This window comes from Alteromonas sp. C1M14, from assembly GCF_018860965.1.
Classification (GTDB): Bacteria; Pseudomonadota; Gammaproteobacteria; order Enterobacterales; family Alteromonadaceae; genus Alteromonas.
In genome coordinates this window covers 57,672-173,014 of sequence record NZ_JAHKQF010000002.1, presented here as the reverse complement: position 1 = coordinate 173,014, position 115,343 = coordinate 57,672, and the positions used below count along the sequence as shown (strand labels likewise).

At 45.0% G+C, this 115,343-nt stretch carries 112 protein-coding genes and 4 tRNA genes (2 of these 116 cut by a window edge); 48 read left to right on the top strand and 68 right to left on the bottom strand.

The window, feature by feature from the left end:
* From fnr to rssA, 4 genes are all read left to right on the top strand, one after another.
* Positions 1-672 carry the 3' portion of a fumarate/nitrate reduction transcriptional regulator Fnr gene (gene fnr / locus KO501_RS01325; protein ID WP_216027841.1) on the top strand. It extends 66 nt beyond the left edge of the window, so only the last 672 of its 738 coding nucleotides appear in the window; its start codon lies off the left edge, out of view; the stop codon is at positions 670-672.
* A 94-nt stretch (positions 673-766) separates the two neighbouring features.
* The gene (uspE, locus tag KO501_RS01320) at positions 767-1,687 is read left to right on the top strand and encodes a universal stress protein UspE (protein ID WP_216027840.1); all 921 of its coding nucleotides are present in this window, start codon (positions 767-769) and stop codon (positions 1,685-1,687) included.
* Positions 1,688-1,780: 93 nt separating this feature from the next.
* The gene (gene ttcA, locus KO501_RS01315; RefSeq protein WP_216027839.1) at positions 1,781-2,725 is read left to right on the top strand and encodes a tRNA 2-thiocytidine(32) synthetase TtcA; all 945 of its coding nucleotides are present in this window, start codon (positions 1,781-1,783) and stop codon (positions 2,723-2,725) included.
* A 5-nt stretch (positions 2,726-2,730) separates the two neighbouring features.
* Positions 2,731-3,636, top strand: a complete 906-nt coding sequence (gene rssA, locus KO501_RS01310; protein ID WP_216027838.1) for a patatin-like phospholipase RssA — start codon at positions 2,731-2,733, stop codon at positions 3,634-3,636.
* 8 nt (positions 3,637-3,644) lie between these two features.
* On the opposite strand, the gene KO501_RS01305 is transcribed toward rssA, so the two are convergent.
* From KO501_RS01305 to KO501_RS01230, 16 genes are all read right to left on the bottom strand, one after another.
* A complete protein-coding gene (locus KO501_RS01305) occupies positions 3,645-4,265 on the bottom strand; it encodes a DUF2987 domain-containing protein (protein WP_354667804.1) in 621 nt (206 codons plus the stop codon).
* A 20-nt stretch (positions 4,266-4,285) separates the two neighbouring features.
* The gene (locus KO501_RS01300; RefSeq protein ID WP_216027836.1) at positions 4,286-5,071 is read right to left on the bottom strand and encodes a glucosaminidase domain-containing protein; all 786 of its coding nucleotides are present in this window, start codon (positions 5,069-5,071) and stop codon (positions 4,286-4,288) included.
* Complete coding sequence (locus KO501_RS01295) at positions 5,064-5,810, bottom strand: hypothetical protein (RefSeq protein ID WP_216027835.1); 747 nt, start codon at positions 5,808-5,810, stop codon at positions 5,064-5,066. Before KO501_RS01295 ends, KO501_RS01300 begins: the two co-directional genes overlap by 8 nt.
* A gap of 96 nt (positions 5,811-5,906) precedes the next feature.
* A complete protein-coding gene (locus KO501_RS01290; protein WP_216027834.1) occupies positions 5,907-6,539 on the bottom strand; it encodes a LysE family translocator in 633 nt (210 codons plus the stop codon).
* Positions 6,540-6,542: 3 nt separating this feature from the next.
* Positions 6,543-7,271 (bottom strand): Sir2 family NAD+-dependent deacetylase, encoded by a 729-nt coding sequence (gene cobB / locus KO501_RS01285; protein WP_216027833.1) that lies wholly within the window; start codon positions 7,269-7,271, stop codon positions 6,543-6,545.
* 3 nt (positions 7,272-7,274) lie between these two features.
* Positions 7,275-8,111, bottom strand: a complete 837-nt coding sequence (locus tag KO501_RS01280; protein WP_216027832.1) for a rhodanese-like domain-containing protein — start codon at positions 8,109-8,111, stop codon at positions 7,275-7,277.
* Between the two features lie 141 nt (positions 8,112-8,252).
* Positions 8,253-8,633, bottom strand: a complete 381-nt coding sequence (locus KO501_RS01275; RefSeq protein ID WP_216028176.1) for a glutathione S-transferase N-terminal domain-containing protein — start codon at positions 8,631-8,633, stop codon at positions 8,253-8,255.
* Between the two features lie 77 nt (positions 8,634-8,710).
* Complete coding sequence (locus KO501_RS01270) at positions 8,711-10,495, bottom strand: GNAT family N-acyltransferase (protein ID WP_216027831.1); 1,785 nt, start codon at positions 10,493-10,495, stop codon at positions 8,711-8,713.
* On the bottom strand, positions 10,496-10,948 hold the full coding sequence (locus tag KO501_RS01265) for a hypothetical protein (protein ID WP_216027830.1): 453 nt from the start codon (positions 10,946-10,948) through the stop codon (positions 10,496-10,498).
* A gap of 17 nt (positions 10,949-10,965) precedes the next feature.
* Complete coding sequence (locus KO501_RS01260; protein ID WP_216027829.1) at positions 10,966-11,412, bottom strand: YHS domain-containing (seleno)protein; 447 nt, start codon at positions 11,410-11,412, stop codon at positions 10,966-10,968.
* A gap of 47 nt (positions 11,413-11,459) precedes the next feature.
* Positions 11,460-12,218, bottom strand: a complete 759-nt coding sequence (locus KO501_RS01255; protein WP_216027828.1) for an NRDE family protein — start codon at positions 12,216-12,218, stop codon at positions 11,460-11,462.
* 1 nt (position 12,219) lies between these two features.
* Entirely contained in the window at positions 12,220-12,768 is a 549-nt protein-coding gene (locus tag KO501_RS01250) for a hypothetical protein (protein ID WP_216027827.1), read from the bottom strand.
* A 15-nt stretch (positions 12,769-12,783) separates the two neighbouring features.
* Positions 12,784-13,914, bottom strand: coding sequence for a D-alanine--D-alanine ligase (locus KO501_RS01245; RefSeq protein WP_216027826.1), 1,131 nt, complete (start codon positions 13,912-13,914; stop codon positions 12,784-12,786).
* The gene (locus tag KO501_RS01240) at positions 13,898-14,491 is read right to left on the bottom strand and encodes a VTT domain-containing protein (protein ID WP_216027825.1); all 594 of its coding nucleotides are present in this window, start codon (positions 14,489-14,491) and stop codon (positions 13,898-13,900) included. Before KO501_RS01240 ends, KO501_RS01245 begins: the two co-directional genes overlap by 17 nt.
* Positions 14,492-14,630: 139 nt before the next feature.
* On the bottom strand, positions 14,631-16,256 hold the full coding sequence (locus tag KO501_RS01235) for a DUF1223 domain-containing protein (protein ID WP_216027824.1): 1,626 nt from the start codon (positions 16,254-16,256) through the stop codon (positions 14,631-14,633).
* 10 nt (positions 16,257-16,266) lie between these two features.
* Entirely contained in the window at positions 16,267-17,664 is a 1,398-nt protein-coding gene (locus KO501_RS01230; protein ID WP_216027823.1) for a radical SAM protein, read from the bottom strand.
* A 64-nt stretch (positions 17,665-17,728) separates the two neighbouring features.
* Here KO501_RS01230 and KO501_RS01225 point away from each other — a divergent pair, with 64 nt between their 5' ends.
* Positions 17,729-18,712 (top strand): hypothetical protein, encoded by a 984-nt coding sequence (locus tag KO501_RS01225; protein WP_252728052.1) that lies wholly within the window; start codon positions 17,729-17,731, stop codon positions 18,710-18,712.
* A gap of 109 nt (positions 18,713-18,821) precedes the next feature.
* Here KO501_RS01225 and KO501_RS01220 read toward each other — a convergent pair.
* The 9 genes from KO501_RS01220 to KO501_RS01180 all read right to left on the bottom strand — a co-directional run bounded on the left by KO501_RS01220 (position 18,822) and on the right by KO501_RS01180 (position 26,079).
* A tRNA-Leu gene (locus KO501_RS01220) sits at positions 18,822-18,908 on the bottom strand.
* A gap of 60 nt (positions 18,909-18,968) precedes the next feature.
* A tRNA-Cys gene (locus KO501_RS01215) sits at positions 18,969-19,042 on the bottom strand.
* Positions 19,043-19,046: 4 nt separating this feature from the next.
* Positions 19,047-19,122: transfer RNA gene (locus KO501_RS01210), tRNA-Gly, on the bottom strand.
* Between the two features lie 147 nt (positions 19,123-19,269).
* A complete protein-coding gene (gene pgsA / locus KO501_RS01205; RefSeq protein ID WP_216027822.1) occupies positions 19,270-19,848 on the bottom strand; it encodes a CDP-diacylglycerol--glycerol-3-phosphate 3-phosphatidyltransferase in 579 nt (192 codons plus the stop codon).
* Positions 19,849-19,914: 66 nt separating this feature from the next.
* Positions 19,915-21,741 carry an excinuclease ABC subunit UvrC gene (gene uvrC, locus KO501_RS01200; protein ID WP_216027821.1) on the bottom strand — a complete coding sequence of 609 codons (1,827 nt, stop codon included), beginning with the start codon at positions 21,739-21,741 and terminating at the stop codon, positions 19,915-19,917.
* A 1-nt stretch (position 21,742) separates the two neighbouring features.
* Positions 21,743-22,387 carry a UvrY/SirA/GacA family response regulator transcription factor gene (gene uvrY, locus KO501_RS01195; protein ID WP_216027820.1) on the bottom strand — a complete coding sequence of 215 codons (645 nt, stop codon included), beginning with the start codon at positions 22,385-22,387 and terminating at the stop codon, positions 21,743-21,745.
* 142 nt (positions 22,388-22,529) lie between these two features.
* A complete protein-coding gene (locus KO501_RS01190) occupies positions 22,530-23,657 on the bottom strand; it encodes an aminotransferase class I/II-fold pyridoxal phosphate-dependent enzyme (protein WP_216027819.1) in 1,128 nt (375 codons plus the stop codon).
* A gap of 4 nt (positions 23,658-23,661) precedes the next feature.
* Complete coding sequence (gene ovoA, locus KO501_RS01185) at positions 23,662-25,761, bottom strand: 5-histidylcysteine sulfoxide synthase (RefSeq protein WP_216027818.1); 2,100 nt, start codon at positions 25,759-25,761, stop codon at positions 23,662-23,664.
* A gap of 226 nt (positions 25,762-25,987) precedes the next feature.
* A tRNA-Ser gene (locus tag KO501_RS01180) sits at positions 25,988-26,079 on the bottom strand.
* Positions 26,080-26,329: 250 nt separating this feature from the next.
* Between KO501_RS01180 and KO501_RS01175 the strand changes: the two genes are divergently transcribed.
* The 5 genes from KO501_RS01175 to KO501_RS01155 are packed head-to-tail and all read left to right on the top strand — an operon-like array spanning position 26,330 to position 28,380.
* A complete protein-coding gene (locus KO501_RS01175) occupies positions 26,330-26,995 on the top strand; it encodes a Bax inhibitor-1/YccA family protein (protein ID WP_216027817.1) in 666 nt (221 codons plus the stop codon).
* Positions 26,996-27,048: 53 nt separating this feature from the next.
* A complete protein-coding gene (tusD, locus tag KO501_RS01170; protein WP_216027816.1) occupies positions 27,049-27,423 on the top strand; it encodes a sulfurtransferase complex subunit TusD in 375 nt (124 codons plus the stop codon).
* A 2-nt stretch (positions 27,424-27,425) separates the two neighbouring features.
* The gene (locus tag KO501_RS01165) at positions 27,426-27,779 is read left to right on the top strand and encodes a DsrE family protein (protein WP_216027815.1); all 354 of its coding nucleotides are present in this window, start codon (positions 27,426-27,428) and stop codon (positions 27,777-27,779) included.
* A complete protein-coding gene (locus tag KO501_RS01160) occupies positions 27,779-28,039 on the top strand; it encodes a DsrH/TusB family sulfur relay protein (protein ID WP_216027814.1) in 261 nt (86 codons plus the stop codon). The genes KO501_RS01165 and KO501_RS01160 overlap by 1 nt, the downstream gene beginning before the upstream one ends.
* On the top strand, positions 28,036-28,380 hold the full coding sequence (locus KO501_RS01155; protein ID WP_216027813.1) for a TusE/DsrC/DsvC family sulfur relay protein: 345 nt from the start codon (positions 28,036-28,038) through the stop codon (positions 28,378-28,380). Before KO501_RS01160 ends, KO501_RS01155 begins: the two co-directional genes overlap by 4 nt.
* Positions 28,381-28,401: 21 nt before the next feature.
* Here KO501_RS01155 and serS read toward each other — a convergent pair whose 3' ends face one another.
* From serS to lrp, 6 genes are all read right to left on the bottom strand, one after another.
* A complete protein-coding gene (gene serS / locus KO501_RS01150) occupies positions 28,402-29,697 on the bottom strand; it encodes a serine--tRNA ligase (protein ID WP_216027812.1) in 1,296 nt (431 codons plus the stop codon).
* A 10-nt stretch (positions 29,698-29,707) separates the two neighbouring features.
* A complete protein-coding gene (gene crcB / locus KO501_RS01145; RefSeq protein WP_216027811.1) occupies positions 29,708-30,091 on the bottom strand; it encodes a fluoride efflux transporter CrcB in 384 nt (127 codons plus the stop codon).
* Positions 30,092-30,099: 8 nt separating this feature from the next.
* Complete coding sequence (locus KO501_RS01140) at positions 30,100-31,410, bottom strand: replication-associated recombination protein A (protein ID WP_216027810.1); 1,311 nt, start codon at positions 31,408-31,410, stop codon at positions 30,100-30,102.
* Positions 31,407-32,036: an outer membrane lipoprotein chaperone LolA gene (gene lolA / locus KO501_RS01135; protein ID WP_216027809.1), complete on the bottom strand. Its 630-nt coding sequence runs from the start codon at positions 32,034-32,036 to the stop codon at positions 31,407-31,409. The genes KO501_RS01140 and lolA overlap by 4 nt, the downstream gene beginning before the upstream one ends.
* Positions 32,037-32,039: 3 nt before the next feature.
* Positions 32,040-34,610, bottom strand: coding sequence for a DNA translocase FtsK (locus KO501_RS01130; RefSeq protein ID WP_216027808.1), 2,571 nt, complete (start codon positions 34,608-34,610; stop codon positions 32,040-32,042).
* Between the two features lie 236 nt (positions 34,611-34,846).
* The gene (lrp, locus tag KO501_RS01125; RefSeq protein WP_216027807.1) at positions 34,847-35,332 is read right to left on the bottom strand and encodes a leucine-responsive transcriptional regulator Lrp; all 486 of its coding nucleotides are present in this window, start codon (positions 35,330-35,332) and stop codon (positions 34,847-34,849) included.
* A 132-nt stretch (positions 35,333-35,464) separates the two neighbouring features.
* Here lrp and ald point away from each other — a divergent pair, with 132 nt between their 5' ends.
* Positions 35,465-36,592, top strand: coding sequence for an alanine dehydrogenase (gene ald, locus KO501_RS01120; RefSeq protein ID WP_216027806.1), 1,128 nt, complete (start codon positions 35,465-35,467; stop codon positions 36,590-36,592).
* Positions 36,593-36,640: 48 nt separating this feature from the next.
* On the opposite strand, the gene pyrF is transcribed toward ald, so the two are convergent.
* The 5 genes from pyrF to KO501_RS01095 form a co-directional block, all read right to left on the bottom strand.
* Positions 36,641-37,333 (bottom strand): orotidine-5'-phosphate decarboxylase, encoded by a 693-nt coding sequence (pyrF, locus tag KO501_RS01115; RefSeq protein ID WP_216027805.1) that lies wholly within the window; start codon positions 37,331-37,333, stop codon positions 36,641-36,643.
* A gap of 7 nt (positions 37,334-37,340) precedes the next feature.
* A complete protein-coding gene (gene lapB / locus KO501_RS01110; RefSeq protein WP_216027804.1) occupies positions 37,341-38,510 on the bottom strand; it encodes a lipopolysaccharide assembly protein LapB in 1,170 nt (389 codons plus the stop codon).
* Positions 38,511-38,513: 3 nt separating this feature from the next.
* On the bottom strand, positions 38,514-38,768 hold the full coding sequence (locus KO501_RS01105; protein ID WP_216027803.1) for a LapA family protein: 255 nt from the start codon (positions 38,766-38,768) through the stop codon (positions 38,514-38,516).
* Positions 38,769-38,853: 85 nt separating this feature from the next.
* Positions 38,854-41,199 (bottom strand): PilZ domain-containing protein, encoded by a 2,346-nt coding sequence (locus tag KO501_RS01100; RefSeq protein ID WP_216027802.1) that lies wholly within the window; start codon positions 41,197-41,199, stop codon positions 38,854-38,856.
* 147 nt (positions 41,200-41,346) lie between these two features.
* Complete coding sequence (locus KO501_RS01095; RefSeq protein WP_216027801.1) at positions 41,347-41,589, bottom strand: hypothetical protein; 243 nt, start codon at positions 41,587-41,589, stop codon at positions 41,347-41,349.
* A 141-nt stretch (positions 41,590-41,730) separates the two neighbouring features.
* Here KO501_RS01095 and KO501_RS01090 point away from each other — a divergent pair, with 141 nt between their 5' ends.
* The 4 genes from KO501_RS01090 to KO501_RS01075 all read left to right on the top strand — a co-directional run bounded on the left by KO501_RS01090 (position 41,731) and on the right by KO501_RS01075 (position 45,241).
* Entirely contained in the window at positions 41,731-43,149 is a 1,419-nt protein-coding gene (locus tag KO501_RS01090) for an ATP-binding protein (RefSeq protein WP_216027800.1), read from the top strand.
* Positions 43,136-43,822: a response regulator gene (locus KO501_RS01085; RefSeq protein WP_216027799.1), complete on the top strand. Its 687-nt coding sequence runs from the start codon at positions 43,136-43,138 to the stop codon at positions 43,820-43,822. The genes KO501_RS01090 and KO501_RS01085 overlap by 14 nt, the downstream gene beginning before the upstream one ends.
* A 133-nt stretch (positions 43,823-43,955) precedes the next feature.
* Positions 43,956-44,930 (top strand): YHYH protein, encoded by a 975-nt coding sequence (locus KO501_RS01080; RefSeq protein ID WP_216027798.1) that lies wholly within the window; start codon positions 43,956-43,958, stop codon positions 44,928-44,930.
* A gap of 11 nt (positions 44,931-44,941) precedes the next feature.
* Positions 44,942-45,241 (top strand): hypothetical protein, encoded by a 300-nt coding sequence (locus tag KO501_RS01075; protein WP_216027797.1) that lies wholly within the window; start codon positions 44,942-44,944, stop codon positions 45,239-45,241.
* 44 nt (positions 45,242-45,285) lie between these two features.
* Here the strand turns inward: KO501_RS01075 and ihfB are convergent, their stop codons facing one another.
* The 6 genes from ihfB to gyrA all read right to left on the bottom strand — a co-directional run bounded on the left by ihfB (position 45,286) and on the right by gyrA (position 53,428).
* Positions 45,286-45,573, bottom strand: coding sequence for an integration host factor subunit beta (gene ihfB, locus KO501_RS01070; protein ID WP_216027796.1), 288 nt, complete (start codon positions 45,571-45,573; stop codon positions 45,286-45,288).
* A 78-nt stretch (positions 45,574-45,651) separates the two neighbouring features.
* Complete coding sequence (rpsA, locus tag KO501_RS01065) at positions 45,652-47,322, bottom strand: 30S ribosomal protein S1 (RefSeq protein WP_216027795.1); 1,671 nt, start codon at positions 47,320-47,322, stop codon at positions 45,652-45,654.
* Between the two features lie 130 nt (positions 47,323-47,452).
* The gene (gene cmk, locus KO501_RS01060) at positions 47,453-48,127 is read right to left on the bottom strand and encodes a (d)CMP kinase (protein WP_216027794.1); all 675 of its coding nucleotides are present in this window, start codon (positions 48,125-48,127) and stop codon (positions 47,453-47,455) included.
* A 138-nt stretch (positions 48,128-48,265) separates the two neighbouring features.
* Positions 48,266-49,549: a 3-phosphoshikimate 1-carboxyvinyltransferase gene (gene aroA, locus KO501_RS01055; protein ID WP_216027793.1), complete on the bottom strand. Its 1,284-nt coding sequence runs from the start codon at positions 49,547-49,549 to the stop codon at positions 48,266-48,268.
* Between the two features lie 6 nt (positions 49,550-49,555).
* Positions 49,556-50,641 carry a 3-phosphoserine/phosphohydroxythreonine transaminase gene (serC, locus tag KO501_RS01050; protein WP_216027792.1) on the bottom strand — a complete coding sequence of 362 codons (1,086 nt, stop codon included), beginning with the start codon at positions 50,639-50,641 and terminating at the stop codon, positions 49,556-49,558.
* A gap of 90 nt (positions 50,642-50,731) precedes the next feature.
* On the bottom strand, positions 50,732-53,428 hold the full coding sequence (gyrA, locus tag KO501_RS01045; protein WP_216027791.1) for a DNA topoisomerase (ATP-hydrolyzing) subunit A: 2,697 nt from the start codon (positions 53,426-53,428) through the stop codon (positions 50,732-50,734).
* Between the two features lie 296 nt (positions 53,429-53,724).
* On the opposite strand from gyrA, the gene ubiG reads away from it, so the two are divergent.
* From ubiG to yfaE, 4 genes are all read left to right on the top strand, one after another.
* Positions 53,725-54,429 (top strand): bifunctional 2-polyprenyl-6-hydroxyphenol methylase/3-demethylubiquinol 3-O-methyltransferase UbiG, encoded by a 705-nt coding sequence (gene ubiG, locus KO501_RS01040; RefSeq protein WP_216027790.1) that lies wholly within the window; start codon positions 53,725-53,727, stop codon positions 54,427-54,429.
* Positions 54,430-54,850: 421 nt separating this feature from the next.
* Entirely contained in the window at positions 54,851-57,175 is a 2,325-nt protein-coding gene (gene nrdA / locus KO501_RS01035; protein ID WP_216027789.1) for a class 1a ribonucleoside-diphosphate reductase subunit alpha, read from the top strand.
* 72 nt (positions 57,176-57,247) lie between these two features.
* Positions 57,248-58,378 (top strand): class Ia ribonucleoside-diphosphate reductase subunit beta, encoded by a 1,131-nt coding sequence (gene nrdB / locus KO501_RS01030; protein ID WP_216027788.1) that lies wholly within the window; start codon positions 57,248-57,250, stop codon positions 58,376-58,378.
* A gap of 14 nt (positions 58,379-58,392) precedes the next feature.
* Positions 58,393-58,665 (top strand): class I ribonucleotide reductase maintenance protein YfaE, encoded by a 273-nt coding sequence (gene yfaE / locus KO501_RS01025; RefSeq protein ID WP_216027787.1) that lies wholly within the window; start codon positions 58,393-58,395, stop codon positions 58,663-58,665.
* Here the strand turns inward: yfaE and KO501_RS01020 are convergent.
* From KO501_RS01020 to dapA, 4 genes are all read right to left on the bottom strand, one after another.
* Entirely contained in the window at positions 58,662-59,501 is an 840-nt protein-coding gene (locus KO501_RS01020; protein ID WP_216027786.1) for a DMT family transporter, read from the bottom strand. The genes yfaE and KO501_RS01020 overlap by 4 nt on opposite strands.
* 110 nt (positions 59,502-59,611) lie before the next feature.
* Entirely contained in the window at positions 59,612-60,325 is a 714-nt protein-coding gene (gene purC, locus KO501_RS01015; protein WP_216028174.1) for a phosphoribosylaminoimidazolesuccinocarboxamide synthase, read from the bottom strand.
* An 18-nt stretch (positions 60,326-60,343) separates the two neighbouring features.
* The gene (bamC, locus tag KO501_RS01010) at positions 60,344-61,465 is read right to left on the bottom strand and encodes an outer membrane protein assembly factor BamC (RefSeq protein WP_216027785.1); all 1,122 of its coding nucleotides are present in this window, start codon (positions 61,463-61,465) and stop codon (positions 60,344-60,346) included.
* Positions 61,466-61,476: 11 nt separating this feature from the next.
* Positions 61,477-62,361 (bottom strand): 4-hydroxy-tetrahydrodipicolinate synthase, encoded by an 885-nt coding sequence (dapA, locus tag KO501_RS01005; RefSeq protein ID WP_216027784.1) that lies wholly within the window; start codon positions 62,359-62,361, stop codon positions 61,477-61,479.
* Between the two features lie 163 nt (positions 62,362-62,524).
* Here dapA and KO501_RS01000 point away from each other — a divergent pair, with 163 nt between their 5' ends.
* Together KO501_RS01000 and bcp are read left to right on the top strand one after the other, a co-directional pair.
* Positions 62,525-63,064 (top strand): ACT domain-containing protein, encoded by a 540-nt coding sequence (locus KO501_RS01000; RefSeq protein ID WP_216027783.1) that lies wholly within the window; start codon positions 62,525-62,527, stop codon positions 63,062-63,064.
* Complete coding sequence (gene bcp / locus KO501_RS00995) at positions 63,061-63,525, top strand: thioredoxin-dependent thiol peroxidase (protein ID WP_216027782.1); 465 nt, start codon at positions 63,061-63,063, stop codon at positions 63,523-63,525. The genes KO501_RS01000 and bcp overlap by 4 nt, the downstream gene beginning before the upstream one ends.
* A gap of 44 nt (positions 63,526-63,569) precedes the next feature.
* Here bcp and KO501_RS00990 read toward each other — a convergent pair whose 3' ends face one another.
* A complete protein-coding gene (locus KO501_RS00990; protein ID WP_252728050.1) occupies positions 63,570-64,658 on the bottom strand; it encodes an AI-2E family transporter in 1,089 nt (362 codons plus the stop codon).
* A 266-nt stretch (positions 64,659-64,924) separates the two neighbouring features.
* Between KO501_RS00990 and KO501_RS00985 the strand changes: the two genes are divergently transcribed.
* Positions 64,925-66,388, top strand: a complete 1,464-nt coding sequence (locus KO501_RS00985; RefSeq protein WP_216027781.1) for a M48 family metalloprotease — start codon at positions 64,925-64,927, stop codon at positions 66,386-66,388.
* A 30-nt stretch (positions 66,389-66,418) separates the two neighbouring features.
* On the opposite strand, the gene KO501_RS00980 is transcribed toward KO501_RS00985, so the two are convergent.
* Entirely contained in the window at positions 66,419-66,919 is a 501-nt protein-coding gene (locus KO501_RS00980; protein WP_216027780.1) for a TlpA disulfide reductase family protein, read from the bottom strand.
* A 68-nt stretch (positions 66,920-66,987) separates the two neighbouring features.
* On the opposite strand from KO501_RS00980, the gene arsC reads away from it, so the two are divergent.
* Genes arsC through KO501_RS00965 form a run of 3 tightly spaced genes read left to right on the top strand, consistent with a single transcriptional unit; the run spans position 66,988 to position 68,368 of the window.
* Complete coding sequence (gene arsC, locus KO501_RS00975) at positions 66,988-67,347, top strand: arsenate reductase (glutaredoxin) (protein ID WP_216027779.1); 360 nt, start codon at positions 66,988-66,990, stop codon at positions 67,345-67,347.
* Complete coding sequence (gene wrbA / locus KO501_RS00970) at positions 67,341-67,928, top strand: NAD(P)H:quinone oxidoreductase (protein WP_216027778.1); 588 nt, start codon at positions 67,341-67,343, stop codon at positions 67,926-67,928. Before arsC ends, wrbA begins: the two co-directional genes overlap by 7 nt.
* A gap of 11 nt (positions 67,929-67,939) precedes the next feature.
* Positions 67,940-68,368, top strand: a complete 429-nt coding sequence (locus tag KO501_RS00965; protein ID WP_216028172.1) for a DUF2069 domain-containing protein — start codon at positions 67,940-67,942, stop codon at positions 68,366-68,368.
* A 20-nt stretch (positions 68,369-68,388) separates the two neighbouring features.
* Here the strand turns inward: KO501_RS00965 and hda are convergent, their stop codons facing one another.
* Positions 68,389-69,162 carry a DnaA regulatory inactivator Hda gene (gene hda / locus KO501_RS00960; RefSeq protein WP_216027777.1) on the bottom strand — a complete coding sequence of 258 codons (774 nt, stop codon included), beginning with the start codon at positions 69,160-69,162 and terminating at the stop codon, positions 68,389-68,391.
* A gap of 6 nt (positions 69,163-69,168) precedes the next feature.
* Positions 69,169-70,437: a DUF2066 domain-containing protein gene (locus KO501_RS00955; protein ID WP_216027776.1), complete on the bottom strand. Its 1,269-nt coding sequence runs from the start codon at positions 70,435-70,437 to the stop codon at positions 69,169-69,171.
* A gap of 206 nt (positions 70,438-70,643) precedes the next feature.
* Here KO501_RS00955 and purM point away from each other — a divergent pair, with 206 nt between their 5' ends.
* The 4 genes from purM to fadE all read left to right on the top strand — a co-directional run bounded on the left by purM (position 70,644) and on the right by fadE (position 75,649).
* Positions 70,644-71,681, top strand: coding sequence for a phosphoribosylformylglycinamidine cyclo-ligase (gene purM, locus KO501_RS00950; RefSeq protein WP_216027775.1), 1,038 nt, complete (start codon positions 70,644-70,646; stop codon positions 71,679-71,681).
* The gene (purN, locus tag KO501_RS00945; RefSeq protein WP_216027774.1) at positions 71,681-72,331 is read left to right on the top strand and encodes a phosphoribosylglycinamide formyltransferase; all 651 of its coding nucleotides are present in this window, start codon (positions 71,681-71,683) and stop codon (positions 72,329-72,331) included. Before purM ends, purN begins: the two co-directional genes overlap by 1 nt.
* Positions 72,291-73,037, top strand: coding sequence for a DUF3108 domain-containing protein (locus KO501_RS00940; protein WP_216027773.1), 747 nt, complete (start codon positions 72,291-72,293; stop codon positions 73,035-73,037). Before purN ends, KO501_RS00940 begins: the two co-directional genes overlap by 41 nt.
* Before the next feature lie 179 nt (positions 73,038-73,216).
* Positions 73,217-75,649 (top strand): acyl-CoA dehydrogenase FadE, encoded by a 2,433-nt coding sequence (gene fadE, locus KO501_RS00935; RefSeq protein ID WP_216027772.1) that lies wholly within the window; start codon positions 73,217-73,219, stop codon positions 75,647-75,649.
* Positions 75,650-75,728: 79 nt separating this feature from the next.
* Here the strand turns inward: fadE and KO501_RS00930 are convergent, their stop codons facing one another.
* Positions 75,729-76,364, bottom strand: coding sequence for a response regulator transcription factor (locus KO501_RS00930; protein WP_216027771.1), 636 nt, complete (start codon positions 76,362-76,364; stop codon positions 75,729-75,731).
* A 182-nt stretch (positions 76,365-76,546) separates the two neighbouring features.
* Between KO501_RS00930 and cmoA the strand changes: the two genes are divergently transcribed.
* From cmoA to KO501_RS00890, 8 genes are all read left to right on the top strand, one after another.
* Complete coding sequence (gene cmoA, locus KO501_RS00925) at positions 76,547-77,287, top strand: carboxy-S-adenosyl-L-methionine synthase CmoA (RefSeq protein WP_216027770.1); 741 nt, start codon at positions 76,547-76,549, stop codon at positions 77,285-77,287.
* Between the two features lie 6 nt (positions 77,288-77,293).
* Positions 77,294-78,277, top strand: coding sequence for a tRNA 5-methoxyuridine(34)/uridine 5-oxyacetic acid(34) synthase CmoB (cmoB, locus tag KO501_RS00920; protein ID WP_216027769.1), 984 nt, complete (start codon positions 77,294-77,296; stop codon positions 78,275-78,277).
* A gap of 94 nt (positions 78,278-78,371) precedes the next feature.
* Positions 78,372-79,244 carry a kinase gene (locus KO501_RS00915; protein ID WP_216028171.1) on the top strand — a complete coding sequence of 291 codons (873 nt, stop codon included), beginning with the start codon at positions 78,372-78,374 and terminating at the stop codon, positions 79,242-79,244.
* Complete coding sequence (locus KO501_RS00910) at positions 79,244-80,062, top strand: HAD-IIB family hydrolase (RefSeq protein ID WP_216027768.1); 819 nt, start codon at positions 79,244-79,246, stop codon at positions 80,060-80,062. The genes KO501_RS00915 and KO501_RS00910 overlap by 1 nt, the downstream gene beginning before the upstream one ends.
* A gap of 14 nt (positions 80,063-80,076) precedes the next feature.
* Complete coding sequence (locus KO501_RS00905) at positions 80,077-81,300, top strand: glycosyl transferase (protein ID WP_216027767.1); 1,224 nt, start codon at positions 80,077-80,079, stop codon at positions 81,298-81,300.
* 3 nt (positions 81,301-81,303) lie between these two features.
* Positions 81,304-83,064 (top strand): sugar phosphorylase, encoded by a 1,761-nt coding sequence (locus KO501_RS00900; protein WP_216027766.1) that lies wholly within the window; start codon positions 81,304-81,306, stop codon positions 83,062-83,064.
* 119 nt (positions 83,065-83,183) lie between these two features.
* Entirely contained in the window at positions 83,184-84,434 is a 1,251-nt protein-coding gene (gene glp, locus KO501_RS00895; RefSeq protein WP_216027765.1) for a gephyrin-like molybdotransferase Glp, read from the top strand.
* Positions 84,435-84,445: 11 nt separating this feature from the next.
* Positions 84,446-85,807, top strand: a complete 1,362-nt coding sequence (locus KO501_RS00890) for an MATE family efflux transporter (RefSeq protein WP_216028170.1) — start codon at positions 84,446-84,448, stop codon at positions 85,805-85,807.
* Here the strand turns inward: KO501_RS00890 and KO501_RS00885 are convergent.
* The 3 genes from KO501_RS00885 to KO501_RS00875 all read right to left on the bottom strand — a co-directional run bounded on the left by KO501_RS00885 (position 85,780) and on the right by KO501_RS00875 (position 88,087).
* Positions 85,780-86,451: a rhomboid family intramembrane serine protease gene (locus KO501_RS00885; protein WP_252728048.1), complete on the bottom strand. Its 672-nt coding sequence runs from the start codon at positions 86,449-86,451 to the stop codon at positions 85,780-85,782. The two genes, KO501_RS00890 and KO501_RS00885, sit on opposite strands and share 28 nt — an antisense overlap.
* A gap of 68 nt (positions 86,452-86,519) precedes the next feature.
* Positions 86,520-87,116, bottom strand: coding sequence for a nucleotidyltransferase family protein (locus KO501_RS00880; protein ID WP_216027763.1), 597 nt, complete (start codon positions 87,114-87,116; stop codon positions 86,520-86,522).
* The gene (locus KO501_RS00875; protein WP_216027762.1) at positions 87,107-88,087 is read right to left on the bottom strand and encodes an XdhC family protein; all 981 of its coding nucleotides are present in this window, start codon (positions 88,085-88,087) and stop codon (positions 87,107-87,109) included. The genes KO501_RS00880 and KO501_RS00875 overlap by 10 nt, the downstream gene beginning before the upstream one ends.
* Positions 88,088-88,426: 339 nt before the next feature.
* Between KO501_RS00875 and cysK the strand changes: the two genes are divergently transcribed.
* Together cysK and KO501_RS00865 are read left to right on the top strand one after the other, a co-directional pair.
* Positions 88,427-89,392, top strand: a complete 966-nt coding sequence (cysK, locus tag KO501_RS00870; protein WP_216027761.1) for a cysteine synthase A — start codon at positions 88,427-88,429, stop codon at positions 89,390-89,392.
* Positions 89,393-89,528: 136 nt separating this feature from the next.
* Positions 89,529-89,993 carry a hypothetical protein gene (locus tag KO501_RS00865; RefSeq protein ID WP_216027760.1) on the top strand — a complete coding sequence of 155 codons (465 nt, stop codon included), beginning with the start codon at positions 89,529-89,531 and terminating at the stop codon, positions 89,991-89,993.
* Positions 89,994-89,996: 3 nt separating this feature from the next.
* On the opposite strand, the gene ggt is transcribed toward KO501_RS00865, so the two are convergent.
* A complete protein-coding gene (gene ggt / locus KO501_RS00860) occupies positions 89,997-91,736 on the bottom strand; it encodes a gamma-glutamyltransferase (RefSeq protein WP_216028169.1) in 1,740 nt (579 codons plus the stop codon).
* A gap of 30 nt (positions 91,737-91,766) precedes the next feature.
* Positions 91,767-92,531, bottom strand: a complete 765-nt coding sequence (locus tag KO501_RS00855; protein ID WP_216027759.1) for an enoyl-CoA hydratase-related protein — start codon at positions 92,529-92,531, stop codon at positions 91,767-91,769.
* An 85-nt stretch (positions 92,532-92,616) separates the two neighbouring features.
* Between KO501_RS00855 and rrtA the strand changes: the two genes are divergently transcribed.
* Positions 92,617-93,213: a rhombosortase gene (gene rrtA / locus KO501_RS00850; protein ID WP_216027758.1), complete on the top strand. Its 597-nt coding sequence runs from the start codon at positions 92,617-92,619 to the stop codon at positions 93,211-93,213.
* A gap of 19 nt (positions 93,214-93,232) precedes the next feature.
* On the opposite strand, the gene KO501_RS00845 is transcribed toward rrtA, so the two are convergent.
* Both KO501_RS00845 and KO501_RS00840 read right to left on the bottom strand, forming a co-directional pair.
* The gene (locus tag KO501_RS00845; protein ID WP_216027757.1) at positions 93,233-95,713 is read right to left on the bottom strand and encodes a prolyl oligopeptidase family serine peptidase; all 2,481 of its coding nucleotides are present in this window, start codon (positions 95,711-95,713) and stop codon (positions 93,233-93,235) included.
* Positions 95,714-96,239: 526 nt separating this feature from the next.
* Positions 96,240-97,487, bottom strand: a complete 1,248-nt coding sequence (locus tag KO501_RS00840) for a cystathionine gamma-synthase family protein (RefSeq protein WP_216027756.1) — start codon at positions 97,485-97,487, stop codon at positions 96,240-96,242.
* A 479-nt stretch (positions 97,488-97,966) separates the two neighbouring features.
* On the opposite strand from KO501_RS00840, the gene KO501_RS00835 reads away from it, so the two are divergent.
* The gene (locus tag KO501_RS00835; protein WP_216027755.1) at positions 97,967-99,157 is read left to right on the top strand and encodes an amino acid aminotransferase; all 1,191 of its coding nucleotides are present in this window, start codon (positions 97,967-97,969) and stop codon (positions 99,155-99,157) included.
* Between the two features lie 35 nt (positions 99,158-99,192).
* Here the strand turns inward: KO501_RS00835 and KO501_RS00830 are convergent, their stop codons facing one another.
* From KO501_RS00830 to KO501_RS00815, 4 genes are all read right to left on the bottom strand, one after another.
* A complete protein-coding gene (locus KO501_RS00830) occupies positions 99,193-100,359 on the bottom strand; it encodes a response regulator (RefSeq protein ID WP_216027754.1) in 1,167 nt (388 codons plus the stop codon).
* A gap of 159 nt (positions 100,360-100,518) precedes the next feature.
* Positions 100,519-100,890: a hypothetical protein gene (locus KO501_RS00825; RefSeq protein WP_216027753.1), complete on the bottom strand. Its 372-nt coding sequence runs from the start codon at positions 100,888-100,890 to the stop codon at positions 100,519-100,521.
* Positions 100,891-100,990: 100 nt separating this feature from the next.
* Entirely contained in the window at positions 100,991-104,140 is a 3,150-nt protein-coding gene (locus tag KO501_RS00820) for an efflux RND transporter permease subunit (protein ID WP_216027752.1), read from the bottom strand.
* On the bottom strand, positions 104,137-105,348 hold the full coding sequence (locus tag KO501_RS00815; RefSeq protein ID WP_216027751.1) for an efflux RND transporter periplasmic adaptor subunit: 1,212 nt from the start codon (positions 105,346-105,348) through the stop codon (positions 104,137-104,139). The genes KO501_RS00820 and KO501_RS00815 overlap by 4 nt, the downstream gene beginning before the upstream one ends.
* 335 nt (positions 105,349-105,683) lie before the next feature.
* Between KO501_RS00815 and KO501_RS00810 the strand changes: the two genes are divergently transcribed.
* Positions 105,684-105,992 (top strand): isoamylase early set domain-containing protein, encoded by a 309-nt coding sequence (locus tag KO501_RS00810; protein WP_216027750.1) that lies wholly within the window; start codon positions 105,684-105,686, stop codon positions 105,990-105,992.
* 42 nt (positions 105,993-106,034) lie between these two features.
* Here the strand turns inward: KO501_RS00810 and KO501_RS00805 are convergent, their stop codons facing one another.
* Together KO501_RS00805 and KO501_RS00800 are read right to left on the bottom strand one after the other, a co-directional pair.
* On the bottom strand, positions 106,035-106,964 hold the full coding sequence (locus tag KO501_RS00805; protein WP_216027749.1) for an FAD-binding protein: 930 nt from the start codon (positions 106,962-106,964) through the stop codon (positions 106,035-106,037).
* Complete coding sequence (locus tag KO501_RS00800) at positions 106,961-107,713, bottom strand: electron transfer flavoprotein subunit beta/FixA family protein (protein WP_216027748.1); 753 nt, start codon at positions 107,711-107,713, stop codon at positions 106,961-106,963. Before KO501_RS00800 ends, KO501_RS00805 begins: the two co-directional genes overlap by 4 nt.
* 288 nt (positions 107,714-108,001) lie before the next feature.
* Here KO501_RS00800 and KO501_RS00795 point away from each other — a divergent pair, with 288 nt between their 5' ends.
* The 6 genes from KO501_RS00795 to fur all read left to right on the top strand — a co-directional run bounded on the left by KO501_RS00795 (position 108,002) and on the right by fur (position 112,545).
* Positions 108,002-109,645, top strand: a complete 1,644-nt coding sequence (locus KO501_RS00795; RefSeq protein WP_216027747.1) for an electron transfer flavoprotein-ubiquinone oxidoreductase — start codon at positions 108,002-108,004, stop codon at positions 109,643-109,645.
* Between the two features lie 146 nt (positions 109,646-109,791).
* Complete coding sequence (locus KO501_RS00790; protein ID WP_216027746.1) at positions 109,792-110,184, top strand: H-NS family nucleoid-associated regulatory protein; 393 nt, start codon at positions 109,792-109,794, stop codon at positions 110,182-110,184.
* A 62-nt stretch (positions 110,185-110,246) separates the two neighbouring features.
* Positions 110,247-111,026 (top strand): alpha/beta fold hydrolase, encoded by a 780-nt coding sequence (locus tag KO501_RS00785; RefSeq protein WP_216027745.1) that lies wholly within the window; start codon positions 110,247-110,249, stop codon positions 111,024-111,026.
* Between the two features lie 107 nt (positions 111,027-111,133).
* The gene (locus KO501_RS00780) at positions 111,134-111,352 is read left to right on the top strand and encodes a DUF2788 domain-containing protein (protein WP_216027744.1); all 219 of its coding nucleotides are present in this window, start codon (positions 111,134-111,136) and stop codon (positions 111,350-111,352) included.
* 32 nt (positions 111,353-111,384) lie between these two features.
* On the top strand, positions 111,385-111,909 hold the full coding sequence (fldA, locus tag KO501_RS00775; protein ID WP_216027743.1) for a flavodoxin FldA: 525 nt from the start codon (positions 111,385-111,387) through the stop codon (positions 111,907-111,909).
* A 207-nt stretch (positions 111,910-112,116) separates the two neighbouring features.
* On the top strand, positions 112,117-112,545 hold the full coding sequence (gene fur, locus KO501_RS00770; protein WP_216027742.1) for a ferric iron uptake transcriptional regulator: 429 nt from the start codon (positions 112,117-112,119) through the stop codon (positions 112,543-112,545).
* Positions 112,546-112,592: 47 nt separating this feature from the next.
* Here fur and KO501_RS00765 read toward each other — a convergent pair whose 3' ends face one another.
* The 4 genes in view from KO501_RS00765 to KO501_RS00750 are tightly spaced (at most 12 nt apart) and all read right to left on the bottom strand, a layout consistent with a single transcriptional unit that may run on beyond the window.
* Positions 112,593-113,459 carry an aminotransferase class IV gene (locus KO501_RS00765; protein ID WP_216027741.1) on the bottom strand — a complete coding sequence of 289 codons (867 nt, stop codon included), beginning with the start codon at positions 113,457-113,459 and terminating at the stop codon, positions 112,593-112,595.
* A gap of 10 nt (positions 113,460-113,469) precedes the next feature.
* Positions 113,470-114,408: a biotin-dependent carboxyltransferase family protein gene (locus KO501_RS00760; RefSeq protein ID WP_216027740.1), complete on the bottom strand. Its 939-nt coding sequence runs from the start codon at positions 114,406-114,408 to the stop codon at positions 113,470-113,472.
* Positions 114,398-115,087, bottom strand: coding sequence for a 5-oxoprolinase subunit PxpB (gene pxpB / locus KO501_RS00755; RefSeq protein WP_216027739.1), 690 nt, complete (start codon positions 115,085-115,087; stop codon positions 114,398-114,400). The genes KO501_RS00760 and pxpB overlap by 11 nt, the downstream gene beginning before the upstream one ends.
* A 12-nt stretch (positions 115,088-115,099) precedes the next feature.
* On the bottom strand, positions 115,100-115,343 hold the final stretch of the coding sequence (locus KO501_RS00750; RefSeq protein WP_216027738.1) for a 5-oxoprolinase subunit PxpA. It continues 500 nt past the right edge of the window; 244 of the gene's 744 nt are visible here — the last part of the coding sequence; its start codon lies beyond the right edge, outside the window; the stop codon is at positions 115,100-115,102.

Here is a 115,343-nt window from a genome sequence, read left to right as displayed (position 1 = left end):
GTAGCCCTCAATAAAACAGAAATTGAATCGCTCGACGATATTATCGAGCGTAAAAAGCCTTTACATAAAAACGATACCCTTGTTGAAGCTGGGGATAAGTTTAAATCGCTATATGCCGTGCGTGCGGGGTCATTTAAAAGTTTTGTAACGGATCAGGACGGCGAAGAACAAATTATTAGCTTTCATTTCCCAGGAGACATCATTGGTTTTGACGGCCTGCGAGACGATGTTCATCAAAGCTATACTCAAGCCCTTGAAACCGCGATGGTATGTGAGCTTCCTTACGATACCATCGACTCTATGTCCGATCAGTTTCCTAAGCTACGTCATCAGATCATGCGATTTATGAGTGCTGAAATCAAACAAGATCATGAGATGATGATGCTGTTAAATAAGCGCACTGCCGAGGAACGTTTAATTTATTTCTTAGCCCACTTATCTGGGCGATTTGAAGAGCGAGGCTTTTCCCATCGTCAATTCAATTTAAGTATGACGCGAAATGAAATTGGTAACTATCTTGGCCTAACGGTAGAAACCATTAGCCGTTTATTAACGCGGTTCCAAAAAGAAGCCATCATAAAAGTTGACGGTAAACTGATTACAATACTTGATTTTACCGCTATGGATAACAAGCTACACGCTATGGATATTCCTACAACCTGTGTTGAGTAATCGTTAAAGTTTGATCTAAAACAATCCGCGCTTTTCCTAACCTCCTATACTGATAGTGGAAGTCAATTTACCGGCTTTTCTAAGGAGAAGCGTTATGATCACCTACAATCGAATTCTTGCCGTTGTTCACCCTGATACGACGGAACAACCAGCCTTATGCCGAGCGGTGGAAATTGCCGAAAAAACCGGCGCCGCTATTGATGCCATCTTAGTGGTGTACGACCATTCATACGATATGACAACCATGTTGACACGGGCCGAGCGAGAGGCCATGCGCGAAGCGATTCTCAAAGAAAGGGAAACATGGCTCACCACCCACTTTACTGGGTTTAAAGATGTAGACATCAACCTTAACGTGGTGTGGAGCGATACCCGGTATGAAGCCATTATCGCATTTGCCATTGAGCACGATGTGGATATTGTCATCAAAGCCACCCGTAATCACAATGATCTTGCCTCTATAATTTTTACTCCTACTGACTGGCACTTATTACGCAAATGCCCCATGCCCATACTGCTCGTTAAAGATCATAGCTGGCCAGAACACGGTAATATTGTCGCCACCGTAAATGTAGGCACTGAAGATAAAACCCACGCCTTACTTAACGACAAGGTCACCACCATAGCAAAAGACTATGCCGACCTGTTGAGCGGACAAGTTCACTTGGTGAACGCCTTCCCGTCTACGCCTTTGAATATTGCCATTGAAATTCCGGATTTTAATCCAGATACCTATTACGATTCTGTGCGCAACCATCACTTACAAAATATGGAAACCCACAGTGCTAACTTTGGTATCAGCATGACCAACTGCCATGTGATGGAAGGTGTACCGGAAAATGTGGTCAAACAGGTAACTAAAAACATCGACGCCGAACTGGTGGTCATCGGTACTGTGGGAAGAACGGGGCTATCTGCGGCTTTTATCGGTAACACCGCAGAGCAGGTTATCGACAACATAAACTGTGACGTTTTAGCCATTAAACCTGATGGCTTTGTGTCTCCTGTTCACTAAATAAATTTGCGGCCGCCACCACATGATGATGGCGGCCAGCAACCTGCTTTTGTATAATGGCGTTTTGGTTAATCGTCGTTGTTGTCTATCATCATGAATCAAACATCCCCAACTCCTTCCCCTTTGAGTCCATCGACTCACAGTGTAAGCAGTAAACAAAAATACAGTTTCAACAAATTACAGAAACGTTTGCGTCGCAACGTCGGTAAAGCCATCAGTGACTTTTCAATGATTGAAGATCAAGACAAAGTTATGGTGTGCTTGTCTGGTGGTAAAGACAGCTACACGATGTTGGATATTTTATTGTTCATGCGCAAAATTGCGCCCATACACTTTGATATTGTGGCCGTTAACCTCGATCAAAAACAACCGGGCTTCCCTGAGCACATTCTTCCCCAATACCTCCAACAATTAGGCGTCGATTATAAAATTGTCGAAGAAGACACTTACGCCATAGTTAAAGAGAAAATTCCTGAAGGCAAAACCACCTGCTCTTTATGCTCGCGGTTACGGCGCGGTATTTTGTATCGCACGGCAAAGGAGTTAGGCGCAACTAAGATAGCATTGGGTCATCATCGGGATGACATGCTAGAAACCTTGTTTTTGAATATGTTCCACGGCGGAAAGTTAAAATCGATGCCACCTAAATTGGTCAGCGACAATGGCGAACATATTGTTATTCGTCCCCTCGCCTATTGCAGCGAAAAAGATATTCAACGATACGCCGATGCCGTGAACTTCCCTATCATTCCCTGCAACTTATGTGGCTCACAGGATAATCTGCAACGACAGAACATTAAAATGATGCTACAAGACTGGAATAAACGGTATCCGGGCCGTATCGAATCTATGTTTAGGGCGATACAGAATGTGGCGCCTTCCCACCTTGCTGATAAATCCCTGTACGATTTTCATAGTATCAAAGCGCAAGGAACACCCGTTGCAGATGGCGATCTTGCCTTTGATGCCCCCGATTTTAACGCAAGCTCCGAAACCAACGACGGGTCTGCAGTACAGATTGTAAACTTAACGGAATAATACCCATGAAAATAGGTTTGGCGCTAGGTGCCGGTGCAGCGCGAGGATGGACTCACATTGGGATCATCCAAGCGTTGGAAAAACTGGGAGTGAAAATAGATATTGTAGCGGGCTGTTCCATTGGCGCGTATGTGGGGGCAGCCTACGCCAGTGGCAAACTTGAACCGTTAAAAGAATGGGCCTGTTCCCTCACTGAATGGCAAATACTTTCTCTTATGGGCGTAGGAATACGTAAAGGCGGCATTGCGAGTGGGCAAAAGGTATTTACTAAACTTGCCGAAGAATTTTGCGCCTCAACATTTGAAGAAATGCATAAGCCCTTTGCGGTAGTCGCAACGGATCTCTATTCAGGTCGTGAAGTGATGTTTAACAATGGGCCCGTAGGCAGTTGTATCCAAGCTTCTTGCGCTATCCCAGCCCTATTTAGTCCGGTGGCCCACAATGGGCGATGGTTAGTCGATGGCGCGGTGGTTAATCCGGTGCCGGTTAATTTGTGCCGACAAATGGGCGCTGATTTTGTTATTGCCGTTAATCTAAACGCCGATTTTAAGCCTCAACGCTTAGATAAACCTACGGTGGAGCATGAAAAGATCCAAAAGAAAACCGATGACTTCTTTTCTAAGGGGTCGAATATTGTAAGACAGTGGTTTTCACCTGAAGGTAAGGATGAAAAGATGGATCCGCCAGGGATCTTAAGTGTGATGAGTAGCTCACTAGAAATCCTACAAGCCAGAGTGACACGTTCCCGTCTTGCCGGCGATCCACCGGATGTCCTTATCGAGCCCCACTTGTCTGACGTAGGCTTGATGGAGTTCCACCGTGCCACAGAGCTTTGTCTTGAAGGCGAGCGCACGGTGAGTCGTTTAGCTGAAGAGATCCAATACCAGCTTGTAATTGAAAACGAAGCGTAACCCGCTGCTTATTTGCTCGCTTTTGCCGTTACCCTGATTGGCGTTAACGGCAAAGTAAGTTCATCGTGATCACTGATCCAGGCTTCAGATAATGTCAGGGTTCCCATCGTGATCGAGGGTTGTTGTTCTGTAGGTGCGGTGGTTAAATGCTTATCTTCAAACTGAAAGGATAACCCTTCCACTGACGGCATCATGAACGATAGAAAACTGCCCATAGCATTAAAAAACGCACGGTACTGCTCTAACAGAAAATTGAGATCCTGTTGGCTGTAAGCGAGCTTCAAGTACTCGGGTTTTGTCTCTAATTGTACCGACATATCACAAAGATTTGCCGCCTCAACTAAATCAACTTCCACCATTGCCTGTGCCATTTTTAATACTTTATCAGTGGGAACGGTAAATCGCCCTTCTTCTGATACCTCAAGTGGCAAGGTTTGTTTATCCGTCACAATTTGAGCGTGGTTAATTTCACACAGTCTATTTTCACCAACCCGTAAAAAACCAAATGCAAATTGTAACGCTTGAGTGTCTTCATTATCGAGTTTTTTCGTATGGCTATAAAACCGACTGTATTCCACGTGCAGCACTTCACCAAAACTGGGAAATGCGCAACAAAGGGTGACCAATATCGCAGCAGCCTTAAACACAGTTACATATACTCCTTGTTGTACCGGATCATTGCTTGCAGTTCCTCAACATACGCAATGCCCCGTTCAGAATAGTTCATCAATCCTTCGGCCAATGCCACACCAGTCACAGGAAGCTGGTTAGCACGCAGGGTGTTGCGTATGTTACGCAATTCGTTATAGGCATTGTGCCGGTTTAAATTACGCATATAGGTATAAGTTGCTTCTGAAAGGTTTGAGAACCGTGCCACTTCGTGTTCTAAACCCTCGGTACGCCGAGAAGGCACAAAGCCGCATCCTTTACTGAAACACCATAAACCAAAAAAGTTATAGCCTTCCCGTGCAAATCGGCTGGTCCCCCAAGCCGACTCATTCGCGGCTTGTGCTAACACCAATTCCACAGGCAAAATATCCACTTTTTTTAATAGCTCTTCTATTTGCGCGTTTATCGGGTCATTGGCACTCACTTTATATTCTTTTACCAACCATGCTAGCTTTTCTTGTTCATCGTCAGTTAACGCTTTACCAAGGGATATATTCCGTTGCAGCGTCTGAATGTAATGACGTAGGGATAACAAATATTCATTTTGCTTTTCTACTTCGGGTTTTAAGTAGGCAAAAAAAGCTTTTTTCTTCTCGTTAATATCAGAAATCTCAGCGAAGTCTGGAACCGGACGAGAGGCATGCTCCGTGGTCGGTGCATCCAGGATGTCAGGCTCTTTTAACGACATGATCACAGCATTAATGACAATCACCAGTAAGATTGCAATGGTGATCAATACAATTTTCACGGTTTCCCGTTTATGCATCAAACATTAGCTCCTGAGGCTTAGATAAATTATCTTGCGAAGGATGATCGTCAAATAACGCGCTATATATGATGCCCATTACTACAAAATAAAACGGCATAACGATAAGCAGGGCTAAACCAAAACTCGCAATACTTACTAAAAACAATACGAGAAAAACCCCAAAAAGAACAATGAAAGACAGCAAATATTGATTAACGGCGGTAACAGACTGCTTTAACGCTGCCAGCATACCCATGTTTTTATCGGCTATAAGCGGCAAGGTAAAGGTGGTAGCCATAAGTATGTACAAGCCGGGAATAATTAGCAGTGCAAAACCCAACTGCGTCAGTACCGATATCAGCAACTGTGCTAACGCTAACACTAATACGTGGGGGAAATAGCGAAGTACCTGAGCACTATTAATTGTGTTACCACGTATGGCATTAATCCCCATTACCGACAAGCCTGTTGTCAGAGGGGCAAAAATCAATACCGATACAATATCAATAACCACCTGTTGCTGTGGCGGCATATTGGTTAAGGCCGACACGGGAAACACGCTAACTAATAATAATGCGCCGCCGACCACGATAAAGAAAACGGCCAAGCAAGCCTGAAAAAGCGGCCAAAAGGACCGCTTTAAAACGGTAAAAGCCGTTTTAGCCAACCATGAGTAATTAAATCGACCATTAGGTTGAATGAGTTGATGACGCAACGATTTAGGCATTTGTTGATCGTGGGGGTTAAATTCGGACACAGGAACCTTTAATACTAATAAATTCCAGCTAGTATACCCTAAGACGAAGTTAGACCCTATCCCCAAGGCCGCTTTCTAAGCCGTGACATTTTGAGATCACCACACCAATTTAACCGCTAAGCCAATAAGCATGACCCCCATGGTTCTATCCAACCAGTACCCTTTTTCACCGATGAGTTTGGCGACTTTACTGGTACTGAGCAAATAGGACAAGAAACAAAACCACAAGGTGGTGGCTAGCGCCAAATACACGCCGTACCCTACCTTAATAACAAACGGGGTTTCCACATTGATGATGGCGGTAAAGAGTGACAGGAAAAACAAGGTAGCTTTAGGATTTAAACCATTGGTTAAAAAACCTACCCCTATGGCTTTAGTAGCAGAAATCCTAACCTTGTGAGAGGGCTCATTTCCTTTAGCTTGTGTGGTAGCAACGGGGGGACCGCTTCTTAATGCACCGATGGCAAGGTAAATAAGGTAGCCTGCCGCTGCGTAACTAAACGTCGTGTATAACCATGGCGTAGTCTTAATCAGCATACTTAGCCCAACCAGGGAGTAACCCACATGCAAAAATATGGCTAAGCCCACGCCGATACTTGTATACAAAGCGATTCTGCGGCCATAGGAGATGCTGTGCCTGACAATGACGGCGAAATCTGGGCCAGGACTGGCCACCGCCACTAAATGAATTAATGCAATGGTTAGAAATTCGTTAAGATAAACAGACATACACTATTCAACAGAAACTGAGAGTTCTTCCATTAAACTGTTAATGAAATTAGGTACCACTTGCGAGGCTGGCCCATGGTAGGATTCGTCAAAGAGATCACAGCGATCACTGGGCTGAAGGTTAAGTTCTACCGTACGAGCACCGCTATCTTTGGCTACCTGTACAAACCCGGCGGCAGGATAAACCTGACCAGATGTACCAATGGAAATAAATAAATCAGCTTTGGTTAAAGCAAGAATAATTTCGTCCATTTGTTGTGGCATTTCCCCAAACCACACAATATCCGGACGCAGGATCGCCGCCGGCGTACAACAAGGACAGGGGGTGGTTTCGTCAAACGCGTCATCCCATGCATGACTTTTACCTGAGCTAGTGCATCGGGCTGAAAGCAATTTACCGTGCATATGCACTACCCGTTCACTTCCCGCTCGTTCGTGTAAATCGTCCACATTTTGAGTGACTAACATAAATTGCTTGCCTAACTGACCTTCTAATTTTGCCAGCGCAGCATGGGCTGCGTTGGGGGTCACATCAGGGTGTTGTAATTGGGCGCGTCTGGCATTATAGAAGCGATACACAAGTTCAGCGTCTTTTTCGAACGCCTCCGGCGTGGCCACATCTTCTATGCGATGATTTTCCCATAACCCGTTACTATCACGGAAGGTTCTAAGGCCCGACTCTGCGGACACCCCAGCACCTGTCAATATAACGACTCGAGGCCCATTACTCATCTGTTATTCCTCCACCGGTAAATGAGGTTTAGCGCCCCATTCTGCCCACGAACCATCGTAGACTTTCACATCAACCGCGCCACATAACAAAGCCGCTACGCCAACAATACAAGCAGTAACCCCTGAACCACAACTACAGACAATGGGCTTTTGCAAATCAACGCCTACTTGGGCGAAAACCTCTTGCAACAAGGTCAGCGATTTAAATTTGCCATCATTTAATAACCATGGAAAAGGTATGTTAACGGCACCGGGAATGTGTCCGCGACGTAATCCCGGTCTGGGCTCGTCAACTTCGCCATTAAACCGCGGTGCACTTCGTGCATCAATAATTTGGGTGTCGCTTCCAAGCAGCGCGACCACATCACTTGCATTAACAAACCATGGACGATTGGATGATGTTTGTAAGTGGTATGTAGCATTGCGGGTGTGCTCGTCATGGCCGCTATGAACAACAGGACTAAACCCATGCCACGCAGGCCAGCCGCCATCTAATAAATGTGCCCGCTCATGCCCAATAGATTTTAACATCCACCACAAACGTGGGGCACTAAACATGCCACGATTATCATAAATGACCACGTCGGCCCCATTGGAAACCCCTTTACTACCTAGTAAAACGCTCATTTTTTCTGCGCTTAACATGGCGTGGGGGTTCGGATCCATGTGCTCGCTGCCCTCGGTGTCGATATTGATATCAATCGCCCCAGGGATACGCTGTTCATGCTCAATATCTTTCGCTCCCGATACGGGATCGGACATCAGCGCCCGCAATACCGTGACCGGACTATGCTCACGTTGATGCTGTAACGCTTCGGGGGAGATAAGAATTTTAGTCATAACGCTAACACTGTAGACTGCACATGGAACTCCATAAGAACAACACTATACGAACATTCACCGCAAAAATACAGCCAATTGTCTTATCAAACAAAGAAACCATGATAAAAACCAATCACCAACACAGTCACCCGTGCTCAATTAGCGTACCGAACCGAAGCGCTCTTCAAGATAATGAATAATGTCGTTGCTTTCATACATCCATGTATCTTCGCCATTTTGTGAGATACGCAAGCACGGTACTTTTGCTTTACCGCCAAGCTGTTCAAGTTCCACGCGAAACGGCGCGCCTTTTTTGGCATTGCGGGTTTCGATGGGTAAATTCAAACGGTGCATAGCACGGCGAGTTTTAATACAAAAGGGGCAAGCAAAAAACTGATATAGGGCCATGCCGCTAAGGGCTTGTTCTACGCTAGCTTGTGCTTGTGCACTACGCTGCATTTTTCTAGGACGGGTGATCAGATCAAAAAACGCAATGATACAACCTAAACCATTGCGAATAAGATTAATGATAATAGACATAGACTTCAACAACTCAGAAAAATCGGGAGCCATAGTATAAACCTATAGCAGTATAAATTTCTCGCTGATTTGAGTGTTTATCTACCGTTTTGCTGCTGATGATGTTGTAAGTACTGCTGAGCGCCTTCTTTGCCCATATACTTCCCTAACGTACGGGGATTTACTTGGGTGAGGTTGACCACAATCAAGCCGTCTAACGCATTGTTAAAGGCCGGATCAACGTTAAAACAGACGAGCTTTCCATTTAATCCAAGATACTGTTTCAACAAAATAGGTATTCCAGGGCCTTTCTCTAAACGGGACAACACTTTAGAAAACAAACTCACGTCGCCTAACGACGACAACATATCCGAACGCCAAAACATATTTTTCGGTGGCGCTAAAGGCGTCGTGGGTTGGACGAGTTTAGCCTTTTCATTATCGTAATGAGATACGGACATAACGGACGCAATTAATTGTCTTGCGATGGGGCTATAGTCATTACTAATACTGACCGGCCCAAATAAGTGGGTATATTCAGGATGTTTTGCAACATAGTGAGCGATACCTTTCCACAGCATCAACAAGGGCTGAAGATGACGTTGATAGGCTGGTGCCACCACAGAGCGCCCGACTTCAATGCTGTTTCCCATGCTTTTTACGAAGGCTGAATCGTAACTAAACAGGCTTCGTGAATACAGACCTTCAATTCCTTTTTGGCCAGTAAGGTGCGTTGTGATACCGAGTCTGTAGGCGCCCACGACCTCATGCTTGTGTTTTTGCCAAACAAATAATTGTAAGTAAGAGGCGTCGTATTCATCTACGTCACAGGCTTTACCGCTCCCTTCACCCACTTCGCGAAAACTGATTTCTCGCACTCTGCCTATTTCAGACAGTAACAGTGGTATGCGGTGAGAAGATACGCAGTAAACTTCATAATCGCCCTGCTTTAATAGTAAATCGCTGGTGTCTAACCCTTCAACTTCATCAGCTAGTTGTGTTTTATCGATGGGCGGGATCACAGGCGTGGCGTAAAACGCCTTATTCGCCTTGTTTTTATCCTGCAAGGATTCATCAGTGCCACGGGCATTAAGCAAATAGGTGTTTAGTCTCAAATAGTCCGCAATACACTTATCACTGGCCAATTTCGTAAGTTCTTTAGCATGAATAACGTCCCCCATAAAAACAGACGTAGTTATACCCGATTTATTGGTTAACTCACGGGGCAGTAACAGGGTCCGAAGTATAGGGTGCACTCTGCCTGCCTGATAAAACATACGACTGTTCATTCCCCCAATAAACACCGGCATCACGCTGGCTTGAGAATGCCTGACAAAACTACCAATAGACTTACTCCAGTCTTTATCGGTAATTTGCCCATGGGCAGATTGCCAAGAGGACACTTCACCTGCGGGAAAGACGATTAACACGCCACCGCCACTTAGGTGGCGGTGTGCTTCTTTAATTGCACGGGCATTTTTGACCCGTGAGGACCGAGTTTCAAATACGTCTACACCAATAAACAAGTCTGTGAGTTGTGGAATCCGCGCTAGCACCTCATTGGCAAGCACTTTAATATCACGACGCACTTTTCCAATTAAATTGGCCAGAATAACCCCTTCTAAGCCACCAAGAGGATGATTGGCAACCACAACTAGCGGACCTGTTTGAGGAATGTCTTCAAGGCTACCGCCGTTAAGTGAATAGTCTGTATTCAATTGCTCCAGCACTTCTTCTACAAAGGTAAAGGGCTCCCTCGAAAAAGGCTGGCTTTGATAAATGGTGTTGAGCCTAGACAAGCCTGACACCTTTTCAATGACCTTTTCGCCAATACCAAAAGGCGTCTTTCTCGGTAACTTGAATGGACTCGGGATAGCCGTCATTTACTTACCTTTACGCCCGAAACCGGCGATGAATGGGTCTTCACTTTTCAACCCCTTAATTAATAAGGTCATGCCGCTTAACCAAACCAAACAGGCCATGATGAACAAGGTGCCACCGTCTTTTCCTACAATATTTCCAGCCCCATCAAACTCTGGCATAACAATACCTAACGGGGTAAATAAGTGAAAAAAGATAGCGCCAGTGATGATGCCAACTGTCATCAGCGCCCCCACATTATGGAAGCGGCTAAATAGCAGTACCGTCGCGATTAACTCTGCGGTTCCCACCATGTAACCCCCATACACGCCAAACCAAGCGAACCCAGACCACTCACCTAGCGTATTGAAAATATGCATGGTTTCATAAGAATTCGAAAACTTAAAAATCAAGGATTGAACAAGTACAAAGGCAACGAAAATGGAAAGTACAATTTTTAACGATGGCTTTTTCATGTTTATTTACTCTGAATTTATTTAATTAAAGTGGGCCAATTAAGGTCTGCCTGAACAATATGTCGTGCTCGCGCTGCATCCCATTCAGTTTTTACGTTCTGGTTGTAGTTCAAATATAACTTTCCATCTACCACTGCCCAGTACTGTGGATCGCCAGGCGCAAAGTCATTTTTTGCAGAAACTGCCCATGCGCAATAGCCACCGTATTGGGGCATGTATCGCTCTGGATCTGCTTTAAACTTACTTAAATTCTCTGCGCTAGAAAAATACCAGTCGGCATTCTTATACTCCGTGCTCCATTCGCTGCTTCCTTTTACCGGCTTATCCCCTTCGTTAAGTGAAAAGAAAGCTACCGTATCGTAACCTCCCACCGCTTTATTACTGAAAAACCCCGTATAAATTTCATCTTCTGCCACTGCGCTAAAGGCAATTAGCGCGATAAATAAGGTGATTAATTTTTTCATTCAAATGTCCTATAGGTATTGTTCTAGCCTGAGTTCTAGTCAATCAATCAGGCCTGTTCGGTCTCGCATACAGCCAATATTTGTTTTTCGTGCTGCATATCACCGTATCGACTCGTAACCAACCCTAGGGTGTGCTCATCTATCGACTCATAATGCATCTGTTGCTCCTCATCAAAGAGCAAAACCGTGGTTATACTCACGGTTCTTGCATCCTCTCTGACCATTAGAGGAGAAAGAAATGGCGAGTGTGTATTAAAAGACCGATGAAAACGTGGACCTATTTCATTGCGAGGCAGTTTTTTAGTTAAATCATCAAAAAGCTGCTTACGATAATTATAGGCTTCATCAAAATATTTTGCGGCTGACACTAAAGGGGGCGCCACATCACCCACGGATAAATCCCGGCCATCCCACACCCAACGCTGAACCTTTGGTGAGACTGAGTCACGACACAAAAGCACCATGGAAAAAGGGGCGGTATGTTGTAATGGGTAATTGTTCAGGCGGGCCTTTGCTTCAGAATAGGACGTTACGCTGGCTAGGTGCTTAACCAATGCGCCGCGGCTGATAAGGGTACCTTCAGGTTTATCCCCTTGATAGTAGTTGAGTAAACATATGGCGATGCCGTATTCATTCACGGCTATCCAGGTGCCATTCCCTTCGGGATCTATAGGCATGGTGCATTTAACACCGTCAATTAAAAACGTTTCTGGCGCTAGGGCTTGTTGTCGAACCCGTTGCTCATCGCGACTGAAATAAATACGGATATTGCCACATTCATCCTGCTGCCAACTTAATGTACACATCTTATTGAGCCCGCCTAAAACTGGCTGTGCTCGGGGCAACGCCAAAATTGCCAGACGCTTTCACGCCCATTAATGACGCCGCAAGTTTAACCATGGCAAAATGATGGGTGGCGTGTAGCGCCACAAAACTCAACTCTCGGCCTAATGTTGAAGTAACCTCATTGATACTGGTGAGTGAAACTAAGGTTTCCAGTTCAACTTTGATAGATGCATCTAGCGTCGTCTCGTTAAGGGTAGTTAGCCAAATGAGTAGCGAATCGATTTCTCTTTTGGCTATTTCAATGTCTCTTTCGACTTTATGCCCTCGGCGACGTAGGTTGTAATCGATTTTATCTTCAGCCCGCTCTAGGGAATGAAATAAATCGAGCCAATGGCGAAAATGCTCACCGATTGAACTTTCAAAGTGAGGGCTACATAGCGCCGTATAGTCTTTCTCCGACAGATTGTTTAAAAACACAAGGCCCTGATTAAGCACCTCTTCACAACCTGCAATGATAGTTGAAACTGACGATTGATAATTCGCCTTTTTTTGTATTTGAATTGTTTTCATCACGACTCTCAAAGGCTAATCTGTAATAGGGTAATGCTGGACAAGCCGCTTTTCTTCTTGCCACGCCAAAAGCAACTGCTTGATTGAAGGGGTTTTTACACCTCGTTGCTTCTGCTTATAACCAATTTGATAAAGTAAGCGGTATTGATACATTAAGGTTGAAAAAATGTCGCTAAGGGTTGCTTCACTATCCCAAATATGAGCGGCTTCACTGCTAGCACCGTTAATCTCAAGAATATCGAAGTCCCCTCCTGTCATGAGGTTTCGAATGTCATCAAACTTGATATCTAAACGCCCATAATGGAAACCATCAAAATCCTTTAGTACGTTGTTCAGCTTTTCTTCCATGGCAGCTGTGATGTAGCCATTGCCATTTTTAAAAATAGAGCCTCGAGAATGGCTACCGGCAAAGGCTAATTGAAACTCCTCATCCTTAGGCACAATCCAATCAAGCGCAGCTTGATGCCGTGGTAGATACAAATGCGCTAATTTACCGGCTCTAGGATCCCGTTCAATAAGCCCTTGCAGTGTATCAACCCCGTTTCCTATCACACTGGCTGCATATTTGAAGGTCAACGAGATTATCCGCCCTTTTTCTTCATCTGGCTGGCGCACATAAAACACCCCGGCTTCGGCCTTATGCATTGACTTTTTTTGCAGTAGAAAACGGCTGTTAAGGGGAAAGGTATCGAGATAGGCCGCAAGATCTTCATCACTTTTGATAAGCTTAACGCCCACCCCTCGACACCCCAAATCAGGCTTTGCTACCAATGGATAGGCCAGCCCTTGCTGACTAAGCCCATGAAGAATTGATGACAAGATCTCCCCATCGTCACCCTCCACTTTGGTAACCGTATAAGAGGGTAAAATATAGGCTTTAGTGCTAGGCCCTACCGCTTCGAAAATGTCATTTTTAGACTCGCCTACCATGCCACTTAACTTGATGGCAGGGTTAGCAGAAAGGGGCAATGCCCAATCCAATCTTACAAGCCCCATTAGCAAACTTTGTAGCACAACAGGTGTATAAGCGAGCCAGGTAGGAATGAACTCAAACGGTGAAATATCCCGCTTACCAACAGCTAATTGAGGCAAGCCAGCATTAACACAGCTCTGCCCAATAACGTTTATATTACTTGGTGGCAACATGGGCCCCTCTTTTAAAATTCATTTTTAATGCTCGGTTGACTAACCACATAATGATTAGCCCACTGGCAATAAACAACGGTGCGTGTTGCTGAACAATGGAAATTGAACCCAACTGATATAACGCGCCAAAAACAACACCTGTCCACAGTGCAGTAGCCATCAATACCGCCGAGGTAAAAACCCAGAAAGGTACGTTAATAAAACCACTTAAAGAGAAACCAATGGTTCGTAATCCGGGAATGAATCGGATAATAAATAAGTGGCCGAATGCGCGATGCACTAAACGCCTTTGAATAGCCCGCGATCTTTGGTTTTTTAACAACCAAAAACGTAAGCGCCTCCCTTTACGGGCTAATTTTCCTAACCAGTAAAGCCCTAAGTCGCCAGAAGCAATCCCTAAAAATATGGCCAAGATTGCTAGCGGCATAGATAACGTATCACTTGAAGACATTGCCGCTGCAGTCACAATGGCGAGATCTTCAAGTAGGTAAGACAGTAAAATGATGCCAACGAATAGGAGCCACGTAGAGTGGGCATCTTCTAAGATCCAACGTTGAATTGACGTTGCAAACTCCATATTGGCCCTTTAAACAACATTAAAAAAATATTTCGATTCTTTATAAGATAGCAGTCAGACAATAAAAATTTCATAAAAATTTAACTTTACGCCCACCGACGCAAATGTGCCGATAAAATACATATCAGATAAGCTGATGTTATCCCCACCACGATGCTGCAACTTGAATAGGCGTAGGATCCGTTGACTGAGAAACCCAAAGGATCAGCGCTTTACGGGTGGTGTCTATTTGGGGGTTCACCGGTAAAGGTAATTGCCCGTAAAAATGCTCAGATTCGTTGCTTAAGCGTTGGTTTTCATAGCCAATAACAACAAAGTCATGGGCCAACTTTCGCCCTGCATTTTCACCATCACCGACGAAGGATTCAATGCCAAACCCCAGTAGCGCAGCATGAACAATCAATGGGGATTGAACAGGGCTTACATTGACGTTATCAAAAGATACGTCTATGGATTGGTTTGCAACCGCCCCACTAAGCTCGCCAGATAGAGGGGCAACACGCTGGGGAATGGCCTGTCCGCGAAACCATCCATTCCATCCGTTTCCGTTTAATACAAATCCGGGAGTGGCAATAATGTTGGCCTTACCGGATTGTTTGTAGTTGCTTTGTCGTTGGCTAAACGCTTTGTTGGAAAAAGGGTCTTTCCATCCTAAGTTGTCCCAATAATCTACGTGAAAATTTATCGGTACCAGCTCGGTCCATAGCTTCTTACTATCAACAAACCCTGAAATCCACTTTTCAGCAGGCGGGCAGCTACTGCAACCTTCAGAGGTGTATAACTCTAAAAATGTGGTTTGATTGGGTGTACTGGTCAATACCAAGGGTTGTTCAACGGTGTTATCCATTGTGGTGCTTGTTTTTCCTGCAGGAGCCGCGGCCCCCGCTTGGCTCACCGCCCCATTAGGGTCTGTGGTTTCCGGCTGGGCATTAATGTGCCAATCGTAATCCATATATTTAACCTTGTAGCCTGCTGGAATGGGTTGTTCAAGGTATTGATTAATGTATTGGGGCAAATCCTTCTTGTTTCCCGAACTAACAAAGTCCTCTGTATAAAAATCTAAAATTGCAGAGACATATACCCGCTTGCGTTTGTCGTCGAGATAAAAGTGTTTTTCCTTTGCAAAAAATTCGTAAGTGGCCTTTTCAAGTGCGCTATCCAAGGTGTCAGGGTAAAAAGGCTGCTGGGGTAAACGAGGACAGTCTTTTACCATACAATTGAGAGCAAAATGTACCCGGGGCTCGTTTAATGGCCGAATAATGTCATTTTCGTAGTCGTATAAATTGGTCGTTTTGCCACCAATGACAACATCACGAAACTTGAAAAAGCCAGCCCGTGAAAAGAAACTTGTAAAGCCATCAGGGATGCCTTCTTCGATCACCCCATACATGGCCAGCGCATTATAGCTATTAATGTAATAGGCCATCACCGCCTGCTTTGAAGTGAATAATTCCGGCGCTGTAGCAGGACTCACTGACCCAATAAAAGCCACCATGTTTTCCAGAGGCTGGATATCCAAAGCGAGGTGTTGAAAATCCGTCCGACCTTCGGCATCTACATAGGTGCTTAGTACGTAGGCCCAATTTTCAAGGGCTTTGTTATAAGCCTGTTGTAGCGCTACCCCATCTGCCAATTCCACGCTATCACCACGCTGAGTATTTTCAGATGCATGGCTACTTTGTGACATGGGTAAAAGGTACAAGGTTAATATAGACGCAATAATCGCAAAATAGCGACCATACTGATAAAAACAATGATTTTGCATAATTAATTCCTTATACATTTTTCGGTATTTGCTGGTGATCGGCCGCGCTGAATGGGCTGCTTTGTTTAGGCGCTTCGGAGGTGACTGAAAGCCCCTCGCTATTGACTTGAACTGCCTTTGCATTATCTGTGGGGAGGTGACGAATGGGTATCACGTTATCTTGTTTGTAACGCTCTCCTAAAGGTTGGTACTGCTTAACTTGGCCGCGATGGTTGGTATAGGTCAGTGGTTTTAATATGTATTCGTCTCGTTGTGCATTGTGCTTACACATTGAAACGGGGCCATCGGCCGTCATCACCATAAAAGAACAAGCGTCGATCCTGTCTTGTTGTAAGGCTGTCGCATCCATAAAATTTTGCACAAAAAAAGATAATTTGTGCACCCGCCCTCTGCTTCTAACTAAACTTCCACGCATCTCCAAGAGTTTTGCTGACGTTGCTTTGGCCAGCAGCCACAGCCACTGGGGCTGTTTTAATAATGCTTTTGTGTAATCCCAAGCTATTTGTGCTTTTCCATGCTGTCGCGTGGTTTGAATATGGTTAAAGTCTTTAATAAATTGGGCAAATAATTGCTCGTCATCCACAACCGAAAAGACTTGGTTATCTGCAACCAAGGTGGGCATATAACTGTGACAATCACTGTGCCCTATACGCACTTTTTCCCACGGCAGTGCTTTGTTGATTGTCTTTTCAATTGCAGCTTTAACGGTCAATGGATCGACCACATCGGTGCGCGCTCCCCACTCGCCCCTGCCTGTTTCGGCCTGGAGTTGAAAGGAAGCAAAACTCACCACATGTGCGTGTTTAACAAAAAAATCTACCATCATCGGTAGTTCATGAAAATTGCCGGTATGTACTGTGGTGTTAAAAATAACCATCAGTCCCAGCCCCTTGGCACGGGCAATATAGGCTTTGCGAATGTCGTTTAACGATTGCTCGTCAGCGTACCCCTCACGCTCTTGCGTGGTATCCACATGAAACGCCACATCATTCAACCCAGCGTGGGCTAATGCCGTTAATAGCTCCCGTGTTGCGGCAATGCCGTTGGTAAAAAGCGCAGTATGTAAGCCCAGTTTATTGGCATATTCGACAATGTCGATAAGCTCGCTGCGCTTTCGTAAGGTAGGATCGCCCCCGGTTATTTGGACGCTCGTTCCTGGGCCGTAGTGATGAAGCACACTGTCTAATCGTTTAAATACTTCTTGAATAGGAATGTCACGAACTGCTTGCGAATGCTCTGACAAATAGCATAAGGTGCAATCAAGATTACATTTTTGCGTGATTTCAACAGCAACGCAGCCAATGGTGTGGGTACGCCCTAGCAATTGATTGGGGGTGAAATGTTCACCCATACGCTTTTGGGTATGAGCCAGTTGTTGATTTCTAGTGGTACCAGGGGAACACGCCATCGCAATGGGCCTATTTCAAACTACACAGTATCAATTAAGACCTAGCGTCTTAAAGAATACTTTCATGCCTCGTTGTTTTTTTACAGTGCTGGTTTTATGCCATAGCACCATCATTCATGCCCAAATCACAGAAAGTGCCTCCCCAAAATACGCCAATGCAGCCGCTTTCAAGCGTGTCAAAGACCGCGTTTTTTCAGATCCTTACTCCCGATTGCCCCAATACAAGGTGACACGGAAACTGTTCGATAAAAATGGCGAAAACTTACTGTTACAACACGCAAAACGAACATTGTCATCAAAGGCTAATTTTGTAGCATTAGCCTCCAACCAGAAACTACTTCAAGCGAATGGTATTTGCTTTGCCGGTACATGGACAATTTACCCAAGCAGCTCGTACACCGGGCTTTATCGTGCGCGAGTAGATATCCCGGCGATTGTCAGAGCGTCAGTAAGTTTAAGTGGTACCAAGCAAGCTGATAAGCGAGCCTTTGGCATCGCCATTAAGCTCTTCTTTGATGGGCAAAGTGACGTAACTGAAAACATTTTTTTAATGCACTCTCTTGGTGGCACCAAAACGAAGCACGTTGCAAACCTACCCATGACAAACGAGCCCAAACTAGGTGAACTGCCGCCGTTTAGTCAATTGTTCACCGCTTATCGTTTGGAAAGGGATTTAGAAGAAGCGGATCGAGCATTTAGCGGAAAAAAAGCGAACCCCCGATTTCGCCCCGTCTCTCAATTAGCGGATACAGAGGTTAAGTGGGAACAAGGGGAGCACAAAGAAAATACGCCCGCCAATGGTCCCTACTGGCTAAAAGCATCACTAAAGCCCGGAACACCGTTAGTAGACAAGGAGGATTTTCGAGATGAACTTGCTTTGGCTCATTATCCCGCTCACAAGATTACCTGGGTACTGTCTGGCGCACCTTATACCGAAGCGGGCATTGAAAAAGCGGTGTGGCGAGAAATTGGAGAATTAACCCTTACTGAATCGGTGGTTTCACTTACGTGCGATACCCAGCTTCACTTTCATCACCCCTCTCTTTAAAAAACACAAAGCAAACATTTGGGGATCAAAAAACGAGTAATTTACTATAAAGATACGTGGTTTGGGAGAAATTGAAGAGTAATTATGATTGTGGTCAATAACGATAAAATGGTGCCCGGGGCCGGACTTGAACCGGCACGCTGTTACCAGCGAGGGATTTTAAATCCCTTGTGTCTACCAATTTCACCACCCGGGCATCGGGTCGCCTTGCGGCTTAAGTGTCAGGCGTAGATACCTGATGCTGCGAAGCAGCGTTTGGAGGCGGAACCCGGAGTCGAACCGAGATCCACGGATTTGCAATCCGCTGCATAGCCATTCTGCCATTCCGCCAATTTGGAGCGGGAAACGAGATTCGAACTCGCGACCCCAACCTTGGCAAGGTTGTGCTCTACCAACTGAGCTATTCCCGCATATTGCGTTTCTGGCAGTGCCTGAAACGTGGGGTGCATTCTACCTACACGGGCAAAACTGTCAACAGCAAAAAGCGGCATTTTTTCTCTAAACACCTAATTTTATGTTCGTTTGCAGCATTTTTATCCATTTTGACCATTACGCAATCAATTTTTTTCAATTGCTTGGCCTTTTAAATGAGGCCACGCGTTAGCGGTATACTCTAACATTGACCAAATAGACAGCACTGCAGCGATATACAATAAACAATGCCCTAACGTTACCCAATAAATCGGAAAGCCCATAAACGATTCTAACCCCGATAACAGACCAATAAGGGCTAACATTTGCGCCATGGTTTTCGCCTTACCAATAAAACTCACCTTTACCGAATCACTATAACCCCGTTGGGCCATCCATTCGCGCAAGGCTGAAATATAGATCTCTCTTACCAATAGAACAATGGCCGGTACCGTGATCCAAAGCGAACCATAACTGTGGGTGATCATGATCAGCGCCGTGGCCACAATAAGTTTGTCAGCAACAGGGTCTAAAAATGCACCAAAGGGCGTCGTTTGCTTTAGCTTTCTGGCTAGGTAACCATCAAACCAATCGGTAATGGCTGCCAACCAAAAGACAAACGCGCCGGCTTCTCTGGCCCAACGCCAATCTAAAAAATACACACCAACAAATACGGGAATCAGCAAAACCCGAAATAAGGTGATGATATTAGGTACCGTCCACATAAACACTTCTCAAATTTTTAAAATTACACCACGTTGTCTGATGTCGTCCCTTTCTGCATAACGTGATTAAAGATGCAGATGGTCGTAAATGGTTTCCGCTAACTCCTGACTGATGCCAGGTACGCTGGCTATTTCATCTTTACTGGCTTTTTTTAACCCCTGAAGGCCACCCATAAATTTCAGTAAACTTTGTCTTCGTTTTGCACCGATACCGGGTATCGATTCTAAACTCGATGTGGTTTTTACTTTTTGCCTTCGCGCCCGATGGCCGGTAATTGCAAATCGGTGGGATTCATCACGAATATGTTGAATCAAGTGCAATGCCGGAGAATGTCCCGACATGGGTAAGGTTTCATGGGATCCTGCCAAGATCAACGTTTCCAGCCCCGGCTTTCGGGTTGTACCCTTTGCCACACCAATAAGCAATGGTTTCTTTTCATTGGGCCAAGACTCAAAAAATGATTCGGCCTGAGCCAACTGCCCCTTGCCACCGTCAATAAAAAGGATATCTGGAATTTTACTGACTTCCTTTACAGATTTGTAGCGCCGTTTAAGCGCTTGTGCCATGGCGGCATAATCGTCACCGGGCGTGATACCTTCGATATTATAACGGCGGTAATCACTCTTCATTGGCCCTTCACGATTAAATACCACACACGAGGCCACCGTTTGCTGACCGGAAGTATGGCTAATATCAAAACATTCCATACGTTGAATCGGCTGATCCCGCTCTAACGCACCTTCTAAATCGAGATACCGCGCATGCACAGATTTTTGCTGACTGTATTGGGCATCTAACGCATTTTCCGCATTGCTTTGGGCTAACTTCAGGTAGCGACGCTTTTCTTCCCTAGCTCCCTTAAACAATTTTATCTTGCGTTTTGCCTCTTCGCTGAGCACCGATACAATACTGTCTTCATCTGTCAGATCCCGAGGAATAACAATTTGTTTGGGTATCACCTTATTGCCCGACAAATAAAATTGGAGAAAGAAGGAATCAAAAATTTCGTCTTCAGTGGCCGCTGTTGGCACCTTAGGAAAGTATGATTTACTGCCCAGTAATTGGCTATCGCGAATAAACATCACTTGAATACAAGCCATGTTCCCGCGCACCGCAAAGCCAAACACGTCCATCTCGTCTTGGGTACCGGCCACCCATTGCTGTTCTTGTATTTTTCGTAATACATTGATTTGGTCACGGTACCTGGCGGCGGCTTCAAAATTCAACGCCTCACTGGCTTTTTCCATTTTCGCCACCAACGAGCCAATAACCTGCTGATTTTTACCGTTTAAAAATAAGCGGGCTAGCTGTACTTGTTCCTGGTATTCCTCGTCAGTGACATACCCTTCTACACAAGGGGCACTACAACGCTGCATTTGATATTGCAAACAAGGCCGGCTTCTGGCCCGATAATAACTGTCTTCACACTGTCTAACGGGAAAAATCTTTTGCATAGTACGCAAACTTTCCCGCACAGCCCATGCACTGGGGTAAGGACCAAAATATTCGCCTTTTTTCTTCTGTGGGCCTCGATGAAAGGACAGCCGAGGATGATCATGGGCAGATAAAAAGATAAATGGATAAGACTTATCATCTCGCATCACCACGTTGTAGCGAGGTTTGTATTTCTTTATGAAATTATTTTCTAATAAAAACGCTTCGGTTTCACTGTTAACCACAGTGACATCCATATTGGCTATATTAGCAACCAAAGAGCGGGTTTTGGCGTTATCTAACACTTTACGAAAGTAACTAGAGACCCGCTTTTTGAGGTGCTTAGCCTTGCCCACATAAATCACATCGCCTTCACCGTTGTACATCCGGTAAACACCGGGACGGTTAGTGAGATTTTTTAAAAATGCATCGTGGTCAAATTCGGGCATATTGTGCATTTTAGAGGGTTGTGGGGTCGATAAGCTTGTGGCGTAAGGCCAGATGGGTTAGTTCCACATCGGTGGTTACCCCTAGCTTTTCGAACATACGATAGCGGTAGGTATTCACTGTTTTGGCATTAATGCTTAACTCAACAGCGATTTCCGGCACCTTCTGTCCACGGGTAAGTCGCATGGCGATGTTCAATTCACGGCTAGATAAGTTATCGAAAGGGTTATCGCTATCAGGTGTTAAACGGCTAATGGCAATACTCTGAGCGATTTCCGGTGGCAGATATTTTTGCCCTGCGTGAACTTTATAGATGGCGCGGATCATTTCTTCGGGCTCTGCATCTTTGGTAAGAAAACCAAAAGCCCCGATTTGCATAACTTGGGCTGGAATAGGATGTTCTTTATGCATTGAAAGGCAGATAATCCGTGTGTTTTCAGACATACGTACAATTTTTTTCGTTGCCTCTAAGCCGCCCATGCCAGGCATGTTTACATCCATCAGGACGATATCTGGCGCCGCTTTTCGACACAGTTGCACCGCATCTTCACCATTTTTTGCTTCTGAAACTACTGTGAAATCCTTTACATCGTCTAAGATACGACGAATCCCTGTTCTGACCAGCTCGTGGTCATCGGCCAGGATAATCTTTATCACGTTTTATGCTCGCTGAATATTCTAAATACACACTGTTATAAGACATTAGTGACTTATAACCTGTTCACGCATAATAACATTTTCTCGCTCGCTGTGAAGAATATCCTCTACGGTTATGGGGCATTTCATCAGTACCCCTTATCTAAAGGCGTTTCCACAACCTTTGTAACCGTTGCAATGCGCCATCCACCGTCTGCTGTTGCGTCGCTATATTTAACCGTACCCACCCTGGGCAACCAAAGGATGCGCCATCGTTACCGGCAATTCCGGTATCAGAAAATAACCGCTTCGCCACGTCTCGTTCCTGTGGGTATACCAAATGCAAATCCAACCAACAAAAGAAGGTGGCGTTGTTTATATACGGCATTAAAGAAGTATGGGACAAGCCCTGCTCCATCAGTTTTCGATTGTCATGTATACAACGATTAACGTCTTCAAGCCAACGGTCGTTGGTAGGTGAATAGGCAGCCACTAAGCTTATTTCGGAAACTGGGGCAGCATACAGGTGACACTGGGCTACAGTATGTCCTATGAGATGGTGCCACTGGGTATTCGGGATCACCATATAAGAGGCTGCGGGAATATGCGCTAGGTTATACGCTTTGGTTGCCGACTGTACCACAATAGCGGTATGTCTTAGCGCCACAGGCAGTTGCAAAGCCGAGTAGAACTGCTCTTGAGGGTAAACAAAGGCACTATGCACCTCGTCACAAACCAAAGGAATTTGTAACCTATCACACATGTTTGCCAGCGCATTTATAATGGCAGCAGGCCATAATTGACCCGTGGGATTTTGCGGGTTACACACAATGATCATCGCAACATGATCAAGGGCGCCGTCAGGATTTAGACTTTGGATATCCCTTGCCAAATTGAGCGGAATCAGCACAGGTTCTCGCTCACAGGCCCGCACAACGTCAACCAAGGGCCCATAAACCGGGGAAAATAGCGCAATGCCATCGCCCTTCTGCGTGAGGCTTTCGATTAAAACCTTTACCGCGCCAATAACGCTATGACAACTGACTATTTCTTTTTCATAAACCCGTTGATGGCGACGTTGGTGCCAGTTAACAATTGCCGGCCCCATATTATGAATTTGATATCCATAGTGAGCGTCAAAAAATTCAGTAACAGCTTGGCTGACATTAACCGGTGGGGGCACATCCATATCCGCCACCCACATCGGCAAAATAGCATGCTCACACTCGCCATAGCGGTCAGTTATGGCATCGTATTTTAATGCATCCGATCCCCACCGTTGGGTAAACACTGGGTTATTTTACCCGTTCGAAGACATTAAACTCAGACAAGGTATGCTGAAACTTCCGTTTTGTTTCCCGGATCACAAAGGGGATGTCCGTGGGTTGTTCTAATCGAACAAAATCCCGTCCCAATGTGCGCTCAAGGGCATCGGTACTGGTCAGGGTTTCACCATTTTCGTCTTTAATCCCCCCAAGCCAATGGGCCTTTTCGGTATACTCTTCAAGCCAAGTAAAAGGAGAACCAATGATAAGTACCCCCCCTACATTTAACCGCGCTTTAATCGAAGCTAATAATTTTGCTGGTTCATATACCCTATCAACGAGATTACTCATTAAGATGCAATCATAACCGGTGAACTGAGGTTTTAAATTGCACGCATCACCTTGAGAAAAGTGTACTTTGTCTGCCACGTTATCTAAGCCAAAATCACTTAAACGGCGAATACAAAAAGACGTTAACTCGCCTTCTTCGATCAGGTGATAACGAATTTCCTTTTGCTCTTGCATGGCAAAAGCAGTCTTAATAAATCGAGCGGAAAAATCGATGCCATCCACATACTCAAAATGATTTGCCAGTTCAAAGGAAGCTCGCCCCACGGCACAGCCTAGATCTAACGCTTTTACTTTTCGTTTTCCAGCCATAAATTTGGCGGCGAACTTCACAGAAGCCTGCGCAAAATTGGGGACGTTAAAATAGGTTTCACCGTAGTGAAATTCACTGTATTGAGACACCTGAGTGTCGCTTTCATAATCCAAATCATTCACCTTAATAACTTCTTCGGACTCCACATATCGAAACCCTGCATGCTGAAAGAAATGCCGCCTAAATGCATAACGACTATGCTTCATTGCTTCATTACCAGTGGCGATCCACGAACCACCTTTAATTAAATTGTGCTTATTGTCGAATGTGGGCGTTGTGAAGTCATCGTACAAAGGATGTACCTTAAATCCATCCAAAGGGTAGATTGGCGTTTCTGTCCACTGCCACACATTGCCCACCACATCATAAATGCCATTCCTACCGTGCTTGTTCACCGGTACCGACGATGCTGGTCCCTGTAGACCGATTTGCCATTGATCGTCGTAAAGCACTTCATCAACTTCAGCCACGTCTCGTAATCGATACCACTCGTCCTCTGTGGGCAATTGAATACGTCGTCCAGTATTTGCCGACAACCAATTACAAAAAGCCTTGGCTTCGTGATAATTCACATCGACAGGCCAATTAAGCGGAAGGGGAATTTCGCTAGTTAGTGTCCGATACAACCATTGACCATTTTGTTGACGCCAAAATGTTGGATGCTGAGCCTTTTTGTAGTCACGCCATTGACGTCCTTCTGTTTCCCAAAACTGGGGCTGATCATAGCCCCCCTGCTCCACAAAAGGTAAAAACTCCCCGTTACTCACTAGAAATTGAGACGCTTTAAAAGTGCTTACCTTGGCAGTACGGGTGCCATACTCGTTGTCCCAACCATAAAAAGGCGCATCAAAAGGCTTCCCTAATTGCACTTCACCGCCGGGAATATCCACAAGCTGATTTACCGGCATGTCACCAGATTCATCACAATGCTGCCATAAAGGCTGTGGCTGCACATAGGTTAACGGCAACTGACGAATTAATACGGAAGAGGTTTCCAGGTGAATGCCCTCATGCTCAATCCCCATAATAATTGGCCACATAGGGCTATCCCAAGTAATGGGCATGGAAAAAGCCAACCCACTAATATAGTCACTGACGCAACGACGTACTTCAGCGCGATAGCGCCTAACCTCGTTTACCGTAGGCCACACATAGTGATTGTCGTTGAGATCATCCCAACTCATCTCGTCCACGCCAATGGCGAATAACGATTCAAACTCTGGATTTACCCGTGTATGGATTTGCTTCGCCAACATTAATTTATTGATGTAGAACGTGGCGGTATGTCCAAAATAGAATATTAACGGATGACGCAGCTTTTCGGGGCGTTGATAAAAGGCATCGTCGCTGTTTAAAGTGCTAAAAAGACTTTCGTAGGTGTCAAAGGATTGTTGGAAGTAAGCGAGTATTTCTTGCCTTTTTTCTTCCACACTACCCTGGTGTAAATTTGGTGTATGTAAAACGCCCATTCGTTTCCTCTTATACGGCTCATTGTTTTTATAGGAAATAACACAACCCTTGAATCGCCACCGGAGCATTCATGATTAGATTAAGGGAGGATAATACGTTCAGCCAGTATAGCGGATCAATGAATGCCATTACCTGACAATCCTTTAATGTATCGCAAAAGTAAGACAAAACGAGGAAATGAAGAAACAAAAAAGCCCGCTTTAATTAAAGCGGGCTTTTGCAATATGGCGGAGAGTGAGGGATTCGAACCCCCGGAAGGTTTGACCCTTCGCCTGATTTCAAGTCAGGTGCATTAAACCGAGCTCTGCCAACTCTCCTGAAGTGCTGCGTATCTTAATGAAATTTTTGAGCCTGTAAAGTACTAATTTTAAAAAATTGTCTGACCGCTTAGCTTTTGCACAACACGGTCATATTTTCTACAAACAATCCAACCAAAGACTATAATTAACCAATGTAGTGAAGTTTGGTAGCGAAAGCACTTGAAAAAGTGAACCAAAACCCATACAACTAACCTAATCATAAGGTAACCAACCTAAATTGGTGTTTATTAATCCTCTGGAGGAAACAATGGATCAGCGTTCGATGTATGCAGGTGCATCTCAACAGTCAGTATTACAGACAAACAAGGTATTACGAAATACCTACATGCTACTGGCAATGACTTTAGCATTCAGTGCCGTTTGTGCCGGTATTGCTATGGCCGTCGGCATCAGTCCATTAATGTCTTTGGTCATGACCATCGGTGCATTTATCACATTATTTGTTGTGCAACGTAAAGCAGAATCCGCCTCAGGTATATATTGGGTGTTCGCATTCACTGGCCTAATGGGCGCATCTTTAGGTTATACCCTTAACTTCTATTTAGGTGTCGCCGGTCCTGGCCTGATTATGCAAGCACTAGGCGCAACAGCCTTAGTCTTCTTCGGCCTATCTGGGTATGCCCTGACAACGAAAAAAGACTTCTCGTTCTTAGGTGGCTTCCTTATCGTCGGTTTACTGGTGGCTATTGTGGCAAGTATTGCTAACATATTTTTCATGGTGCCAGCTGTTTCACTCGCGGTTAGTGCAGCTATCGTGTTCATTATGTCAGGCTTTATTTTGTTCGATACCAGCCGAATCATTAATGGTGGCGAAACAAACTACATTCGCGCAACAGTGTCTTTGTACTTAAACATCTACAACCTGTTCGTGTCTATTTTACACCTACTTGGCGCCTTTGGTGGCGACGACTAAGCCTAGCTTTTAGTATGGAGAAAACACCCCGTTACTGGGGTGTTTTTGTTTCTATGTCTGCATATTCAATTTTAGTGACATCCTCACCTTACGACCAAGCGGGTAGCGCCTCAGCTGTGCGCTTTTGTCAGCATCTGTTAGAGGAAGGCCACACCCTTAGCCAAGTATTTTTCTATCAGCAAGGCATTTACAACGCTTTCTCGACCATGGCGCCACCGAATGATGAGCGTAATAGGTTTGAAGAATGGAAAGCGCTACATGATGCCTGCGGGACGCCTTTACGTGTATGTATTACCGCAGGAGAAAAACGCGGGCTGGTTTTATCTACCGACGCCAACCAACCTGAACTTGCGCATCCCTTTGAGCAGACAGGCCTTGGGGAATTTTTCACGGCGCTCCATGATTCACACAGACTGGTGCAATTTTAACCATGGCCAATTTACTGATACGGTTAACGTCAACACCCTATGGCACGAGTGATGCCGCCGACGGTCTAGATTTCGCCATCGGAGCCACCAATTACGGCCACCACGTCACCCTGCTTTTCGAAGGGAACGGTTTGTGGCAACTTATACACCAATCGCCCCCAGACAAAGGCGTAAAAAATCACAGTAAGCGACTTAAATCGTTAACGTTTTTTGATATTGATGCGTGTTATTACAGTGAGCAAGACCGATTATCTCTTGGCATTACACAAGACAAGCTAAGCCCCGTTGTCAGTAAAGCTGAGCAAGGAGACATCACCTCACTGATTAACAACAGCGACCATGTGGTGACCTTCTGATGCTTCTGGTAATTCGCGGCGCTTGCGCCTCTATTCAGCAACGCCGTTATCTTAGCGAGGTTGAATTAAACACACCGGTTCTATTGATTGAAGATGGTGTTTATCAATATGCCCAATTAAAACAGGCTGCTCTCACGCTCTATGTAAACATCAATGATGGGCTTGCTCGGGGTATTGATATTGAACAATCTCACCGATGTGCCGAGTCTCACATGATTGAATTAACACAAAAGCACCCTCACTGGATAGATGTAAAATGAGTGAACGATATAGCTTCAAATGGCAAACTCAGGAAATAGAAACCGATAAAAATGGCTACTTACTTGATCATACTCAATGGCATGAATCCATGGTGCCGCTACTGGCAGAACAAGAGAATATCGAGCTAACTGAAGATCATTGGGAAGTGGTAAGGTTTGTTAGAGAATTTTATCTTCAATACGATACCAGTCCAGCCATTCGAGCACTGGTTAAAGCCATGGCGCAAAAATACGGCCCTGAAAAAGGCAACAGCCGCTATTTACAGCGACTGTTTAAAAAAGGACCGGCCAAGCAAGCCACTAAACTTGCGGGGTTGCCTAAACCGGCTAAATGCCTGTAAGACACATTGGCGGTGAATGTCTTAACCTGCGGGGATCTGAGTCACGCCGCCCATGTAATTCACTAGCACATCAGGAACTACCACACTGCCATCAGCTTGCTGGTAGTTTTCCAGCACCGCCACTAAGGTACGACCCACCGCAAGACCAGAACCGTTAAGAGTATGGAGTAATTCCGGTTTGTTGGTTTCAGGGTTACGATATCGGGCCTGCATTCTTCGCGCTTGGAAATCCAGCATGTTTGAACATGACGATATTTCACGATAAGTATTTTGTGCCGGTAGCCACACTTCTAGATCGTAGGTTTTACACGCACCAAAGCCCATATCCCCTGTACACAACAAGACCTTGCGATACGGCAGGTTTAACTTCTGCAAGATCACCTCGGCATGTCCCGTCAACGCTTCCAAAGCATCAAAGGAGTCTTGTGGCTTCACTAACTGCACCAACTCGACTTTTTCGAACTGATGCTGGCGTATCAGTCCTCGGGTATCACGGCCGTAGGATCCCGCTTCGCTGCGAAAACAAGGTGTGTGTGCCGTCATTTTTAAAGGTAACTGATTAGCGTCGAATATTTCGTCACGGGCAATATTGGTAAGCGGCACTTCTGCGGTAGGAATTAAAGAGAGCCCCTGACCTTCTTCTGTTGCCGGTTGTGTATGAAACAGATCTTCGCCGAATTTGGGTAGCTGACCTGTACCATAAAGGCTGTCATGATTTACCAAGTAAGGAACGTACATCTCCTGATAACCATGTTCTTGGGTATGGGTATCCAGCATAAACTGAGCCAATGCACGATGTAAGCGCGCCACTTGTCCGCGCATGACAACAAAGCGACTACCCGTTAATTTGCTGGCCAATTCAAAATCGGCCCCTTTTGACAACCCTTCCGCAATATCCACATGATCTTTAACTTCAAAATCAAAGGTGGGCGGTTCGCCCCATTGATTGATTTCAAGATTTTCGTTCTCGTCTTTACCTACCGGCACCGAGTCATCGGGTAAGTTAGGAATACCCTGGGTTAGATCATTAATTTGATCTAAGAGTAGGGACAATTCGGCTTTTGCTGCATCGAGTTTATCACCTAACTGACCGACTTCGGCTAACAAAGGCGCTATATCTTGTCCTTGGGCTTTGGCTTTACCGATGGATTTACTGCGAACATTACGCTCGTTTTGTAATTCCTGAGTTTTGGTTTGCAATACCTTGCGTTTTTCTTCAAGCGCGTTGAATGCTTCTGTATCCAGAATAAAACCACGCTCTGCAAGTCGCTTCGCAGTATTCTCGATGTCGGCCCTGAGTAACTTTGGATCTAACATGTAATTCTTCTTATCCTTTCATAATAGCAATGGCTGCCCAGCCTGCTAATAAACAAAAACTAATATTTAACAACACATTGGCCAGTGCTTTAACAATGAGCCCGTTCTCTAACAACGTCAGAGTCTCGATGGAAAACGTTGAAAACGTGGTAAATGCACCTAGCAACCCCACGCCAAGCAATGCCCGATAAGGTGATTCCATTAACTCATGACGTTCGATAAACCCGTAAAGTAGTGCCAAACTGAATGAGCCAACGATATTGACTGTGAGTGTACCAAATGGCAACGCTTTTCCAAACCAGGAATCGATGTTAGTGGTGACGAAATAACGCAAGCAAGCCCCAATCGCACCGCCTGTGGCAATGTATAAATACAGAACAATTCCCGTTGGCATGTGACCCCTTATCTTTTTTGGTTGCTTTGCGCATTTAGCGCGTCTAGATAATCCCGTTTCGCTTTCAGCTTTTTTTCTAATCCCCGCTCGGTAGGATGATAAAAACGCTCATTGGCTAGCTCTTCAGGCAGATAAACTTCCCCTGCCGCAAACCCATTTGGCTCGTTGTGCGCATAACGGTATTCTTTGCCGTGTCCCATTTCTTTTAATAATGCGGTGGGCGCATTACGTAAATGCAAAGGAACAGGATAGTCAGGCGCACTCGCGGCTAGCTTTTTGGCTTGAGAGAACGCCATATACACGGCGTTACTTTTTGCTGCTAAAGCACAATAAACGGCCGCCTGCGCGATGGCTCTTTCCCCTTCAGACGGGCCAACGCGATGATAACAATCCCAGGCGTTGATGCATAGCTGCATGGCTCTTGGGTCGGCATTACCGATATCTTCAGAAGCAATGGCCAAAAGACGCCTTGCAACGTAAAGCGCGTCTCCACCGCCATTGAGTATTCTAGCAAACCAATACAATGCCGCGTCAGGATCCGACCCTCTCACCGATTTATGAAAAGCGGAAATGAGATCGTAAAATGCGTCACCTTGCTTATCATAAGCGGCAACTTTCTCTCCCACGGCTTGCTCAATATCGTCTAATGTAATGATGTTATCTTCGGTAAAGTCACTGGCTAATTCTAAATAGGTCAGTAAGCGCCGGGCATCGCCGCCACAAAGCCCGATAATGGCTTCTCTGGCATCGTCGGCAATCGTTAGCGCCAATGACGCTAACCCCTGTTTCGCATCTGCCAGTGCGGTGTCGATTAACCGAGATAAAGCGTCATGGTCCAGCGGTTTTAATACATACACCCGCACCCGAGATAATAAGGCGTTATTAAGTTCAAAAGACGGGTTTTCTGTGGTGGCACCGATAAAGGTAACAGTCCCAGCTTCAACAAATGGTAAAAATGCATCTTGTTGGCTTTTATTGAACCTATGCACTTCGTCCACAAACAACAAGGTGCGTTGATTATGTTTAGCATCAATTTGGGCGCGTTCCATGGCACTGCGTATATCTTTTACACCCGCGGTGACCGCAGAAAGTTGAATCACCTTGGCATTGGTGTAGCTGGCTATCATCTGCGCTAACGTGGTTTTCCCCGTACCAGGCGGGCCCCATAACACCATAGAGTGACAATGGCCGGACTCTAGCATTTTACGCAAGGGTTTACCTTCACCGAGTAAGTGCGCCTGCCCCACATATTGGGCTATTTCCGTCGGCCGCATCCTCGCCGCTAACGGAGCTATAGGCGTATTACTGCTATCTATCATCGCTGATCATCAATAATGAAAGAATCATCAAATTGGGCTTTGAACAGCCCAGGAGCAGGTTGAGCATTCACCTTGATATGGGAAAAATGCAGCTTACTGGTTTGAGCTTGGGCATCAGCTGTACTTAACGACACTAAGTTACCGTCTTTAAATGTGATGGTAAGACGACGAACCTGTCCGTTATTTTCAATTGGCTCAATATAGTATGTATTGGTGGTGTCAGCAGCCGTTTCTACGGTGAACTTTTCCCAAGTACTCTCATCGTTGGAAGTCAGTAAAATCACAGGGTTATTTTCGATGGCATTATCCTGATCCATCACGGTCACCTGTTCGGCAAACGGGTCGATATACCATACCGATTCACCATCTGCGATAAGCAGACTTTCGTCAGGTGAATGGGTTTCCCATCGCAGCTGATTAGGCCGCGCAAGGGTTAGCGTTCCGGTGGATTCTTGCACTAAATTACCTGATGAGTCTGTCACTTGTTGGTCAAAAGAAGCCTGATAGTCTTCGATGCCCATTAAGGTTTGTTTCAGGGTTGTCGCCGCTGGAGATATGGCCGCCATGGTAAAATGGCTGACTAACATCGCAGACACACCAACTAGCAAACGGTTTTTAATTGTCATGGATTATTCCTTAGGCGCAGGTGGCGCCAATACTTCTCGATTACCATTGTGTCCCGGCGAGGAAACCACACCATTGGCTTCCATTTGTTCCACTAAACGTGCTGCCCGATTGTAGCCAATTCTGAATTTTCGCTGCACTGACGATACGCTGGCCCGACGAGTTTCTGTGACAAATGCCACGGCTTCATCAAAAAAGGCATCGTATTCTTGATCCCCATTTTCGGCTTGCTCACCGGGTAACAGCACCTCGGCGGAGGCTTCACCGTTAAGAATTTCATCGATATAGTCAGGTTTGCCCCGTTTTTTCCAATCACTCACCACAGCATGAACTTCGTGATCATCGACAAATGCGCCATGCACCCGCGTGGGCACTGGGCTACCTGGCGGTAAATACAACATATCCCCCATCCCTAACAAGGCTTCAGCACCTTGCTGGTCCAAAATAGTCCGCGAGTCAATTTTACTGGACACCTGAAACGCAATGCGAGTAGGAATGTTGGCTTTAATAAGGCCTGTGATCACGTCAACGGAAGGGCGCTGTGTGGCAAGCACAAGATGGATCCCAGCCGCTCGTGCTTTTTGGGCAATACGTGCAATCAATTCTTCCACTTTTTTACCCACGATCATCATCATGTCGGCGAATTCATCAACCACCACCACGATAGCCGGTAATTTATCTAAATCTGGCGCTTCTTCTTCCATACTGTCTTCAGTACGCCACAGAGGATCTTTAATAGGCTCGCCATCGGCTTTAGCTTGCAATACTTTAGCGTTGTAACCTTTTAAATTCCGTACACCTAAGGCCGACATTAATTTATACCGACGTTCCATTTCACCCACGCACCAACGCAACGCATTGGCAGCTTCTTTCATATCAGTCACCACTTCTGCAAGCAAATGTGGAATGCCTTCATACACTGATAATTCGAGCATTTTAGGATCGATCATGATCATGCGCACATCGTCGGGCGTGGACTTGTACAGCAAACTTAATATCATTACGTTCACACCCACGGATTTACCCGACCCTGTGGTACCCGCGACCAGCAGGTGGGGCATCTTCGCTAGATCAACAATAACGGGTTTACCACTGATATCCGCCCCTAATACCATGGTGAGGGCCGACTTATTGTTATTGAAAGCGTCGCTTGAGATCACTTCACTTAAGCGCACCATTTCACGCTTTTTATTCGGCAACTCCAAACCAATAACCGATTTACCAGGGATAACCTCTACCACACGAACCGATATGGCAGACATGGCTCTGGCCAAATCTTTTGACAAACTGGTGATCTTACTGACCTTCACCCCAGGCGCTAAATCTAGCTCAAAGCGCGTGATAACCGGGCCGGGATAAACGCCAACAACATTGGCTTCGATATTAAAGTCTGCCAGTTTGGTTTCCACTAAACGGGATACCATGTCCATTTCTTCTTGCGTTATAGGGTTTTCTTTTCTATCTGGACGCTCAAGCAAATCAAAAGATGGCATAGGGCCTAGCGTCGCCAATTCGGCTTTCTCTGCTTCCTTTGCAGCCACCGCCTCCGCTAACGTGGTGGGCTTTGCTGAACTCTGTGGTTTTGTTACCGGCTTTTGCGCAGTTGGCCCTGTAGGGGCATCATCTACAGCGTCATTGGCCGTTTCTTTTTTCTGTGGGGTTAGCTTCTCTTTTAAGTGGCTAAGGGAGAACCCTGATGATTTCTTCTCTTCTTCTATTGGTTGCGCCGTTGGGTTCAAGGTGATTTTTTCATCATCCACGATAAAGGGCGGTTCATCTTCGGTGTTAAATACTTCTTCGGGAATGCCAAAACTCGGTTCACTGCGCTCTGCGGCTGTTTGCACAGGCTCTTGTGTGGCCACTGCAGATTGGGGCTCTGAGGCCAGCGGCTCTGCTCGTAAACTGGTGATATCTAGCGACTGCTCAGTCCCCTCCCCTGCTTCTTTACCTCGAGCAGGCAGTGCCAGTTTAGGCATCTCCAGGCCCATTAGTTGTTGAGGAAGAGCGAGGGTTTTACGGCCAAACCACAAGGTCGCACCACCAATTTTATCGATAATGTCTAGCCAGCTTATCCCCGTTAATAAGGTAAAGCCGGTACAGAAAAAGCACAGCAGCAATAAAATGGTACCGGCCTTATTAAAATAAGGTATTAATGCCGAACTAATAACATCGCCAACAAAACCGCCAGCTGAGAAGTTATAAAGATCGTTAAAATTAATGCTGGCGATACCGGTAATACCGAGGGCAATAAGCAAGGCACCAATGATCCTTAGCCCAATGGTGAGATAATCGAATTCATCCAACTCTTTGACGTGCTGAAACAAAAACCAACCCAGAAACGCAAAACAAAATGGCAAAAGATATGCTAACCAACCGAAGGTAAACAAAAGAAGATCGGCGATCCAGGCTCCTGACGCGCCTACCCAGTTATGAATTTCTAGCTGCAAACCCGCTTGACTCCAGCCTGGATCCCCAGGATGAAAAGAAGCTAAAGCCAATAAAATGAAAAATGCGAAGACGCAGGCAACCATCATGCCGGCTTCAAGTAATCGCTGTAGACCTGTTAAACGCGCCATAAACCCTTAATCACTGTACTTTATCTGCCCCGTGCGCAGCATTCCTTGTCGCCGGTAAAAAAGCAGATATCTATTTGAATTATTTTATTAAAATTATTGTTATACCGTTTACTTTTATTCTACGAGGGAAGAGTCAACTAGGATTGTCTGACAGACCCCTTGTAAGAACATTAAAGACTACCATAAAGTGTGACCTAGTCACTATGATAACGGTTTTTACTGAATACACGCTGACCTTACTTTAGTTGGATCCTTAACGCCGTCGTGCTTTTTACTTGTTCCATGACCACATAGGTACGGGATTCACTAACCCCTGGTAAGCGTAATAGCGTATCACCAAGTAGCCGACGGTAACTGGACATATCCGCCACCCGAGCCTTGAGCAAAAAATCAAAATCCCCTGACACCAAGTGACATTCTTGGATATCTTCGTGCTCTTGCACAGCAGAAGAAAATTCTTCAAAGATATCTACGGATGTTTTGGTTAATGTGATCTCTACAAACACCAACATAGCCGCGCCGAGTTTTTCAGGATCTAGCTGGGCATGATACCCGGTAATATACCCCTGTGCCTCTAAGCGCCTTACTCTATCAAGGCAAGGGCTTGCACTTAAGCCTACACTTTTTGCTAGCTCCACATTGGAAATACGACCGTCTTTTTGTAAGACTTTAAGTATGTTCCTGTCTATTCTATCGAGGTTTTTCGGTGTTTTTACTAGCATATAAATTTCTGCAATTTGTTATATTTTCAAAATTATACTCTGCATAATGCCAATCTTCAGCACAAACTTCTATTTTAACTATCGTATACTTTTACGCCTTCTTACCCATGTTTTATATTGTAGAGGTTAATTATGCTAGTCGGTGTACCTAAAGAGATTAAAAACCACGAATACCGTGTAGGCCTGACGCCAGCAGCGGTAAAAGAATTTGCAGCCCATGGTCACAACATTGTTGTTGAAACTCAAGCAGGTGCTGCTATCGGTTTTAGCGATGAAGATTATATTGCAGCCGGCGCAACTATCGCCTCTACAGCGCAGCAAGTGTTTGCTGAAGCTGAAATGATTGTCAAAGTGAAAGAGCCCCAGCCTAACGAATGTAAAATGTTACGCAAAGGCCAAACGCTTTATACCTACTTACACTTAGCACCGGATCCGGTACAAACGGAACTGCTTATTGCCTCTGGCGCTACCTGTATTGCCTATGAGACGGTAACTGACAATAGAAACGGTTTGCCATTACTTGCGCCAATGAGTGAAGTTGCTGGCCGCATGTCCGTTCAAGCCGGTGCCCATTATTTGGAAAAAGCCAATGGCGGAAGCGGCACCTTACTAGGTGGCGTACCTGGCGTTGCACCGGGTAAAGTGCTAGTTATCGGTGGTGGCGTAGTGGGTACCAACGCGGCGAAAATGGCCTTAGGCCTTGGCGCTGACGTCACGATTTTAGATCGTTCATTACCAAGACTTCGTCAATTAGATGATATCTTTAATGGCCAAGTAAAAACCGTATTTTCCACCGTTGATGCTATCGAGCAGTACAGTGCAGAAGCCGATTTAGTGGTTGGCGCGGTATTAATTCCAGGTGCAACTGCCCCTAAACTACTAAACAAAGCCCACATTAAAGCCATGAAACCTGGCGCCGTAGTCGTTGACGTAGCCATTGACCAAGGCGGCTGTTTTGAAACGTCTAAAGCCACCACCCATCAAGATCCCGTGTATGTTGTTGATGACGTAGTACACTATTGTGTTGCCAATATGCCAGGTGGTGTGGCACGTACTTCAACCATGGCGTTGAACAATGCGACCTTACCGTTCGGTCTAGCCTTAGCCAATAAAGGCGCAAAACAAGCCATGCTAGATGACAAGCACCTATTAAACGGATTAAACGTGCATGAAGGCAAAGTGACGTACAAAGCGGTAGTTGATGCGTTAGGAGAATCTTTAGGGTTAACTTATACGCCTGCTGAAGAAGCCTTGAAGTAACCCACAGCATAGATAACAAAAAAGCCCCGCAACAAACGGGGCTTTTTTTTATAGTGTGGCGTTTACGCTTTGTAACACGCTAATGGGATCTTGAGCTTGGGTAATGGGCCGCCCCATCACCAAATAGCTTACCCCTGATGCCATTGCATCCTGCGGTGTCATTACCCGTTTTTGGTCGCCGGCATCACTGCCTTTAGGGCGAATGCCCGGTGTAACTAACAAAAAGGATGACGCTACTTTAGCCCGTAACATGACCGCTTCTTGGGCCGAACACACCACACCATCAAGCCCAGCTTCCTGTGTTAACAGAGCCAGCTTTTCCACATGCTGTTTAGGGCTGGTATTAGGTATTACCCTTGCCAGTTGTGCCTCATCCATACTGGTTAGCACCGTAACCGCAATCAGTTTAGTGTCTGGGTGGCGGCTATTATCAATGGCTTGTTTTGCCGCCTTCATCATTTCCAAACCACCGCTGGCGTGTACATTGACCATCCAAACACCAAGCTCGGCAGCAGCTTTACAAGCTTTCGCAACCGTATTTGGAATATCATGAAATTTTAAATCGAGAAAAATCTCAAACCCTTTAGCCATGAGCTTTTTAACAAACTCAGGTCCAAATAGGGTAAACATTTCCTTACCCACTTTAAGACGACATAGCGAAGGGTCTAAGGTATCCACAAACGCCAGCGCTTTGGTTTCATTGTCATAGTCTAAAGCTACGATTACTTTGGGATCTTGCATTGAAGCGTTATTCTCCATCTAGGCCTTTAATTGGTTTTACTACATTCCACTTTTTACAAGAGGGACACAACCAGTACAATTTTCTACCCGAGAAGCCACAACTGACGCAGCGATATTTGGGTCTCTGGGTAATTTGTTCTTCCACCAGTTCTTTTAATAAACGCAGGCTATCGGCCGATGCTTTATCGTCAATTTGATCGATATACAGCCCCATTAAGGTTTTAAACCCTTTCATCGTAGGCCGACGGCGAAGCTGGTCTAACAAATAGTCAGCCGCTTCTTGGTGTTTACCCTGATGGATTTTAATATCCACCATGGCCAGATATGAGGTAGCGCATTCCTGCCAATGAGACGACAAGATCTGTTCAAATTGATCCCAGTTATCAGTTTGCTTGGCGATATCTTCTAAACTTGGTACCGCTTCGCTAAACCAGCTAATATCGTGTTCCGCCACCTGAATAAAATAATTCCGTGCATCATCATAGCGATGTTGGGCTAAGGCTATTTTTCCTAACATCAACCAGGGGCGCACAGCATGTTCATCGGCATTAACGGCTTTTTGCAGCAAAATAAGGGCATCGCCGGTTTTATCTTGCTTTAAATCATTTTCGGCTTGTTCACAATAAAAATGAGACAAACGCTCGCTTACGTCATCATTGTCGCCGTGACAATCAACCATACGTTCAGCTAACTCTATGGCACGATGCCATTCTTTTGTGGTTTGGTAGATACTGAATAAGTGTTGCTGGGCATTAAGCAGGTGTTTATCGCTATTTAAAAGCTGCAGGTAAGCATTTTCTGCCCGTTCAAGAAAGCCCGCTTGCATATAGTCTTTGCCAAGCTCTTTTAATGCACTTTCCTGCTGGGAGGGCTGAATCTCGTCTCTGTTTACCAAATTCTGATGAATTTTAATCGCCCTGTCCGTTTCTCCCCGATGACGAAAAAAATTCCCCATTGCGATATGGGTTTCCACCGTATCACTATTTAGGTTAATCATTTTGATCAGGGTATCCACCGCTTTGTCCGGTTGATCCGAAAGCAGGAAATTCAGGCCTTTATAATAATGCCGGGAAAGTATGCTCGACTGCTTCCTTTGAGCTTGGCGAACACTATTACGGCCCATGATCCAACCGTAACCAGCCGCAACAGGCAATAAGAGAAACAGCAATTCAAGCATGTACTATTCTTTTGTCAGTTTGCGAAGCCGCGTGCGGGCTGCCACAAGTTGTACTCTAAGGCTCAACCAACTTAATAACATCACCAATATACCAATAACAATACCTAGAGCTAAGGTAATAGCAATAAGTGTTGAGACCCGCAATTGTGCTTGTGCAATGAGGTAGTTCACCGATACTAGTGCGTCATTTTGAGAGCCAATAGCAAATGCAAACGCTAAAAGAACCACGATGAGTAGTAAGGTAATAATTCCTTTCAACGCAAAAACCCTTGATTTTCTAACTATGTATCAGGATAGCAAATTGAAAAGCAACATGACACACAATAACAAAAAATACTGTGTATCAGGCTTCGGCCCGTCGAGCCGTCTTTTCCACTTGTTTATAGGGCCGCAGCGAGGCATTCATTATACTATTGTGCAGCACCGACTCGCTGGTTAAAAAAAGCACATGGGTATAAGACGATTGCATTACATTAAATCGGTCATACATGGGTTTATCTATGCGCGATAACTGAGCCAGGCGCTTCTTGGTTAAAGGCGTCAATGCAGAGGCGCACCGACTGACCTCAATTCGGGTTACGCATAACGTTACTTTGTGTTCGTGTAATTGTTGTTTTACGTTGTTACGCAAGGCCCCGAAGCGAAAACTCGGTTCAGGTAGAAAGACAAGTTTACTGTCACTGTTTCGTACACAATGAAACACAGAAGTATGAGTAACTGCGCCGCTAAAAATCGCACTTAGTAGCTCTGATTTTGGTTTTTGTGCTTCTCTGTCTGCAAAAAAACCATGCATAGGCGCCACATTATCCACTTGGGAAAACGGATAAAGATCATCACAGTCTGAGGTCTGATACACGGTTTTTAGGCGGTTAAGTAAATAGCGATTAGTGGTGCATAAAATACTGGCTGAGGGATGATGACGCATGGCCAATTCCCAAAGAAAACGATGGGTATTTCGCTGTAAAAGTGCTAAATCTCGGTTTTTAAAATACGCCGCATTTTTTTGTACAAACTGGCCAATACCGCTGGCGATAGTATCTCGCTTAGTTGGCAGTTTTAACCGCATTTCTCGCGTGTTGGGATTATAGTCAACCACCTCGTATTTCTGATTTTTTACTTTCAGTTCCGGTATTGTTACCTTAATTTCTTTATCGACTTTTTTAGGCTGTTGCTCAAATACCAAGCGTAGCCCACGAACAGAAATGTCTTTTATTGTGACCGGCGCTGCCGTTAATAATCCAGTTTTTACGGCCCCGGGCCTATCCAGTAAAAAGCGCGACTCTACTCGGTTATCCAAGCCTTCTTCTCTGACAATATCCATAGCAAAACTATTGAGATCATCAACAAAATCCTCAGCTACAGCGGGAATAGCCCGCTTTTCTGTAATGACTAAATCCGCAAGAGATGAAGAAACCTCTTTATAAAAGATCACTTTATCGATATCAGCAAGGTCAGGGTAATCCAGTAATGTCAGGTCGTGAATGGAAAACGCTTTTTCTTTGTCTTCAGCTTCTACCCCAGCTAACCGACATTGTAGGCAACGTAAACTGCCATTTTTGTTCATGATATGAATCACTGGCGCGAGAAGATCGCTAGATTCCAGTTCTCGTAGTGTGGCGGTGAGGTAATAGTCGCCTTGTTTCGAAGACATGGTGCCACTGATGATATACACCTCTTTATAGCGATGTATTTCAGTCATTAATCGCGGAAACAGACGCTTTCTTGTTGCAATGTTTAAGCCTTGGCGGCCACCGCTTAGCGTTTCGTTGTTTTTCGTAAACAATGCCATTTGGGGCCGTAACCCTTTTGGCGTTCGATTGATAAACACGGGCACCCAAGGTGAATTATCTAAAATGCGATCCCGTTCAAGATCTTGCATGGTCCGTTCGCTTTCCAGCTGCCGTTGTAACGGTTGCTGGAATGACGCTAGATTGATGTATTTTTCGATTATCTGTGTCATTTTGGGGCCAACGGATGCCGCCATTTTAAAGTGTGTCTCGTACTTTTCTGTTTGTTGATTAAATTTCATGGCACTGGCCACATAATTAATCGTTAGCCCCTTAGGTAAACCAGGCACATCAGGAAAGTGAAAATTAAACTCGTCTCCCGCGCCAACTTTTGCTGGCCTTTTACTCTCCAATGTCATGGTTTTATAACCTAACGACGACACACTGCAGTTACGCCCTCTTTCAAACTCGGGACTTGATACTGGAAAGTTTGGGGTAATGGCAATATCTTCACCGAAATGAATATCTTGTAGCGATTGGGTTTCAACGGTAAAGGCGTCTACCACCTTTTTGTAATTTTCTTTTTTGATGTGTTCTTGATAGAAATCAGAACTCGTAAGTGTTTCGAACACACCCACGGTGTAACGTTGTTGATACAGTGCAGACTCTTTGTGCAAGATACGAGTGCCCACTTTATCTAAGCACATTTGTACCCCAAAGTGAGAAAATTTAAAAACGGGAAACTGGGCAAAAGCGGAATTATCTACGGGCGCGTCAGTAAGCGAAGTAAGTCTGATGACTTCGTCCCTGATTATCTTCCTGACTGGACTAGGAACCCTTCCGGCAAATTTGTTTAACCCTTCGAGTAACTTATTGTGTTGCTCGTAAGGTATCAGTGCGCGTATGAGAGGTTGATATTGTTTTATTATTTTTCTTTCGTTAGAGGCTGACATACTCAGCATAAACATCCATTATTTAACGCTTAACTAATATAACGCGTAAAATATAATGGTCAAGATGTAATCTAAATTAATACTTTAGATTAAGTTGTACAGACACTGCCTTGAGTTAGCAGGCGGGTTCAAGGCAGTGGTACAAACTAAAACGAATTAGTGGCGCGGAGGCATGTTGTCAGGTACAGCAACCAATTCATCGTCCATCAATTTGCAGGTTGCCTCTACTTCATCCCCCTCTGGGCTCGTAATGGTAACCGTATCGCCTTCGGCAGCATCGGCACACACATCAAAGGCTTCCTGTGGCGGCTTTTGACCACGAGGGCCACCTTGTTGTGCACAACTTACGGATGAAAAACTAATTAATGCTAATAATGTAACTGTGGTTAAGCGATTCATTTTATCACCTTTATAAATAACGATAAGAAGAACCTATAATATAAAGGTAAAAAGTGCAGAATCAGTGCAGAGATTCAGTAAATTTTGTGTATATTGTTTGCCGATGTAGGCAGGGGTTAACCGCTGATTTATACTAGCTAGATGAAACTATCTCAAAAATTATTCTTTATTCTCGTTGGCTCTACCTGCCTGATCCTCACCCTTTCTTTATTGTTAGCGCGTTGGAGTTTTGAGCAAGGATTCAGCGAGTTTATCCTTAACCAAGAATCCGATCGCTTAGCGACGTTACGCACCTTTTTAATAAGGGAGTACGAAGCTAACAATAATCGCTGGGACGGCATCGATCCCAACGCCTTTGTAACGGATCAAGCTCCCTGGGTTAACGGTCCTCCCCGGCCTCCTCGCGGCGGGCCGCCAAATGTACAACCATTTAGAGATCCCAGTTTGGAAACCGGGCCTCCTACGGCGCTATTAACTCCAGACGGACAATACATTACCGGAAATAGGAATGACGGACTTTCTGATGGCAGCATGCATCGTTTCGATATGCCGTTAGTATTAGACGGAGAGTCCATTGGCATTTTACGCAGTTGGCGTCCAAAAGAGCCTGATACGGTGGTCGCTCAATCATTCTCACGTCAACAGTTATGGTCGATTATTATTATTGGCCTGATTTGCTTAGCCACCGTGATTTTATTTGCCATTATTGTAATACCGCGGATGCTAGCGCCCTTTCGTGATCTTATGCGAGCGGTAAACGAATTAGAACAAGGCCATTATGACTTATCTCCTACCACAGACAGAAAAGACGAATTTGGCCATTTAATGAGAAAAGTGTCTTCGTTGGCTCAAGTATTAAAAACAAATCGTGAAACAAAAAACCGCTGGTTTGCCGATATTTCTCATGAATTACGTACACCCCTTACGATCTTATCCGGTGAAATTGAACTGATTAAAGCCAAAATACGCCCTTTCAATGAAGAGCAGGTTTTATCCATCGAACAAGAAGTCATGCGTTTACGTCGCCTTGTGGACGATCTCTATCAATTGTCTTTAAATGATATCGGCGGCCTTAGGTACCATTTTGAACAGGTAAATTTATCTGATATTCTCGCCAGTCAGTTAGAATGTGTCGATTACAGCGCAAAAGATAAAAATATAACAATCGATGCCTCCTACCCTGCACGTTGTGAACTTAAAGGAGATGGGCAACGACTTAGGCAACTCATATTGAACCTACTTGTTAATGGGATTACTTATACCAATAATGGAGGGATCATTCGCGTTTCCATCGCCTTTACAAATGATCATATCACCGTCATTATTGAGGACTCCCCGCCTGGGGTAGAGGAAAAACATATCCACGCACTATTTGAACCCTTGTACAGAACTGACAGTTCACGTACTCGTAAAACGGATGGTGCAGGTCTTGGCTTAACCATTTGCCGGTCAATAGTCGAGGCCCATAATGGGACCATAACCGCCTTACCTTCTTCGTTAGGTGGATTAAAAATAGAAGTCAATTTCCCCTGTTCATTGAGGTCACATGATACCCGCTAAAACCATACTCATTGTTGAAGACGAACCCAAAATTGCAAATATATTGGCCGACTACCTTGCAATGGAAGGCTTTGAAACTCGGATTATCGGTGATGGTTTGTATGCTGTAGAGGAAGTAAGAAAATACCAACCAACGGCGGTGATCCTCGATCGTATGTTACCGAATGTGGATGGGCTGACCATTTGCAAACAAATAAGGCAGTTTTCCCAAGTCCCAATATTGATGCTCACTGCCAGAGTTGAAGAAATCGATCGTCTGATTGGCTTGAATGCCGGTGCCGATGACTATGTGTGTAAGCCCTTTTCGGTAAGGGAGGTGGTCGCACGGATCCACACTATATTACGTCGTACTCACCTAACGGAGTCACCCACCTCGCCTTCGTTGCTTACCTTTAGATACATTAAGTTAGATTGCGAACGCTATAGTTGTATGTCTAACAATGATTACGTCGAACTCACACCGGTGGAGTTTCGATTGTTGAAAACCCTTATCAGTAAGCCCGGCGTGGTTTATTCCAGAGACAGTTTAATACAGCATTGTTATGATGACGGACGAATTGTCAGCAATCGCACGGTAGACAGTCACATGAAAAACCTACGTCAAAAGATCAGTATTGAAAACGAGCCGCCATTAATACAAGCGGTTTATGGTGTTGGCTACAAGGTTGTTTAAACTCGTCGATATACACTAAACGTACTAGATTTCTGCACAGTTACTGCACAATTTACCTTTACACTCTTTGAAGCCTATTTTAAAGATAAGCGGACCGATTCACTTCGCTTCTCGGTTTCAAGGGAACTGCATCATGAATACTTTTAGTCTTATTTCCGGTACGGTAGTTTGTTCTACCTTGCTCGTGGCATGTGGCGGCTCAGACTCCTCAAACACAAGCTTAACTGAAGACACCAGCACAGAAAGCGACACTGTCAGCACTGACGTGGGGCCGGATATATCGCTCTTTTTAAGTGATGGTTTAGCCGAGGAAATCAGCACTGAAGATTGTACTCTTAGCGACGGTACCAACACCACTTGCTACCGTATAACAGTAGCCGGAGTGCCAGCGAATACAGATATCGGCCCTTTTTGTCCCCGCTATATCACCGATGATGAAACTGCTGGTGGTATCTGGTTTGACGGTTCTGGTGAACTCTATTCGTTGTCTGGTGAATTTATCGAAAATATCAGTGATATTTATGGTGATGACTGGTTATTGTATGATCCCGCTACCGGCGAAGTAAACGTAACCGACACCCAAACCGCTTGTGAAGCTGCAGCCCGCCCCAATGTGGATGAGGCCTATCAAAATCATTGTGTTGAATGTGACATTGCTTACTACAACGGTGGTGTTAGCCAAACCTTCTTAATACCGACCACTCCCTCAAGATTAGCCAATCCAGACAGTGCCCAGAACAATATCGGGGTGACGCTTAATGGCGTACTGCTGGCAGGACCTGCGCCAGTAGACGCTATTTTGTCGGCTAATACTATCGCCGCATTCGATGATTGTGGTGGGCATGTGAATCCTGCAGACGGATATCACTATCATGCTGCCACAGGTTGCTCAGAGGTTGTCACTGAAGTTGATGGCCACGCTAACCTCATGGGGTATGCACTTGATGGATATGGAATTTATGGAATGCTCGATGCAGCAGGTGAAGAATCTTATGATCTTGATGAATGCCGCGGACACGAAGATGACACCCGTGGCTATCACTACCACACAGCAAGCGCAGCCGAAAATATGTTTATCGGTTGCTTTTCTGGTGCCCAGGCGAATTAAAGGAAAATAAAATGAGATTTTTAATGTTGTTACTGGCCTGTGTTTCACATGGTGTCCTTGCCCATAGTGGACATGTTAACCAACAAGCCGTTACTGCATGCGAAGGCAAGAAAAAAAGTGATCCATGCAGTTATACTGTGCATGACACACAAAAGTACATAGGCACCTGCCAGGCATTCTCTAAAGCCCTTATGTGTGTAAGAAACCAGCCCATTGAAAACTTACAACAAACTGCGAATGCGAAAGCCGTGTTACTTAAGCAGTATCAATTAGCCATTGATGTTTCACACAGTAGCGATGTCTATTTTTAATGGTAGAAAACAAAAAAGCCGCACAATGTGCGGCTTTTTTTATTCTAGCTGATAGCGCTATCTACCCGTTCTCTTAATTCTTTACCTGGTTTAAAGTGAGGAACGTATTTACCGTCCAATTTCACTGTATCACCCGTTTTAGGATTACGTCCTACACGTGGTGCCCGGTAATGAAGAGAAAAGCTGCCGAAACCTCGGATTTCTATGCGCTCGCCCTTTTGAAGGGTTTGTGCCATCTGTTCCAAAATTTCTTTTATCGCCAACTCCAAATCTTTTGCTGGGATGTGTCGCGCTTGATCCGCGAGCCGTTCAATTAGTTCCGACTTGGTCATTTAAAACCTCTCTCGTAAAACAGTTATCTTACAGCTACTACGGGGTACGGGTGCAAAGGTTCACACCCGTAGAAGCAATTATTCGCCTTTCGCAGCTTTAAATGCTTCAGCCATCGCGTTTGCGAAGCCGCCGTCATCTTGCTGGTTAACTTTCTCGATAGCTTCTTTTTCGTCAGCCTGATCTTTCGCTTTAACAGACAGGTTAACAGTGCGATTTTTACGGTCTACGCCCATAAATTTCGCTTCGATGCTTTCGCCAACGCTAAATACTTCTGAAGCATCTTCTACACGGTCGCGAGATAAATCTGCAACACGAACATAGCCTTCAACTTCTTCAGCCAGGTTAACTGTAACGCCTTTGGCGTCAACAGCAGTAACTGTACCGTTAACGATAGCACCTTTCTTATTATCTGTCAGATACTTGTTGAAAGGATCTTCTTCGATTTGCTTAACGCCAAGAGAGATACGCTCACGCTCAGGGTCGACTTGAAGAACAACGGCAGAAATTTCGTCGCCTTTCTTATAGTCACGAACTGCATCTTCGCCAGTTTTGTTCCAGCTGATGTCAGATAAGTGAACCAAACCGTCGATGCCACCGTCAAGACCAATGAAAATACCAAAGTCAGTGATAGACTTGATCTTTCCAGAAACCTTGTCGCCTTTCTCGTGAGATTTAGCAAACTCTTCCCAAGGATTCGCAATGCACTGTTTCAGACCCAGAGAAATACGACGACGTTCTTCGTCAATTTCTAGAACCATTACTTCAACAGTATCGCCTAAGCTAACCACTTTAGATGGGTGGATGTTTTTGTTAGTCCAATCCATTTCAGATACGTGAACCAAACCTTCAACACCATCTTCGATTTCTACGAAACAACCGTAGTCAGTCAGATTAGTTACCTGGCCAGAGATCTTAGTACCTTCAGGGTAACGACCAGAGATGTCGTGCCATGGGTCGTTGCCCATTTGCTTCATACCCAGAGATACACGTTGCTTTTCTTTGTCGAACTTCAGCACTTTAACGTTGATTTCGTCACCAACATTAACGATTTCGCTTGGGTGCTTAACACGTTTCCAAGCCATATCAGTGATGTGCAGTAAGCCGTCTACGCCACCTAGATCTACGAAAGCACCGTAATCAGTCAGGTTCTTAACGATACCTTTGATTTCGTGACCTTCTTCTAAGTTAGCCAGCAAGGTTTCGCGCTCGGCACTGCTTTCTGCTTCGATAACAGCACGACGTGAAACAACAACGTTGTTACGCTTAGCATCTAACTTGATTACTTTGAACTCAAGCTCTTTGCCTTCCAGGTGGGTCGTGTCACGTACTGGACGTACATCAACCAAAGAACCTGGTAAGAACGCGCGTACACTGTTTACTTCAACAGTGAAACCGCCTTTAACTTTACCGTTGATAACGCCTTTAATTGTGACTTTATCTTCGTAAGCTTTTTCCAGCTCAACCCACGCTTCGTGACGCTTCGCTTTTTCACGAGACAGGATTGTTTCACCGAAACCATCTTCTACTGCATCAAGGGCTACATCTACAGAGTCGCCAACAGCGATTTCAAGTTCGCCTTCGGCGTTTTTGAATTGGTCGGCTGGTATAGCACTTTCTGATTTCAAGCCTGCATCAACAAGAACGATGTCTTTGTCGATAGAAACAACAGTACCTTTAACAATGGATCCAGGACGAGTTTCTAATTCCTGTAGGCTTTCTTCAAAAAGTTGTGCAAAATTTTCAGTCATATAAGTTCAGTTAATTTTAAGTTGACAACCACATTACAGTCCGGATAACGTGGGGTTACTAACAAAAATCGTCACATCCTGTGTCGACAAATAACAATTTAACAGAAACAGTCAGCGTAACCGCTACGAACTAACGTAGTTTAGCGTTGATGATTTCCATCGCTTTATCAAACACTTGCGTTATATCCAAGTGCGTAGAATCTATAATTACCGCATCTTCTGCCGGTACTAATGGCGCTATGGCGCGATTCGCATCACGATCATCCCGCGCTTTAATATCGGTTAAAAGGCGCGCAATATTAACATCCATACCTTTGTTTTTCAACTGGCTGTAGCGTCGCTCGGCCCGTGCCTCGGCACTAGCGGTAAGAAATAGCTTTACACCCGCATCAGGAAACACCACCGTTCCCATATCGCGACCATCCGCGACTAAACCAGGCAGTTGCTGAAAAGCTCGCTGGCGACGCAACAAGGCTTCTCTTACCCGAGGTAGAGCAGCAACTTTAGACGCCGCCGCTGCAACTTGCTCTGAGCGAATATCGTCAGTAACATCCTCGCCTTCCAAGATAATACGTGCCGCATTACCCTCAGTTTCAAAACTGACATCAAGACCAGAGGCCAAGGGCACAACACATGCCTCGTCATCGATGGGTAAATCATGATGTAACGCCGCTACAGCTAAAACACGATAAATCGCGCCACTGTCAAGGAAATGCCAGCCAAGTTTTTCTGCTAGCAAACTACTAAGGGTTCCTTTGCCCGCTCCACTTGGTCCGTCAACCGTGACGACAGGGATAGGTTGCATGCCTGCTCCAGTTTAAAAAAAGGTTAATAAATCGCGCGCAATTATACGCACCTCTCCTACAGAAGCAATGCCAACTAAAGTATTGTCGGCACCTCACTTCTAAGACGTAAAATGCGCTTTCTCGTGCACAAGCCGAGTTTATTGGCAGATGGTGGCGAACCGAGAAAAATAATCAGGGAAGGTTTTTGCTGTACAACCTGGATCGTTAATTGTCACTGCGGTATTGCTCAGTGCCACTAACGAAAAACACATGGCAATACGGTGATCATTATAAGTATCAATGGCAGCGTGTTTTAACTTCTCACATGGCCACACTGTAATGTAATCGTGGCCTTCTTCCACTTCCACACCTAGCTTGCGAAGTTCCGTCGCCATGGCGAACAATCTGTCAGTTTCTTTAACGCGCCAGTTATAAATATTACGGATGGAGGTTGGACCTGCTGCGAACAGCGCCGTAGTCGCAATGGTCATAGCTGCATCAGGGATATGATTCATATCCATATCCACGCCTTTTAACGGCGCCCCTTCTACTTCGATGGCATCCGCATGCCAAGTGATCGTCGCGCCCATGGCTTCCAATACATCGGCAAAACGAATATCCCCTTGAATACTTTCACTGCCAATACCCGTTACTTTAACGGTACCACCTTTTATTGCTCCGGCAGCAAGGAAGTAGGACGCCGAAGACGCATCCCCTTCGACCAAGAACGTACCGGGTGCCTGGTAAACCTGTTTACCTTTCACCGCAAAGCTGGCGTAATCGTTATTCACCACGTTAATACCAAATTTGGCCATGGTATCTAGAGTAATATCAATATAAGGCTTAGACACTAATTCGCCTTTTATGCGAATTAACGTATCTGTTTCAAATAACGGGGCGGCCATAAGCACTGCCGTTAAAAACTGACTTGAAACACTGCCATCAACAAAAACCTCACTGCCTGATAACGGGCAGCCTTCAATTTTTAGTGGTGGAAATCCTGTTTCTTTTAAATACGTAATCTTTGCGCCAATATGATTGAGGGCATCCACGAGATCGCCAATGGGCCGTTCTTCCATGCGAGGTTCACCCGTTAGCGTGACCTCAATATCACTGGCGGCAAGCACCGCACATAACGGACGCATAGCCGTACCAGCATTGCCCAAAAACAATTCTACTGGCCCGTCTTGTTTATCGAATTTTCCGCCCACCCCTTGCACCACGCATTGGGTTTTGCAGGGACTAAGTTGATAGCTAACCCCCAGCTTCACCAATGCGTTAAGCATATGGTGAATGTCTTCGCTATCGAGAAGATTGGTTAGGGTGGTTTCACCTTCTGCCAATGCCGCTAATAGTAAGGCGCGGTTTGACAAACTTTTTGACCCCGGGACGTTAACTTCGCCGTTAACCCGGTTAATTGGCGATAATGTAAGTTGTTCCATTGACTGCTACCCGTGCTTCTTCTCAAACTGCTGCATAAAATCAACCAAGGCGACCACACCGTCGATGGGCATCGCATTGTAAATACTGGCTCGCATACCGCCCACCGAACGGTGACCTTTAAGGGCCATCAGTCCCGCTTGGGAAGATTCCTCTAAAAATAAGGCGTTAAGTGAATCGTCGGCTAAATGGAAAGGTACGTTCATACGAGAACGGTTTTCGGGATGCACGGGATTGCTATAAAAATCGCTACTATCGATAGCGCTATATAATAACGCCGCTTTTTCTTTATTGCGTTGTGCCATGGCCTCTAGTCCACCATTAGCCTTCAGCCATTTAAATACCAAGCCGGCTAAGTACCAAGAGAAAGTGGGTGGCGTGTTATACATAGAGTCGTGTTTCGCCATCAGTTCATAATTAAAGATAGAAGGCGTTTCTTTACGGGCTTTACCGATAAGATCATCACGCACAATCAGTACCGACAATCCAGATGGACCGATATTTTTTTGCGCACCCGCATAGATTATTCCATGACGGCTAACATCCAGCGGTTGAGACAAGATACAAGATGACATATCAGACACTAACGGCACATCGCCACTTTGGGGTAACCAGTCAAAAGCGATGCCATCTACGGTTTCATTAGGACAAAAATGTAAATATGCCGCTGACGGGTCAATCTCGTTTGCGGTCAGTTTAGGTACAAACTGCAAACCGTCTTTAGCGATGGTTTCGCCTACCACTTTGGCCTGATTATATTTGCTAGCTTCCGCCACCGCCCCTTTTGACCAAGAGCCTGTCACGAGATGTAACGAGGTGTCGTTTGCATTGGAAATATTAAGCGGAACAGAAGCAAATTGCCCTCGACCACCACCATGGGCAAACAGCACCTTATAATTGTCGGGCACAGCGAGTAAATCTCGTAAATCTTGTTCGGCGGTAGCCGCAACTTCGATAAACGCTTTACCCCGATGGCTAACTTCCATCACTGAGCAACCTGAACCTTGCCAATTGAGGAATTCACTTTGTGCCTGCGCCATGACTTCTGCTGGCAACATTGCCGGCCCTGCACTGAAGTTAAATACTTTATTCATATGTTCTTTCAATACCTGTAAACAAAACAAGCGGCAAAAGCCGCTTGTTAAATAAGGATCAACGCGCCTCTTAAAAAAGAGGCGCCGCACTTATTCTTCCGTCGTTGGCTTATCATTTTCACTGCTATCAGCAGCGGCATCTTCGTTTACTGATGCTTCGACGGTGTCTTCCCCGTCTTCATGTATTTCAAGTTCTTCGTCTATCACTTCTTCGATGCGTTGCAATCCAACAACGTTCTCATCTTCAGCAGTGCGAATGAGGCGAACACCTTGGGTATTTCGTCCTACCATTGAAACTTCATCAACGCGAGTACGTACCAAGGTACCTTGATCACTGATCAACATAATTTCATCATGACTGTCTACTTGTACGGCACCAACTACTTTACCGTTCCGTTCTGACACCTTGATAGAAACCACGCCTTGGGTAGCACGACTTTTCGCTGGATAATCTTCTAATGGCGTACGTTTACCATAGCCATTTTCTGTGGCCGTCAAAATGGCGCCCTCGCCCCGCGGAACAATAAGCGATACCACCCGTTGTCCATCTTGTAAGCGTATTCCCCTCACACCGGTAGCAGTACGTCCCATGGGACGCAAGGCCATTAGTTCTTCGCCAGTTTCCGGATCCCGTTTCACTTCACCGGTTTCAGAATCTCGCAATTTTTCGTTAAAGCGCACCACTTTACCTTCATCGGAGAACAACATGATATCGTCATCTCCATGGGTAATGGCCACGCCTATTAATTCGTCACCCTCATTAAGGTTCACGGCAATAATACCGTTGGAACGGGGTCTGGAATAAGAGCTAAGATCGGTTTTCTTCACCGTACCGTTTGCGGTGGCCATCAGTACAAACTTACCTTCTTCAAATTCCTTGATAGGCAAGATAGCAGTGATCCGCTCGTCGTCTTGTAACGGCAAAATATTAACGATGGGTTTACCACGGGCATTTCGACTGGCGAAAGGTAATTGATACACTTTCAACCAATACAAGCGACCACGGGTTGAGAAACATAAAATATGATCATGGGTGTTAGCCACCAATAAACGCTCGATGATATCTTCATCTTTCATTCGCGTGGCCGATTTACCCTTACCACCGCGACGCTGAGCTTCGTATTCAGTCAGTTTCTGGTATTTCACATACCCTTCACGGGACAAGGTGACTACCACATCTTCTTGTTCGATAAGATCTTCAATATCAATATCGTGGCTAGCTGCGGTAATTTCCGTGCGACGTTCATCACCAAATTCTTCACGAACTTTTTCTAGTTCTTCACGAATCACTTCCATAAGGCGCTCTGGGCTACGCAGTATATGCAGTAATTCAGCAATAACTTCGAGTAACTCTTTATACTCACCCAGAATTTTTTCGTGCTCTAAACCCGTTAGCTTGTGCAAACGAAGGTCGAGTATTGCTTGGGCTTGTTGCTCAGTGAGGTAATACTTACCGTCTCTGATACCAAATTCTGGCGTTAGCCAATCTGGTCTTGCCGCATCATCACCCGCTCTTTCGAGCATGTCTGCAACATCGCCTAATTGCCAGCCTTGGGAGACTAAGCCTTTTTTCGCTTCAGCAGGACTCGGCGACGCTTTGATTAATTCAATAATAGGATCGATATTGGTGAGCGCGATAGCCAGCCCTTCCAATATATGAGCCCGATCCCGGGCCTTACGTAATTCGAACACCGTGCGTCGGGTTACCACTTCACGACGATGAAGAATAAAGGCTTCGAGCATTTCCTTAAGGTTAAATACCTTAGGCTGATTATTGTCCAATGCCACCATATTGATACCAAATACCGTTTGTAACTGGGTATTGGCATACAAATGATTCAATAAGACTTCCGCTGATTCATTTCGCTTAACTTCTACGACAATACGCATGCCGTCTTTGTCAGACTCGTCACGAAGTGCAGAAATGCCTTCAATGCGCTTTTCTTTAACCAGCTCAGCGATCTTTTCAATTAAGCGTGCTTTATTTACCTGATAGGGAATTTCGTTAACGATGATGGTTTCTTTACCATTGGCATCGGTTTCGATATCGGCTTTAGCGCGTAGGTAGATTTTTCCCCGTCCGGTACGATACGCATCATCAATACCCTTGCGTCCGCTGATCATGGCGGCAGTAGGAAAATCCGGCCCCGGGATATATTGCATTAGATCGTCAATGGTAATGGACGAATCTTCAATTAATGCAATACAGCCGTTAATTACTTCGGTTAGGTTATGTGGCGGAATGTTCGTCGCCATACCTACTGCAATACCGGAAGAGCCGTTAACTAATAAGTTAGGTACTTTAGTAGGCAGTACATCAGGAATATGTTCAGTACCGTCGTAGTTAGGAACAAAATCAACGGTTTCTTTTTCTAAATCAGCCAACAGCTCGTGGGCAATTTTGGCCATACGAACTTCGGTGTAACGCATGGCAGCGGCTGAATCACCATCAACGGAACCAAAGTTCCCTTGGCCATCAACCAGCATATAACGCAAAGAGAACGGTTGCGCCATCCGTACGATGGTGTCGTACACTGCGCTATCACCGTGAGGATGATATTTACCGATAACGTCACCCACCACACGGGCAGATTTTTTATACGGCTTATTAAAGTCATTCTTAAGTTCGTTCATCGCAAATAAAACGCGACGGTGTACGGGTTTGAGGCCGTCTCTTACGTCAGGCAATGCGCGCCCGACAATAACGCTCATCGCATAATCGAGATAAGAATTCTTGAGTTCTTCCTCTATATTAACGGGGAGAATTTCTTTAGCGTTATCAGTCATAAACTGCTATGTCCCTTGATTCAGATTATCAGCGTATCCACTGCAATAGATCTTAAAGAAAAGCCTATCACAGCATCGCTTTCTTATATTATGGGGTGTACAAGTAATCTGTAAGTGTATCACCGGATGAAAAATTAATGTAGCGCTTAATAAGGTGTCTTGGGCTTGCAAGTAACCAAGCGGTTATTTTTCGCCCAATCAAACCTTTCCCACAGCAGAAACATCCCATTTTAGTGCCATATCATGTATCGTAATCTCATTGTTTTATCGGTTAGCAAAAAATAGAAGCAACGCCAATGTCAAATGTGGATCATAACGAAATTACTAAGTTCAGTGACCTCGCCTCTAGATGGTGGGATACTGAAAGTGAATTTAAACCTTTACACCTTATCAATCCCCTGCGCTTAGATTTCGTGCAACAACATTGTGATGGCTTATATGACAAACAGGTACTCGATGTTGGCTGCGGCGGCGGTATTCTTACCGAGTCGATGGCTAAAATGGGGGCGAAAGTCACGGGTATCGATCTTGCCGAGGCCTCTTTAGAAGTTGCGAAACTCCATAGTTTAGAGTCCGCTGTGGAAGTAGATTATCATTGTGTCAGTGCCGAAGACTATGCCCAAGCCCATGAAGGGTCATTTGATGTGGTCACCTGTATGGAAATGTTAGAACACGTCCCCGACCCTGCTTCTATCGTTCAGGCATGTTCACAATTGGTTAAGCCAGGTGGTCATGTTTTCTTTTCTACATTAAATAGAAATATTAAGTCCTGGTTGATGGGCATTGTGGGTGCAGAATACATTTTAAAACTGGTGCCTCGGGGTACCCATCAGCACGAACGTTTCATTAAGCCTTCAGAGTTAATGGCGATGACAGATCGCAGCGATCTTGCAGCACGTCATGCTACTGGACTGCATATGGATCCCCTCAGTCGTCAATTCTATTTATCCGACAAAAACATAGATGTGAATTATATTATTCATACGCAGAAACCTGGCTAGAATCACAACATGTAGTGCTCGATGGACAGCATTTAATCTACATGTCGTATTTATGAACGAACCAGAATTTGCAAGTAAAAAAGTTTTAATGCCAATATTAAAAACAATAAAACGGTTGCATTTGCCTGATCTGTGCTTAGTCGACCCTTACTAGGTGAGTCGTTACTAACCTAAAATTGAAGTCGGTTTAAGTGTACATTTAAACACCAGATATTGGGTTGCAATATGATTCAAACCTCACTATCTTGTGTTGTGTCCACGGTGACGGCGACGACGTCGGCACCGCTCATTTTGAGATCGCGGAATTTACTTCGAGATCATCCCTGGACCAATATAAATTTCGCTGCATTTTCTATCAAAAAAACGATGAATAGGGTTTTATCCCACGCTTCATGCGCTAACAAACTAACGGCCAACACAAATGAATAACAACCTGTATGTCACCAAACGCAATGGCGAAAAAGAAGTCATTGATTTGGATAAAATCCACAAAGTGATTACATGGGCAGCAGAAGGACTCAGTAATGTTTCTGTTTCCCAGGTAGAGATCAAAGCACAAATACAATTTTATGACGGTATAAAAACCGGTGAAATTCATGAAACGCTCATTAAGTCTGCCGCAGACTTAATCTCTACCGAGGCACCTGATTATCAATATCTTGCTGCCCGTCTTGCGATCTTTCATTTACGTAAAAAAGCGTACGGGCAATTCGAGCCTCCCACGCTTTATGAACATGTGCAAAAGATGGTCGCGGCAGGTAAATATGATGAACACTTGTTGTCTGATTTCTCTGAACAAGAATTCAATGAAATGGACAAATTCATCGATCACTGGCGTGACATGACTTTCAGCTATGCTGCCGTGAAGCAGTTGGAAGGCAAATACCTGGTTCAAAATCGGGTTACCGGTGATATATACGAAAGCGCGCAATTTTTATATGTGTTGGTAGCAGCCTGTTTATTTGCCGGCTACGACAAAGCCACTCGCCTTAGCTATATACGTCGTTTTTACGATGCGGCTTCAACGTTTAAGTTGTCACTGCCAACGCCAATCATGGCCGGTGTACGTACCCCTACTCGTCAATTTAGCTCCTGCGTACTTATCGAAACCGGTGATAGCTTAGATTCTATCAATGCCACAGCCAGCGCCATTGTAAAATACGTGAGCCAGCGCGCGGGTATCGGTGTGAATGCGGGTCGCATCAGAGCCCTAGGTAGTCCGATTCGTGGCGGCGAAGCCTTCCACACCGGTTGTATTCCTTTTTATAAATACTTCCAAACGGCAGTTAAAAGCTGTTCTCAAGGTGGTGTACGTGGTGGCGCCGCGACCTTGTTCTACCCCCTATGGCATATGGAAGTTGAATCGTTACTGGTACTGAAAAATAACCGTGGTGTGGAAGAAAACCGGGTACGTCATCTCGACTACGGCGTACAATTTAATAAACTGATGTATCAGCGTATGATGAAAGATGATTACATCACGTTATTTAGCCCTTCTGATGTACCAGGTTTATACGACGCGTTCTTTGCTGATCAAGATAAATTTGAACGCTTATACGTACAGTACGAACAAGACGACAGCATTCGTAAAAAACGCATTAAAGCGATGGAATTGTTTAGCCTGTTTATGCAGGAACGTGCGTCAACAGGACGTATTTATTTACAGAATGTAGATCACTGTAATACCCATAGTCCCTTTGATCCTGCAGTAGCGCCGGTAAGACAAAGCAACTTGTGTCTTGAAATCGCGTTGCCTACTAAGCCGTTAGAACACGTTAACGATGAAAATGGGGAAATTGCCCTTTGTACGCTTTCTGCGTTTAACCTAGGTGCGATTAATTCATTAGACGAATTTGAAGAGTTGTCGGATCTTGCCGTGCGCGCGTTAGATAGCTTGTTAGATTACCAAGACTATCCGGTTCCAGCGGCGTATCACGCTACCATGAACCGACGTACTTTAGGTATTGGCGTAATTAACTTTGCCTACTACTTGGCAAAAAATGGCGTGAAATACTCTGACTTTAGTGCCAATTCCCTAATTCACAAAACCTTTGAGGCAATGCAATACCACTTGCTAAAAGCGTCGGTTAATTTAGCGAAAGAAAAAGGCGCATGTCCTAAATTTAACGAAACCACATACGCCAAAGGTTTGCTTCCTATCGATACCTATAAAAAGGATCTGGATAAAGTATGTGATGAACCCTTGCAGATGGACTGGGAAGGACTACGTAAAGAAATTTTAGCCCATGGGTTACGTAACTCTACCCTATCGGCTCTGATGCCATCAGAAACGTCGTCACAAATATCCAATGCCACAAACGGTATTGAACCACCTCGTGGTCATATCAGCATTAAATCCAGTAAAGATGGCGTGCTTAAACAGGTGGTGCCTGAATACGAAACCCTCAAAGATCAATATGAATTATTGTGGGATATTCCGTCTAATGATGGTTACCTACAACTGGTAGGCATTATGCAAAAATTCATTGATCAGACCATTTCGGCCAACACCAGCTACGACCCAGGCAAGTTCGAAAGTGGCAAGGTGCCAATGAAGCTGTTACTTAAAGATCTGCTTACGGCTTACAAATTGGGGGTGAAAACCCTGTATTACCATAACACCCGTGATGGCAATACCGACAGCAGTTCTGTGGCGGTAAAACAAGTGCAAGAGTCTCAACCAAACGCACAAACCGCTGTGTTGGAAGATGACGACGACTGTGCCGGCGGCGCCTGCAAAATATGATTGTGCTTTAAGGCGGGCCTTTCCCGTCTTAACTCTCTTACCGTAACCCGTATATCGAGCGATTCAGCAGTTATGAAATACACGACATTTAACCAGAAAAGTGTTAATCCGTTAACCGAGCCTATGTTTTTCGGTAATCCTGTTAATGTTGCACGCTATGACCAGCAGAAACACAGTATTTTCGAAAAGCTGATAGAAAAGCAAATTAGTTTTTTCTGGCGTCCGGAAGAAGTGGATGTCACCCGTGACCGGGTAGATTTTCAGAAGCTCACCGAACCAGAACAGCATATTTTTATTTCTAACCTCAAGTATCAAACCCTCTTGGATTCGGTACAGGGTCGTAGCCCTAATATAGCCTTTCTTCCAATTGTGTCTTTACCTGAACTGGAAACGTGGATAGAAACCTGGTCATTTTTTGAAACCATTCACTCCCGTTCATACACCCATATTTTGCGTAATTTGTTTTCGGATCCCAGTAATATTTTTGAAGATATTGTGGTCAATGATCAAATTAAGCGGCGGGCGGCGGACATTTCTAAATACTACGATGATCTGATTTTTCATACCCAGCTTTGGCAAACCCAAGGTGAAGGGATGCATACGGTTGAAGGTAAGACCTATGAAATCAATATGCGAGTATTAAAGAAAAAACTGTATTTGTGTATGAACTCCGTAAATGCCTTAGAAGCCATTCGTTTTTACGTTTCTTTCGCCTGTACTTTTGCTTTTGCCGAACGGGAGCTGATGGAAGGTAACGCGAAAATTATTCGTTTGATTGCCCGGGATGAAAACCTGCATTTGTCTTCTACTCAGCACATACTCAATTTGTGGGCCAAGGGTAAAGATGATCCTGAAATGGCAGACATTGCCAAAGAGTGTCATGAAGAAGCACGACAGATTTTCATTAATGCGGTAGAACAAGAAAAAGAATGGGCGGACTATTTGTTCCAAAACGGCTCAATGATTGGTATGAATAAAGAAATTCTTTGTCAGTACGTTGAGTTCATTGCGAATCAACGTATGAGTGCCATCGGCTTCGATAGCCCCTTCGATGTAAAAAGCAATCCATTACCCTGGATGAACAACTACCTTAATTCAGATAACGTACAGGTGGCGCCTCAGGAGTCTGAGATCAGCTCTTACCTTGTAGGTCAAATTGATTCAGCTGTTGGTGAAGGTGATTTCGCTGACTTCGAGTTATAATTTAGCTTAGCCGAATGGGCAAAAACGATAAAACACGCCGCATTGATATTATCAATGTGGCGTGTATTGATTCTCACGTTGACAAAACACTGCTGGAGTCTCTAGAAGCGTCTGGCATCGATTGTCACTACCATTGTCGAGATGGGTTTTGTGGTGCTTGTCGAACCAACTTGGTATCAGGAACAGTGGAATACACCACCGATCCTCTCGCCTTTATTGATGATGACGAAATTTTACCCTGCTGCTGCTACCCCACCACGGATATAAAAATTAATATTCCCCGTTAAACGGCTCGTTTCTTTCTCAGCACCAACACAATACCACCTAAGATGGCCACACTGGCAAGAAGTATACGGGTACTAATTTGCTCACCTAAAAATAGCCAGCCCATGACGGTTGCAATAACCGGTACAGATAACTGTATAGTGGCGGCATTGGTGGATTTTAAAAGCGGCAGTACATGATACCAAAGTGCATAGCCTAATCCTGATGCCATTGCCCCAGAGGCCAAGGCTAACAGCGCCCCATTCACTCCAATCTGTGTATCATCGACCATCAATAAAAACAAAATAGCCGCGATGGGAGTGGCTTTCACAAAGTTACCACCGGTCATAGCAAGCGGCGAAGATACTCCCTTCCCCATAATAGAATAGGCGCCCCAGCCAATACCGGCCAAAATCATTATTGACGCCGCAAGCAACGGTGGCGACGACAAGCCGGGCAGAAGCAAAATAACTAACCCGCCAAGGGCAACAATAAAACCGCTGCATTGTACCAAGGTAAAGGTCTCACCTTTGTAGAACCCCCACAGCAACATCGTTAGTTGCACTGCGCCAAACAATAACAGTGCCCCGGTGCCGGTACTCATACTTACGTAGGCATAGGAAAATCCGGCAGCGTAGATAAATAACGCTATCGCGCCCGACCAAGAACCAGCGCTTAATACGTTCTTCTTTCTAACAAGTAGCAAAATACTGAGAGTAAAGGCACCGCTGGCTAAACGAATAAAGGTAAATGATGTGGGGTCGATAAGGCCTTCAGCCAACGCCATTCGGCATAACAATGAGTTTGCCGCAAAGGCGATCATTGCAAATACAATATAAAGTGTCGTCGATATGGCCATGCCAACTCCTAAGAAATCTCTACGGTACATGACCTTACGAAGCATCGATTAATTTCAAAATACTAAACGAAAGACGAAAAAAAAGCACCCTGAGGTGCTTTTTTCATTCTTTACAGTTTCAAACCTAATCGGTCTGCCACTTCAATGTAGGTTTCAACCACAGAGCCAAGCCCTTGGCGGAAGCGGTCTTTGTCCATTTTCTTGCGGGTTTCTTTATCCCATAAACGACAACCATCAGGTGTAAACTCATCGCCTAAAACAATATTGCCTTGCTTATCGAGGCCAAACTCCAGTTTATAATCAACCAACAGCATGCCGGCTTCATCAAACATCGCTTTAAGCACAGTATTTACTGCAAAGGTAAGACGCTTCATTTCTGCAATTTGAGCTTCGGTGGCCCATCCAAAACACACGATATGATGATCATTGACCATAGGGTCGTGTAAGGCATCGTTTTTCAAAAAGAACTCGAACAATGGCGGATCTAGCGTTAAACCTTCTTCAACACCTAAACGACGTACCAGTGAACCCGCTGCAATATTACGTACAACACATTCGACTGGGATCATATCCAGCTTTTTCACTAGCGAATCGTTATCTGAAAGTAACGACTCTACCTGGGTGGCAATCCCGGCCTCTTCCAGTTTGTTCATGATGAAATGATTAAACTTGTTGTTTACCTCGCCTTTGCGATCCAACTGTTCAATTTTTTCGCCATCAAAAGCTGACGTGTCATTTCTAAATTCAAGAATCAATTTGTCAGCATCATCAGTCAAATAAACTGTTTTAGCCTTACCACGATAAAGTTCTTCGCGCTTTTCCATCATTACTCTCAAGAAAAATTAGATATCCAGGTTATCTTCAGACATGACCTGAGAAAATTGGTCATACATATCAGCTACCTGTTTAGGTTCAAAGGGTTCACTTTCATCATTCATAAATGTGATCGTGGTTCGATTACTACCCGCTGCCGCGACCTTTAATCGGTAGTTACCTTCTTCTAACAACTCATCATCGCTGCTAAAGAAATTATTCCACCAACCGTCGTCACCGCCATTGTAATTCACAAACAACAATCCAGTCGACTTATCAAGGTCTTTCACATCAAAGCCTAGTTTACGCAGTACCAGTAGCAAACGTGGCCAAGCGATATCATACTGAGCGTCAACCACATAAGCTGGCTCACCTTGATCATCAAAACCTAATTCGATATTTAAACCACGTCTGATTTGCGCAATACGTTTGGTTTGATGCAGTTTTAATTGATAGTCATAATAGGCAATAACCTCGTTGAGGATTTCAACCTCTTCTCGGCGTTCTGTAATATCATCAACCTCAGTAACAGTGCTGTCACCATTGACGATAGTTTTGTAATCTTGTAATTGCGCATGCAATGCAGCCGTACGCCCATGAGGTTTTACATCTAGGGTGAACACAAAGCGTCTAGCAATTTCTATTTTATCTTCTTCTGCCCATTTATACCAAGAGGTATACCAGCTAGATTCGTCTTCCTGCTTCTCGGCGACCCATTCGGTCACTAACCGGTTGTTAGCTTCATCGAAGGAAGCTACGCCAATATTATTTTCATCCAAATAATTGCGAATGTTATTCCAAATCGTCGTAGCAAGAGGTTGGCTGTCATCCACTTGGTCAAACCAAACCGTGGCGTCCTTTTTGCCTTCTTCTATATGAGAGCCGCTTACCAAAGGTAAAACCAATGCTGGAGACTGCACAGACAGGGATTTCCCTACCGGTTCATCTTCTACGTTTTCGTCAACCTGAGGTAATGAAAATTCTTGGGAAAAGTCAGGTTTATCTAGTTCACCTGGCACTTTCAGTGATGCCTGCTCACTTGCTTCTAGGTAATCATAATTGCCTGAAGCCGTTTTATAATCCTGTTGGCTAGAACAACCTGCCAGGGTCAAAATGGTAAGACCACTGAACAAAGCCAGTATGTTTTTCATAAGGTTCCTTATTAACCAGAAATCAATGCGTGTTTTTCTAATAGTTCTTCGAGTTGTTTTTGGCTCGCAAGTTCCGGTAAAACCATAGGTAATCGTAATTCTGCGCTTTCCATCAGGCCCATTTTATACAAAGCCCACTTCGGCATTACCGGGTTTGGCTCAATAAACATGCCGTCATGAAGGGTCGCAATGGATGAATTTATTTGACGACATTGTTCAAAATTACCGTCAAAAGCCGCCACACACATACGAGAAATTGCGTTAGGAACAACGTTCGCCGTTACCGAGATAACACCATCCCCTCCAGCACAGAGAAATTCAGCACTGCTGCCATCATCACCACTAAGCAAGACAAAGTCAGAAGGGACCACGGCTTGCGTCTCTTTGAGGCGTTGAAGATCACCGGTGGCATCTTTTAAACCGACGATATTGCTGTGTGAGGCTAATTGCGCAACGGTCTCTGGCAACATATCGGCCACGGTGCGACCCGGTACATTGTACAGTAAAACCGGCAAATCGGTGGCATCGGCTACCGCATTAAAATGGGCAACCATCCCTCGTTGCTGAGGTTTATTGTAATAAGGCACAACGCTTAAAAAACCGTCGATCCCCAAACCGGCCATCTGTTTACTCAGAAAAATGGCTTCATCGGTAGCATTGGCACCACTACCGGCAATCACAGGGATTTTACCGTTGGCAAATGCCACCGTCTGTTTCACAACTTGAATATGTTCTTCAAAAGGCAGTGTTGCTGACTCACCGGTGGTCCCCACGGCAACAATACCATGTGTACCTTGGTCGATATGAAACGCCACCAACTTCTCCAGTGCAGAGTAATCAATCTCACCAGACGCTTTCATCGGTGTAACAAGTGCGACGTAACTGCCTTTAAACATAATCTCTCCTGCTTTTGTGAGCGCACATGTTAATGAGGTAAACAAGCAAAAACAAGCATCGCGCCATGCTTTTTGTGAATATTTGCATTGTCCGAGACTAACAGTGGCCAAAAAAAAAAGCTTCGTGATACCATTCGTCTGTGTTTTCCAAGACCAGACAGCCATGAGACATCAATTGATCGTCAATATTTTAGGTACTGACCAAAAAGGTATCCTAAGTGAAATCGCCGGTGCAGTATCAGAAGCCCAGTGTAATATCCTTGATAGCCGACAAGCTATTTATGGTCGTGAATTTTCTTTAACCATGATCATCGAAGGCAGCCACCAAGCGGTGACAAGAGCGGAACTTACCATTCCGCCTAAATGTCAGCAATTAGGCTTGCTGGCTATGATTAAACGTACGAGTCATCATGAAAAACAAAATTTAGATCATTTGTACGATGTGGAATTTCAAGGTGCCGATAACCCAGGACTTTTGCAAACTGTCACCACCTTCTTTGCCGAGCGGCAAATCTCTATTAGTGCTTTTAGACAAAGTACTTTTGCAGACGCCGAACTCAGACAACCGATGGTAAGCAGTAAGTTTGTGGTCTCTGTTCCCGATGATGTTAATGTCGAAGAAATGAAAGCATCACTTGACCAGTTATTCACCTCGTTGCAGCTTACCGGAAAGGTAACAGACAAACATAAAGGAGATTTATGAATACCCTAGCCGCGGGAGGTAAAGCCCCAGCCTTTTCACTTCCAGATGAAAACAATAACAACCTAGCCTTGGCCGATTTCAAGGGCAAAAAGGTGCTTATGTATTTTTACCCTAAAGCCATGACGCCAGGTTGTACCGTTCAGGCACAACAACTGCGGGATCATAAAGACGCTCTAGCTGAACATAATGTCACTGTTTTAGGTGTGAGTCCTGATCCGGTAAAACGGTTACCCAAATTTATTGAAAAAGAGCAGTTAAATTTCACCCTGTTATCCGATGAGGACCATAGCGTTGCCGAGGCTTTTGGCGTTTGGGGGCTTAAGAAATTTATGGGCCGGGAATACGACGGAATTCACCGCATTAGTTTTCTTGTTGATGAAAACGGCGTGATTGCTAAAGTTTTTGATAAATTCAAAACCAAAGAGCATCATCAAGTGGTGTTAGATTACCTAAATAGCTAGCATTAGATGACCCCAGCCCGATAAATAAGGGCTGGGTTTACCCGTTATTTGGTATTCATCTCATCGGTATAAATATCACCCGGGCTACCAGACCAAGCGGTGATAACGGCCTTCACTAAGGTTGCCAGCGGAATGGCAAAGAACACGCCCCAAAAGCCCCACAAGCCACCGAAAAACAACACCGCAATAATAATATAAAGTGGATGCAAGCTTACCGCTTCAGAAAATAAAAGCGGCACGAGTAAATTGCCATCTAACGCTTGAATGATGCCGTAGGCCACCATCAGATACCAAAATTCAGGAGATACTCCCCATTGGAACAGAGCAACTACCGCCACCGGAATGGTGACCACAGCAGCACCGATGTACGGAATTAACACCGATAATCCCACTAATACCCCTAACAAGATGGCATAGCGTAAATCCATCAACACAAAGGTGATACAAGAGACCGCCCCCACGATGATAATTTCGATCACCTTACCGCGTATATAGTTGGCGATCTGGGTATTCATCTCATGGCCAACCTGGGTAATTAAACGGCGTTCTTGAGGTAATAAAAACGAGATATTATCTAAAAAGAAGTGTTTGTCTTTTAACATAAAAAAGACCATTAACGGCACTAAGATCATATACACTAATATGGCCGCTACGTTACCAATTGAACTAAATGAAGCAGAGATTAGATGTTGCCCAATTTCCACAAGATGATCGTTTAACCCTTCCATCATTTGTTGAATTTGATATACCTGAACGTAATCAGGGTATTTATCAGGTAACCGCAATATCCAATCTTGCGCGTTTTGCCATATCAAGGGCGTTTCTTGAATCAGATTAACACTTTGCCGGCTTACCGTAGGTAACAAACCTACCAACAAGAGTATGGTGATTGCGGTGAACACCAACATCACAATACTGCAGGCAAATGTGCGCCCTACCCCGATATTGACTAAACGATTGACTGGCCAGTCCAAAAGGTAGGCGATCACAGCCGCCACCATAACAGGCATGATAAGGCCACCCCAAAAAACCAGTACCGCTGCGGTCAATAGGATAAGAATAAGCAGCATTGCTGCGTCAGGATCAGAAAATTTTCGGCGATACCATCGACCGAATACATTGAATAAACTCATATTTTCTGCTTTGTGTGCTCGTGAAAGTTAGGCATCATAGGTGAAATCATCTCATATAACCAATTGTATTGCCGCTTATAATACATACCAACAAACAGAATTTTACACCTTTATGCGACATTCTTTGTATTATGACTGAAGCATAGTATTATCCTACTGAAATGTGCGGCACAATGATTCATTGGCACGACATAAAAATGAAACTTAGCAATAGATTACTACTCTAAGTGTCAACGCATTGGTTGTACTCGAACATGTAAGGCTTCATGAGATATATAGCGCGTATTAGTTTAAAACTTGGTTTGCTCCTGCTCGCGATGAGCTTTTCTGCTATCGCACAAGAAAGCAGCTTTAGCGACAAAAACGCCCTGCCCGAAATCGGCGTGGTGGCTTCAGACACCTTATCGTTAGATAAAGAAATGCTTATTGGTGATGCGGTCATGCGCCAAATGCGCGGTCAAGCCCCTCTTGTCAGAGATCCTGTGCTTGATGAGTATCTACAAGATTTAGGTAACCGGCTAGTGGTACAAGCCGATAATGCCAAATTTCCATTTCAATTTTTTTGGGTCAATAACAACGCAATTAATGCCTTTGCATTTTTTGGTGGCCACATTGGTGTACATACAGGCTTAATTCATAACGCAAAAACAGAAAGCGAACTGGCTTCGGTGCTGGCCCATGAGATTTCCCACGTTACCCAGCGTCACCTAGCCCGTTCCATGCAAGCGCAACAACGTGCAGCCCCTATCGCCCTTGCAAGTATTATTGGCGGGGTTTTATTGGCCATGGCAGACCCACAAGCGGGCATGGCGGCCATTTCAGCAGGCCAAGCCACCTCTGCTCAAATGCAAATCGATTACACCCGTTCCAACGAACAAGAAGCCGACCGCATTGGTATCTCTATTCTCGCCCGAGCAGGGTTTGATCCTAGAGGGGCCGCGAGTTTCTTTTCAACATTGGCTGAACAATATCGTATGGTATCTCAGCCACCTGAAATACTGCTGACTCACCCATTAACCGAAAATCGTGTGGCTGAAGCACGGGCGCGCATTGCCGATTTTCCAACGGTCAATCTTAAACCTAGTTTATCATTCCAACTTGCCAGAGCCCGCGTAATGGCTCGATATACCCTAAACAAAAAGTACAGTTTGGACTATTTCAAAGCCGCTGTAGAGAAAAAAAATTATGCACTGAAAGACGCAGCCCTGTACGGTTTAGCGCTGGCTTATTTTAGAAATGAAAAACTGTCCCAAGCGCAAAATATCATCAATCAGTTGCTCGCCAAGGCGCCAGAAAACCTTTTCTACGTGGATGCTGCGACGGATATCTCCATTGCCACAGGTCAGTATGATCAAGCAATAGACCGCATTACGCCGCTTTTAGCTCATACACCACGAAATCAGGTGCTTGCCCTTAATCAGGCAAACGCCCTTATTTATGCAGACAGAAATGATGAAGCTATCAGCATATTAAAAGACTTTTTATTAGTGCATCCACAATATGAATTAGCCTATCAATTACTCACTGACGCCTACAAAAACAGTCAGAATTTTAAGGGTATGCATCAAAGCAAGGCGGAAGTACTGGTATTAAACGGCGTCTATCAACGTGCCATCGACGAGTTGCAATTTGCGTATAATTTTACAGAAGACAATTATTTAGAAAAACAACGGATCCGCGCACGAATACGTCAATTAAGAGAAGAAGAAGACCGCTTAAAACGCCTTTAACTTTAAAGCAGATACGACGAGCAAACAGGCTTAGATCCCGTGTTTGGCAAGCGCCTGTTCAATACTTTTTTCGCCTTGCTCTCCATATAAACTGGCTTTAACTTCGCCTTGTGGCGAAATCAAGTAAGTGGCAGGCAAATATGCTGGATAGGGCATTGGGAATTTGGTGTCGTCATTCACCACAATCACATCAAAGTGTATATTCAATGTATTAACTAGTGTGTTGAGTTCGCCAGGGGTTTTAGGGTCAAAACTTACACCATATATTTTTACCTTGTCGTCTAACTGCGTCGCCAGTTTGTTTAACGCGGGAATTTCTCTTAAACAAGGTGCACACCAAGGTGCAAAAAAATTGATAATGCGCCATTGCTGGTGATCATTACGCCAATTGACCTTGTTGCCTTGCAGGGTATAAGCATCGGGCTTAAGCAAGGTATAACTCAACACCCCTGCCCCAACTGACAGCACAGCGAACAAGAACCAACCAAATCGATGGGCTAACCTACCCTGTTTATTTTTCTGTTTAGTCATAGGTAATTGGGCCTCTTCCTTGTTAGAATTGAAGACAGTTGAACTATACTACAAACAGAATGGTGACAATGAAAACTATCACATTACTTCATAACCCCAGATGTTCAAAAAGCCGTCAGACTTTGGCATTGTTACAAGAAAAAGGCATCTCACCGACAATCATCGAATACCTCAAACAGCCGTTAGATGGGCAACAAATTGCACAAATAGCCAAACAATTAGGGGTAAACTCTTACCGTGACATGATGCGAACAAAAGAGCCCGAATATAAACAATTAGGCTTACACAACGCACAAACAAGTGAAAACGACTTACTTGACGCCATGGTGTCGGTGCCAAAGTTAATAGAGCGCCCGGTGGTCATTGTGGGCGAGCAGGCTCGTATAGGCCGTCCGCCTGAAGCGGTTTTGGAATTGATAACATGTTAAAGGTTTTGGTGCTTTACTACTCTCGTCATGGAAGCACAAAATCCCTGGCGATGAATATTGCCAAAGGTATTGAAAAAGAGGGGCTTGAAGCGGTAATACGCACCGTTCCACCGATCCCAGAGTATTTATCGACTCAGGCAGCTGTACCCCAAGAAGGTGCCCCCTACGTTACCCATAACGATCTCACCGAATGTGCGGCCCTAGCTCTCGGTAGCCCCACGCGGTTTGGTAATATGGCCGCACCTTTAAAGCATTTTATTGACAGCACAAGTCAAGGGTGGCTTAAAGGTGCCCTTATCGACAAGCCTGGATGTGTGTTCACATCCAGTAGTAGCCAGCATGGAGGACAAGAAACAACACTCTTGACCATGATGATACCGCTTATTCACCATGGCATGATATTGTGCGGTTTACCTTACTCAGAGCCGGCTTTACACGACACCACATCCGGAGGCTCGCCTTACGGTGCCACCCATGTCGCCGGTCATTCACCATCGGTATTAACCAAAGATGAACTCACACTGGCACAAGCTCAAGGAAGCCGTCTGGCCCGCTTAACCAAACAATTAAACAGCAGGTAATTATGACCCCCATGATGCCCAAAACCCGACTATATCGCTGGGTTGCCCTTATCAGTTACTTATTGTTGCTTGGTTGGATCACCGTGTGGCAGTTTGTACTCGTCGAAGCGCGCATATACTCTACGCTTTTTGTTGCTTTGGTGTATATCTTACCCTTGGTGCTGCCCTTACGAGGACTGGTGGCAGGAAAACCCTATACCCATGCTTGGGCAAACTTTGTCATCCTGTTTTACGTTATCCACGGGTTTACCGTAGCTTATGCCGTCCCTGCAGAGCGGGTATATGCCATTATCGAACTGCTACTTTGCACCACCATGTTTACCGGTTGTTGTGTTTATGCCCGTCTTCGTGGCCGCGAACTGGGGCTGGGATTGAAAAAGCTCAAGCAAGTCATGGCAGAAGAAAAAGCGGCTTTTGAAGGGAAAGAAGAGAATAACTAGCTCGCTATCGTTGCAAAAAGCTAGCTTTTGGGCTCGTCAACCCCCGCGGTTTTAGGTACGTCAAAACCGAGTTCCCGTTTGACCATACCCACCGAGAGCTTTTTTTGCTCTTGTAATGAACGGGTGTCTAACCGGTCAAGTAACGATAATAATGCAGGGAGATCCCGATCACTGTGGTGAAGCAAAAACTGAATTGCCTGCTCTGAGAACTTTAACCCTCGCTGTGCGGCACGATTTTTTAACACCTGTGTTTTGGCGTTTTCATCAAGAGGATGAAGCTGAAACGTCATGCCCCAACTTAATCGTGAGCGTAAATCAGGCAGTAAAAATGCTGGATGGTGTGCACCGAATTGTGACGTCCACAGCAGCATCGCCCCTTGATTATCGACGATGCGATTAATAAAGTGAAAAACCGCTTCTTCCCACTCCCGATGCCCAGCGATAACATGAATGTTATCAAGACAAATAAAAGGCAAACATTCTAAGCCATCGAGGATCGCAGGAGACCACGCCGGTATGTTCTCCATATTCAAGTAGATATGACGAATATTTTTATTCGCTAATTGGTGACAAAACGCATACAGCAGATGACTTTTTCCCCGTCCCGCACCGCCGGTGATGGCAACGCCGGGCAACCGACTTTTACTTAGCGCACTTAACGCCGTGGCGTTTCGCCATTGGGCCCCTTGCTCGGATAAGCTAATAAGTAAATTGACCACTGCCCCATTATCGCCATAAATAAAACTGTCAAAAGTTTCATCAGTGGGCAATGTTACGGGCAAAGGTAGCTGCATGTTGCCTTACTCATTCCAGTAGAAATTAAAGCCTTCTACCGGTTGACCTGTTCTATCGACAACCGGTTTTAACCTCGCATCAAGGGCGACAAGATTATAAAAATCCTGCGTATCGGCTAATAATGCCAAAGAAAAACTTGCCACCGAGCCTTCCTGTTTAACCAGAGTCACGGCGCGAACCATACTCATGTCAGCCAAATATTTTTCTACATGAACGTATTTTTTCAGAGAATCAAGGTTAGCCACTGAAATAACAATGTCCGTGGTGGCTTGATCTTTATCTGATGGCACAATGGCAAAATGCTGCCCCAGAAAATCGGCATATTCTTCAAAAAACAAACTCGCCAAGGACAACTGATCATCCCCGTATAAGGTCCCAAATTCTATGTTGCCTTGAGAAATCACCACCCAGTCTAATTCATAGGCCCCACGTTTTTGGTTGGACATTTGCTCAAATTCGTCCTCTGAGAACGCCGGTGAATGGGTTTCTTCTACAAGATCATCCACTAAAAACTCACTGAGACCTTCAACACCTTGGTTGGCCAATGCCGGACGGTGTTTTTCAAAACGCATATTCGCCGCTTGCTGCTGAGTTTGTTGTTCATTATTTAGCTCAGGAACAGCGGAATCTTTGACCGCAAATAACCGTGCGCCGACAATGTAATCAGGGGTATAGCGCTGGGAAGCGGCAGACAAGTTCTGGGCAAAGCGCCCCCATACATCGTAAATAGAAATCGACGTGGAGTCGGTAAAGTCCATTAAAGGAAACACAAGGGGCACTGCACGTTCCTGTGACAAGGCTCTAAGTTGCGCCGCTATCTCAGAAGAACTGCCGTCATCAAGAATGGCTTTATCGCCGTTTTCATCTTCGATGGCCAACCACATCACCGTATCCGGTCTACGTTGCCCCCATAAAGGTAAGGCCTCTTGTTGAATCATTGCAGAGAGTGCTTGGAAATCAAACTCCGCGATATAATACAATGTGCTGTTGTCATACTCGAAACGATAAGAACGCATATATTGTTGCGGATTACGGATCGCACTTTTCACCACAGCATTGGTGACAATTTCACGCTGGCCGGACAGTTTAATCATGACCTGTTTTAAAGCTTGTTGAGCAGCAGAACGTTGGGTTTTTTGAGATTGATCTTGAACCTCTACCCTGCCCTGACTGACAGAAACCACTGTTCCTGCCTGACTGATACTCACCGACCCCATGAGCAACAAACCAAGCACCAACACCCGCGATATACCGAAAAGATTAGAAAAACCCATGAAGATGTGACAAGACTCCGACAAATCAAAAACCTATCTTATTGTTTGCTATTGTCTGTTATCTGATAATATTTTGCATCTACATTTGTAGAAAACTTTGCTTTGTTATGAACACCAAATAGCGCAATGGGTTGATTCCACGTTGGACTTCATTGAAGTTACTGGTAGAATCCGCGTTTTTCCATACACTGCACCAGGGCCAAATTGTGAGCGAAAATAATCAATCTCTGAGTTACAAAGACGCGGGCGTCGATATCGATGCTGGTAATCAACTTGTTGAACGAATCAAGTCGGTAACGAAAAAAACCACGCGTCCCGAGGTAAAAGGCGGACTCGGCGGATTTGGCGCATTGTGTGAATTGCCGACTAAGTACAAAAAACCGTTGCTTGTTTCTGGTACTGACGGCGTGGGCACCAAATTGCGTGTGGCCATGGATGCCAATCGCCACGACTCTGTGGGCATTGACCTTGTTGCTATGTGCGTAAACGATTTGATTGTACAGGGCGCAGAGCCGTTGTTCTTTTTAGACTACTATGCCACTGGCAAACTTGACGTCGATGTAGCCGCAGATGTCGTCACTGGTATAGGTGCAGGTTGTGAATTAGCTGGCTGTGCACTCATTGGTGGTGAAACAGCTGAAATGCCGGGCATGTACCACGATGGTGATTACGATATTGCTGGATTTTGTGTTGGTGTAGTGGAAGCCAGTGAAGTTATCGATGGCTCTGGTGTCAAACCTGGACAAAAAATCATTGCCCTAGGTTCATCCGGCCCACATTCAAACGGTTACTCTTTAGTCAGAAAAATCCTAGAAGTCAGTAACGCAGATGTGAATTCGGATTTAGACGGTAAACCTCTTATTGATCATTTACTTGCCCCTACTCGCATTTACGTCAAATCCGTTCTCGCCTTGCTAGAAAACGTAAAAGTCGCTGCCATTTCACATATCACCGGCGGTGGTTTTTGGGAAAACATTCCCCGTGTACTGCCTGACGATGCCAAGGTCGTGGTTGACGAGAAAAGCTGGCAATGGCCCGTTGTATTTAATTGGCTACAAGAAAACGGCAACGTAGAAAAACACGAAATGTATCGGACGTTTAACTGCGGTGTAGGCCTCATCTTAGTGGTAGATGAACAAGACGTAGACGCCACCTTGACCACCTTACAACAACAAGGTGAAAACGCTTGGGTGCTAGGACACATAGAAGAACGTGGTAATGGCGAGCAGGTAGAAATCGTATAATGGTAAACAGCAGACGTCGCCTGTGCGTACTCATATCAGGCAATGGCTCAAACCTGCAAGCCATGATAGACAGCATAGAGGCAGGTCAATTAGATGCTGAGATTGTCGCCGTTATCGCCAATCGCCCCGGCGCGTATGGCTTAACGCGGGCTCAGGAGGCTAATATCGAAGCTGTCTGCCTCGATCATAAAGCCTACCCTACCCGCGAACAGTACGACAACGAATTGCTCAAGCTCATTGATAGTTATCAGCCGGATGGTGTGGTACTTGCCGGCTTTATGCGTATATTAACGCCTGAATTTGTTCAACATTATTTGGGTAAATTATTGAACATTCACCCATCTTTGTTGCCAAAGTACAAAGGGTTACATACCCATCAACGTGCCATCGATAATGGCGACAAAGAACACGGTGTCAGCGTACATTTCGTCACTCCCGAATTAGACGGTGGCCCTGTTATTATTCAAAGTCGTGTACCGGTATTTGAAGATGACAATGCGGATGATCTCGCTTCCCGCGTGCAGGAGCAAGAACGTCGTATTTATCCTCTTGTACTAAAATGGTTTACGGCGGGACGTCTATCTATGAAAGAAAATAAGGCAGTTCTAGATGATAAAATTCTACCGCCCCAAGGTTATGCGAACGAGTAAATTGCAACACCTTGTATTTGCTGTTCTTATTTTGCTCTCAGGGCAAACCGCAGCACAAAATGTCGATGATTCGTTGCTTCTTACACCCTTCGAAGCAACGTATACCGCATTTAAATGGGATGATGATGTGGGAACGGTAAAAATTCGATTAGAGCCCCTTTCTGTGTCTCAGTATTCCCTCACCTATTCCTCTGAAGTGTCTAAATTCTTTCTTTCTGACGAACGCTTCGAACATTCTATCTTCCATGTAAAAAACGGGGCCATCGTACCTGACACTTACTATTATAAGCGCACGGGAACAGGCCCAGATAAACAACTTGAATTAAAGTTTGTAAGCGAACCTGAAAAACGAATTGAGGTGGCCGACGCCGCCGATCTGCCATGGAATGGTGAAACAGATAATCAACTGTACAGACTCGACCTTGCCCATCGACTTGCAAACGGTGAAACTAAGTTAGCTTACAACTTTGTTAACTATCGTGGCGAGTTTAAACACTACGGGATTGAAATTGTGGGTAAAGAAAACCTAGCCTTACCCTACGGCAACGTTGATGCCATTAAGGTTAAACTGATTAGAGACAATAACACCCGCCAAACCTACGCTTGGTTTGCCCCTTCTTTGTCATATACCTTGGTTCGTCTACAACAATTTAAAGACGATTCTGAACAAGGTGATATACAGCTTTCTTCCTACGTTACCTTATAATTCTATCCTTTCAACCTGTGGTACTTGGTGTTTTCAGGCCAAGACACAGGTTGTAATTAATGTAAATTCCAGTAATTGGTTTATTGACCTTTTGTTAACGAGCATTTAGCGTTAAACTTATTCTGGTCTGACCTCAATAGGTCTACCTTAAATATTTTAATACTGTTCAGGAGTGATGTATGGGTGAATTAGCCTGGTTCCTCATTTTCGTTGTTGCTGCTTGTGTAGCCGCATATAAACGTATGAGTCTAACAAGTACCGTGTCATTGCTAGCCGGCGTTATGGTACTTGGTACTTTATTTGGTGAAATAGGCCTTCTTAGCTGGTGTCTCTTTCTTATTGTGGCCATTCCCCTGGCAAACGGCAAATTACGACGTAAATACATCACCACCCACCTGCTGCGATTCTATAAAAAAGTCAGCCCTGAAATGTCAGTTACAGAACAAGAAGCCATTGATGCAGGTACCGTTTGGTGGGATGGAGAACTATTTACCGGCAAGCCGGATTGGGAAAAACTTCACGCCATACCCAAAGGCCGATTAACCGCTGAAGAACAGGCGTTTTTAGACGGACCGGTTGATCGTGTATGTGCAATGGTAGATGAATGGCAAATTAATCATAAAGATGCCGATCTATCACCTGAAATTTGGGCGTACCTAAAAGAGCACAAATTTTTTGCCATGATCATTAAGAAGCGTTATGGCGGGTTAGAATTTTCCGCTTACGCCCAATCTCGGGTGTTGCAAAAATTAGCCGGTTGTTCTGCAGTATTATCCAGTACCGTTGGCGTGCCTAATTCCTTAGGGCCAGGCGAATTGCTACAGCATTACGGCACCGAAGAACAACAAAATTACTATCTTCCCCGTTTAGCCCAAGGTGAAGAAATTCCCTGTTTTGCACTTACAGGGCCAGAAGCGGGTTCAGACGCTGGTGCCATCCCTGATACTGGCGTTGTATGCAAAGGACAATGGGAAGGCGAAGAAGTACTAGGTATGCGCTTAACGTTCAACAAGCGATACATTACCCTAGCACCGGTAGCAACGGTAATAGGTTTAGCCTTCAAATTGCACGATCCAGACGGTTTGCTGGGTGACACAGAACAACTTGGCATTACCTGCGCCCTTATTCCTCGAGATATTGACGGCATGAAAATTGGTCGCCGCCACTTTCCGCTCAATACACCGTTTCAAAATGGGCCTATCCAAGCTGAAAACATGTTTGTACCTTTAGATTTCATCATCGGCGGGCCAAGCATGGCGGGTAAAGGTTGGCGCATGTTAATGGAATGCTTGTCCGTGGGTCGCTGCATTACACTACCTTCCACTGGAGCAGGTGGCGCAAAATCTATTGCGCTAGCAACAGGCGCATATGCCAGAATACGCCGACAGTTTCGTATTCCTGTGGGTAAAATGGAAGGGGTGGAAGAGATGCTTGCCCGCATTGGTGGTAATGCCTACCAAATGGATGCGGTTACCCGCTTTTCTACCGTCGGCGTCGATTTAGGAGAAAAACCATCGGTTATATCGGCCATCAGTAAATACCATCTAACCGAAAAAATGCGCCAAGTAGTCAACGACGCCATGGATATCCACGGCGGTAAGGGCATTATGCTTGGGCCAAATAACTATTTAGGCCGTGGTTATCAAGGCGCCCCCATTTCCATTACGGTAGAAGGGGCGAATATCCTTACTCGAAACATGATGATTTTTGGCCAAGGCGCTATGCGCTGTCACCCTTACGTGCTTGCTGAAATACAGGCAGCGGCCCTTGAGGATAAAGACGAGCAACTTTACGCCTTTGATAACGCTGTATTTGGCCATATTGGTTTTGCCATTGCTAACAAAGTGCGTAGTGCTTGGTTTTCATTGACCGGTGGTCTTTTCCATCGTACGCCATTTAATGATGAAACAGCTCGCTACTATCAATTGCTTCAAGGCTACAGTGCTAACTTGGCATTTTTAACCGATATTTCCATGGGTATGTTAGGTGGTGAACTAAAACGCAAAGAACGGCTTTCAGCCCGCTTAGGCGATATATTAAGCGGTTTGTTTCTTGCCAGCGCCACACTAAAACGCTTTGACGAAGAAGGTCGTCTGCAAGAAGATGCGCCGCTGATGCATTGGGCGATGCAAAATACCTTATTTGATATTGAGGAAGCATTAGATAACTTCTTATCCAACTTCCCCAACAAAGCCATGGGCTTTGCATTGCGTCTACTGGTGCTGCCATTCGGACGTCGTTGTAAAAAGCCCGATGATGTTCTCGAACATACCGTGGCGCACCTATTGCAAACCCCTAGCCTGCCGCGCACTCGACTCGGCGATGGCCAATATCTCACGCGGGAAGAAGGTAACCTGTTTGGTGACTTAGAGCAGACGTTAGAAAACGTCATCGCTGCCGAACCTATTTTCGATAGGATCTGTGAGAAAAAAGCCGCTAAGCTCTCTTTCACACAGTTAGATCTGCTAGCGGATGAAGCCTTAGCACAAGCGTGGATCAGTGAAGAAGAAGCCGCATTGCTCAAAGAAACCGAAGCTGGCCGTTTACGTACCATTAATGTAGACGACTTTGACAATGACGAGTTAGTGGCCAAGGTAAACACGCTAAACTAACTTAACCACCTAACAAAAAAAGCCGTCAACAATGACGGCTTTTTTTATGCGCTTACAAGATGAACAACCACCATACGGATTAACTAAATTGGAGTTTATCCATTAACAATACGGCTTGGGTGCGAGTATTGATTTCCAGCTTACGCAAAATGGCACTAATATGCGCTTTTATTGTTGCTTCAGTGACGTTCATTTCGTGTGCTATTTGTTTGTTCATTAGCCCCGCTCGTAAATAGCTCAACACCTGAATCTGTTTTGGGGTGAGTTCTCTAAAGCGTTTGAGTAACAGGGTCATTTCCTCATCCACATTTTCCAGATCGTCTTTCATGGATTCGGGAACCCATGTACCACCGTCTTTTACCGTGACAATGGCCTGCGCTATTTGCGAGGTAGCCGTGGATTTTGGAATAAAGCCTTCAGCACCTAGCCCGATAACCTGGGCAATCACTTCAATGGATTCATTGGCTGAGATAACGGCAACTGGCAGCGATGGGTAAGCATCTTTAACCGAAATTAAGCCATTAAAATATTCACCACCAGGCATGTTGAGGTCTAATAACAGTAAATCAATTTGATCGGTCTCACCTAGCACCTTCAATGTAGATTCTAAACTGTCAGCCTCAAGAATCTCGGCGTCCTTAAAATGTGGCTCAAGAGCGGCGCTAAGCGCTTCCCTGAACAGTGGATGATCATCTGCAACTAAAATACGAGTCATACTGTTTTCGCTCAAACTAAAAGTTAATCTGTTTTAAATCATTTTATACTTTAGACTAATGACATCAAGATACAAAGCATAAAGTGCAAGTATTATTACAAAATTTCTGACGTAGGTGTGTAAAAACATGTACTTTTCAGTAAAATTGCCGTCCTTTCGTAAAATGTCAGTGGGTATTAACCGTGCAAAAGCCCGATAACCTTTTCGCTTCACCAATGAATACAGTAAGCGATTTTAGCTTTGATGAACATGTTGCCGATGTCTTTCCCGATATGATTCAACGTTCAGTTCCTGGATATCAAACCATACTGCATACCATCGGTGAACTCGCCAAAACCCATATTACCCCGCACAGCAATGTCTTTGACTTAGGTTGTTCTTTAGGCGCCGCAAGCCTAGCGGCAGCAAGAAACAGTCAGCATACCCAATGTAACATCATTGGCGTTGATAATTCCGCAGCCATGCTTGAACGTTGTGAGCGGATAACAGCCAGTTTTCATTTGCCCAACCCCATTGCACTGCGCTGTGAATCGGCGATGGACACCAAGATTGAAAATGCGTCTATGGTCATTATGAATTTCACCCTGCAATTTATTGCCCCTGAACAGCGAGAGACACTATTAGGACGAATTTTTGATGGGCTCAATCCCGGTGGGATCTTAGTGTTATCAGAAAAAATTCAACATCCTAGCGAACAAGGCAACCACTTATTGGTCGATTTACATCACCAATTTAAACGAAACAACGGCTACAGTGAACTTGAAGTCAGTCAAAAACGGGCAGCGTTAGAAAACGTCATGCTTACCGACACTTTTGCCACCCACCAGGCCCGACTAAAACGCGTGGGCTTTAGCGATGTGGTAATGTGGTTTAAATGCTATAACTTCTGTTCAATGGTGGCCATCAAAGACCCAAATAGGTAACCCCCCATGCCCGACGTAATCGAACAGTGGTTTAACGACTGTTACCGCCAAATCATTGGCAGCCCTTTGTCCTCATGGATAGAGACCTTGCCTGTGCAATTAGCACACTGGCGCCAACAAGGACAACATGGCGAATTGGCTAAATGGTGTCGCCTTTTAGCAAAATTGCCTCACGTCCAACCCTCGGTTATATCACTCACTGATAAAGTTCAAGTGGGTGTAGAAACCGATCTTACCGAGTACCAACGTAAACAACTAGAGGGCTTATTAAAGCAATTTGCGCCATGGCGAAAAGGCCCATTCTGGCTCTATGGTATCCATATTGATACCGAGTGGCGTTCCGACTGGAAGTGGGATCGGGTGCTCCCCCATATTAGTGATTTAAAAAACAGACAAGTTTTGGACGTCGGTTGCGGCAGTGGATACCATATGTGGCGTATGCTTGCCCACGACCCTGCCGGCGTGTTCGGCATTGACCCTTCACAATTGTTTCTTATTCAATTTCAGGCAATTAAACACTTTCACCCGGATCCGCGAATACATTTCCTTCCTCTTGGCATTGAGCATATGCCCCAGAGCAATGAATTTGATACGGTTTTTTCAATGGGTGTGCTCTATCATCGCAAAGATCCTATGCTATTTTTACAACAGTTAAAGAATCAATTGCGTAAAGGTGGCGAATTGGTGTTAGAAACCTTAGTGGTTGATGGCGATGAACGCACAGTATTAATGGCTGGAGAGCGTTATGCACAAATGCGCAACGTGTGGTTCTTGCCCAGTGTGGCAGCCCTCACCGTTTGGCTTGGTCGCCTTGGTTTCATCAATATTCATGTGGCAGATATTAGTGTCACCACCATTGACGAGCAGCGTACTACCTCGTGGATGACCTCGCAATCATTACAGGATTTTCTTGATCCAAACGACCCCACTTTAACTATAGAGGGCTACCCTGCACCACAACGCGCCGTCATTGTTGCGACAAAAAAGTAAGCTATTTCCTTACGTCGTAACCGTTGTTGGCATAATAGTTGTAGTTAAATATTAGAGACAGAACAGCCTTATGGCTCGTCAAACAGGTAGCAATATGGATTTAAAAGGTTTTCTAACCGAACACCAGTTACCAGCAAGTTATGCTGACATTGCACAAAAATGGTTCGTACCACTCGCCAGAGATATCGCCTCGCACCAAAGTGGTGCGAAAGGACCTTTTTTCGTGGGTATTAACGGCTGCCAAGGCTCCGGAAAATCCACCGTGTGTGACTTTCTCGTTCATGCCTTATCAGCGGAATATGGCCTCACTGCCGTCACCTTATCGTTAGACGACTTTTATCTTTCATCGCAAGAACGCGCCTCATTGAGTAATCAGATACACCCCCTACTCAAAACCCGTGGTGTGCCAGGCACCCACGATACCCAATTAGCAGACAATACATTTAAAGCGCTCATTGCCGGTCAGGCCGTCGCCCTTCCCCGATTCGATAAATCCACCGATAACCCGTTACCTCAAGATCAATGGCCAGTAATTTCAACACCCGTGGATGTTGTCCTTGTTGAAGGATGGTGCTGGGGCGTCCCCCCTGAATCTGCCGACGCGCTTGAAACCCCCATCAATCAACTTGAAGCGAATGAGGACCCTGATGGTCACTGGCGGCGCTATGTTAATCAACAATTAACTACCGAGTATCAGTCTTTATTTGATTACATGGATTTTTGGGTCATGTTAAAAGGTCCATCCTTCGAACGCGTTTATCAGTGGCGCTGTGAGCAAGAACATAAACTTGCCATAAAAAAAGGGCATACTGGTGCTGGCATCATGAGTGACGGAGAAGTGCTACGTTTTATTCAGCACTACCAACGTCTTACCGAACATGCTTTTAGCACTCTACCTGCCAAATGTCATCGAGTGTTTGAACTTGATGGGCAGCGTAATATTGTAAATTTAATCAAGGCAAACTAATGATAGAGCAGCAAGTTATCATTTTTACCGATATGGACGGCACCTTGCTCGACCATAATACTTATAGCTTTGAGGCAGCAACGCCGGTTTTAGAAAAGTTACACGCAAAACAAATTCCTGTTTTACCTACCACCAGCAAAACCTTCGTAGAGTTATTAGCGTTAAGAAACACCCTCAACCTCACCACTCCCTTTATCGTCGAAAATGGTGCTGCGGTTTATATACCCCATGGTTTTTTTAAGAAAAAGCCTGCTGGGACTGTGTGGCAAGACGGTTATTGGTGTAAATCCTTTACTTCTAATAAGCAGTATTGGCTAAAATTACTAGAAAAAGTTAAAGCCGAATTTAGCGGCGAGTTTACCCATTTTAGTGAAATGTCCATCGAGGCAATTTGCGATGCGACAGGTTTAAACGAAGCCGATGCCGCCCGTGCAGCCAATCGTCAGTACGGTGAACCGGTATTATGGTTAGGTGAAGCAAGTCGAAAAGAGGCATTTATAAAAGCAGTAAAAGATCGCGGGGCGCACCCTTTAGAAGGCGGACGCTTTGTACATATTTGTGGCGATTGCAATAAAGGTAGCGCATTACGGTGGGTGGTTGAGGAGTATATTCGCCAATTCGAAACCCCAGTTACTAGCATCGCTTTAGGTGATGGCAAAAACGATATAGCAATGCTTGAGGCTGCAGATATAGCGGTACGCATTACATCGCCTAGCCATCCCCCACCGACAATACAAAAACAAGAACATGTATATACCAGTACACACCACGGACCAGAAGGTTGGGCTGAGGTGCTGAACCAATTACTTTTTCAATAGGACATGGAGAACACATGGCTGATTTTTATCAAAATGGTGTAGTGACAACCCTACACAATTTATCCCGCCGCCCCACAGAAGAACTCGAAGCCGAGTTGCTCCGTTTTGCGCAAAAAAGACCCATGGCACTGATTTTACCTTCCCTTTATTCTGAACTTGAAGGGGAAGCCTTACCAAAAATCGTCAACGAACTCACACAAGTTCCCTATTTATCTGAAATTGTTATCGGCCTTGACCGCGCGAATAAAGACCAATACAAATCTGCGTTGTCCTTTTTTGGCAAGCTTCCCCAACACCATCGGGTGCTTTGGAATGATGGTCCGCGCTTAAAAGCCATCGATGATGAATTGGCCAGTTTAAACCTCGCGCCCAAAGAATTGGGTAAAGGCCGAAATGTCTGGTATTGCATGGGCTATATTCTGGCCTCAAACCGCGCCGAATCCGTTGCCTTACATGATTGCGATATTGTGACCTATAAGCGAGATTTACTTGCGAAACTTATCTATCCGGTAGCAAACCCGCAATTTAACTATGAGTTTTGTAAGGGGTATTATGCTAGGGTCGCGAACGGCAAAATCAATGGTCGGGTGTCTCGACTCTTGGTCACCCCTTTGTTACGTGCATTACGCCGGACTTTAGGGGATCACGAATATTTAGAATTCATGGATAGCTTTCGTTACCCTCTAGCCGGTGAGTTCTCATTTAGACGAGACGTCTTAAACGATATCCGCATTCCAAGTGATTGGGGCCTTGAAGTTGGCGTATTGTCAGAAATGCACCGCAATTATAATCACAACCGTTTATGTCAGGCAGATATCGCCGACATTTACGATCACAAGCATCAAGATTTGTCATTTAATAATGATGAAGGTGGACTGTCAAAAATGTCCATTGATATTACCAAGGCATTATTCCGTAAATTAGCGACTCAGGGCTTCACATTCAGTAATGAGATGTTTAGATCCATAAAAGCCACTTATTACCGAATCGCCCTCGATTTCGTTGAAACCTATCACAACGACGCGGTAATGAACGGGTTAACACTCGATATTCATAATGAAGAAAAAGCGGTAGAACTGTTTGCCAGTAACATTATGAAAGCGGGAACCAGTTTCCTGGATAATCCCATGGATACTCCCTTTATACCAAGCTGGAACCGGGTAACAAGTGCGGTTCCTGATATTCTCGATCGCCTGCTGGAGGCCGTCGAAGCTGATACTGCAGAATTATTAGGGTAAAGAATGACACAAAAATGGGACCTATTACACGGTAAAATTCGTCATCATTTAGAAACCATTTATGCTGACGTAGACATCACGATATCGGTGGATGAATTAGCGTCTAAACTGATGACCGCAATGAGGCTGAATGATGAAGAAGACATCATGCAGCCAACGGCCCATTGTAACTATTGGGATGAAGAAGATGTCATTATGATCACTTATGGTGACAGTGTGATCAGCGCCGACGAGCAACCACTGTTTACCCTTGATCGTTTTTTGCATACCTACTGCAAAAATACCATCAATAAAGTACATATTTTGCCCTTCTTCCCCTACAGTTCCGATGACGGTTTTTCCGTTATCGACTATTCCAGCGTCAATGAGTCCCTTGGCGATTGGTCCGACGTCGAACGATTGGCTAAAGATTACGGGCTCATGTTTGATCTGGTCATCAATCATTGTTCGGCCAGAAGTGCTTGGTTTGAAAATTTTCAAAAGGGTGAAGGCATTGGCAGTGATTTTTTCTTCACCGCTGATCCAACCAATGATTTATCCATGGTAACCCGACCTCGCATATCGCCGTTACTGCGGGAAACTCAAACCGCTAACGGTACTGAGCATGTGTGGTGTACCTTTAGCCATGACCAAGTGGACTTTGATTTCCGTAATCCTAAGGTGTTACTGGCCTTTGTAGAAATTATCCGACTTTACTTAGATAAAGGTGCCACCTTATTCAGGCTGGATGCGGTGGCGTTTTTATGGAAGATATTAGGCACGTCCTGTATCAACTTAGACCAGACCCATGAAGTGATCCGCTTGCTTAGAACCATGATAGAGCATGCCGATCCCAGTGTGATTATTATTACCGAGACAAATATCCCTAACCGGGAGAATCTGACCTACTTCGGTAATGCAAATGAAGCTCACGCCATTTATAACTTTTCGTTACCTCCGCTTCTGGTCAATACACTGGTGACCGGCGACTGTACGTATCTGAAGAACTGGATGATGAGCATGCCGCCGGCACAAAATGGCACAACGTACTTTAACTTCATTGCTTCCCACGACGGTATTGGTTTACGTCCCGCAGAGGGGCTGCTTGAAGAAGAAGAGATTTCCACATTAGTGCACACCATGCAGAATTTTGGCGGCAAGGTGTCATGGCGTGCTTCGGCCCATGGCCAACAAAAGCCGTACGAAATTAACATTACCCTGTTTGATGCACTACAAGGAACCACCGCAGGCCCCGATCGCTGGCAGGTCGACCGTTTTATCTGTGCCCATGCCATTATGCTAGGTATGGAAGGCATACCCGGTATTTATATCCACAGTTTGCTGGGTACCAGTAACGATTACGAAAAAGTCGCCAATACGGGGCAAAATCGTTCTATCAACCGACACCGTTGGGATTTTGAATCCTTGGCTGTCTTGCTTGATTCGCCCTACTCTCAGCACCATAAAGTGCTTACCCGGATGTCACAGTTAATACGCATTCGTAAAGCTCAGCCAGCGTTTCACCCCAACGCCACCCAATTTACCTTGCAGTTAGGCGTTAGCTTATTTGGCTACTGGCGACAAAGCCTAGACCGTAAGCAAAGTATTTTCTGTGTGAGTAATGTCACTAACGAAGAGCAATCCATTTTACTATCCAGTATTAACTTAATCGGCACGGATAAATGGATGGATCTGATCACCCGGGATGAATTACACGATGTGTCAGGGTTTTTAAAACTAAAACCCTATCAAACGGTATGGATCAGCAACATGGACTTTGAATAGCACGGCTAATTTCCTAATGTTATTCCTCTACCAACACTTGTCAGTTTATTTCCTGCAAGTGTTGGTTTTCCCTTTCCTATAAGGGATAATTCCTTTTTATTCTCTTAGCAAGCAACAACATGACAAACACTTTTGCTTCGAACTGGCTATCCTTAGACGCTGCATTGCAGCATGCCTACGCTTCCTTAACGCCAGTCACAGAATCTATCACATTGTCGATAGACGCCGCGTTAGGACACGTTACGGCAGAAGATATCGTGGCTCCTGTTGATGTGCCGCCAGCGGATAATTCCGCCATGGACGGCTATGCCTTATATGCCAGTGATACCCATCTGTCCACGCCGTTACCCGTTATCGGAAGTCAATTTGCCGGCATGCCTAAAGCCGAGGACACGTTACAAAAAGGCACAGCATTGCGAATTATGACCGGTGCCCTTATCCCTGCTGGCGCAGATTGCGTGGTCATGCAAGAAAATACCACTGCAAACCACGACACTATCACCGTTAACAAACCCGCCTTGGTGGGTGAAAATATTCGTCGCGCAGGCAGTGATATTCGCGCGAACACCTCGGTGATCCCTAAAGGTACCCTCTTAGCTGCAAGCCATCTGGTATTGCTTGCATCCATGGGGATCCACCAAGTTTTGGTGAATCGCCCTCTTAAAGTGGGTTTAATGGCCACCGGCGATGAATTAAAAGAAGCCGGTGAATCTTTGTCTTGTGGACAAATCTACGAATCTAACCGGACAGGAACACGGGCATTGCTTGCCCACCTACCCGTTGACATTACCGATTATGGGATTATTCCTGATGATAAAAAGGCACTAGAGCAGGTGTTATCTCAGGCGGCCAAAGACCAAGATTTACTGATCAGCAGTGGTGGTGTTTCCGTAGGCGATGCCGACTACGTTAAAGATATCGTGCAATCCTTAGGTAAAATCAATTTTTGGAAAATTGCCATCAAACCCGGCAAACCTTTCGCCTTTGGCCGTTTAGGAGACTGCGTTTTTTGCGGTGTTCCAGGCAACCCAGTTTCTGCTTTTGTGACCACCCAACAAATTGTTTTACCCATTATTAAAAAAATGATCGCCATTGCGTGTAGCAAACCCCTTCGGCAATTGACGCTTAGCGCTACCCTGGCTAAGCCGGTATCAAGAAAACCCGGCCGTGAAGAATTTGTACGTGCCGTACTGACCCAGCATGATGATGGTGAATATGTTGTACACCCCTTGGCGAAGCAAAGCTCTGGCGTAATGACCACTGTCACCCAAGCAAATAGCTACCTGATTATCCCGGCAGAGGTTGCCGCTTTAGAGGAAGGGGCTAAGGTAACCGTTCAGCCTTTCTCGCTTTTTCCTTTTGTAGAGTAAAAATGAAAAACATGTTGTCCCCACGCTTTGTTCTTGAGAGCCGGCGCTTGATTTCCCTTGCCTGGCCGTTGCTTATTGCCCAGATCACACAAATGTTGATGGGCGTCGTCGACACGATTATGGCCGGGCATTACAGCGCCACCGATATGGCAGCTGTGGCCCTTGGGTTTAGCATCATTATTCCATTGCAATGCTTTATACAGGGTGTCGCCCTTGCCATTCCGCCTATCTTATCTCGGCTTCATGGTAAGGGTCATTCAGATCAGGTCGCGCACGCTGCCCAGCAGGCTGGCTATTTGCTCTTCGCCATTAGTCTGCTTGTTCTGTTAATTTGGCCGTTTACACCGCAATTAGTGGCGCTTTTCCCCATGGAGGAAGCCTTATACACCATTACCGTTGACTATGTGCAATTCGTATTACTGTCCATGCCCGGCTTTGCCCTCTATCAATGGCTACGTAATTATTGCGAAGGCTTAGGCACAACCAAGCCCACCATGGCCATCACGCTGATCGGCTTAGGCTGTAATGTGATAGGAAATTATCTTTTCATTTACGGCGTTGGCCCAATCCCAGCATTTGGGGGCGCAGGATGTGGTATCTCTACCACTATCGTTATTTACACCATGTTTTTTGCTTCGTTGGTGTACGTCAGCGTTTCTCGACGCTTAACACGCTATGGACTTTTCAATCGCCTTCATCTACCCGCCGTTACGCCCATTTGGCGAACATTCAAGTTAGGCTTGCCTGTGGCCATGACCTTGTTGTTTGAAGTTACCCTGTTTGCTGTTGTCGCCCTGATGCTTGCTCCTTTTGGTGCAACCACAGTGGCGGCTCACCAAATCGCCCTTAATTTTAGCGCTATCATGTTTATGTGCCCGCTAAGTTTAGGTATGGCCTTGTCCATAAGGGTGGGCTATAGAATGGGACAAAAGAATCCCGCACAGGCAAAAACCGTGGTTAAAGCGGGTTTAGCCATTGGCATGTGCGTAGCCACGCTCACCGCAAGCTTTACCCTGCTGGCTAAAAGCACCATTATTGCTTTGTACACCCAAGATGAAACCGTGTTTGCATTAGCCAACGCATTATTGATTTATGCGGCAATATTTCAGTTTTCAGATGCGATTCAGGTGTTATCAGCCAACGCATTGCGTGGTTACAAAGACACCACATCCATGTTTATTATTACCTTTATCGCTTACTGGTTAGTGGGACTACCCACTGGCTTGATTTTAGGCAGAACAGATTGGCTTACCGATGAACCGCTTTCGGCAGCAGGTTTTTGGATAGGCATCATTGTAGGACTAAGTTGTGCAGCAATCTTGCTGGGCAGCAGAGTGATTTATATTCAACGTCGCCATGGGTCGTCATCATGATGAGATGGTGTGGCTGAACCGGAATCATCAGCGTGTTGCTGCCAAGCATCGCCAATAATGGGATCCTCTTCATCACTTTGTTCCCATTGATATTGTTTAACCACGGGCTTGGGATCTTGTCTGCCAAATAATAAAGCCGCCAACGTGCCGCCTATTGCGCCAAAAAAGTGGGCTTCGTAAGAGATATGGGGATCCCGAGGAAAAATGGTCATAACCATGCCGCCGTAAAGAAAAAAGGCGATCATCATGAGCCCCACCGAACGGGCATCTCGGCGCATAATGGCAATAACAAAAAGGTAAAAAAACAACCCATGGGCCACTCCACTGGCCCCCACATGCACTGATGGTCGTCCCCACAGCCATACGCCAATGCCCGAGCCCAGCCAAGAAAACGCCAGTGCTTTTAACCGGGTTTTGGGATAGCCATATACCAGTGCCCCACCCAGAATGATTAACGGTAAGGTGTTATTAAACAAATGCTCATAGGAGCCGTGCACTAACGGCGCACTCATTACCCCAACGAGGCCACGCAACGACAGCGGTGTGATCCCTAAATACGTTAGGGGTAAATCAAATAGCACACCGGCTGACTGTATAATCCAAAGCACCATTACGCACAATGAACTCAACGTCAGTGATTGCATAAGGGCGTCACGTTGGTTTTTTGTTTTCATCTAGAAGATATGAGGACGCGGGATGAAAACTCAAACCGCTAACTGGGGATTTTCAACCAATCTTCTGGTGTATCTATGTCCCATCGCGCTTGCGGGTGATCAACCCCAATACACTCCGAAGGTGATTGTAACAAGGGGGCTGCACCTTTTTCGCCGGCTAACGCCGCTAGTTTGGAAAAATCCTTAGCGGGAAAGATAGCTGGCGACATACGTCTTCCCATCACCACACTGGCAACACGTAAATTCGGCGTTTGTTTTAGCTGTTCCACTAGCCCATATATTGAGTGTGTGGTAATGGCAGCGCCATCTCCCGTACCCACAATAACATGGCTAGGGCGGGAGTCTGCATCAACGGTCATTATGGCCTTTACACCACGGGCGATACTACTTCCCATTCCTAAGGACCATTGTGCATTGTGGACAATAGTACAGTTTTCGTGGCTAAGGCCTGTCTGTAACCGGTCGTGATAGCGGCCTGTTACCACAATAGGAGGAACCGCACACAAGGGCGCATATTGTTTTAGCACATAATTGATAAGTGCGTTTCCAGATGGATGACGGCTGAGTAACTTATTCCCCTGATAGCGGACACTTTCACCACCGGCAAGAATGACAGCGGCTAGCTTTATCGACATGGTTTCCCTTTTAACCCGTCGGCGGGCTTGTCATGAAACACCCCATGAGCCTGGCTCAGCATAGACAAAGCGATGGATTCAGGCAGGTCGCCACCAATAGATAATCCCGCCGGCGCAAATAGATTGACGGGTAAATCCTGTTCCGTGATCCCTGCTTCATCTAGCACTCGCTCAGCTCGGTGCCACGGACCAAGTAACGCTAGATATTGAAGCTTTTCTGGGGAGACCTTCGCCAACGTACGTAAACTATCGGCATCCATTCCCACATGGTGATGCATAACAATGACTCCGTTAGCTTTGTGGTACCAGGGCCCTTGTTCGATAGCATTGGCAGGTAATGCCGTGGTTTGTGTCGCAGAGGTAAAATCCTTGGCTCTTGCGTAACGGGGGCGACTATCGTTGACCAATACGTGCCACCCTAGTCGTGTTGCTATATCGGACACGGGAATGGCATCTACCCCGCCCCCTAAAATCGCTAACACCGGCGGCGGTGTCACTTGGCAGACAAACTCCCCTGCAATAGGGTGATGAGAGTCACACACCGCGGCTTTTGGTTCACCCTCTCGAAGAGGTTGTACATAAGAACAGGGGGCGGCATTTTGTAGCGCTGATAACACGTTAGGCAACGATAAATAGTCTGTCTCTGCGCTTATTGGCTGTAATAGCAGCGTTACTTCTCCGCCGCACCCTAAACCTAATCGCCAGGCTATGTCACCTTCCTCTTGCATGTCGTAGGTGACGATACGAGATACGTTTCGCTCCCAGCAGCGGCGGGCTTGATGGAGTATATCGCTCTCAAGACACCCCCCTGACACCACACCCAACTGCGTCCCTTGTTCACTAAATAGCATCATTGCACCGGCTTTTCGATACGAAGAACCTTGGGTTGATACGATGGTTGCTAGTAACCATCTCCCTTCGTCCCGTCTGGGATACCAGTTAGAAAGAACATGATAAATATGGTGATTCATAATCTGTGTCTCATACCATGGGTAACAATGAAATATACGATCACTAGCTTCACAGAAATCATCGTGAAAACCCACCCTCTTAATCGCAAAATATCCCGTGTCTTCCTCAAAAGCTGATATAAAGGCGAAAAGCACCTGCAAACCATGGTTAGGTGGCTACATTCGGTTAAAAAACCAGCTTCAGCGCAAATCTAAATATGTTATAGCGAAAAAGCACTTCTCATTTTCTCAAATGACACCAATTATATATAAGTGAAAACAGTTACCTGTTCATTTTTCATTGGCACCATGATTAACTGCCATCAATTACAGGTACGACAAACCAGGTAAGGAAATATAATGCAAGTATTTGACGACAATTCATTATCTATCGGCAACACCCCGTTGGTAAAACTGAATCGAGTAACCGGCGGCAATGTATTCGCAAAAGTAGAGTCACGAAACCCGAGCTTTAGCGTGAAATGCCGTATTGGTGCTAACATGATTTGGGATGCAGAAAAGCGCGGCGTGTTAGGCGAAGGCAAAGAAATTGTTGAACCTACAAGTGGCAACACCGGCATTGCCTTAGCATTTGTGGCTGCTTCTCGAGGTTATAAATTGACTTTAACCATGCCCAGCAGCATGAGCTTAGAACGCCGTAAATTGTTAAAAGCCTTAGGTGCAAATTTGGTATTAACGGAAGCGCCAAAAGGTATGAAAGGCGCGGTTGCGGCGGCCCAAGAAATTGTGGCATCGGATCCAGACAAGTACGTATTATTACAGCAGTTTGACAACCCTGCGAATCCAGAGATCCACGAGAAAACCACAGGACCGGAAATCTGGCAAGCCACCGAGGGTAAAGTAGACGCCTTTGTTGCAGGTGTCGGTACCGGTGGTACCCTTACGGGCGTAACCCGTTACCTCAAAAAAACCCAAGGTAAAGATATTACCGCCATTGCTGTAGAGCCTACAGATTCGCCCGTTATTACCCAAGCATTGAAAGGCGAAGAATTGACCCCTGGACCTCATAAGATCCAAGGGATCGGCGCCGGCTTTATTCCAGGTAACCTAGACCTGTCGTTAATTGACGAAGTTGAACAGGTTAGCAATGATGAATGTATGGCAATGACTCACCGTTTGCTTAAAGAAGAAGGCATTTTAGCTGGGATCTCTTCTGGCGCTGCGGTGGTTGCAGCAAAACGTTTTGCCGAACGCCCAGAGAATAAAGACAAAATTGTCGTGGTTATTCTACCCAGTGGTACTGAACGTTACCTAAGTAGCCCTCTTTTTGCTGGTGAATTCAGCGAACAAGAAGAAAATCAGTAAACAACAACAAAATAGTTAAAAAGCGGGGTGCACACCCCGCTTTTTTTTTGTCATTATGCTTATAGATAACACGTATACATTAAATCTTTCGATACCGTGTACGCTTCATGTATCTCTGCCTTAGGGAATAAAAATAATGGCACGCCTGCTACCACCGACTTACATTTTCGTCATCACAGTGTTTTCCATGTTACTTGCTTCCTGTGGAAAACAAGAAGAAGGACTAGGACGTTACGGAATGTTAGACGATAACACCCCAGATTACGCCGCGGTTAGCTTCATGGAAAGTATCTATCATGATGACAATATTGACGGGGCATTAGCGTTAAGTTCCCAAAGCATGACTCGAATATTGACACGCTATCATTCTAATCGGAATGTGCAGCGTCATATTGTTAATTTGCGCTATGACGAGGTAACTATCACCCCTCAGGGCTCAAATCGTGTGGGCAGAAATCAGTATGCTGAAGAAGCGACAGTAACATTGTTTTTTAGTGGTACATACGGCGATGATAAAATCGAAGATTTACGCACGGTTAAGTTGATCCGGGAAGACGGCCACTGGAAAGTAGATCGCATCGACCCGGATCATTTTATGTAGCCTTTACTGACCGACGGCCACACCTTCACGGCGAGGATCTGCGCCACCGATGAGTTTACCGTCTTTGATCTGCACGCCATGGAGACCCGAATTCAAATCCATGACTTTCACCGGATGACCCAATGCTTCTAGTTCAGGTTTCAGATTTTCAATATCTGTGCCCTTCTCTAGCGCCGTATAGTCATTTCGGTTAGTTACCCGAGGTAAATTAATGGCTTGTTGAATATCCAGGTTGAAATCCAGCACGCCAATAATGGTTTGGGCCACATAATCGATAATACGGCTACCACCCGGTGAGCCTACCACCAATTCAAGGTCTCCTTTATCATCAAACACCATGGTTGGACTCATGGCGCTACGGGGACGCTTTCCAGCCTCAACACGATTTGCCACAGGCCACCCGCCACGTTCAGGGTTAAAGGAAAAGTCGGTTAACTGATTATTCAGCAGAAAACCGTCAACCATTAAGCCGGATCCAAACATAAACTCAATGCTGGTAGTAATAGACACGGCGTTACCGGCCTTATCCACAATCGAAAAATGGCTGGTATTCGGTTGCTCCAAATTCATACCAAGGGTAAGCTTTTCAGGGGTATAGGGCTGACCGGGCTTCGCTTTATGCCATGGTTTTTTAGGATCGATATTTTTTGCCCGCTGAGTTAAATACGGCGCATTGATCAGTGAGGCAAAGGGGATATCCACAAAATCGCTGTCAGCCACAAACATTTCTCTGTCTGCAAAGCTTAAAGCACTGGCCTGAGCGAATACATTAATGAATGCCGCGCTATCCGGCGACATAGCAGCAAGGTTTTGGCCCTCTAATAATTTTAAAATTTGATACACATTAATACCACCGGAGCTTGGCGGCGCCATTCCACACACTTTGTGCGTACGATAATCACCACACACGGGTTTTTTCTTAAGTGCCGTGTAGTTAGCGAGATCTTCAAGGGTCATTTTTCCAGGATTAACCGCTGCGTTGTTAACCGCCTTAACGATTTTTTCCGCCACAGGACCTTTATAAAAATAATCTGTCCCTTCTGCGGCAATATGAGTCAGGGTTTCAGCTAATGCTTTGTTCTTTTTAATTGTCCCTTCTTTTAACGGCAGTCCCGCAGGGTAAAAATAGGTCGCACTGCTTGGGAACTTGCTCAAGCCAGGATGTTTATCTAGCTCAACAAGATGGGCCAAACGGGGTGAAACCCGAAATCCTTTTTCGCTAGTTTCAATTGCATCTGAAAATAATGCATTCCAAGGCAACTTACCAAATTCGCTCTGTGCGGTTTCCAATGCTTTCAGCGCACCGGGAACACCTACGGATTTTCCACCGACCACAGCCTCAATCCATTTCATGGTCTTTTTACCATTGAAAAACCAATAAGGATTTACTGCAGCTGGCGCCGTTTCACGGCCATCAAAGGTATGTAATGTTTTAGTGGTATTATCCCAATACAGAATAAACGCACCACCACCAATGCCCGAAGACTGAGGCTCAACTAAGGTAAGCATCGCCTGTACAGCGACCGCTGCGTCAATTGCCGACCCGCCTTTTTCTATGATGTTCTTACCTGCCCATGAGGCATAAGGGTTAGCTGCAACCACCATGTAGTCATCAGCAACATGCGCTACCTTATGTTCAAACCCAGTGGCGGCCTCTGGTTCATTCCGCTCAACAGCGTAAGATAAAGGAGAGATAGCAAGGGTAAAGCAAACGGCCTTTAGTGTGAAAGCCAAGGTTCCCATAGTAAACTTCAAAGTCAGTGTTCCTCTGTTTTATTTGAATTTTTCCGTATTTAACGGTCGCTTATTTATAAATGCATCAAACGCTTCTTTGGCGGCTTCTGTATTCAGTGCTTCTAAGAAAACATCAAGTTCTTCGTTTATTTGTTGTTGAATTGCATCTTGTTCAGTGGTTAACAGCTTCTTGGTGTGGGTCATGGCAAACACCGGTTTAGACGCCAATTTATTACACACTGAGCTCACTTTTTCCGCGAGTTTTTCAGGTGATTCGATGGCCGTGACCACACCAAACTGATGAGCCTCTTGGGCACCGAACATTTCCCCTAACATTAACCACTCACAGGCTTTTCGACGCCCTGCGATACGGGGAAGTATATAACTAGACGCATACTCTGGCACTAACCCTAAATTGATAAACGGTAGGCAAAACTGAGTGTTAGGATCACAATATACCATATCACAGTGCAACAATAAGGTAGTACCAATGCCTACTGCCACACCTTGAACTTGTGCAACCACCGGCTTGGGAAAGTGTAACAATGCATCCATAAATGCCACAATTTCAGAAATGCTATCGCCTTCATCCCGCTGGGCAAACACTGAGATATCATTGCCGGCACTAAAACACCCACCTTCGCCTTTTAGCAATACAACATTTACAGTGTCATCGTCGGCAGCCGTTTGCAATAGGCTTGCTAACTGGGCGTACATCTCTAGGGTTATTGCATTTTTCTTGTCGGCGCGATTTAAGCTAATAGTAAGGATACGGTTTTTATTCTGCGCTAATACCAGACTCATATGGCCCCCTTTTTTATAAAATGTCGGCAAAGTCAGTGTGTTTTTTTGTATGATAACGATTTATCGCTGTAAATTAAAAAAATTGATGCTGACTAAATTTAAATTATCTTACTACACCGGTCCATTCGTTATTGCCTGTTTGGTATTGATCGCGGGCTATTTTGAACCCTTATCCAGTGAATGGCTTGCCTACGACCGCTATGCCATTGAAGGCATGGAAACGTGGCGACTTTTTACCGGTAACCTCGTTCATACTAACTTTAATCATTTAATGCTTAATCTGGCTGGGCTTATTTTGTTAACCCTGCTGCACTTTCCCCATTATCGTCCTTTACGGTTTATAAAAGTGTTTACTTGGTGTGCCCTAGGGACCAGTTTAGGTATTTACTTTTTCTCCCCTACCCTTATTGGCTACGCGGGCCTTTCTGGGGCACTGCATGGCGTATTTGTATGGGGAGCCTGCATGGATATCCGTAAAAAAATCAACTCGGGGTGGTTGTTGCTTGCTGGCGTCATAGGGAAAATAACTTACGAACAAATGTTTGGTAGTGCCCAAGAGATTGCCGATCTGATTAACGCCACCGTGGCCATCGACGCTCATCTCTACGGTGGTATTGCTGGTTTCATGTTGTTTTTAATAATGCCCGGATTGGGTATGAAACTAGCAAAAAAAAGCGCCTGATAAATCAGGCGCTTAGGCACTACAAGTTGGTTTCGAACAATTTATAAATACGCCGATACTCATTCAACCATGAGCTTGGCTGGATAAATCCATGAGATTCCACCGGATAAATTGCCGTTTCAAAATCCGTCTTCTCTAGCTCAATGAGTCGCTGAACTAAACGAACTGAGTCTTCAAAGAACACGTTGTTATCTACCATGGGTGACACGATCAACAGAGGCTTTTCTAACCCTTGTGCAAAATAGATAGGTGAGCTGCGCTTATAAGCAATGGGGTCAATATCCGGCGTATTGAGAATATTAGAAGTATACCCCGTATTATAATGTGCCCAATCGGTAACGGGCCGCAAGGCTGCTCCTGCTGCAAATAGGTCTGGCTCAGTAAACATCGACATAAAGGTTAAGAAGCCACCATAAGAGCCCCCATAAGTACCAATGCGGTCAGGATCTACCTGTGCGTTATCCACGAGCCACTGCACGCCATCGCGCAAATCTTCAACCTCGGGCTTACCCATATGGCGGTAAATGGCGGTTCGCCAATCTCTGCCGTACCCTTTTGAGGCACGGTAATCCATATCGAGTACCACATAGCCTTGTTGGACCAGCATGCTATGGAACATATATTCGCGGAAATAACCTGACCAACCTAAGTGGGCATTTTGTAAATAACCTGCGCCATGGGTAAAGACCACGGCTCGACGCTTTTCGCCGTTGTTGTCTCCCTTAGGAAGATATACACGGGCATAAATAGGCTGTTCGGTATGGGATGATGGCACGGCGACAACCGTGGGAACGGCCCAAGGTAAATTTAAAAATGTATCACTCACAGTATGGGTGATTTGGCGAGCCAACTGTTTACTGGATACCGATTTAATATAGAGCTCAGGCGGTCGATTAACTTTACTGTGTGTAAGCAGCAATTGTTGTCCATCGGGGCTCAACACATATTCTGTCATGCCATTTAACGCAGTCAGTTGCTCGGTAGCACCGCTTTGGGTATCAACACGATAAACTTCTACAATGCCTGGGTGGGTCTTGTTCGCTTGATAATACAGATATTGATCATCTGCACTTAATGTGGGGTTTTCTACCACATATTGGCCTTGAGTAAGCGCAATGGCTTGTTCGCCAGGCTTTTGTAGATATAAGTGTGAATATCCGTCTTTTTCCGACTGGTAAAACAACGTATGGCTTTGGTGTAACCAACCAAAATGATTGTGGCTATAGTTAATCCAAGCATCATCGTGAAGGCGTTCTTGGGTTAGCAACTTGGCATTATCAAAATCGACAGTGACGATCCAACGATCTTTGTTGTCCCACGCTTCTAGCATAAGCGCTACGTCATCGCCAGAATCATGCCAACGAACAGCTTGTGAGCCACCAAGCAATGTAATATCCCGAGGAAGTCGGTTTACCTGGTAGGTCTCGCCTCTAGCTGCCGCATTTTCAGCTTTAACATCGGCTAAAACATCTTCGTTATAACCCGGTAAATTGACTAAAGAAAGTGGCGTTTTCTTACGCGAGTGCAAGTTTACTAACCAGATATCATGATTTACTGGCTTGGCATCGGCCACACGACTTCGCACACCTATCGACGCTATACGACCGGACTCCTGAACATAGTGAGGCATGATATCCGATTCATCTCGCGAAGAGGTATTTTCTGTCGTTACCACAATGGCATATTTGCCATTAGGGGAAACTGACGCACTAACTAACTTGTCTTGCTTATCAAAAAAGAGAGGCTTTGGCGCATATGCCACGCTCGCGCGACTTAGATCTTCTTCAAATTGCGCAGCATCCTGACGATTTTTTCGTTGTACTTTAACGTAATCTATTAAGCCAATTTGTTCTTTTGCAAGATAATCTTTTGCAGGTTCTACCGCAACAGGCTTGTCGGCAAAACGCCAACTCATTAATTCCTCCCGCTGACCGGTGTGAATATTCATCGCGATAATTTTATTGCCTTGTTGCATCATCAAACGCCCATCGGTCATAAAACGCAAACCGCTAAACGCCTCACCGCCACGAATAAGCTGACGCACAGGCTGGCCTGACTCTTTAACAAATAGACTATTATTTACCCTAAAGGCCGTAACAGTATTATCCGGGTTAACTGTTTTTTCATCGAAACGGTATTCATAACGCTGAGACATAGACACTTTTTTAGCATTCTCAGGGTTACTCACAGGCGCAACAAAAACATCGTTAATCTGGGTCTCTTTTTGTACTTGCTCGTAAACAAGATATTGGCTATCTAAAGACCAACCAGGTTTCTCTGGCGAGCGTCCCATCCATTTTGGATCAGCCATTATTTGCTCAAGGGTGATGGTATCGTTTGTCGCTGGCGTGATTACACCAGTTGGCGTGTAGTTTGCGACCACATTGGTGTTGGTTTCCACCGCTTCTACACTCGAACTGTCATTGGAACTGATAGTGGCACACGCGGTTAATGCCGTACTTAACGCTATCCCTGCTACAAACTTGGGTATTTTTCTCATTATTTTAATCTACTTTGTCATACTGAAAGCCCTAGTCATTATACAAAAACGACAAATAAAATCAGGCGGACTTCATCGACGGTGTAAGTTGCCTTAGCGTAAAACAAAAAAAGATTAAAAACGGGGTGGACTAATTACTGACACCTAAGCTGTGTTGGGTTTTATTGAGACAAAAAAAAGCCCCGCTAAATTAGCGGGGCAATCAAGCACACTCAACTTGGAACACACTTTAACAAAAACGTAAGAGCAAGGAAGCTCCGGAAAAAACGTTTTTTGCTAACTGCATAGATTTAGTCAACGGGTCTATAAGATAGTTCAGTAAAAATGATTTTTTTTGAAAAATGAAATAATAAAGGATACTAAAAAGATGGGGAGGTGAAGCAAGCAGCGGGATTTAAGCATTACTAACGTATTGAAGTTCGCCAAAACACCATACGAAAAAACGCCCGCATACTTGCTTAAAAATCAGATTATCAGCTTTGTTGCAAAAATGCTTCCAAAATAACGCCTTCTTTACAAAAAAACTTTAGTTACCAAACTGGTCCAATGCTTGGGCAAAATCAGCGATGAGATCCTGGGTATCTTCAATCCCAATAGATAATCTAATCATGCCTTCCGAAATGCCCATTTTTGCCCGCTCTTGAGGTCCGTTTTCAAAGAAGATGGTGGAGGCAACGGGAAGTGCGAGGGTTCTGTTATCCCCAAGATGGGTAGCACTAATCACCAATGCTAACGCGTTGAGAAACTCTCTAACGTCGATGTCCTCTGCCAGATCAAGACTTAATATCGCCCCATAACCATTGTCTAAGATATCCCGCGCAATAAAATGCTGTGGATGGTCGGCTAAACCTGGGTAATAAACATGGGCTACTTTCGGGTGGTTGTGTAGAAAAGTGGCCAATTCCATGGCGTTGTGACAATTGCGCGCCATTCTTAACGCTAACGTTTCTAGGCCGGTAGCTATGGCATGAGCAGAACCAGGTGCCAAGGTGGCGCCCATATCTCTAAGCCCTTTTTTCTTTATCTGAGTAAGGCCCCATTGTGTTGTATCCGCCACTTTATAACCATCGCTAATGTTTGGATAGGATTGCCAATCATAATTACCCAAATCAACCACGACTCCGCCTAACACATTACCATGGCCTGACACGTATTTTGTTAAAGAGGTAACAACCAAGGACGCACCGGTTTCTTGCGCACTGAACAATGGCGGTGGGGTCATGGTGTTATCAAGAATAAATAACACATTCTTTTCAGCACAAAATTGACCAATAGCTCGAACATCTGCAACTTGTGTTACTGGGTTAGCCACCGTTTCTGTAAAAACCATTCGGGTATTAGGCTGATAGACCGCTTTTACTTCTTCTACCGATGTAACATCAGCAAAACTAATTTGAATACCGAGATCGCAAAGGGTATCCATTAAACAACGGGTATTTCCAAAGAGGTATTGGCTAACAATAATATGGTCTCCGGCTTTAAGCAGAGACAAAAATGTGCTGCTAATCGCGGCCATACCGGTAGCAAAACAAACACCGCCAATCCCACTTTCAAGCTCACTTAGCATAGTTTGTAATGCGACTACTGACCCCGACGAGGAACGAGAGTAGACATGTCCAGCCTGTTTGCCTTGAAATACATCAATCAAACCTTGTACATCTTCAAAGGCAAATAGCACTGAATTTGTTGTACCAGTATGAATAGCGCCATGCTCGGGGTGATTCAGTAATCTATCGGCATGTACCTGACGGGTAGTAAATCCCTGTTTACTCACAACGTGTAACTCCACAACTAATAATTCGAAAGAAACAGACCCCATTATCTGTCTAATAAGGCTAAATGGTATTGAACCAGGCTGACACTAGGTGGCCTAAAATCGAGATGATAAAATGGGCTGGAATTTCTTAATAATACCGTAAAGCGGGCCTCCATCCCAGTACCAAATAATTCTGAGGTCTTTTCTTTTGCACAAATTTTAAAGGTGCAATGGGTCTTAGACACGGTTTCAAACAACACATGCGCATAAGCTTGGTTGCTGCTTTTGCGTTTAAAGGCGCGGCCAAATAGGTTGCACGTCGAGTTAACCCAAACGAGGATATTGTCACCTTTAGAAAAACAGTGTTTTCATTTTCCACAGAATTGAAATAGCTATCCTAATTTCTTTAAAAAATTTGAATTTTAGGGCTCGTATTTTACGCCAGCGGTGGCATAATGCCGAACTCGCTTAATTATCACGCAACGTGAGGAAAAATTGTGTTTGAAGTATTGCCCCAACTCGCTCCTGATCCTATTCTTGGTTTATCTGCCTCTTTTCGCGAAGACACCAACTCCGCCAAAATAGATTTGGGTGTGGGTGTTTATAAAGATGAACAAGGTAATACCCCTATTATGTCGTCTGTTGCCAAAGCACAGACTATTCTTTTAGAACGTGAAACCTCGAAAACATACATCACACCTCAAGGCCATCAAGGCTATATTGACGGCATGTTGCAACTGCTTTTAGGTAATAACAGTGGTGTACTACTGGCCGATCGTGTTGCTGCTGTTCAAGCGCCCGGCGGATGTGGTGCATTAAGAATACTTGCCGAACTTTTAGCTCGCTGTCCAGAAAAGGCAAAAGTCTGGGTCAGTGATCCTACTTGGGCGAACCATATTCCATTGATTGGCTCTGCGGGCCTTGAAATCGAAACCTATCCTTACTTCGACAAAGCGGCTGCTGGTATTAATTTTGATGCCATGATGGAAACGCTGAAAAAGACCGGTAAAGGCGATGTCGTCTTGTTGCACGGTTGCTGCCACAACCCTACTGGCGCCGATTTAACCAACGCCCAATGGGATGAGATATTAACCCTGGCGCAAGAAAGAGGCTTTCTGCCCTTTATTGATGTGGCCTACTTAGGCTTTGGCGATGGGTTAGATGAAGATGCCTATGGTATCCGCTTGTTAGCGGAAAACTTACCCGAAGTAATTATTGCAGCCTCTTGTTCGAAAAATTTTGGTTTATACCGTGAACGCACCGGCTTAGCCGCAATCATTACGGCTGACAGCAAAACCCGCAAAATCGTGCAAGGGCAGATTCAGTCAGTAGCTCGGGGGATCTATTCTATGCCTCCAAGTTGGGGGGCAGCACTGGTAGATATCATTCTTGCTGACAATGCACTAAAAAGTGAATGGGTATCAGAAGTCAATGAAATGCGAAACCGCATGCAAACCCTCAGAACGATGCTGGTGGATAGACTAGAGAAAAATGGTGCAGATAAAGACTTTAGTTTCTTAAATACACAAAAAGGCATGTTTTCGTTTTTGTGTATCAGTCCAGAGCAAGTACGTGAGGTTCGTGCAAAACATAGCGTGTACTTTGTCGATTCAAGCCGCGTAAATGTGGCAGGTATTAACAAGAATAACGTGGATGCACTCGCCAAAGCCCTCGTTTCTGTTTTATAGAAAATACGAAAAAAGCAGCGCTACGGCGCTGCTTTTTAAAAATATTCTAAATCACGATACGTCTCTTCATCTACCTCGACGCTAGTATCGCGATGATAAATAGCCAGTTCCATTAACCGCTCTTCCAAACGCTCGCCCACCGCATGTAAAAGGGCCGTAAAATCGGTCATATTGTCATTGTTCAGCGCCTGACTTATTGTCCCTTCTATGCACTGATTAACCTCTTCTCCCTGCTGCGCCGTTAAATTCCCTGCTTTCACCGCGGCTGTAACCGAACCAGTAAGTGATGACGCAAGTTTCATATTTGCTTTAACCACATCAGCATGGGCCTTGTCACCTAGCTGAACAATGTTCGTTAAATCTCTTTGCGTATCCACTAACGCTTGCTCCTGTAAAAGACATTTGTAGCGCGCATTAAGAGAAGGCAATAATTTAGCGCCCAGTGTGGTTATTACTTCAAAGATTGCTGGATCTTGATGCTCCACACTTTTAATGAGTAAGGAAATATCATCGTCGTTGATCATAGCTCGGCGTCCGAAACAGTAGACACCACCTTGTTTACGAAGTACAGAAAACACCTTTTTAGTTGTATCATCACAACAGGTTAAATCGGTATCAAAATACAGCGGCGAACGAATATTTCTAAACTCTATGGCGGCATAGATACCGTGTAACCGCAATGCGCTTAAAGTAACCCTAGCGATTTCCCGAGCATCGGTAGCATGATTTCCTTGACTCAGTATGTCCATTCCCAATTCGAAAATCGCTGAACGGGTGAGTGCCCTCTTTGTCGCTTTTAAAGTCTGAATATTGTCGGCTTGCATCTCCCTAAGGGTAAGGATCTGATTTTTTATCGACAATAACGTTTCGGTAAACTGTATCACCTTATAGGGTTTGGTTATGTAATAAGAGACGCCACCATTGTAAGCACTAATCATACTCGCTTCTCTGGCATCTTCGGTAACGACAACCACTACGGGGGCTTGCAGACTAGACTGAGAATTGCGGTTATTAACAGTAATCGCGGTGGCTTTGTGATCACCGACTTCCCAATCACATAACACGATATCAAAGTGATCTTCGCGCAGTTTTTTTTGGGCAAGGGTAAAATTATCGACTCTCGATACAACAAAATCATCTGAAAGTGACAGTTGATATACTTCTGCCTGAATTTCGTCGCCTTCGACTATCAGCAAATTCACCTATATGCCCCTAGAAAACCAAATTTATTCTTATAGTTATAGTAGCAGGCAGGTAAAGTTGCACAATGAACTGAAAAAAAACTCAACAGAAAAGAAACACACACCTTGTTGCGGTTGAAAGCCGTATCGACAATGACGCCCCCTTATAACAAGGAACGATTAAGCTGCCACATCTTTCATACTGGCTTGCCGTTGAGCCACTTCAACGATTTCCTGTACCTTGCGACAGGCATGAACATGTTTGGCATCACGCTGATAGTAAACTTGTTCAATAATGCCCCCTTTTTCATCGATGAGAAACGCAGCTAACTTGGCTTTCTTATGCGGCAAGTACCACTGGTGCAGTTTAAGCATACGATGAGCAGGTAACCCCATGATCTTTTGAACGATACAATAAGGTAAACGCATGGCATTGATGCGCATATCGCCACCCCGTAGCGCCGTGAGCGCCTGAGACGGGTCCTTTCCTTCTTGAACACGTATCCCGTACTGTCCTATTAGGTTATCTACTGTTTTTAAGCCCGTATTCATAAACACCCCCACACACTGTATATGCAAACAGTACTGTATATACGAACACTTATCAAGCAATTTGTCTAAAAAAGCAACGCGCCCTTCTGGCGCGACGACCCTAATTCCGTGATTTATTAAAGTGGTTGGTAGGGTTATCTACACTGGGTGAGCGAAATAAATCACCAATGTCATGCATGATAAGGTATAAGCAAGGCACTAATAACAACGTAATAACAGTGGCAAAAAGGATCCCAAAAGCCAAAGACACGGCCATGGGGATCACAACTTGGGCCTGTAAACTTCGCTCAAAAACAATGGGCATCAAACCTAAAAAGGTGGTTAAAGAAGTTAGTATAATTGCTCTGAATCGTTGTGCTCCCGCCTGTACAATCCCGTCGCTGAGACGATGACCTTCCCGCCGCGCTCTGTTGACAAAATCAACCATGATCAAGCTGTCATTCACCACAACGCCAGTTAACGCGATGATGCCGCATATGGATAACACACTCACCGCTAGCCCAAGTATAAGGTGGCCGAAAATAGCCCCAACAATACCAAAGGGGATCACAGACATGATGATAAATGGCTGAGTATAAGAGCGCAGAGGGATAGCCAGTAAGGCATAAATCACAAATAGCGCAAAGAGTAATCCGTTTAATAAACCCGACATTGCATCGGCTTCTTCTTTGGAATTGCCCTGTAATTGAAATTTAACGTTGGGATAGCGGGTTAGCAAATCAGGCACAATCTGAGTTGTGACCTGTTGCGTAATTTCCCCAGGATCTAACCGCCCTTTATCTACTTTAGCGGTAACCGTAACCGAGCGGCTACCATCTACACGAACAATGGCGTCATAGCCTTGACCTAAAGTGATTTTACCCACTTCTTCAAAAGGAATATCTTCGCCATTGTTGCCCCTAACCCGCATTTGTTGCAGATGGCTAATCGATGAACGAGCCTCTTGGGGATACCGCACCATCACTTTGACTTCTTCATCATCCCGTTGAATACGCTGTACCTCAGCACCATAAAATCCGTATCTCACCTGCTGCCCGAGTTGTTGCAGGGTGATACCCAAAGAATGGGCTTGAGGTGTTAGTGACAATTGTATCTCATCACTGCCACCCGCAAAGGTATCATTTATGTCGGTAACGCCGTTAAAGGTAGCCAAACTTGCTTTTAAATCATCACTGATTTTTTTCAGTTGTTGAATATCTGGCGCACTGAACTCAAAACTGAGATCGGCTCCTGTGCCCATTCCACCTGGGGCGCCAATATTGAATGATTTAACACCTGGGATCTCTGGCATCTCATCCCGCCAGCGCTGATGAATTTCAAAATCCGTCATTGTTCGGGTTTCCCCTTTAGTTAACTCAACAAGCACTTCCCCTCCGGTGGTGCCATTATCAAAAGCGATGGCGTGTTTAATAATAGGGTTGCCAGACATTTGCTCGATTTTGCTGTCCATTCTATACATGGCTTCTAGCATCACACTTATAGTTTCATCCCGTTGTTCAATCGAAGAACCGGGTTCCAATTCAAAGGAGGCCATGATGAAGTCGCTCGGAATATTAGGGAAAAACACAAAGCGCACTAATCCACCGCCAAAAAGTCCGACAGTTAAAATCATCATGGCTACGAATAACGAAAGGGTAAGATAACGATACTCAATGGCACGTCGTAAAAAAGGGGTATATCCCATTTCAACGAAACGTTTTAATCCTTCACTGAAATAGTCTCTAAAGCGCTGGAAGAGATTGGCATTGTTGGGGTGATAGGGGGCTAATTTCATATGCACAAGGTGCGCCGGTAGAATCAACTTTGATTCTACCAGGGAAAACAGTAAACACACGATCACAACCCAGCCGATAGTTTTCCAGATAATCCCAAAGGGCCCGGAAACCATTAGCATGGGGGTGAATGCAGCAACGGTAGTCAGCACGCCAAAGGTCGCTGGCATGGCCACCTTCTTTACGCCAATGATAACGTTTTCGGCGTTATGGCCTTTTTTGTCTATTTCTGAATATGCCGACTCCCCCATAATAATGGCATCATCCACCACTATGCCGAGCACCAGAATAAAGGCGAATAGACTCAACATGTTTATGGAAACCCCTATGGGTTCTACGGGCATAACAAATAGAGCCCCTAAAAAGCATACCGGTAACCCCCAGATAACCCAGAAGGCCAATTTGATTTTTAAAAACAGCGACAACACAAGGAAAACCAACAAGGCGCCAAAAACCATATTTTCCAGCATCATATTTAAGCGATCGGACAAGTAGAAAGAAGAGTCTCCCCAACTGTCAGCGGTTATGTGATTGGGAAAGCTATTTTTGTGCTCATCGATATAGCGATTTACCTGTTCGGAGATATCAAGGGAATTTTGATCGCCTACCGCCCTGACCCGAATATGAATGGCCCCCTTGCCATCGAATTGAGAAAACTGTTGCTCCTCAACAAAACCGTCATTTATTGTTGCCACATCACCGAGGAGGACACGGGCGCCGCTGTTATCGTTAAGTAACACAATTTTAGCGAAATCATCGCCTCTATAGGCCTGACCTTTGGTCCGCAACAAAATATCACCGTTGTCTGTTTTAATTGCGCCTCCAGGCAGGTCAATACTCGATTGCCGCACCACATTAACCACGTCAGTAAAGGTAAGGTTGTATTTTTGCAGTGCCAGTTCCGATAGCTCGATGGCGACCTCGTACTCTCTTGCGCCGACAATAGAAACCGATGAAATCCCCGGCAGGTTAGCGATATCGTCTCGAATCTGTTTCGCAAATTCTTTCATTTCTCGTTCCGATGCATCGCCATGCACCGAAATCCAAATCACATCTTGTTGAATTTTCTGTCGATAAACCAACGGTTTTTCCGTATTAACGGGAAAGCTAGGAATGGCATCAACTTGCACTTTAACTTCGTCTAATACCGACTGCACATCATAGTTTTCTTCAACTTCGATACTTACCGTACCTAATCCTTCCACTGCTGTAGAGGTGATCTGCTTTATCCCATCGAGTTCTTTGAGGGCATCTTCTATCTTAAGTATCACCCCTTCTTCAACTTCTTGTGGTGCAGCCCCTAAATAGGGAACCCGGACATTAATCACATCAATTTCGAAAGCGGGAAAGACTTGTTTTTGAATTGATATTGCTGAAAAAACACCACCAATGATTAATATACACATTAGTAAATTCGCCGCTACGCTGTTGCGGGCGAACCATGCGATCATGCCACTATGGGTATCGTTCTTGGTCATTGAACGACTCCATCAGCGCCCAAGGTTTGCGTAATAGGATTTTCTGATGGTGGTGTGCTTTGTGAATCATCTGACCTTCGCACAGCCATTCCATTATAAGGATTAGGCACCACGCTAAAGACCACATCCTGCCCATCTGATAAGCCATCTTTAATAAAAACTTGGGTAGCCGTTGTACGCACCACGTCTACTGGTTGAATCTCTATTTGATTATTGTCTGACACAGTCAGTACCGTATTGTCCAACCGCAAGACATGCCGCGGCAAAACAAATAAAGATTGCGTATCGTTGCCGAAAATATCAGCCTCAACAAATTGCCCGAATCGTAAAATAGGGTTGTGCCTTGCGGTGTTGTAGGGCACATCCACCTGAGCGACTAGGTACATCACACGGCTTGAAGCGTCAAACACCCCTTCTGAACGCACTAAGCGCGCAGGCCATTGCTGCAGGCTACCAGCTACTTCAGCTTTAAGCACAATAGCGGTGGAATGGCTTAAATCAGATTGTAAGTTAATAAATGGAAGCTCAGATTCTATGATGGGTAAGCGAATTTCTGCAATATCAGTGGAATAGAGGGTTCCCACCTGGGCGCCAATAGGAACAAATTGGCCAAAATCGATAGCTCTTTCCACCACAATGGCATTGTAAGGCGCCCTTAGTTCAGTACGTGCTAAGTTACGTTTCGCCATCGCGTACTTCGCCTTTGCACCTTTCACATTGGCTTGTTCCATTGCTAATTGCGGCTTACGTAACCCCAGCTCTGGAGGAACCGGGGTATTGACTGAACGCCACTGGGTTTCTGCCACCCTCCCCCGGGCAATTTCTTCATCGAGGGCTGCCTCTGCCCTAGCAAGTTCTGCCTCAGCTAAACGGAGTTCCGTTTCATAGTCTTCTTGTTCTAATACGGCTAACACGTCCCCTTTTTGTACCCTGTTGCCCACTTCAAACGTTGGCGCTATCTGCACCACGTTGCCACTTACCTGTGAACTTAATCGGGTTTGATTTTTGGGGCTTACGTTACCTTGGGAATGAACAATAAACTGCGTATCAGTGCGATATACCGGGTGCGCCTCGACCAGTATCGGCTTGGTTTCCATGGGCATTTTTTCTGGCGCTGATTTCGTAAAGATCATAACCCCAGCAATGGCCAAGGCCAAGACAATAACAATCAAAGGACCCATTATTTTGAGTAAACGGCGCGTCGACATCTCACTTCCTTTTAAAACGCTCAGAGTCTTAACAATAGCCTCTGGTAACTCACACAGACAACTATCTAATAGTTCAACCTAGCCGCCATGACAACAAATGTGTTTTTCAGTTTACCCCGATAACCCAACTTGCGCCTAAGTAAGAATATTAAATTTTATTTCATCTTTATTTAGCAAAGCGCAAGAAGAAATAGCCATAATTTAGACAAGTTAAAGTCAAAGAAACGTTTTTACAACAAATGTGGCGCTAAATATTAACAACAAACCCCTTGAATTGATGGTTTTTTAGTCTTAAGTTGGAGTAAGGAAATCTGCGAGTAATTAAGAGGGCTCTTATGAGTTTAAAAAAACAGTATCTAAAAACAAAACCCGTTTGCAAAGTTACTTTCCGCCTTAATGCTAAAGAAGCAGGACAAGCAGAAACCGCGCGATTAGTAGGTGATTTTAACGCTTGGGATAGCGCAGTACCGCCCATGAAAAAACTCAAAAACGGTGACTTTACACAGACACTAGCATTAGATACTGATAACGAATATCAATTTAGATATTTAATTAATGATGAAATCTGGGAAAACGATTGGGAAGCTGATGACTATCAACCGTCACCGTTAAGTCTAGAGGACAATTCGGTTGTTCGCGTATAGCAGGCTGTCATAAATAAAGGCCGCCTGTGCGGCCTCAATCATTTATAAGGCTTGCTCTAATTGGGGCAGGATGTCGAACAAGTCACCGACTAATCCATAGTCTGCCACCTGAAAAATCGGTGCTTCTTCATCTTTATTAATGGCTACGATGATTTTAGAGTCTTTCATACCGGCAAGGTGCTGTATGGCGCCCGATATCCCAACAGCTATATAAAGTTGAGGCGCCACAATCTTCCCTGTTTGGCCAACTTGCATGTCGTTGGGCACAAACCCGGCATCCACTGCGGCGCGGGAGGCACCTATAGCGGCCCCCAGTTTATCGGCAATGCCTTCAAGCAGGGCAAAATTGTCACCATTTTGCATACCTCGGCCACCGGAGATAACCACATTGGCCGCGGTAAGTTCCGGACGTTCAGACTCTGTCTGCGTCACACTGACAAACTGTGATTTAAGCGGTGACTCACTGTTAAAATCGACTTTTTCGATGTTGGCATCACCACCAGTGCTAACGCCGTTAAATGCCGAAGTACGTACAGTTAAAACATGGGTAGCTTCACTGGATGTCACCGTGGCGATGGCATTTCCGGCATAGATAGGTCGTACAAAGGTGTTGTCATTGTCGATAGCAATAATGTCAGAGATTTGTGACACATCTAACAATGCAGCAACCCGGGGCATGAAGTTCTTGCCGGTGGTAGTTGCCGCAGCAATAATGTGGGTGTAATCAGCGGCCAACCCTACCACTAATTCCGCCATAGGCTCGGCTAATTGATGCGCTAAGGATGCATGTTCGACCTGTAGAACTTTTGCCACGTCATCAAGTGCAGCCACCTCGTTACACACTGCGCTACATGCATCACCCGCCACCAATATATGAACCTCACCGCTTAGTCCACGGGCCGCTTGCACTAATTTCCCTGTTTCAGGCTTCATTTGGGTATTGTCATGCTCAGCGATAATTAAAATACTCATGAAATCACCTTTGCTTCGTTCTTCAACTTATCAACCAATTCAGCAACATCATTGACCTTAATGCCACTCGTGCGCTGAGGCGGTGTGACGACTTTCACCACGTTCACCTTAGGGGTAAGATCCACATTAAATTCACTAACAGGCATAACCGCTATGGGCTTACGCTTGGCCTTCATGATATTCGGTAATGATGCATAACGTGGCTCATTTAAGCGTAAATCGGTGGTGATCACTGCCGGTAATGAAAGTGAAAGGGTTTGTAAACCACCATCGACCTCTCGGGTAACCTGGATCCTTGCACCATCCACAATTATTTCTGACGCAAATGTGCCTTGTGGCATGTTCGTTAGCGCCCCAAGCATTTGCCCGGTTTGATTGTTATCGGAATCAATACTCTGCTTACCTAGGAGCACCAGCTCCGGTTGCTCTTGTTCCACAAGCTTAGCGAGTATTTTCGCTACCATAAGTGAATCTAAATTACACTCGGTGTCAATATGAACACCTCGGTCTGCACCTAATGCCAGAGCAGTACGGATCTGCTCCTGACAGGCTTTATTCCCAATGGAAACCACCACAACTTCAGTCGCGATGCCTTTCTCCTTAAGCCTCACTGCTTCTTCCACGGCAATTTCACAAAACGGGTTTAACGCCATTTTGGTATTTGCTAGATCCACACCGGATTCATCAGATTTCACGCGCACTTTGACGTTGTAATCAATCACGCGCTTTACGGGTACAAGTATTTTCATGGCATACCTCAAACAGTTGAAGCCTAGTCGTTAAAACGCTCATTAAAGTTGTGCTACTAATAAACGCTAATTCATTACCCTACGTCTATGACTTTTGTCATTCCACTTCACAATAGGAAAACGAAACAAGTAGACATAAACTTACTCTTTACGTTAACGTAAACTATAGTGCAATGTACTGAGTGATGACATAAAGGTCAACCGTAAAATACGGCGTTACCTTTTTTTTGTTACCACAATGTAGAGTCATCCACGCAAACCAATGACATTGATAATAAGAGGAAAGTTATGGAACGAGAATCAATGGAGTTCGACGTTGTTATTGTTGGCGCAGGCCCCGCAGGACTTGCTGCAGCCTGCCGTCTTATGCAAAAGGCGACCGAAACCAACACTGAATTGATGGTATGCGTGGTAGAAAAAGGCGCCGAGGTAGGCGCACATATCTTATCGGGCGCGGTGATTGAAAGTACCGCATTGGACGAACTTTTTCCTGATTGGAAAAAAGAAGGCGCGCCACTCAATACAGCCGTATTGCGTGACGATGTTTACTACCTGAAGGACAATACGAAAGCACGAAAACTCCCTGATAGCGCAGTGCCACGCACCATGCACAACCAAGGGAACTATATCGTATCTATGGGAAATGTTTGCCGCTGGCTCGCCGAAAAGGCAGAAGGGTTAGGCGTAGAAATTTTTCCCGGTTTCCCGGCCACAGACGTCTTGTACGATGATGATGGTAGTGTCGCAGGAATTATTACCGGCGATATGGGCGTAGCGGCAGATGGCAGTAAAAAAGACAGTTATATGCCTGGCATGGCCCTTAAAGCAAAATACACGTTGTTTGCCGAAGGCAGCCGTGGTCACTTAGGCAAACAGCTTATTCGCCGTTTTTCGCTCGATAACGATACCCTACCCCAACATTATGCCATTGGCTTTAAGGAAATTTGGGATATCGAACCGGCACGGCATCAACCTGGGCTAGTGGTACATACCGCAGGATGGCCTCTCGCTGACGCATCTGGCGGTGGTTACCTTTATCACGCTGAAAATAATCAAGTATTTGTAGGACTTATTGTAGATCTTAATTACTCAAACCCCATGCTGAGCCCTTTTGACGAATTTCAGCGCATGAAACATCATCCAATTTATAGCCAATACCTTACCAACGGTAAGCGGGTTTCCTATGGCGCACGCTCCATTACCAAAGGTGGACTACTGTCCTTACCCGATATGGCCTTTCCCGGTGGACTGCTTATAGGTTGTAATGCTGGCACATTGAATTTCGCCAAAATAAAAGGCAATCACACCGCGATGAAGTCTGGCCTAATTGCCGCTGATACGGTGTTTGAAGCCATAGCCACACAAACGTCAAAGACAAAATTAGTATCATTTGATGAACGGTTTAAAGCCTCCTGGTTGTTTGATGAACTCAATAGTGGGAAGAACTTTGGTGCTGCACTGCATAAATTTGGCACGATTTTAGGTGGGGCATATAATCTGGTGGAGCAGAATATACTGAAAGGAAAACCTCTGTTCACACTAAAGGATTATGGTAGCGATCATGCACAGCTAAAACTAAAAGAACACGCCCATCTTATCGACTATCCTAAACCTGATGGCCGGCTAAGTTTCGATAAGTTATCGTCGGTATTTCTGTCTAATACCCATCATGAAGAAGACCAACCTTGTCATCTACGTTTAGCCGATTCGACAATTCCACTGTCTTTAAATTTACCCAAATTTGACGAACCAGCACAAAGATATTGTCCCGCGGGCGTGTACGAAATTATTGAACAAGACGGCAAAAAGCATTTTCAAATAAACGGACAAAATTGTATCCACTGCAAAACCTGCGACATAAAAGATCCTGCGCAGAACATCACTTGGACACCTCCGGAAGGTGGCGGTGGCCCCACGTACCCAAACATGTGAAAAAGCGTTAAATAATTTTATTTTTATCAAAATGAAATTATTTATAAATAAAAATTAAAAAAAGCCACGAGAAGTCGCTTTTAATTTTTGCTTATTTTAACTATGATCGCCGTGGAAATATAGAAATCAAAACTTAAGGGTAATTAATGAGTGAATTTTTAGATATATTAACTCACGGAAGACGTTTACAAGGTGCGGTAAAAGAATTAAGCATTACAGAACTTGAATCAGTTCAAGATAAGCTTGGCAATATTATCGATAAACGTAAACAAAAAGCGCTTGAGGATGAAAAAGTACAACAGCAAAAATTAGAAAAAATTGCTGAAATTCAAAAGCAATTAGAAGAAGCCGGTCTTGATGTCAGTGATTTGGAATCTTCTGTTGTAGAAAAAAAATCCACGGGCAAAAAACGTCCAGTAAAATATAAACTTACCGATGCTAAAGGCGAAGAGCACCTTTGGACTGGTATTGGCCGTATGCCACGTGTTTATAAAGAAGCGTTGGAAAGTGGAAAAAGTCTCGACGATTTTACTCTCTAACCTTTCTTCTTTTATGGCGGTTTAGCGCCGCCATTGCTTGCTTTTCGTGTTTAGGACATCCCATGCCCGAACCCTTACACTATCGTTATACCGATGCGGATAGCGACTATCTATTAGTACTTATTCATGGCCTGTTTGGCTCTCTCGATAACCTCAGTGTGGTACAACGTCACTTCAAAGATAAAGTCAATATTCTTGCTATTGACCTACCGGATCACGGTCAGTCACCCCACGTTGATAACTTTTCATTATCGGTGTGTATGTCCGGCTTGGTTGAACTACTGGATCAATTTGAACACAAAAAGATAGGTTTACTGGGACATTCCCTGGGTGGAAAAGTGGCCATGCTTACTGCCCTCACCTATCCAGACCGTATTGATGATCTCATTGTGGCCGATATTGCGCCAGTGAGTTATCCCCCCCGACACACAGACATTATCGCTGCGTTAAAAAGTGTCTCGTTAGATAAAATACAGTCCCGACAAGATGCAGACAAACAACTGCAAGCCGGTATAAAAGAGGTTGGCGTACGGCAGTTTTTATTAAAAAGTCTCGCTGAGAATAGCACTGGCCAATGGCATTGGCGGTTTAATTTAGATAACTTAGCAAAGCACTATGACCAAATTAAGGGTTGGCCCCAGACTACCGGCGTTTTTGACAAACCCTGTTTGTTTATTAAAGGAAGCCAATCAGACTATATTACCGGTGCGATGCAGCCTGCCATTCAACAGCTGTTTCCTAAGGCCAAAGCCCATATTATTGATAACACCGGTCATTGGCTACATGCCGAAAAACCCACAAGTTTTAACCGCGTGGTTGAAAAACACATTTTAAATCCTTAAGTCATTCGTTAGATGAATGCTTTCTTGGCACATTATTACGTGTGTTACCATGCGATACATCGCTATTGTGTGCTATAGTTTGCGCCGATTTATTGGTTAGTAAAATTATGCTTGCTGAAAATTACGAATTAATTGAGTCCATTGTGCTGTATATCGGCCTTGTTTGCCTATTTGCACTTATGGGTTACGCAGTACACGATGTACTCAAAAATAACGACGTGCCACTTATCGGTCGAGTTGTCGCTTACGGCGTATTAGGACTCGGCGCCCTTGGTTTTGTTGCCAAAGGGATTATCGAAGTTATCTGGCTAAGTACGGGTGTGTGATATCTGATTCAAGTACAACTTAGAGGGTTATTATGGCAAGTGTAGGCTTGTTTTTCGGTAGCGACACGGGTAACACCGAACATGTCGCTAAAATGATTCAAAAAGAACTGGGTAAAAACCTCATCGATGTCCATGACATTGCAAAGAGCAGTAAAGATCAGATTGCTGAATTTGATCTGCTGATTTTTGGTATTCCTACTTGGTACTACGGTGAGGCTCAATGCGACTGGGATGACTTTTTCCCTGAGCTAGAAGAAATCGATTTCAACGATAAACTGGTGGCCATTTTCGGGTGTGGCGATCAGGAAGATTACGCCGAATATTTCCTCGATGCCATGGGCATGATCCGAGATATTGTAGAAGCCCGTGGCGCAATTCTTGTGGGTCAATGGCCAACAGAAAGCTATGATTTTGAAGCATCAAAAGGCATGGCTGATGATACTCACTTTGTCGGCTTGGGTATCGATGAAGATCGGCAACCTGAACTAACTGAAGAACGGGTTAAAACGTGGTGCAAGCAACTTCACGAAGAACTTTGCCTTGCGGAACTCGCGTAATCCCCCCTGTAAACGGGCTTAGGCCCGTTTACTGTCATGTCTGCCGATGCAACGACATTTCCCTTTGCATCATCAACGCATGTAGATCAATTCGTATAAATTTCACATTGTGTAATTTTTGTCGCCAAAACCATGCTTTTACTTTTAAATCTATGCAAAGCACCTATAATGAGCGTTAAATTTAAGAGCTTCCAGAAGTGCTAATCTATGGACCAAAATAAAGAACTCAAAAAAGCTGGCTTGAAAGTCACATTGCCTCGTTTGAAAATTTTGCAGATTCTGCAGGAGCCTGCTAATCAGCATATTAGTGCTGAAGACGTATATAAAATACTTATCGAACAGGGTGAAGAAATTGGTCTTGCCACTGTATACCGTGTATTAAATCAATTTGATGATGCCGGCATTCTAAACAGACACCACTTTGAAGGTGGCAAGTCGGTTTTTGAAATTAGCCACAAAGAACATCATGATCATTTGGTTTGTTTAAAATGCGGAAAGGTTATTGAGTTCGAAGACAAAGTCATCGAACAACGCCAAGAAGAAATTGCAGAACGCAATAACATTAAATTGACCCATCATAGCCTCTATCTTTACGGTGAATGTACCGACGGCAAATGTGATGCAGCGGACGATTAATTCATAATAAAAAACGCCTGCTTAAAGCAGGCGTTTTTTTATCTCTTTTACAATGAGAACTTGTGTTTGTTAAAGCAAGTTAGCGCTTTTAACCACATTTCCCCTACTTCACCATTGCCAACGGGTGTATCGTCAACCGCAGTAACAGGCGCAATTTCCTTACTCGAGCTGGTTAGCCAAACTTCATCGGCAAGACGTAATTGTTCAAGGCTGATGGGTTGCTCTTTCACCTTTATCCCCTCCCTTGCCAAACTCTCAATCACGATCCTTCGTGTGATCCCCGGTAAAATTTGATTATCTAGCGGCGGCGTCAATATTTCACCTTGATGAACAATAAAGATATTACAAGCGCTAGCTTCTGTAATTTCTTGCTCATCATTATACAGAATGGTTTCCTGTTTTCCTGCCACATTACCTTCTTGATAATGCAACACGTTACCTAATAAGGACGTAGATTTTATGTTGCATCGCTGCCACCGGCGATCGGCAGAGGTGATAACGGAAAACACCTTTACTTTTTCTCTATCAGGTATAGGCGGTGCAGCCGTTGCAAATGCAAAAGCAAAAACCGTTGGAGCAACATCTTGTGGAAACCCGTGGGCGCGCTGCATTACCGTACCTCGGGTTACCTGGATGTATACACCAATGCTGTCAGAATTTAGCCCTTGGCTATTTTTTTGCACCAAGGTGTTAATCAGTTCGGCCCATGAATCATCGGTGTTTGGGTTGACGATCCCCAAGGCGGTTAAACCATCGTTTAAGCGCTCTAAGTGCCAGCCAAGCCCCACCGCTTTGCCATTCAGCGTCGGGATAACTTCGTAAATGCCATCACCAAATAAAAAGCCTCGATCCATCGGCGAAATTTGCGCTTGCTCGAGGGGTAAAAATTCACCATTTAAAAATGCTATTGTCATGTGTCCTGCATTACCCTTTCGTCAAATGTGAAAATATCCGTTGCTTTAACAACCAAGTCCCACGGGCGTTGTTCATATCCACCGGCCTAAACGAAATAACATCACCGGGAACAGCCTGGGCCAAACGGTATATATCGTAAGACGCTACGGCACCGATTTTAGGATAGCCCCCTAGGGTTTGTCGATCGCGCATCATTATAATGGGCTGGCCGTCTCCGGGCACTTGTACAGAACCTAAATTAATGCCCTCTGACCGCATCGCTTTGCTGTTGGCGCTGATTTTTGGGCCGGATAACCGATATCCCATACGATCACATTGGGGAGATAATTGGTATTCAGAAGCATAAAACAAAGCCAATGCATAAGCACTAAACCCCCGTTGCTGATAACCTGCTACCACATCAAAGGGTTCGACCAACGAATAGTTCGGGCGTTGCTGTTCACTGAGTTTTTTTTGTTGTTGGGAAAGGCGAAATTGGCCACCAATGCGATCTTGACTAGCGAGAGCGTTGCCCTGGCCCGTCAAGCCGCCTAGTTGCTCTCGCATCACGGTACAGGCAGAACCATGGATGTGAGGTATATCCCAGTTACCATGAATACCAACGTAAGCCCGATGGCCTAATTTTTCAGAACTTATGGTTACCTTTTGGCCGCATTTGATATCTATACTGCACCAGGTATCGCTGGGGGTATCATTAATAGTGAGTAGGCAGCTTGGCCCACATACGGCAATCGTGGCATCGCAATGAAATAGCAGTGTTATACTACCTAAAACTTCCAAACCCGGTGTATTCATAGGGTTTGCGGCTAAATAATTAGCCAATTGAAAGGCCTGATTATCCATCGCCCCAGCTTCGCTAAAGCCTTCACTTTGACCACTAAGCCGCCCATTATCCACCACCAGTGAACGCATTTGGATATGTTCAATGGTTATTTCATTATTGTTCATGCCAACTCCGGTATTGCTTTTCGTCAATGGCAAAAAACGTGACCTCATCGCCCATTTGCAGGCGTCCGGCCACCGCTTTAGTGGTATCAACCATTGCCATGGGCGACAACCCTAATAAATGCCATCCGCCCGGAGAGACCGAGGGATAAACGGCACTTTGTCTGTCGGCAATTGCCACTGCACCGGCCGGCACCTTGGTTCGTGGCGTATCTCGCCGCGGCACACTTAGCTGCTCAGGGCTATCCCCTAAATACGCAAAGCCAGGGGCAAACCCGACGGCATAAACCCGATAAGTCGTTGCTGTATGTAAGTCGATAATGTCCCGCTCTGTAAGCCCCGTATGTTCACAAACTTGTGCTAGGTCATTGGCTTGTGATGCCCCATACCAAACAGGAATTCTGTGCTTTTTTACCGACTTTTCTGTTTCCAACACTAAGGGCATGTGACGTAAAAATGCATAAACACCATGGCTGTCAGTAATTGTTAGGTCGAAAAGGACTAATAATGAATCATATGCAGGAATGGCCTCTTTCAGCCATTGGGGCTTCGCATATTTTAGGGCGCGATAGCAACTCGCCACTTTAGCGTTAACTTCACGACTACAGGTACCAGAGAAATACAAAATAAGCCCATCTAGGCCGGCCGGCTCAATATGCGCAATATCATCAAATGGCGCCACTCTTTACCCCCTTTATTTAGAACTTTGAGCATCAAGTAAAACCCGAAACTGTTGAACCATGGCCACCGCGCCGGGAGAATCACCGTGGACACAAAGGGTATCGGCTTCTAACGGCATTTCTAGGCCACTTTGGGTGATCACGATGCCATGTTCCAATAACAAACTAACTTGTTCATAGGCCAATGTGTGATCCAATACTGCCCCTTTTTCTTGTCGAGATAGCAGAAAGCCATCGTCGCTATAACGTCTGTCGGCA

Bases quoted from the DNA above. Each gene is read 5' to 3' on its own strand.
- uspE (WP_216027840.1), top strand. From the start codon at position 767: ATGATCACCTACAATCGAATTCTTGCCGTTGTTCACCCTGATACGACG.
- ttcA (WP_216027839.1), top strand. From the start codon at position 1,781: ATGAATCAAACATCCCCAACTCCTTCCCCTTTGAGTCCATCGACTCAC.
- rssA (WP_216027838.1), top strand. From the start codon at position 2,731: ATGAAAATAGGTTTGGCGCTAGGTGCCGGTGCAGCGCGAGGATGGACT.
- KO501_RS01300 (WP_216027836.1), bottom strand. From the start codon at position 5,071: ATGCATAAACGGGAAACCGTGAAAATTGTATTGATCACCATTGCAATC.
- KO501_RS01290 (WP_216027834.1), bottom strand. From the start codon at position 6,539: ATGTCTGTTTATCTTAACGAATTTCTAACCATTGCATTAATTCATTTA.
- cobB (WP_216027833.1), bottom strand. From the start codon at position 7,271: ATGAGTAATGGGCCTCGAGTCGTTATATTGACAGGTGCTGGGGTGTCC.
- KO501_RS01280 (WP_216027832.1), bottom strand. From the start codon at position 8,111: ATGACTAAAATTCTTATCTCCCCCGAAGCGTTACAGCATCAACGTGAG.
- KO501_RS01275 (WP_216028176.1), bottom strand. From the start codon at position 8,633: ATGTCTATTATCATTAATCTTATTCGCAATGGTTTAGGTTGTATCATT.
- KO501_RS01270 (WP_216027831.1), bottom strand. From the start codon at position 10,495: ATGACGGCTATCCCGAGTCCATTCAAGTTACCGAGAAAGACGCCTTTT.
- KO501_RS01265 (WP_216027830.1), bottom strand. From the start codon at position 10,948: ATGAAAAAGCCATCGTTAAAAATTGTACTTTCCATTTTCGTTGCCTTT.
- KO501_RS01260 (WP_216027829.1), bottom strand. From the start codon at position 11,412: ATGAAAAAATTAATCACCTTATTTATCGCGCTAATTGCCTTTAGCGCA.
- KO501_RS01255 (WP_216027828.1), bottom strand. From the start codon at position 12,218: ATGTGTACATTAAGTTGGCAGCAGGATGAATGTGGCAATATCCGTATT.
- KO501_RS01250 (WP_216027827.1), bottom strand. From the start codon at position 12,768: ATGAAAACAATTCAAATACAAAAAAAGGCGAATTATCAATCGTCAGTT.
- KO501_RS01245 (WP_216027826.1), bottom strand. From the start codon at position 13,914: ATGTTGCCACCAAGTAATATAAACGTTATTGGGCAGAGCTGTGTTAAT.
- KO501_RS01240 (WP_216027825.1), bottom strand. From the start codon at position 14,491: ATGGAGTTTGCAACGTCAATTCAACGTTGGATCTTAGAAGATGCCCAC.
- KO501_RS01235 (WP_216027824.1), bottom strand. From the start codon at position 16,256: ATGCAAAATCATTGTTTTTATCAGTATGGTCGCTATTTTGCGATTATT.
- KO501_RS01230 (WP_216027823.1), bottom strand. From the start codon at position 17,664: ATGGCGTGTTCCCCTGGTACCACTAGAAATCAACAACTGGCTCATACC.
- KO501_RS01225 (WP_252728052.1), top strand. From the start codon at position 17,729: ATGCCTCGTTGTTTTTTTACAGTGCTGGTTTTATGCCATAGCACCATC.
- pgsA (WP_216027822.1), bottom strand. From the start codon at position 19,848: ATGTGGACGGTACCTAATATCATCACCTTATTTCGGGTTTTGCTGATT.
- uvrC (WP_216027821.1), bottom strand. From the start codon at position 21,741: ATGCACAATATGCCCGAATTTGACCACGATGCATTTTTAAAAAATCTC.
- ovoA (WP_216027818.1), bottom strand. From the start codon at position 25,761: ATGGGCGTTTTACATACACCAAATTTACACCAGGGTAGTGTGGAAGAA.
- KO501_RS01175 (WP_216027817.1), top strand. From the start codon at position 26,330: ATGGATCAGCGTTCGATGTATGCAGGTGCATCTCAACAGTCAGTATTA.
- tusD (WP_216027816.1), top strand. From the start codon at position 27,049: ATGTCTGCATATTCAATTTTAGTGACATCCTCACCTTACGACCAAGCG.
- KO501_RS01165 (WP_216027815.1), top strand. From the start codon at position 27,426: ATGGCCAATTTACTGATACGGTTAACGTCAACACCCTATGGCACGAGT.
- KO501_RS01160 (WP_216027814.1), top strand. From the start codon at position 27,779: ATGCTTCTGGTAATTCGCGGCGCTTGCGCCTCTATTCAGCAACGCCGT.
- KO501_RS01155 (WP_216027813.1), top strand. From the start codon at position 28,036: ATGAGTGAACGATATAGCTTCAAATGGCAAACTCAGGAAATAGAAACC.
- serS (WP_216027812.1), bottom strand. From the start codon at position 29,697: ATGTTAGATCCAAAGTTACTCAGGGCCGACATCGAGAATACTGCGAAG.
- crcB (WP_216027811.1), bottom strand. From the start codon at position 30,091: ATGCCAACGGGAATTGTTCTGTATTTATACATTGCCACAGGCGGTGCG.
- KO501_RS01140 (WP_216027810.1), bottom strand. From the start codon at position 31,410: ATGATAGATAGCAGTAATACGCCTATAGCTCCGTTAGCGGCGAGGATG.
- lolA (WP_216027809.1), bottom strand. From the start codon at position 32,036: ATGACAATTAAAAACCGTTTGCTAGTTGGTGTGTCTGCGATGTTAGTC.
- KO501_RS01130 (WP_216027808.1), bottom strand. From the start codon at position 34,610: ATGGCGCGTTTAACAGGTCTACAGCGATTACTTGAAGCCGGCATGATG.
- lrp (WP_216027807.1), bottom strand. From the start codon at position 35,332: ATGCTAGTAAAAACACCGAAAAACCTCGATAGAATAGACAGGAACATA.
- ald (WP_216027806.1), top strand. From the start codon at position 35,465: ATGCTAGTCGGTGTACCTAAAGAGATTAAAAACCACGAATACCGTGTA.
- pyrF (WP_216027805.1), bottom strand. From the start codon at position 37,333: ATGCAAGATCCCAAAGTAATCGTAGCTTTAGACTATGACAATGAAACC.
- lapB (WP_216027804.1), bottom strand. From the start codon at position 38,510: ATGCTTGAATTGCTGTTTCTCTTATTGCCTGTTGCGGCTGGTTACGGT.
- KO501_RS01100 (WP_216027802.1), bottom strand. From the start codon at position 41,199: ATGCTGAGTATGTCAGCCTCTAACGAAAGAAAAATAATAAAACAATAT.
- KO501_RS01095 (WP_216027801.1), bottom strand. From the start codon at position 41,589: ATGAATCGCTTAACCACAGTTACATTATTAGCATTAATTAGTTTTTCA.
- KO501_RS01090 (WP_216027800.1), top strand. From the start codon at position 41,731: ATGAAACTATCTCAAAAATTATTCTTTATTCTCGTTGGCTCTACCTGC.
- KO501_RS01085 (WP_216027799.1), top strand. From the start codon at position 43,136: ATGATACCCGCTAAAACCATACTCATTGTTGAAGACGAACCCAAAATT.
- KO501_RS01080 (WP_216027798.1), top strand. From the start codon at position 43,956: ATGAATACTTTTAGTCTTATTTCCGGTACGGTAGTTTGTTCTACCTTG.
- KO501_RS01075 (WP_216027797.1), top strand. From the start codon at position 44,942: ATGAGATTTTTAATGTTGTTACTGGCCTGTGTTTCACATGGTGTCCTT.
- ihfB (WP_216027796.1), bottom strand. From the start codon at position 45,573: ATGACCAAGTCGGAACTAATTGAACGGCTCGCGGATCAAGCGCGACAC.
- rpsA (WP_216027795.1), bottom strand. From the start codon at position 47,322: ATGACTGAAAATTTTGCACAACTTTTTGAAGAAAGCCTACAGGAATTA.
- cmk (WP_216027794.1), bottom strand. From the start codon at position 48,127: ATGCAACCTATCCCTGTCGTCACGGTTGACGGACCAAGTGGAGCGGGC.
- aroA (WP_216027793.1), bottom strand. From the start codon at position 49,549: ATGGAACAACTTACATTATCGCCAATTAACCGGGTTAACGGCGAAGTT.
- serC (WP_216027792.1), bottom strand. From the start codon at position 50,641: ATGAATAAAGTATTTAACTTCAGTGCAGGGCCGGCAATGTTGCCAGCA.
- gyrA (WP_216027791.1), bottom strand. From the start codon at position 53,428: ATGACTGATAACGCTAAAGAAATTCTCCCCGTTAATATAGAGGAAGAA.
- ubiG (WP_216027790.1), top strand. From the start codon at position 53,725: ATGTCAAATGTGGATCATAACGAAATTACTAAGTTCAGTGACCTCGCC.
- nrdA (WP_216027789.1), top strand. From the start codon at position 54,851: ATGAATAACAACCTGTATGTCACCAAACGCAATGGCGAAAAAGAAGTC.
- nrdB (WP_216027788.1), top strand. From the start codon at position 57,248: ATGAAATACACGACATTTAACCAGAAAAGTGTTAATCCGTTAACCGAG.
- yfaE (WP_216027787.1), top strand. From the start codon at position 58,393: ATGGGCAAAAACGATAAAACACGCCGCATTGATATTATCAATGTGGCG.
- KO501_RS01020 (WP_216027786.1), bottom strand. From the start codon at position 59,501: ATGGCCATATCGACGACACTTTATATTGTATTTGCAATGATCGCCTTT.
- purC (WP_216028174.1), bottom strand. From the start codon at position 60,325: ATGGAAAAGCGCGAAGAACTTTATCGTGGTAAGGCTAAAACAGTTTAT.
- bamC (WP_216027785.1), bottom strand. From the start codon at position 61,465: ATGAAAAACATACTGGCTTTGTTCAGTGGTCTTACCATTTTGACCCTG.
- dapA (WP_216027784.1), bottom strand. From the start codon at position 62,361: ATGTTTAAAGGCAGTTACGTCGCACTTGTTACACCGATGAAAGCGTCT.
- KO501_RS01000 (WP_216027783.1), top strand. From the start codon at position 62,525: ATGAGACATCAATTGATCGTCAATATTTTAGGTACTGACCAAAAAGGT.
- bcp (WP_216027782.1), top strand. From the start codon at position 63,061: ATGAATACCCTAGCCGCGGGAGGTAAAGCCCCAGCCTTTTCACTTCCA.
- KO501_RS00990 (WP_252728050.1), bottom strand. From the start codon at position 64,658: ATGAGTTTATTCAATGTATTCGGTCGATGGTATCGCCGAAAATTTTCT.
- KO501_RS00985 (WP_216027781.1), top strand. From the start codon at position 64,925: ATGAGATATATAGCGCGTATTAGTTTAAAACTTGGTTTGCTCCTGCTC.
- KO501_RS00980 (WP_216027780.1), bottom strand. From the start codon at position 66,919: ATGACTAAACAGAAAAATAAACAGGGTAGGTTAGCCCATCGATTTGGT.
- arsC (WP_216027779.1), top strand. From the start codon at position 66,988: ATGAAAACTATCACATTACTTCATAACCCCAGATGTTCAAAAAGCCGT.
- wrbA (WP_216027778.1), top strand. From the start codon at position 67,341: ATGTTAAAGGTTTTGGTGCTTTACTACTCTCGTCATGGAAGCACAAAA.
- KO501_RS00965 (WP_216028172.1), top strand. From the start codon at position 67,940: ATGATGCCCAAAACCCGACTATATCGCTGGGTTGCCCTTATCAGTTAC.
- hda (WP_216027777.1), bottom strand. From the start codon at position 69,162: ATGCAGCTACCTTTGCCCGTAACATTGCCCACTGATGAAACTTTTGAC.
- KO501_RS00955 (WP_216027776.1), bottom strand. From the start codon at position 70,437: ATGGGTTTTTCTAATCTTTTCGGTATATCGCGGGTGTTGGTGCTTGGT.
- purN (WP_216027774.1), top strand. From the start codon at position 71,681: ATGGTAAACAGCAGACGTCGCCTGTGCGTACTCATATCAGGCAATGGC.
- KO501_RS00940 (WP_216027773.1), top strand. From the start codon at position 72,291: ATGATAAAATTCTACCGCCCCAAGGTTATGCGAACGAGTAAATTGCAA.
- fadE (WP_216027772.1), top strand. From the start codon at position 73,217: ATGGGTGAATTAGCCTGGTTCCTCATTTTCGTTGTTGCTGCTTGTGTA.
- KO501_RS00930 (WP_216027771.1), bottom strand. From the start codon at position 76,364: ATGACTCGTATTTTAGTTGCAGATGATCATCCACTGTTCAGGGAAGCG.
- cmoB (WP_216027769.1), top strand. From the start codon at position 77,294: ATGCCCGACGTAATCGAACAGTGGTTTAACGACTGTTACCGCCAAATC.
- KO501_RS00915 (WP_216028171.1), top strand. From the start codon at position 78,372: ATGGATTTAAAAGGTTTTCTAACCGAACACCAGTTACCAGCAAGTTAT.
- KO501_RS00910 (WP_216027768.1), top strand. From the start codon at position 79,244: ATGATAGAGCAGCAAGTTATCATTTTTACCGATATGGACGGCACCTTG.
- KO501_RS00905 (WP_216027767.1), top strand. From the start codon at position 80,077: ATGGCTGATTTTTATCAAAATGGTGTAGTGACAACCCTACACAATTTA.
- KO501_RS00900 (WP_216027766.1), top strand. From the start codon at position 81,304: ATGACACAAAAATGGGACCTATTACACGGTAAAATTCGTCATCATTTA.
- glp (WP_216027765.1), top strand. From the start codon at position 83,184: ATGACAAACACTTTTGCTTCGAACTGGCTATCCTTAGACGCTGCATTG.
- KO501_RS00890 (WP_216028170.1), top strand. From the start codon at position 84,446: ATGTTGTCCCCACGCTTTGTTCTTGAGAGCCGGCGCTTGATTTCCCTT.
- KO501_RS00885 (WP_252728048.1), bottom strand. From the start codon at position 86,451: ATGCAATCACTGACGTTGAGTTCATTGTGCGTAATGGTGCTTTGGATT.
- KO501_RS00880 (WP_216027763.1), bottom strand. From the start codon at position 87,116: ATGTCGATAAAGCTAGCCGCTGTCATTCTTGCCGGTGGTGAAAGTGTC.
- KO501_RS00875 (WP_216027762.1), bottom strand. From the start codon at position 88,087: ATGAATCACCATATTTATCATGTTCTTTCTAACTGGTATCCCAGACGG.
- cysK (WP_216027761.1), top strand. From the start codon at position 88,427: ATGCAAGTATTTGACGACAATTCATTATCTATCGGCAACACCCCGTTG.
- KO501_RS00865 (WP_216027760.1), top strand. From the start codon at position 89,529: ATGGCACGCCTGCTACCACCGACTTACATTTTCGTCATCACAGTGTTT.
- ggt (WP_216028169.1), bottom strand. From the start codon at position 91,736: ATGGGAACCTTGGCTTTCACACTAAAGGCCGTTTGCTTTACCCTTGCT.
- KO501_RS00855 (WP_216027759.1), bottom strand. From the start codon at position 92,531: ATGAGTCTGGTATTAGCGCAGAATAAAAACCGTATCCTTACTATTAGC.
- rrtA (WP_216027758.1), top strand. From the start codon at position 92,617: ATGCTGACTAAATTTAAATTATCTTACTACACCGGTCCATTCGTTATT.
- KO501_RS00845 (WP_216027757.1), bottom strand. From the start codon at position 95,713: ATGAGAAAAATACCCAAGTTTGTAGCAGGGATAGCGTTAAGTACGGCA.
- KO501_RS00825 (WP_216027753.1), bottom strand. From the start codon at position 100,890: ATGAATACGGGCTTAAAAACAGTAGATAACCTAATAGGACAGTACGGG.
- KO501_RS00820 (WP_216027752.1), bottom strand. From the start codon at position 104,140: ATGACCAAGAACGATACCCATAGTGGCATGATCGCATGGTTCGCCCGC.
- KO501_RS00815 (WP_216027751.1), bottom strand. From the start codon at position 105,348: ATGTCGACGCGCCGTTTACTCAAAATAATGGGTCCTTTGATTGTTATT.
- KO501_RS00810 (WP_216027750.1), top strand. From the start codon at position 105,684: ATGAGTTTAAAAAAACAGTATCTAAAAACAAAACCCGTTTGCAAAGTT.
- KO501_RS00805 (WP_216027749.1), bottom strand. From the start codon at position 106,964: ATGAGTATTTTAATTATCGCTGAGCATGACAATACCCAAATGAAGCCT.
- KO501_RS00800 (WP_216027748.1), bottom strand. From the start codon at position 107,713: ATGAAAATACTTGTACCCGTAAAGCGCGTGATTGATTACAACGTCAAA.
- KO501_RS00795 (WP_216027747.1), top strand. From the start codon at position 108,002: ATGGAACGAGAATCAATGGAGTTCGACGTTGTTATTGTTGGCGCAGGC.
- KO501_RS00790 (WP_216027746.1), top strand. From the start codon at position 109,792: ATGAGTGAATTTTTAGATATATTAACTCACGGAAGACGTTTACAAGGT.
- KO501_RS00785 (WP_216027745.1), top strand. From the start codon at position 110,247: ATGCCCGAACCCTTACACTATCGTTATACCGATGCGGATAGCGACTAT.
- KO501_RS00780 (WP_216027744.1), top strand. From the start codon at position 111,134: ATGCTTGCTGAAAATTACGAATTAATTGAGTCCATTGTGCTGTATATC.
- fldA (WP_216027743.1), top strand. From the start codon at position 111,385: ATGGCAAGTGTAGGCTTGTTTTTCGGTAGCGACACGGGTAACACCGAA.
- fur (WP_216027742.1), top strand. From the start codon at position 112,117: ATGGACCAAAATAAAGAACTCAAAAAAGCTGGCTTGAAAGTCACATTG.
- KO501_RS00765 (WP_216027741.1), bottom strand. From the start codon at position 113,459: ATGACAATAGCATTTTTAAATGGTGAATTTTTACCCCTCGAGCAAGCG.
- KO501_RS00760 (WP_216027740.1), bottom strand. From the start codon at position 114,408: ATGAACAATAATGAAATAACCATTGAACATATCCAAATGCGTTCACTG.